This is a genomic window from Pseudomonas paracarnis, assembly GCF_904063055.1.
GTDB lineage: Bacteria > Pseudomonadota > Gammaproteobacteria > Pseudomonadales > Pseudomonadaceae > Aquipseudomonas > Aquipseudomonas paracarnis.
Window position 1 is genome coordinate 113,785 of sequence record NZ_CAJFCN010000004.1, and the last position, 110,374, is coordinate 224,158.

A 110,374-nucleotide genomic window follows, 5' to 3' on the forward strand; every position below is an offset into this window, starting at 1 on the left:
GCCGCTTCCACAACCTCGGTGAAATGCGTCAGCTCAGTCAGCCAGAGGCCCGTGGTATCGGCCCTTGAGGGGTAGCTGGCGTGGTTGGTCATGATCACCAGGATCTGGCGATTGTTCGCAGCGGCCGTGGAAGGGCCGGGTTCAGCCTGTGCAAATGTCATAAGCGCGCCACCTATCGCTACCAACGCAAAAGAAATAAGGGTTTTGAGCATGATCCAGGGTCCAGTAATCCTGCCGGTTGGTGCATGCTCACCTTAAACCTCGCTTTAAGGTCAACCCCTGCTTTGGCAAAAAAAAACCGAGTCGTCTTGGGGCGTGACGGCTCGGCTTCTTTTTTGGGCGTGTTGAACGTTTAGCCAGCTGCTACAGCCGCCTCGCGCTCCATCAACTTATCGACCAACAGCATTCCCAGCTCACTTAACTGATGAATTGCCAACGCGACGTCGCGCTGTTTACCGGTCAGTTCATCTGACAGGTCGAGCAGCAGGGCGGTTACTGAGGAAAAGGTTTCATAGCTATTGGCGACGAGCATTTCGTTGCTGGCATCGTCGGCAACGCTGAACAGCGGTGTCGAGGGTGGAGGAGGGGGCTCGGCGTTGGGGTTGAGGGCGTGATCGATCGCACGACGGGCTGCCTGATCAAGCTTCAGGTTTGGATCGTTTGGAGGGTTGGGCGTGACTTTGTACATATGCGTAATTCCTGAATGGGGCCGACACCGTTTCGCTACTAAACGAAAGGGTGGCAGCTGTACGCAGGTTAGTAGACCGGGGAATTACACAAAGCCGGCGCGCCCGAAGGCGCCCTACGCACAGCCACCATCAGGCACAGACAGGAACGTCTGATAGATGAAGCTCATGCACTAAGTGTAATTGACCCTCGGGCTACTAAACCCGATCACTGAGTTGTCAGCGACCGAGCCACCTTAGAGACGCCCATCCAAGCGCACAAGCCGGCGGATTCTGACGCAACTGTAGGCAACGGAGCAAGGTGGTGCAGCGCGCTGTAGGACATGTTTACAGGGTGCCGCCGTTACCCCGCTTAGTCGTGGGCGAACTGGTCAATCAACCCCAGACGTGGAACATGGCTGTGTGGCTGTAGCAGCGCGCCAGGAGCAATGACTGCGTTTGCGCCAATTTTGCAGCCGTCACCTACCAAGGCACCGAATTTGTTCACCCCCGTCTCGATCACATTATCTGCGTAACGGATCTTGATATTCGCTCCTTCCAGCTCGTTACGATAATTGGCAATGATTGCACCGGCTTCAATATTGACGCCTTCGCCAATCAACGAATCGCCGACGAAATTTAAGTGCGCCAGCTTGCTGGCGGCCAGCATGAAGGTGCTTTTGAGTTCGCAGCTTGGGCCCACAATGCAATGGCTGCCCAAATACACGTCGCCACGCAGGTAAGCTCCCGCTGCTACAAATGAGCCTTCGCCGATGATGATTGGGCCCTTGAGCACAGCGCCTTCTTCGACAATGGCGCTTTCGTGGATGGCGCAGTTTCCGTGGCGTCGGTAGCCCGTGCCGAGGCGTGAGAGCAAGGCTAGAACCTGGTTTTCGCAGTCTTGAGCCACCCGCCAAGCGGCAGGCTGCGTCAGGCCAAGGGAGGGCCATTGAGCAATGAATGTACTGATCTCAGGTAGTTTCATGGAGAGCGCTTCCGATGTCGGGAGGGGATAGAACCGCGCTGTTGCCGCTAGAGCAGCGGGCTCAGGCCTCATCTTACAGAGAGCTGCCCCCGATTTACTGAATCCCCACGAAAGCCGCCGACTCGCCCATCCCCAGGCAAAACATCTTGCGATACTCCGAAGGCGACGTCCCCAGTTGCGCGGCAAAATGCTGTCTCAACGACAGCGCGGTGCCAAACCCCACTTCGCCTGCAATGCATTCAACCGGCAGTTCCGTGGTTTCCAGCAGCGCCTGCGCCCTGGCCACGCGCTCAGCGTTCAGCCATTTGGACACGGTGGTGCCGGTGGCTTGCTTGAAGCGGCGGGTAAAGGTGCGCCGGCTCATCTTCGCCCGGTCGGCCAGCACATCGAGCGACAGGTCGCTGGCCAGATGGGTGCGCGCCCATGCCAGCACCTCCGACAGGTGTGTCTCGCTGGAGAGTTGCGGCACGGTGTGTTCAACGTATTGCGCCTGGCCACCTTGGCGATGTGGCGGGGTCACCAGCATCTTTGCGGTGCGGTTCGCCACATCGGCGCCGAGCCGCTGGCGTATCAAGTGCAGGCAGCAGTCGATGGCCGCGACGGTACCGGCGGAGGTGATGATGTTGTCGGCACACACATAAAGCGCCTGGGGCCTGAATCGCGCGCTGGGAAAGCGGCGCGCAAACTCGTCGCGGGCGGCCCAGTGGGTGGTGGCTTCCTTTTCGTCCAGCAGGCCAGCATCGCCCAGCACGAATGCGCCCAGGCACAAGCCGACGATCAGCTTGCCCTGTGCATTGGCCAACTGCAGTGCTTGGACGAGCGTAGGGGAGGCCACGACCGATTGATCGCCCCAGGCGGGGATGATGATCACATCGGCGGTGTGCATCAGTTCCAGGCCACTGCTTACCGAGAGGCCCAGGCCTTGGTCGCTGCTGACCATGCCAGGCACTTCTGCGCAGTAATTGACCTGGTAATAGGGCTCATCGGGTGTGGATTGAGCGGTTCCCAGCACCATCCCCGGCACGGAAAGATGGAACAGGCTTACGCCATCGAAGGCGAGAACGGCTACGCGGATGGGAGGCATCAGGCCACCTCTGGTGCTGAGTCGGATGGCCCGATTATATCGCTATCTGTCATTCAGGCCACTGTTGGCTGTCGCGGGGTTCGGCAAGAATGAACGCCTCGATCCATCAACAGGACTCAACTTATGAAACTTACAACGCTCCCCCTGGTTTTCAGCATCGCTTGCGGTGCGGCTGCCACGCCCGCATTCGCAGGCTCGGCCACCCCTGAGGCAGCCCATAAAGTGGACCTTCAGCAAGTGCGTAACGCGACGGTGAAGATCACCTATGGCGGTACCACCTTCCTGATTGACCCGATGCTGGCCAAAAAGGGCACCTATCCAGGGTTCGAACATACCTACCGTAGCGAGCTGCGCAATCCACTGGTGGATTTGACCGAGTCGCCGGCACAGGTCATTGCCGGTGTCGATGCTGTGATCGTCACCCACACGCACCTTGATCACTGGGACGATGCGGCACAAAAAGCGCTGCCCAAAGACATCCCGTTGTTTGCCCAGCATGAAGAAGACGCGCAGTTGATCCGTTCCCAGGGTTTCAAGAATGTGCGTGTGCTGACCGACGAAGCGGAATTTGGCGGCGTCAAAATCACCAAGACCGGCGGCCAGCATGGCACCGATGAGATGTATGCCGTGCCGGCGCTGGCAAAGCCGTTAGGCGAAGCCATGGGCGTGGTTTTTCAAGCACCCGGCTACAAGACACTGTACCTGGCGGGTGACACGGTATGGCGTAAAGAGGTCGACCAAGCCATCGAGAAATTCAACCCCGAGGTGATCGTGCTCAATGCCGGGAAAGCCATGATGACGGGGTATGAGGGCTCGATCATCATGGGCGAGGAAGACGTGCTGCGCGCTGCACAGGTGGCGAAAAACGCGAAAATCGTGGCCGTCCATATGGACGCCATTAATCACATGTCCCTGACCCGCGAGGCGTTGCGCAGCTACGTCAAGCAGCACGGTATCGAGGGGCGTGTGGATATTCCTGAGGATGGCACTTCATTGGCTTTCTGACGCCAGGCGCAGGTCAAAATGTGGGAGGGGCGGTGCGACGATTCGACTTGCTCCCGATAGCGGTGTATCTGCCACTCAGAGGTTGGCTGACCTGCCGCAATCGGGAGCAAGCCCACTTCCACATTGGTATGTTGATCGGCCTCCCGTTTCGGCTGACGCTGCCGCAAGGCGACTCGATGTCCGATCAGGGGCTAAGGGACACAAGCGCTAATAGTTTCGCTCGGCTGCCTGCACGGCGGCTGGACTAGGATTTTTTCTGGCGGTGCACACCAACATTAAAATTCACTGGCATCTACAAGGAGTAGCCAGTAGGCTACATTTGAATCTGTGACCAATACGATCAGCACGACGCCCGAGGAATTAAGCGGGCAAAAGAGATTCTCGATGCCCTGAGAGGTCAATGACATGAGTCAGTCAACATTCAAACCAGAGGACATGCCGATCCTCGAGCTGGATACATCCGGCACCAGCGCCTATGAGGCTTCACGTTTCCTTGATAGCCCGCAAACTATCAGTGCCTATCTTGCGCAAAGCATGGCGTGCCACGACCCGCAAGTCCTTATGAAGGCGCTGGCCGAGGTTGCCAAGGCCCAGGGAGTGAACAAGGTTGCCGAAGCGGCGGGGGTGAATCGGGAGAGCCTGTATAAAACCCTGAAAGGCGGCTCAAAGACGCGTTATGAGACGGTCCAGAAGCTGATGTTGGCATTAGGGGTGGAACTGACGGTGCAACCGATTGCCGCGACCGCAATTAATAAAACGGTCGTCATTGGCAAAACGTGATGAACCAAAAACAGGACGGTTTATTTGCTTGAAAATAGATACGTCCCTTTTTGTCGACAGAGCGCCCATTCGCCATTTACGCGAGAAGGCGTGTTGATGTGCGCCTGGTCTTGTAGGAAATCGACCTCTGGCAGCGTAGGGTTTCCTCCATGATACTGGTTATATATCCAGTATTTGCAGGTCGGCGCGCTCCTGAAACGAAAATGAGTGAAAAATGGGCCTGTGGCAAAAAAAAGCAACTCCGTTAGGTTGAGGTCCTCTCCTTCAAGAAAGGAGAGTTCTTAATCAAATCAATGGAGTCACAACATGAACAAACCACAAACCCAGACACCTCTTCGCCATGGTCGTGTCACATCCCCTTCCAGCCGTGGCGCAGTCGCCGTGGATCTTGGCCTGCTGGAAACCTGGCAGGTCAATGAAATGGAAGGCGGCAAGAACTTCCCGGCACTGACGGCCGGTCCGTTCCCGGCGCCTTATCAAACCGACAGTGACAGCGTCACGCCACCCGCCGACGGCGTCATCCTCAGCGGTGGCAAGACCGATGCCCGTGACTGCGTCAACTTCACCCACGAGGAAATGGCCAAGAAACTTGGTCGCGCCTTCACCTGGCCGTTGCTCAATGTCGAGCCGGGTCAGACCTTCAAGGTCACCTGGGCATACACCGCGCCGCACACCACCCGTGGCTATCGCTGGCTGATCACCAAGGATGGCTGGGATCCGAAACAGCGCATCACCCGCGCGCAACTGGAAACCCAGCCGTTCGCTGAAGACTTCTATGCCCAGGTGCCGTACTACAGCCATGCAGGCGAACTGAAGGCCAAGGTCAATCATGAAGTGAAACTGCCGACCCACAAAAAGGGCCAGCATGTGATTGTGTTGATGTGGATCGTCGCCAACACCGGCAACGCCTTCTATCAAGCCTTCGATGTGGACTTCAAATAAGCCCGCACCGTTAAACCCACACGTTCTGAAGGATTAGAACATGTCAAAGATTGACTTTACCTCACTGCAATCGCCGCTCAACGATGCCGCTTCGCTGATGCCGAGCATTGCCGGCAAAAAGATCCTCATGGGCTTCTGGCACAACTGGCCTGCCGGCCCGAGCGATGGCTACCAGCGTGGCCAGTTCGCCAATATCAGCCTGGCGGATGTCCCAAAGGATTACAACGTGGTGGCCGTGGCCTTCATGAAGGGCAACGGTATCCCAACCTTCAAACCGTACAACCTGTCCGATGCCGAGTTTCGTCGCCAGGTGGGCGTGCTGAACAGCCAGGGCAGGGCGGTGCTGATTTCCCTTGGCGGCGCCGATGCACACATCGAACTGCATAAAGGCAACGAACAGCCACTGGCCAGCGAGATTATCCGCCTGGTGGAAACCTATGGCTTTGATGGCCTGGATATCGATCTTGAACAGAGCGCGATTGATTTCGCCGACAACAAGACTGTCCTGCCCGCCGCCTTGAAACTGGTTAAGGACCACTACGCGGCTCAAGGCAAACACTTCATCATCAGCATGGCGCCGGAGTTTCCGTACCTCACCACCGCCGGCAAATACGTCGGTTACATCCAGGCGCTGGAAGGCTATTACGACTTCATCGCCCCGCAGTATTACAACCAGGGTGGCGACGGCATCTGGGTGCAGGAGGTCAACAGCGGCAACGGCGCCTGGATTGCCCAGAACAACGACGCGCTGAAGGAGGACTTCCTGTTTTACCTCACCGAAAGTCTGGTGAGCGGAACGCGCGGGTTTACCAAGATCCCGGCAGACAAGTTCGTCATTGGCCTGCCTGCGAACGTCGATGCGGCTGCCACCGGTTATGTGATCAACCCAACAGCCGTGACCAATACATTCAAGCGTTTGCACGACAAAGGATTGTCGATCAAGGGCCTGATGACCTGGTCGGTGAATTGGGACAACGGGATCAGCAAAGACCATGTGCCCTACAACTGGGAATTCAGCCGCCGTTATGGGCCGATGATCAATGGCACTGCTCTCTCTGGCCTGGAGCAGGATGAGGCGGATCTGGAGGTCGCCGATCGGCAGTAGCGCAAAGGGGCCTCTGGCAGACGTGCCAGAGGTCAAACCGCTAAGCTTCTGATCTGACTAAAATCCGATGCCTGTTTGGGCATCGGATTTTTTGCGTCACGCTCACATTGCGCTGAGCGTTCCTCAAACCGAGTTACCGCACCAAACAAGGCCGCTTGTTATCAAAGCCCCAACCCGGGATCAGAAACTGCATCGCCACACTGTCATCCCGGGCTCCAAGGCCCATGCCTTTGTACAGCTCATGGGCCTGGGCTACGGCGTCCATATCAATATCCACACCCAGGCCAGGCTTGGCCGGCACCTTCACATAGCCCCCTTCAATCTTCAACGGCTCCCGCGTCAGGCGCTGGCCGTCCTGCCAGATCCAGTGGGTATCGATGGCGGTGATCTCGCCGGGGGCGGCCGCCGCCACCTGGGTAAACATCGCCAGGGAAATATCGAAGTGGTTATTGGAGTGCGAGCCCCAGGTCAGGCCCCACTCGTTGCACATCTGCGCGACGCGCACCGAGCCCTGCATAGTCCAGAAGTGCGGGTCGGCGAGGGGGATGTCCACTGATTGCAACTGGATGGCATGGCCCATTTCACGCCAGTCGGTGGCGATCATGTTGGTGGCGGTTTTCAGGCCCGTGGCGCGGCGGAATTCGGCCATGACTTCGCGGCCCGAGTAGCCGTTTTCTGCGCCGCAGGGGTCTTCGGCGTAGACCAGCACATGATGCTGGTCGCGGCACAGGCGGATGGCTTCTTTTAAGGACCATGCGCCGTTGGGATCAAGGGTGATGCGCGCATCGGGAAAACGCTCGGCCAGCGCAGTGACGGCTTCGATTTCCGCGTCGCCACTCAATACGCCGCCCTTGAGCTTGAAATCGTTGAAACCGTATTTGGCCTTGGCCGCTTCGGCCAGGCGCACTACCGCGTCGGCGGTCAGGGCTGTTTCATGGCGCAGGCGGAACCAGTCGTCATCGGCGTCGGCCTCGTTGCGGTAGGCCAGGTCGGTGGCGTTGCGATCCCCCACATAGAACAGGTAGCCGAGCATCTTCACTGCGTCGCGTTGCTGGCCTTCGCCTAGCAAGGCGGCCACCGGCACTTCGAGGAACTGGCCCAGCAGGTCAAGCAGTGCGGCCTCCATGGCGGTGACGGCGTGGATGGTGATGCGCAGGTCGAAGGTTTGCAGGCCGCGGCCCGCGCTGTCTCGAGACGCAAAGGTACTGCGCATCTGGTTGAGAACGCGCTGGTACTGGCCAATCGGCTGGCCGACCACCAGGCTGCGGGCGTCTTCCAGGGTTTGGCGAATGCGCTCGCCGCCGGGCACTTCGCCCACGCCAGTGTTGCCACTGCTGTCCTTGAGGATGACGATATTGCGCGTGAAGTAGGGGCCGTGGGCGCCGCTGAGGTTCAGCAACATGCTGTCGTGGCCGGCGACGGGGATGACTTGGAAATGAGTAACGACAGGGGTATTCATGGCGCGTTCCTGGCTGAGTTCAAAGAGGTTTGCTGATGGCGGCGCCGCTGGGCACGGCCGGTACGGCAGAGGGTGAGGTCTTGGCAAAGAACACCAGGATGGCCGCGAGCACCGAGGTGCAGGCCAGGCCATACAGCCCGCCCTGTATCGAGCCGGTGGTTTGTTCGAGAAAGCCGAAGGTAGTCGGCGCCACAAAACCGCCCAGGTTGCCGATGGAGTTGATCAGCGCGATTACGGCGGCGGCGATGCGCACATCCAGGTAGCCCTGAGGGATCGGCCAGAACAGCGAAGACGCAGATTTAAAGCCGATGGCCGCAAAGCAGATCGCAACGAAAGCGAAAATCGGCCCGCCGGTGGTGGACATGAACATGCCGGCCGCCGCGATCAGCAGGGCCGCCGCGACCCAGGCTTGCTGGAACTTGAACTTGCCCGACAGCGACGCGAAGGCGTACATGGCAATGATCGAGATCAGCCAGGGGATCGAGTTGAAGAAACCCACCTGCACATCAGTGAGGTCACCCATCTTCTTGATGATGCTGGGCAGCCAGAAGGTGGCGGCGTAGATCGTCAGTTGAATGCAGAAGTACAGAGCACAAAACAGCAGGATCTGGCGGTCCTTGAGCAGCTTGCCGAGGGTGGGTTTCACCGTGGTCAGGGCTTCGCGATCACGTTGCTCCTGATCGATGGCGCCCACCAGCGCATCCTGCTCTTCGCGGCTCAGCCACTTGGCGTCGTGGGGTTTGGAGTCGAGCCAGAACCACACGAAGAAGCCCAGCGCCACCGAGGCCAGGCCCTCGATGCCGAACATCCATTGCCAGCCATGCAAACCAAAGCCTTCGATCTGCAACAACGCGCCCGACAACGGCCCGGAGATCAACGACGCCACCGCCGAGCCACTGAGGAAGATCGCGATGGCCTTGCCACGCTCCACGCCGGGCAACCAGCGCGTGAAGTAATAGATCACGCCCGGGAAGAATCCTGCTTCCGCCACACCCAGCAGGAAACGCAGGATGTAGAAGTGGGTTTCGTTCTGGATAAACGCCATCAGCGTGGCGACGATGCCCCAGGTGAACATGATGCGGGTCAGCCAGATACGCGCGCCGACTTTTTGCAGCAGCATGTTGGACGGCACTTCGAACAGCGCATAGCCAATGAAGAACAGCCCGGCGCCGAAGCCGTAGGCCGCTGCGCCGATCCCCAGGTCATGCTCCATGTGCGTGCGCACGAAGCCGATATTGACCCGGTCGATGTAGTTGAGGATGAACATGACCACGAACAGTGGGAGCACATGACCCTTCACTTTGCTCACGGCGCGGGCGAGCGCTGAATCACTTTCGGGTACGGCAGGTGCTGGGCTTGAATGCTTCACGAATGAAAACTCCCCCTGATTATTTTTATGCGGGCTTGGTGTTTTGTTGACAGACATCATACAAGTTGTTTTTTGAAGGCCGCAATCCTGTGAGGGCTGTTTTTGTTCTTATAAGCCGGTATTGAGATTGGCTATTTTGGTTATTTGCCAGGTTTTATTGGGTTTTGCCTCGCTGGTGACGGCTCGGGGTGTGCGCTTCTCTCAAAGCGAAGACAGGGTCGGGTGAGGTGGGATGAGTGCGTTGTCATACAAGTTGGGTGTTTTTCGTCACCACCCGTCGCCCCGTGCGCTCAGGGTGATAAGCTCCCCCCAGCCCAACCCCGTGGACCCGTCTCGATGCCGATTAAAAGCACACCGCCTGTGCGTAAACGTTCCGCCAACCTGGCACAGGGTGTGGTCGAGGCACTGACCCAGCGCATCCAGTTGGGACAACTCAAGCCGGGTGAAAAACTGCCGTCCGAATCCACCATCGTGCTTGAGCATGGGGTGAGCCGTACCGTGGTGCGTGAAGCCTTGTCCAAGCTGCAGGCGTCGGGGCTGGTGGAGACGCGTCACGGCATCGGCACCTTTGTGCTGGAGCAGCACACGCAGCCGGGCCTGCGCTTGCATGTGGACACGGTCGCCAGCGTGCGCAACATGCTCGAATTGCGCCTGGGCCTGGAAGTGCAAGCGGTGGCGTTGGCCGCGCTGCGCAGGAGCGAGGCACAACTGGCCCACATGCGCCAGGCACTGGACGACTACCAAGCCTCCCTGGCCAACAACGACAGCTGTGTGGAGGAGGACAAGCGCTTTCACCAACTGATCGCCGAAGCCACCGGCAATACCTTTTTCACCGACATCATGCAGCACCTGGGCACGGCGATGATTCCGCGCACCCAGGTGAATGCCGTCGAGCGCGGCGGCGCGGACTTTGCCCAACTGGGGCAGTTGGCGAGCCTGGAACACGAGGCCATCTACAACGCTATCAAGCGCCAGGACCCGGACGCCGCACGGGCGGCCATGGTGCTGCACTTGACCAACAGCCGGGATCGATTTTCCGGGCACTCTTAAGGAATCACCGTTGAACGAACACACCTTGTCCCAGCGCCTGGAGCGCGTTGCCGCGCACATACCGACGGGTGCCCGCCTGGCCGATATCGGCTCCGACCACGCCTACCTGCCGGTGGCCCTGATACACCGCGGCGCTATTGCGGCGGCCGTGGCGGGGGAAGTGGCCGCGACACCGTTTCAGGCGGCCAACCGTACCGTGGCCGACAACGGCCTGAGGCAGCACATCACCGTGCGCCTGGCCGATGGTTTGGCGGCGATTCAAGCCGGCGATGACATTACCGCCATCAGCCTGTGCGGCATGGGCGGCGAGACGATCCGCGACATTCTCGAAAGCGGCAAGGCGCACCTCAATGGCCGGGAACGCCTGATCCTGCAACCCAACGGCGGCGAGCAGCCGCTGCGCCTATGGTTGATGGACAACGGCTACCGGATCCTGCACGAGGAGCTGCTGCTGGAAAACCGCTTCTACTACGAAATCATCGTTGCCGAACGCGCCGAGGCGGTCACCTATACCGCCGAGCAACTGTACTTCGGCCCGCTGCAAATGCAGGCCCGCAGCCCGGCGTTTGTGGCGAAATGGCAACGGATGTTGCGCCAGAAGCGCAAGACATTGGCCAGCCTCGAACAGGCGCGGCAGGCGGTGCCCGAGCAGAAAGTGCAGGAGATCGTGCAGCAGTTGAAGTGGATCGATCCGTTGCTCGCCTGACCGCCACCGGTCCAGTGTGGGAGATGTGGAGCTTTAGTGAGGCTTCGAGCGGTGTATCAGGCAACATCCATGTCGTGAATGCCGCAGCCTTCGAAGCCTCGCTAAAGCTCGACATCTCCCACATTCGATCGTGCAGGCCGGTGCTGCCTGGCGACATTCGCGGCACTTCACCGCTACGCTGTAGTCTTCTCTTAAATCCCCCCAAGGTGTTGCCTCGATGATCACTGTTCACCACCTCAACAATTCCCGCTCACAACGTATCCTGTGGGCGCTTGAAGAATTGGGCCTGCCCTACGACATCAAATGCTACCAGCGCGACGCCAAGACCAACCTGGCGCCGCCTGAACTCAAGGCCATTCACCCCCTGGGCAAATCCCCGGTGATCGAAGACGGCTCGCGTGTGCTGATCGAGTCCGCCGCGATCATCGACTACCTCATCCGCTGCCACGGCAACGGTCAACTGCAACCCGACCCGGCCACCGATGCCTACGACAGCTATGTGCAATGGCTGCATTTTGCCGAAGGCTCGGCCATGCTGCCGCTGATGCTCAACCTCTACGTCGGACGCCTGGGTGAAGCGGGTGCGCCGCTGCATCCGCGGATTGAATCGGAGCTGGCCAACTACCTGGGCTACCTGAATGATGTGCTGGGCCACACGCCGTACCTGGTGGGCGACGCACTCAGCGGCGCGGATATCCAGATGAGCTTTATCGGCGAAGTCGCCCAGGCCCAGGGCAAATTGCAGGCCTACCCGAACCTCGCGGCGTGGCTGCAAAAGCTCCAGGCGCGGCCGGCTTATCGCAAGGCGGTGGAGCGGGGTGGGGAATACGCATTCGCCAAATAGCCAGAAGCCATGTTGGAGGAGGCTTGCCCTAATGCCAGTCAGTTAAGCGCAGATCTCCTGTGGGAGCGGGCTTGCTCGCGAAAGCGGTGGGTCAGTCAGCCTCGATGTTTGCTGGGCCGACGCCTTCGCGAGCAAGCCCGCTCCCACATTTGACCTTCGCTGCTTTGAACACTTCGTTCGCTTAACTGACTGGCATTGAGGCTTGCCCCCTCCCACATTTACAGCCTTAGACCCAGGTTCGTCAGGTGAACCTTCGAGTCTCCCAGCGCTCACTTAAAAGGTGGCACTGGCTTTTCTCGAAAGGAATCTGCATGCACTCCACCTCGTCAATCGCGCCCGTAGAGCGCGAACTGAGCCTGCGGGCAGTCATCACCGGGATCGTGCTGGGCATCCTGCTGACCCCTTCCAATGTGTACGCAGGCTTGAAGATCGGCTGGTCGTTCAATATGTCGATCATCGCCTTGCTGATCGGTTATGGCCTCTGGCAAGGCCTGGCCCGGCGTTCCGCTGAACACCTGCCGTGGACCCTGCACGAGAGCAATATCAACCAGACCGTGGCCTCTGCCGCGGCGTCGATTATTTCCGGCGGGCTGGTCGCGCCCATCCCGGCCTATACCCTGCTCACCGGCAACCAACTGGCAGCGCTGCCGATGATCGCGTGGGTGTTTTCGGTGAGCTTCCTGGGGATCTGGATCGCATGGTACCTGCGGCCCTCATTGCTCAATGACAAGGCGCTGAAGTTTCCCGAAGGCATGGCCACCCTGGAAACCCTGCTGCACATCTACAACCATGGCCGCGAAGCTGCCACGCGCTTGAAAGTGCTGCTCGGCGCGGCGCTGTTGTCGGGGCTGGTCAAGTGGGTGGATACCTTTATATGGGCCTTCCCGCGCTGGTCGCCGAACGCCCAGTTGGAGCGCCTGACCTTCACCGCCGACCCCTCTCTGCTGTTGCTGGGGTTCGGCGGCATCATCGGCATTCGCGTAGGCCTGACCCTGTTGCTCGGCGCCTTGCTGGCATGGGGCGGGCTGGGGCCGTGGCTGTTGGCCGATGGCTTGGTGAGCCTGCCCGCCGACAGCAGCGGCCCGCAATTTGCCGCGCTGGTGGAATGGCTGCTGTGGCCCGGCGTGAGCCTGATGGTGTGTTCCACCCTGGCGTCCCTGGCGATTCGCCTGTGGGCGTTGCATCGCTCAACCCGAGCGGCTGGCGGCACGCCCTGGGCGGTTCCCAAGCCTGGGCCTGCCGTGGGGTTTGCCTTGGCGATTGCGTTGGTGGTGAGCCTGCAAGCGCTGTTGTTCGGTATCAACCTTGGGATGGCGCTGCTGACCATTCCCCTGGCGAGCTGCCTGGCCGCCGTCGCGGCGCGGGTGGTGGGGGCTACCGGTATTCCGCCGATTGGCGCCATCGGGCAACTGTCCCAGCTGAGCTTTGGTATCGCTGCGCCCGGCCAGGTACCGATCAACCTGATGAGCGCCAACACCGCTGGCGGTTCGGCGGGGCAGTGCACGGACCTGATGAATGACTTCAAGGTGGGCAAGGCGATTGGCGCGACGCCGCACAAACAGGTTATCGCCCAGATTCTTGGGATTTTTGTCGGCAGCATCGTCGGCGTATTCGCGTACCTGGCGTTGATCCCCGACCCGCAAACCATGCTGCTCACCGAACAATGGCCAGCCCCGGCCGTCGCCACCTGGAAAGCCGTGGCCCAAACCCTGACCCACGGTTTGGATTCACTGTCCCCCAGCATCCGCTGGGCCATCGGCATTGCAAGCTTGTTCGGCGTGCTGCTGGGCATACTCGACAGCACATTACCCACCCATCGCGCCCGCTACCTGCCGAGTGCGGCAGCCTTGGGACTGGCGTTTGTCTTGCCTGCGTCGGTGTCGCTGATGATGGCCCTTGGCGCGATCATGACCTGGGCCGTGAGCTGTCGCTGGCCAAGTGTGACGCAGCGCTTTGCGATCACGGCAGCGGCAGGGTTGATCGCCGGTGAGAGCATTACCGGCGTAGGCGCGTCGTTATGGCAGATGCTGGGAAATGGATGAATGGCCCACGTGGATTTACAACTCTTCACCACTTCAAAAGGCTCACCGTTATAGGCTTGGCGCTGCGACGTCTGGATCACGCCCCGTCAACGACCGTTGAGCCTACCCCATGAAACTGCCCGCCATCGCTGCCACGTTGCTCGCCTTCGCTACGCTGCATCCGCTACCCGTACACGGCACGCCCATCACCCATGTCGCCATCTACCGTGGCCCTGCGGGTTGCGCGGACTGCTCGGAAAACGTGAAAACCGCCTTGCAGCGTCTCAACCCGAATTACCAGATCGACTTCGTGGGTGCCGACGAACCCATCGACATCACCCCACACACCTTGGCCCGCTACGACCTTTATGTACAACCCGGCGGCGGCCAGGACATCCCCGGCGCCCTCGACAGTCTCGGTGATGAGCGTGCCGAGGCTATCCGCGACTATGTTGCCAAGGGTGGCCGTTACCTGGGCCTGTGCATGGGCGCCTACCTGGCGGACGACAACAATCTCGGGCTGATCCCCCAGGCGCTGGACACCGAAGCCGGCCGCCCCGGTTTTGAAGTGACCGGTATCGACGACGCTGCTGTGCGGGTGACGTGGGACGGCCAGGCTGATCATGTGTTCTATCAGGACGGCCCGTACTTTCCCAAGGCCAGTGCCGCCGCGCCCTACAGGACCCTCGCCACTTACCGCAATGGCGATGTGGCAGCGGCGCGCTATGCCTACCAGAAAGGCGTTGTGGTGCTGAGCGGGCCGCATCCGGAAGCCGGCCAGGAGTGGTTCGAGAATGCCGGTATCCCACTGGACAAGATGCCGCGTGGGGAGCTGTTTGGCTCGCTCATACGCAGCGTTCAAGAGTAAGGCGTGACGCTCGGTAAACCCGTGCACCGCCATGACCAATGTCGATATCAGACTCGATGATGGCGTAACCAGGCTACTTGTACCGGGCCCCGCGCACTTAAGGTGAGGGTCATTGGCCGCCTGAGCACAACAAAAACAATGATTAGCCTGACTCCCAACGATTCTAACGGTCAGCTGGCGCAAGGCTTCAAGCCCCGCCACGTGACTATGTTGTCCATCGCCGGCATCATCGGCGCGGGGCTGTTTGTCGGCTCCGGACATGCCATCGCCGCAGCAGGGCCAGCGGTGTTGCTGGCTTACCTGTTCTCCGGCCTGCTGGTGGTGCTGGTCATGCGCATGCTGGGGGAAATGGCGGTGGCACGCCCGGACACCGGCTCGTTTTCCACCTACGCCGACCAGGCCATCGGCCCTTGGGCGGGGTTCACCATCGGCTGGTTGTATTGGTGGTTCTGGGTGCTGGTCATTCCCATCGAAGCCTTGGCCGCCGGGCACGTGCTCAACCAGTGGTTCCCTCAGGTTGATGCGTGGCTGTTTGCGTTGATCTCAATCGTGTTGCTGGTGATCACCAATCTGTTCAGCGTGGCCAAATACGGCGAATTCGAATTCTGGTTCGCCATGGCCAAGGTGATCGCCATCGTCGGCTTTATCGGCCTGGGCTTCAGCGTCCTCATGGGCTGGATCCCGGATCGCGAAGCCAGCGGCTTGAGCCGCTTGATGGAAGAACACGGCGGTTTCGCCCCCAACGGCCTGTCGGCGGTGGTAGGCGCGTTCATTACCATCATGTTCAGCTTCATCGGCACTGAGGCGGTGACCATCGCCGCAGCGGAATCGAGCAACCCGGCGCAGAACATCGCCAAGGCTACCCGCTCGGTGATCTGGCGCATTGGCGTGTTCTACCTGTTGTCGATCTCCGTCGTGATTTCCGTGGTGCCCTGGAACGATCCGCTACTGGCGTCCGTGGGTTCCTATCAGCGTGCACTGGAAATTATGAACATCCCCAACGCCAAGTTCATGGTCGATGTGGTGGTGTTGATCGCGGTAGCCAGTTGCATGAACTCCTCAATCTACATTTCCTCGCGCATGTTGTTTTCCCTGGGCAAACGCGGCGATGCGCCACCGGCACTTAAAATCACCTCAAAGGCGGGCGTGCCCAGGGCTGCGGTGATCGCCAGCACCATCATCGGTGCGGGCGTTACGTTGCTGAGCTACTTCATGCCGGCCGGTCTGTTCCAGTTCCTGCTCGCCAGCTCCGGCGCCATCGCGTTGTTGGTGTACCTGGTGATCGCTATCTCGCAACTGCGTATGCGTCGCTTGCTGCTTCGGCAGAACGTCGAGTTGACCTTTCGCATGTGGCTGTTTCCCTGGCTGACTTACCTGGTGATCGTGTTCATCTGCCTGGCCCTGGGGGTGATGATGGTGACGCCCGAGCACCGCACCGAAGTGTCCTCGACCATTGGCCTGGCGTTGGTGATTTCCTTTATCGGCCTGGTCACGTCGCGCCAGCACAACCGGGCACCCAAGCCGGTGGCGCTGGAACAGTCCTGATCACGCCCGTGGGGTAGCGGTGATGGAAACCGAGGCACCTGTTTGCCAGACCATCGGCTTTTTGCTGCTGGACCAATTCACGCTGATATCGCTGTCGTGTGCGGTCGAGCCGCTGCGCATGGCCAACCAATTGGCTGGCGAAGAGCTCTACCGTTGGCAAACCCTGAGCCTGGACGGCCAGCCGGTGTGGGCCAGCGATGGCGTGTCGGTGACCCCGGATGCGTGCGCGCAGGACCAGCGCGGTTTTGATGCGGTGATCGTGTGCGGCGGCGTCGGCATTCAACAGGCTATCAGCCCTGCGCTCATCGCTTGGTTGCGCAGCCAGGCGCGCCTGTACTGCAAACGTCTCGGCGCGATATGCACCGGCAGTTGGGCGCTGGCCCAGGCGGGGTTGCTTGATGGCTTCCAGTGCAGCGTGCATTGGGAGCTGATGGCGTCGATGCAGGAGGCGTTTACCCGCGTCAAGGTCAGCTCCAGCGTGTTCACCCTCGACGGCAACCGCTTTACCAGCTCTGGCGGCACTGCGCCGCTGGACATGATGCTGCACCTGATCGGCCGCGATCACGGGCACACGCTGTCGGCGGCGATTTCCCAGATGTTCGTGTACGAGCGCATTCGCAACGAGCGCGACCACCAACGCGTGCCGCTCAAGCACCTGCTCGGCACGCAACAGCCCAAGCTGCAAGAAGTGGTCGCCCTGATGGAAGCCAACCTGGAAGAACCCATCGACCTCGACGAACTGGCCGCCTACGTGCACGTGTCCCGCCGCCAGTTGGAGCGTATGTTCCAGAAGCACTTGTACTGCACGCCATCGCGCTATTACCTCAAACTGCGCCTGACCCGTGCCCGCCAGTTGCTGATGCAGACGCCCATTTCGATTGTCGAACTGGCGGTGATTTGCGGCTTTGTCTCCACGCCGCATTTTTCCAAGTGCTACCGGGATTTCTTCGGCGTGGCGCCCAGCGATGAGCGCTCGGACATGCGCCTGCATCCGCCGCCTGCGTTACGGCCAGAGGGGCAATCCCTGGCCCCGCAACAGCCCAGAAATACACTGGAGCAGGCGCGCGACGAGCCGACGTTTGCTACGGTGCAGATTCAAAGGCGATAGGGCTTGGGGCTTGCCCGAATGCCAGTAGGAGCGAGCAAGCCCGCTCCTACAAAAGGCAATAAGCCTCAGCGCTCAAATCCACTGGTCATTCAACGCGGTACGCTCACCGCCTTCATGCCCGGTATTCAAAATGCCCCTTGGCTCGATCATCATCAGCCTGGCTTCACCTTCGGCGGCGGTCCTGTGCTCAATGCCACGCGGCACCACATACAACTCACCCGGCTTCACATACACCGGGCCATCCGGCAGGTCGATACGCAACGTGCCTTCAAGCACCAGGAACGCTTCATCGGTTTCGGGGTGCGAATGCCAAATGAATTCACCCTCGATACGCACGACCTTGAACTGGTAGTCGTTCATTTCGGCGACTACTCTTGGGCTCCATTGCTGGTCGATGAGCGAGGCTTTTTGAGCAAGGTTTACAGGCTGTGCTTGAGTCATGCGGGATCTTCCTGTCGATGAGAAGGCCAGACTATCCAAGCAAGCGGTCAGCAGGCTTGTACGATCCTGCAACCTCTCCACTCGTACGCTCCCGCATTCCCCACGGGAATGCAGCACATAAAATTAATGCATTTTTCTTACTGCCACGGTTAACGTAATTTGCGTCAAGGCCACGGAGAACCGCCTTGAACTCATCCTCATCCAATCCTGCTGACAAATTCGATACCTCAAGAGCCAACGAGTACGCACGACAAAGCCGTATCGCGTTGGCGGGCTATGACGCGTGCCAGGACCTGGCAGCCTGCATGCTCGCGGCAAGCCTTGGTGATGCCCCTTCGGCCAAGGTACTTGTGGTCGGCGCCGGCGGTACGGCGCAGGAGATCATCGCCATGGCCAGCCTTGAACCGGAATGGCGCTTCATGGCGGTTGATCCCTCCCAGCCGATGCTCGACGCGGCAAGGCAGCAGTTGGAAGCCAACCACTTGCTTGATAGAACCACCCTGCATCTCGGGACGCTTGAAGACCTGGCAGCAGACGCATCATACGACGCCGCCACCTTGATCGGTGTGCTCCACCATCTGGAGGGTGACGACGCCAAGGCCCGAATGCTGCGATCGATTCGGGCGCACCTGAAACCGGGGGCACCGCTGATCGTCGCGGGCAATCACTATGCGTATGCCAGCCAGCCGTTGCTGCTGGCGGCATGGGGCCAACGGTGGCGTCAGCATGGCGCCACCCCGGACGAAGTGAAGGCCAAGCTCGGCAAAATCCTTCAAGGCGCCGACCCGCCACATTCCGAGGCCGCTGTTCAGAAGCTGTTGCACGACGCTGGCTTCGGCGACGCGACCCGTTTCTTCAGCAGCCTGTTCTGGGGGGCTTGGCTGACGTGTAAGGTGCAATAGCGAAGTCAGCAACCCGTGGCACGATTCAGATCGCCCGGAGAGTAGCCAGCCGCCGACGCCAATCGCCGCCATGCCGAAGGTGGCATTCCTCTTCGGAGTCGAAACTGACGCAGCGGGCGATGTTCGGGACGTGCACGTCAACGTCATCCAGCGCGGCGGTAGTCAGCTCGCGCATACGGGCGTCCGCCCCGGTTGCGAGGGCGTGAGCCTTGCTCGCGACGCTGTCGAATACCCAGATCACCCGCAGGCTTTGGGGGAAGGCGCGGTAGTCGACGGTGTGGGTCAGCCAGTCGAAGCCCGTTATTTCGGCTTTTGCGATCTCGCAGGCGTCGGTCAGGGCTGCAATGAGGCGGCGTTCGATACGGGCGTGGTCGCGTGAGGCTGGCGGCATAAAAAGGAGGTCCGTGAATCCTGGGAGTGGGTTGGGGCTTCAGCCGATAGGCTGATCAGAGCATAGGTATTTACACAACTTCGGCACGACGCTAAATCTGTGGCGAGGGAGCTTGCTCCCGTGACGGCCTGACAGCCGGCGCATATCCATCTGACGCTCCGAAATCCAAATGTGGGAGCTGGCTTGTCGGGTCGCCGCATCGCTGCGAAGACGGCCTGCCAGCCGACGCCAATCTACCTGACCCCCCACGATCCAACTGTGGGAGCTGGCTTGCCTGCGATGACGGCCTGCCAGCCGACGCCAATCTACCTGACACTCAGCGATCCAACTGTGGGAGCTGGCTTGCCTGCGATCGCGGCCTGCCAGCCGACGCCAATCTACCTGACACCCCGCAATCAAACTGTGGGAGCGGGCTTGCTCGCGAAGGCGGCCTTATAGGCGACACAGCTATACCGAGTACATATCCATTCCTGCGGTAACGGCCACTTAGGGTTCCGCCCTGACGGCGGCTCACTTTCGAAAAGCGCGAAAGTAAGCAAAGCGCTCTTGCCCCACCACTCGGCACCTCGCCTAGGCTCGGTGTGCCCGAACACAGTCTTGAATCCGTGGGCCGCCGCCACGCGCCATCCATGGCGCGGGGCGGCTAACCCGGCGTCCTGCCGGGTTACCCACGAATTCAAGCCTGCGTTCGGCCAGCGTGGTTTAACGGGGCGCCTGAGATCAAAAGCAGATCAAGATCAAGATCAACAGCGGCTCGCTTCGCATCGTGGTTACCGTTGAGCGCTACAGAGTTGTGTAGATACCTATGCTGATCAGAGCGGGCGCTATTGAAGCGAAGGACGCAACCGTTGCCACTCATTCCAGCAATCCTCGGCAACGATATCCGGGTAACCCCGTTCTTGTTCCATCGCCAACGCGGTGGAGAAGGTTACCGCAATGCAAGTGGCCTGGTCGCGGATATTGCACACTTCGACTTCGCTGAGAGGGGTGCCTTTTTTCGATTCGGCGGCGGTCAGCAAGGCGGCCAGGGCGGGTACGAAAACCAGGCAGAGGGGCTCGGTAGACATCAGCTTTTTCCTGAGTGGGGTGGGGCGCTTATTGTTCAGGGTTGATCAACGATCTCAACGTATGGTCCTCCCAAACGCCAGCGATTTTCAGATAGGCCCGCGCATGTCCTTCCTTCTCAAACCCCAGCGACTCCAGAATTCGTTCACTTCGCACATTGCGGGGCAAATGATTGGCCATGATCCGGTGAAGACCCAACTGCTCAAAACAGTGTCGGTTAGTGACCTGAAGCGTTTTATTCATCAAGCCGCGACCTTGGGCAGATTCCGCCAACGAAAAGCCGAGATGACAGGCCTGAAAAACGCCCCTCACAATGTTCGTGTAGTTACACCGCGCTAGAACCTCTCCGCTTTCGGCAAGCAAGAGGAAACACAGAGCGTTGTCAGCCTGCATATTGTTGACCTGCTGCTCGACCCTGGCCTTGGCGTTGCCCGTGGTGAAGTATTCCTCGTCCCTGAGCGGCTCCCAGGGTTGCAGATGCCTGCGATTGACGCGTTCGTAACGGCTGATCCGCTCGAAATCGTCACATGCCAATGGCCGAAGGCAGTAGCCCTCAACGCAATACTCCATAAGCCCCTCCAGATTTACCAATGGCCCCATCTCACTGCGTAGCCGCAAAGAATAGCGCCGCTGCGCGTAAAGCGACCCCTTTCATGGCAAACAGGTCTACCATGCCAGCCCCGGCAGTGGTTTCACTCGCTCCCGAACTCCATTTTTCAAGGTAGCGATAATGTCCATCGACCAGATCTCCCTCCCCAAAGGCGTCGGCCCCCACGCCGCCAAGCTGCTTGACGCCATTACTGGCGCCTCCACCCATGAAGAACTCAACCGTGCTGGCGGTAAAGCCGAGGGTTTTGTGCTGGGGCTGGAGGCCACAAAGGCGATCAAAAGCCAAATCGCAGAGTCGTTGTACGTAGCGTATGACGACGCGGCGAGCAATCGGGCTAGTGAGCTGAAGGGCTAGTGCCAGTCAGCCCATGGTTCCGGAATGAGCCCCAATCGCTGGAATAGGCTGGCGAACATAATAATTGTCGAAGTCACTGCTTTCGATGAACTGGAAGCCATGGCGGGTATAAAAGCGATTCGAAGCGCTTTCTTTGAGAGCCCCTACTTTGATAGGCAGCGCAGCCGCATCCGCCTCTTTGAAAATCTGAGAGAGAACAGCAGACCCTACCCCTGACCCTTGCGCGCTCGGCCTGACATACAAGTGGTCGAGCAAGAGTTCATGGTGGTGACGTTTCACCACTACGAAACCCACCCGCTCTCCAGCTGCCTCGATATAGCGTGTGTCGCGAGCTTCAAAGCCGCCAACAAACCGCTCCCGCGCACGGGCTGGATCAAATCGCCCAACACGCTCCAGACTATCGCGCATGGCCTCGATTCGAATGGCTACAAGATTATCCAAGTCGCGTTGTTGAACCGGGACCAAACTGATGGGGGAATTTTGATTGGGTGCGACGGGCATATTGGGTGCTCTAGCTACCATCCTGGGGGCTCAGTATAGAGAGCCTGATACTGATGAAGCGACCCGCATGGTATGTTCACGGCATACATGGAGTAACGAACCCCAGGAAGGAAATTGCAATGCCAGTGGACACCCACGCGATCCGCATTCTCTCGCAACGCCTGAGCATCGAGCCCTTCTGCGAGCAGGACGCTGTTGAGTCGTTCTCTTGTATCTCACCGTCTCTGACTCGCTACATGTCCTGGGAACCGCCTGCCTCACTGGAAGAGTACGCGCAAGTCTGGGGGCAGTGGCTGCCTGCGATAGCGGATGGCAGCGACATCGTGTTCACAGTCAGGGAGCGGGTAGGTGCTCGTTTTACCGGCTTGGTCGGGCTGCACCACACCGGCAGTGAAACACCGGAGTTGGGGATCTGGGTTCGTGAAGATAAACACGGGCTGGGGTTTGGTGGTGAAGCGGTGAAGGCGGTTGTTCAGTGGGCTAGCCAGTGGGTGGTGGCAAAGCACTTTATCTACCCTGTTGCGGCGCAGAATCGTGCGAGTCGACGTATTGCCGAAGCTTTGGGGGGAGTCGTTATCGAGAGGCGGGCGTCGGAAAAATATGATTCGGTTGTGTACCAGATACCGGTGGTTTAAGCCGGTTTATTAGGTTGGCTGGATGCCTGCTCTTGGTCGAGGGAGGTCTCTGGTGACAGGCTGGTATCGGCCCAAAGCGGCCTCTCAGATAATCAAGCCGTCGTTCGCTCATCCCGTCTCGGATGCTGAGCTATAGTGATTAGCTGTCGCTGATGCACAATAGGGCAATATTTCGTGATATCTACATTGCTTGCTCAGCAAATCTTTCACCGTTCATATGATGGTAACCCTTACCTGGGGTACGGCGGGTACTTGCCAGCATTTACGGAATGGCACGTTGGAATATTTGCACCGACTTGCAATGCTGAATGCGAGCAATTACTGATAGAGACTAGCAGATGGACATGCCATGACCGACAGAAGCGCCGTTGACACTATCCGAGGTTATTTTTACCAATTTGATCTGTCCATTTTTAGCGTTTTGCAACTGACTTCGCCGGACGATTCTATTGAGATTGAGTGCACCGAGGACATCGATATCCGGACCGCAAGCGAAGTCACCGCCACGCAGTGCAAGTACTACGCAAAGACCGAGTATAACCACTCCGTGATTAAAGATGCGATTAAGCACATGGCTTCGCACTTCAAGGAGAGCTTGGATGGAACAAAACCAAAGATTGCGTATTCTATTAAGGGGCACTATGAATCCGGTCAGGAGAAACTCGACGGCGGTGTAGACGTTGATTTCCTAAAAAAGCACTTTCTAACTTACACGAAGGACAAAGTCATCTGTCACCATCACTTAGACTTAGAGCTTTCCGATGCTGACCTGAATGAATTTTTAGTGCGCCTGACTATCGACATAAAGGCGAAAGAGTTTGATCAACAGTTCCGAGAGGTGGTGAGGGCGCTTCAAGTTGCGCTGGGAGGATCGTTATTCGCTGCCGAATATTTTTTCTACAATAATGCGCTAGCGGTTATCCGCGATTTATCGATTAAGGCTTCGCCGGCGGACCGGGCAATTACAAAGAAGCAATTCCTGGCTAGGATCAACACCTCGAGCATTCTGTTCAATGAGTGGTTCGTCGAGAGAAAGGGTAAAAAGGCTCACTTGGCAGCGCTCCGTAAGGAATATTTTACGGAGCTAAACGTGCCGCCATACGAACGCTTCTTCATGGTAGAAGTAGACTCGGACTCTTATGAGCGAGGCGACCTAAAGGACCTATTTCACGATCTTTCAAGGAAATGGGCCAAACTGTCAGCTCGAGAGCCGTCACCGTTCTGTCCGTACATTTATGTTCACGGGGTAACAGACAGTGAGCTTCTCGAGCTTAAGCGAGAGCTCAGCAACGAGGGTTTTAAGCTCGTAGACGGCCACGACTTCCAAGGGGCAGACTTTAGCCATCAGTCGATTACGCAGACGGCCACGCACGGTAACGGTATAAGGATAAAGGTCCTAAACACGCTTTCCAACGTCGAGAAAACTGTAGACGCGGTTACCAAGACACGGCGCATTTACCAATTCCATTTGGGAAGCTGTTACTTTCAATACGACAAACCAGCGATCCGGCACATCAAAATTCAGGTTGAACGGCTGTCGGATGTAAAATCAATTATCTAAACGCAGGGATATAGGCATGGTACATCAACAGGAAGAAGAGAAAATAAATGCCCAGGTAATCGCGGTTTTTCCCGACAAGGTACGCATTGTTGTGGATGACCTCGAAGATTTTAAAACAGCTGAAGAGTCGCTGAGGGTCGGCTCCTATGTGAAGATTGCGGATAACGAAAACGCGGTTCTCATAGCAATTATCGAAAACTTCCAGATTGCCGTCAGCGTAAATGGGAAGCGGGATTACATCATCGAAGCATTCCCCATAGGCATCTTGAGGGACGGTAAATTCGAACGTGGCGGCGATTCGCTAGCGATTCCGCCGAAGGAAGTACAGCCCGCGACCATCGTCGATATTAAAAAAATTTATGATGATTCAGTCCCCCAAGGCGAGAGGTTCCTATTTTCGACATTGGCTTCAAATGGGAATGTTCCCGTGCCCGTCAACGGAAATAAATTCTTCAACAAGCACATCGCAGTGGTCGGCTCGACCGGGTCCGGTAAATCACACACCTTAGCTACCATCATCCAAAAGGCAGTATCGGGAAAAGACGGCGATTTTTCCCTTAACAACTCGCATGTGATCATTTTCGACATCCACGCGGAGTACAAGTCGGCGTTCCCTTCCGCAAACCACATCGACATTTCAAACTTAGTCTTGCCATACTGGATGTTAAACAGCGAAGAGCTGGAGGAGTTCTTCCTAGACACCGAAGCAAACGATCACAACCAGAGGAACATTTTCAAGGAAGCGATCATTAGGGACCGACGCGCAAAATTCAGCGGCTCCGAAACCGGAAAGCAAAAAATTCACCTCGACACGCCAATTCTATTCGACATCAGAGAGGTGCTGGCGTATGCAATTGCTAAGAATCAAGAAATGGTCGATAGCGGAGAAGTTTATGCACCCAGTAATAAAGAAAAGGCCGGGCAGCCTAAATACACGCAGGGAAGCCTTTACGGAAAGCTGACAAACTTCGTCAACCGACTCGAGAATAAGGTGAACGACACTAGGCTTGAATTTTTCCTCGGCGAAAAATCAAAGAACATCACGTTCGAAGAAACACTTCAGCAGTTGCTCGGATACCCTTTGCAAAGCAGATCAAACGTGACTGTCATTGACCTTAGCGGAGTTCCGTTCGAAGTACTGAGCATCACAGTATCACTCATATCGAGGCTCGTCTTCGAGTATGGGTACATCTACAAACGCATACGCTGCGCCAAGAACCCTAGCGAAAAGGTGAACAACGACGTACCAATCCTGCTCGTCTACGAGGAGGCACACAAATATGTCCCTAACAGCGAGCTTTCTAAATACCGGTCGTCTAAAGCCTCTATTGAAAGGATTGCTAAGGAAGGACGAAAGTATGGGGTCACGCTATTGTTAGCGAGCCAACGGCCCTCAGAGATATCAGAAACGATTTTTTCTCAATGCAGCAACTTCATTGCGATGCGTCTGACCAATCCAACGGATCAAGGATACGTAAAGAAGCTACTTCCGGATTCTCTGGGCTCATTGATTGACAAGATGACATCGTTCCGACAAGGGGAAGCTTTATTGGTAGGTGAATCCATTATTCTTCCATCAATCGTTCAAATTGAGCCTTGCGCGGACGCCCCTTCCTCGAACGATATCCCTTATTGGCAACTGTGGAAGGAGGAATGGAGGGACATGGACTTCGCTGCCATCAAAGCTGAATGGTATAAGTAATGTCTGCACGCTGTATTTGTAAAGGTGCTCAGTAGGGCTACAGGTAAAAAGGGTACATAAATTACTCAGTGTGGCAATTGGCTTATATTACAGTTTTTATTGATAAGGATGATGTTAATGGCTTTTCTGCAGCCGGCCCTAGTTTTCAAAGATGAAGCCGTAAGACTTAATACGTTATATTGGACATCGCTTTTCTCATATAAGAAAACCACTGAGGTGCTTAGGCTTATATCCAGTACGGGCTCAAAAATACCAGATCCTCGCGTTTGTGAAATTTGGAACGATACGGAGTTTGGGGACGCGGCTAGAGTGACACATAAGCTTAGCGAGTTTATCGGTTTCTTTGAAAGTAATAGTGCAGAGCTCCGCTCAATATCGATACTAAAAATATGTTCGGCATTTGAAAACGCTCTTAGCGGATATTTTGCACTTTGCTCTCTATACGAGCCAAATAAAGACCTTGCTAGTTACTCCGGAAAAAAGATCCCGGATCTCCTGAAAAAACCAACAGAGTTTGATGATAGAAAAAAACAAATTAGAGACAGGTGTGGAGAAGTCCTCAAGGGAAAATATACAACTCGGATTAATCTGATATGTAAAAGGTGGGGGCTAAAAAAGATAACAGGTGCGCACATTAATAGGCTTAACGGGTATTATAGTCTAAGGCACTTAATAGCGCACGATCAGTCACTTACAGGTGCTGACAGCCCAGAAAATAGCTCCGGCGAAATTATTTCCACTCGGATCAAAATAGACGAAGCAACTTGGAAGAGACTGCTATCAGATTTTACTTTAGCGTTAAATGAAATTGATGAAGAAGTCTCCTCGAAAGTGGTAGTCGATGGAGGTCTTCATTTGGCAATATACCGTATTATTCGGAGAGACGGTGCACAGGAATTAGCGGATCTTCACACAAAGCTGGCAAGTGAGTGGCGATTAGGTAATCCGAAAGGGACGAAGACCAAAGAAGCTGCGAGGCAGATTGGCTTGACTGTTAAGCAAGTAGATGGCAACAGGTACCGTATTATTTAATTGAAAATAGCAGCGCCCACTAGAGAAAAGCGGCACGAAAAAGGGGACAGATTTATTTAGGAAAAAATAAATCTGTCCCCTTTTCGCCCTTTTCGCGGGAAGCAGGGTGCTTTGTCCGCGATAGTCACCTTGGATGATACGTTTCATAGGCAATCCTGCGTTATCACTTTGGGCAATCGTAGCAACGTTGGAAGGCTCTTGATGTACTCTGATGCAAGAAAGTAATGCTAGTAAATTTGGAGCTTAAGGACCTGCCCATGGATGTGATTTCAGCGCACCTATTTTCTACAAATCACCGTACTCAAATTGAAGCAAGCGATCACTGTGGCTGTTTTTACTGTTTAAGTGTGTTTTCGCCCTCAGAAATCACTGAGTGGGTTGATCTAGATAGCACCGCTCTGTGTCCGAAGTGCGGGATCGACTCGGTCATCGGTTCAGCATCCAGTCTGCCGATTACCCCTGCATTTCTTTCGAAAATGCACGAACACTGGTTCTAGAAGATCCCGTCATTCGAGGGCATCCCTTCGGTTTGAGATCTAAAGACTAGCTTTACCTGAGTGCCGCACGTTCCTGCTAAGTATTTTCACACTCTGGGCCGAAAGCAGTCGTCGCTCTCGTCATCGCAGATGGCTTTGTGCCGAGTCTGAATCCACCAAAGCCATCAAGTGCCAAACCGCCGAGTCGTTGTACGTGCCTTACAACGACCCGACGAGTCATCGACCTAATGAGTTGAAGAGCTGATCATCAGCCAGGGCAGGGCACTTCACGGTCCAGGAGTCTGGCGGTGAGGAGTACGCCCAGTTCGCTCAGTTGGTGGATCGCCAGGGCGATGTCGCGGTGTTTGCCGTTGAGGTCTTCGGACAGGTCGAGCAGCAGGGTGCTGACGTTGGTGAAGGTTTCGTAGCTGTTGGTGATGAGGGTTTCGTTGCTGGCGTTGGGGGCAACGTTGAAGAGCGTTGTTGAATCTGCTTTTGACATGAGTAGACATCCAGAGTGATGCCACCACCTTTCCGCTACTAAACATTGGGTGGCAGCTGTACGCAGGTTAGTAGACCGGTGGATATCTAAAGCCGGCGCGCCCGAAGACGCCCTACGCACAGCCACCATCAAGCACAGACGCACTGTCTGATTGATGAAACTCATGCACTAATAGATACCCAAGCTCAGGCTACTAAACCCGAATCACTGAACAATTCAGCGACCGAGCCACCTTAGAGACGGCCACCCCAGCGCACAAGCCGGCGGATTCTGACGCAGGCGTAGGCAATGGAGCAAGGTGTGGCAGGGGAATCGGATTTTGCCTTCAGGCGCTGCGTGATCGTTTGGGTTTTTCGCGAGCAAGCTCGCTCCTACAGGAGTGGGTTGTTATCAAGGTGCGGGTAGCTGGACAATAGAGGCCGATGAGCCAGCAATGAAGCACCAGATGTGCGAACGTTTGGTTCGCTCGGCTGGGCTCCACGAACTGCAAGATTACTGATCGGAAAAAAACCAATGCTAGGGAAAGTCAGCAGTAAATATCTCGTCTGGGGCGCGGTCGCGCTCTGCGTGTCTCTTCTGTCCGGGTGCGCTACGTCACGCTACGACGGCAAGCACGCACCGGACCCAAGTAAGGCGATCATCGTGGGTTCGGTTGGTGAGAGCTTTCCGATGATGCAGCCCCATGGGCTGGTGGTTGAGATCAAGCAACAGGGAGCCCCCGGCACCGTATTACGGCTGACGACGCTGGGCAATGAAGATGATCAGCCATCACCCTCTGTGCTGGGTCATTACTTCATGTATGAAGTGCCACCGGGTGAGTATGAGTACACGCAGTGGCATTACGTGTATTACGCGGGTAAGTCGATGCCGCGCCCGGTGCCTGCGGTTTTCTCGGTGAAGGCCGGGGAAACTCTCTATATCGGTGATCTGCGCGTCGATGCCCTGCGCTTTTGCCTGTCAAACGTGAACAATGCCGATGACACGGTGCAGGCGCTCAAGCGCAAGTACCCGATGCTCAAGGACCGGAACATCGTGAATCTGACACCGAAGAGTGGTTTTGCGCCTTGGCCGAGTTCTGATGCCACTGACTTCGGTAAAGGGTTGTGCACGATTTGAAGCCGGTACCGGTGACAGTCATCAAACCCGACGCCCATTGATCCACGTTCAAGGAATTCATGCATGAAGCGCTCTACGCTACTCTGGGTCGGCCTGTTCGCAGCCCTGGCCTCACTGACCGGTTGCATCAGTGGTCCGGACCTCAAAGGCCAACCGTTCTTCACGTCACCGGCGGAACCTCGTGCGGATGAGGCCACGGTTTACTTTTATCGCACGGCGGCGAGCATCGGTGGCGGGGTCGCCCCGACTATTCAGGTCGATGGCCGCACCGTCGGCAGCTTGCCTTCCGGTAGTTTTTTCAAGGCTGGCATTTCCGCCGGTAAGCACAGCGTCGCCTCCACTTCGCCACCGATCATCAGCGGTATGGTTAACCAGCGTTTCGATATCACCGTCGAGAATGGCAAGGTGTATTACATCGCCGATCAACTCAGCACCTCTGACTACAAGGATGGGCAGACCTTGGGTGAAGTCGACGGCCGTCGTTTCAGCGGAACAATGTTTTACTCGCGCTACGCGCTTGTGCCTGCCGAGGAAGCGCTGCGTTCTATCAAGTGGTGCCAGGAGCTGCCGGCAACCGCACGGTAACCCCCCGCCCCACTTCATCAACATCCAACTCGCCGAGTCGTTTTACGTGGATTAGGAAGACGCGGCGAGTGGGCGAGCTATTGAGTGAAGGGATAATCATCAGCCAGGGCAGGGCGCTTGGCGGGCAAGCTTGCTCCTACAGGAGTGCCATATTCAGGTGTTATGGTTGGCGCTGACGATGGAGGACTGAACATGACATTGACTGTCGACACCTTGCTCGAATTGGCCATGGCCAATCCTATCAACGCGCAAATCACCGCGCGCCTGCCGGAGCTTGGTGTGCAGCAGTGCATGCTCACGGCGGGCTGTTTGTTCCAGGCGGTGTGGAACCATCAGGCGAATCTGCCGGCGGCTCAGGGCGTGAAGGACTACGACGTTTTTTACTTTGACGAGGACCTGTCCTACGAGGCGGAAGACGCGGTAATTCGTGCGGCGCAGTTGCTATTCCAAGACCTGGGGGTGAATGTGGAGGTCAGGAATCAGGCGCGGGTGCACCTTTGGTATGGGCAGCGGTTTGGCCGGCCTTACCCGCAGTTGCATTCGGCCCGGCAAGGGGTTGACCGTTACCTGGTGGCGGGTACGTGCATTGCGCTGGATATTGCCTCGGGCGAGGTGTATGCGCCTTATGGCTTGGAGGATGTGGAGCAGGGTGTCTTGCGCATCAACCCTTTGCATCCGGAGCCGGCGCTGTTTTTGCACAAGGCCAGGAGTTATCAGGCGCGTTGGCCGTGGCTCAAGATTGTCGAGCCGGGCTGAGCCCCCGCTCACAAATCCAGTAACCCCCCGAGTACGCCGCAACCTAACACCACCAGCCATGGCGGCAGCTTCCACACCATCAACGCGACCAGTGCGAGCAACGCCAACGCCACGTCATAGCCGTTGAAAACCGCACTGGTCCACACCGGCTGGTACAGCGCCGCCAACAACAGGCCAACCACCGCCGCGTTCACCCCGGCGAGCGCCGCCTGGGTACGCGGGCTTTTGCGCAGGTTGGCCCAGAAGGGCAAGGCGCCGAAGATCAGCAGGAACGACGGGGCGAAGATCGCCAGCAGCGCGATCACCCCGCCAGGCCAACCGCTCGGGGCGTGGGTCATGGAGGCGCCGAGGAAGGCGGCGAAGGTGAATAGTGGGCCGGGCACAGCTTGAGTGGCGCCGTAACCGGCGAGGAATACATCGTTGCTGACCCATTGGCTGGGCACCACTTCGGCTTGCAGCAATGGCAACACCACGTGGCCGCCGCCGAATACCAGCGCGCCGGTGCGGTAGAAGGCGTCTACCAGCGCCAGTGTGGGGTTAAGCGCCCATGCGGCGAGGAGCGGCAAGGCCACCAGCAACAGCAAAAACAGCATCAACCATAGGGCCCCGGCGCGGCGGCTGATGGCAATGGGCAGGGCGTCGGGCTCGGCACTGCTCTCGGGCTTGAACAACAGCAGGCCAGCCACGCCTGCAGCCACCATGACCCCGACCTGAGCCCAGGCGGAGGGTTGCAGCAGCACCACGCAGGCGGCGATCAACATCAACGCCACCCGTAAAACGCCTCGGCACAGGTTGCGTGCCATGCCCCACACGGCCTGGGCCACCACCGCCACGGCGACAACCTTGAGGCCGTGCAGCGCGCCATGGGGGAGGGCGCCGCCGTAGTGGGCCAGCCCCAGGGCAAACAGAATCAGGGCGATGGCCGACGGCAAGGTGAACCCGGCCCAGGCTGCCGCCGCGCCCCGGTAACCTGCTTGGGACAGGCCCAACGCGATACCGACCTGGCTGCTGGCCGGGCCTGGGAGGAACTGGCACAGGGCGACCAGTTCGGCATAGCTGCGCTCGCTGAGCCAGCGGCGGCGGGTGACGAACTCTTGGCGAAAATAGCCCAGGTGCGCAATCGGCCCGCCGAAAGAGGTGAGGCCCAGGCGCAGGAAGATCAGGAACACTGACCAGGGGCGGCTGCGGTGATCGGTAAGCTGGGGCAAGGGGATGTCTCGGGCAACGGTGCTGGATTTCGCCGACCATAACCAATTTTCATGACGCGTAGAAGCGCGGGTATTTTGCCGCCCCCATTGAATTTATCCGCGGTTGCTTGAGTCACTTAAAAGCAGTGTACTGTCTTCCATCCACTGGACCTCAAGGACCGATCATGACCTTTTTCATCTTCCTGCTTGCCTGCGCCGCCGCCGCCAGCACTGGCGTGATCTTCAAACCGGGCGCCTGGTACGAATCCCTGGTCAAGCCCAGTTTCACCCCACCCAATTGGCTGTTCCCAGTGGCCTGGACGATCATCTACCTGCTGCTGGCCTGGGCCGGTTACCGCTTGACCCTGATCCCCGGCAGCGAAATGGTGTTGGCCCTGTGGGCGGCGCAAATTGCGTTGAACACCCTGTGGACGCCGGTGTTCTTTGGTGCCCATCGGTTGTTCGCCGGGATGGTGATTATCGTGCTCTTGTGGCTCACCGTGGCAGCGATGGTGCTGCTGGCCGTGCGCCTGGATTTGATTACCGGCCTGATCCTGTTTCCGTATCTGGTGTGGCTGTGCGTGGCCGCGGCGTTGAACTTCTCGATCCTGCGTAATAACCGCTGATGGCCTACCAGCATTGGCCTGCCAGCGAGCCCGAACTGGCCCAGATGCGCCGCTTCAATCGCAAACTGGCGTGGATGCCGCGCTTCAAGGTCCGCAACCGCGTGATGCCGCGTCTGATCCAGGCGCTGTTGCGTGCCAGCCAGACCTTCAAGAAGGCGCCCCTGGCGGAACGCAAAATGCTCGGGGCGATCCCCTTGCGCATCCTGCGGCCCGCTGGCCCGCCCAAAGGCGTGGTGCTGGATATCCACGGCGGTGGCTGGGTGATCGGCAATGCGCAAATGGATGACGGCCTTAACCTCGGCATGGTGAATGCGTGCGACGTGGCGGTAGTGTCGGTGGATTACCGACTGGCGGTGGATACGCCAATTGAAGGGCTGTTGGATGACTGCCTGACGGCTGCGCGCTGGCTTTTGGCGGACTGCCCGGAGTTTGCCGGCCTGCCGGTGTTTTTTGTCGGTGAATCGGCCGGCGGGCACCTGGCGGCGGCCACTTTGTTGGCGCTCAAGCAATGGCCCGAGTTGCTCCAGCGGGTGAGCGGCGCGGTGTTGTATTACGGCGTCTACGATTTGACCGGCACCCCCAGTGTGCGCACGGCCGGGCCGGACACCTTGTTGCTGGACGGGCCGGGCATGGTCCAGGCGCTGCGCCTGCTGACGCCGGGGATCAGCGACGAGACGCGCCGTCAGCCACCGTTGTCGCCCTTGTATGGGGACTTTGAAGGGCTGCCGCCCGCGTTGATGTTTGTGGGTGAACTGGACCCGCTCAAGGATGACACCCTGCTGATTGCCGAGCGATGGCCAACGGTGGAGGCTCATTTGCTGCCAGAAGCGGCCCACGGGTTTATTCACTTTCCGGTGGCGATGGCCGATCGCGTGTTGGCTTACGCTCGCCAGTGGATAACGAGCCGCATCCTTGGCGATGAGCGTTAGTATCGAGGCGGTGCAGGCCGCTGACATTCCCCAGGTGCTGAGCTTCGCTTTGCTGGCGCGGGATGAACTGTTTCCCACGCTCAGTGCCACCGGCGTCCCCCACGATCTGGCGCAGTTTGAAGCGATCTACCTTGAGGGGGGCGGGCGGTTTTTGATTGCTCGTGCCGAAGGCCGGATCGTTGCCTCGGTGGCTTATCGGCCCTACGACGGCCGCTTCCCGCAGTTGAACTACCAGGGGCGCAAGACGGTGGAAGTGGTGCGCCTGTATGTGCTCCCGGCAGCGCGACGCTTGGGCCTGGCGGGCCGGTTATACCGCTCGCTGGAGGCGCTGGCGCGGGCCGAAGGCGTAGAGATGATGTACTTGCATACCCATCCGTTTCTGCCCGGTGCGATTGATTTCTGGCGCAGGCAGGGGTTTGAGGTGGTGGATGTCGAGGCCGACCCGATCTGGCAAACCACCCACATGCATCGGCCTCTGTAGGTGAAGTGTGGGAGGGGGCTTGCCCCCGATAGCGGTGGGCCAATCACCGATGTATTTGCTGACACTCCCTCATCGGGGGCAAGCCCCTCCCACATTTGGACCACAGTTGGCCGTCAGACCGTCACCAGAGCAAGCTGCCCCAACGTACGGATTCAGTTGGAGCGCAGGCGCAGGATTTGCGCGCCGTCGAACGGGTCCGTCAGGTAATGCCCCTGCACTCCGAATGTCTCCTGCAAACGCTGCGGCGTCAGCACCTCAAGCGGCGTACCCAGCGCCACCAGCCGCCCGCGATCCAGCACGGCCAGGCGATCACAGGTCAATGCCTGATTCAGATCATGCAGCGCAATCAAGGTGGTCACCGGCAAGCCTTGCACACCTTTGAGGATCGCCAGTTGATGCTGGATATCCAGGTGATTGGTCGGCTCATCCAGCAATAAAATCTGCGGCCGTTGCGCCAGGGCGCGGGCGATGTGCACGCGTTGGCGTTCGCCGCCAGAGAGGCTGCGCCAGGCGCGTTGGCTCAGGTGGGTGGCGTCTACGTCGTGCAGCGCCTGGTGCACGATGGCGTCGTCTTCACGCGACCACGGGCTCAGCGCCGACAGCCAGGGCGTGCGGCCTAGCGCCACGGCGTCGAACACGCGGATGGCGTCGTCGGTGTCGGCCTGTTGCTCCACCACCGCCAGCTGTTGCGCGATGGTGCGGCGTGACAACTCACCGACCCGCTTGCCGCCCAGGCGCACTTCACCGCTGGCCGGCGGGCGCAAACCGGCGAGTAATTTGAGCAGGGTGGACTTGCCCGAACCGTTCGGCCCGACGATGCCCAGGGTTTCGCCCGCCTGCACGTCCAGGTCGATACCGTCCAGTAACTGGGCCTCACGCACCTTGAAACCCAGGCCGCTGCAACTGAGCACGCTCATCGGGCGTTCCTCCGGCCAATCAAAATCAACGCAAACACCGGCGCGCCCACCAGTGCCGTGACCACCCCAACGGGAATCACTTGGCCCTTGATCAGGGTGCGTGACAGCACGTCTGCAGCGATCAGAAACAGCGCGCCCCCCAAGGCGCTGGCCGGTAGCAAGCGCGAATGCCCGGTGCCAAGCAACAGGCGCACCGCATGGGGAATTACCAAGCCGACAAACCCGATGGAGCCGACGATGGACACCATCACCGCCGTCACCAGCGCGGCGCAGGCCACCAGCACAAATTGCACGCGGCGCACCGGGATGCCGAGGGAGGCCGCCGAGTCGCTGCCGAAGGTGAACGCATCCAGTGCCCGCCGGTGCCACAGGCACACCGCGAGCCCCACGACCGCCACCGGCACCGCCAACCACACCGACGGCCAGCGTACGCCGCTGAGGTTGCCCAGCAGCCAGAACATAATGCCGCGGGCTTGTTCGGAGCTGGCCGACTTGGTGATCAGGAACGCGGTCAGGGCATTGAACAACTGTGAACCGGCGATGCCCGCGAGGATGATCTGCCCGGTACCGCTGGACGATCCGCTGGCCCGCGCCAGCAGCGTCACCAGCGCAAAGGCCGCCATCGCCCCCACAAACGCGCCCGCCGACAACGACACCAGGCCACCGCCCACGCCGATCAAGGCCACGAGCACCGCGCCGGTTGACGCGCCGGCGCTGATGCCCAGCAGGTACGGGTCGGCCAGCGGGTTACGCAGCAGCGATTGCAGGATCACCCCGCACGTTGCCAACCCTGCGCCGCAAGCTGCGGCCACCAATGCACGGGTGAGGCGGTAGTTCCACACCACGCCTTCGTCGATGGGGTCCAGTACGTAGCCGGCGCCCCAGAGTTTATTGGCGAGCACCTGCAGCACCACCTGCGGTTCGATAGCGGTTTCACCGATGGCGACGCCAGCGAGCAGGGCGAGCAGCAGCAACGCCAGGGCGAGTAGGGTGCGCATCATTGGCCCAGGTGGTAGCCGTCAATGGCGGCCGCCAGTTGTTCAAGGCCCTCGAAGGTGCGCAGGCTCGCCTGCAAGGCCAGAGCGTCGAGGATGATGATGCGGTTGTTCTTCACCGCGTCCATGTTGCGGGTCACGGGGTCGCTGCGCAGGAAGGCGAGTTTCTTTTCATGGTCGTCGGCCGGGTAGCGACGGCGATCCATGCGTGCGATCACCAGGAAGGTGGGATTGGCCTTGGCGATGGTTTCCCAGCCGACGGCGGGCCACTCCTCATCGGACTGCACCACGTTACGCAGGCCAAGGGCTTGCAGCATGAATTGCGGCACGCCTTTGTGGCCGGCTACGTAAGGGTCGCTGGCCATTTCGGCGCTGGAGAACCACACCAGTGCACTGGCTTGCTGCAAGCCCTTGCCTTGGGCCGTGGCGACGGATTTGGCCAGGCGCGCCTTGAGTTCGTCGGTTAGTTGTTGGCCGCGATCCTGCACGTCGAAAATCTGCGCCAGTTGCTGGAGGCTCTGGTAGATCGTCTCGATGCGAAAGGGCTCCAATCGCGTGCCATCGGCGCCCACCAGGTTGTCCTTGCCTTCGCAGTCGGACGGCAACAGGTAGGTGGGGATCTTCAGTTCATGAAACTGCTCACGGGTGCCGACCACGCCTTGGGGGCCCACCACCCATTCCAGCTCGGCGGCCACCAGTTGCGGGCGCTTGGCGAGTACGGCTTCAAAGCTGGGCTCGTTGTTGGCCAGGCGCTCGATGTGATCGTCCTGGGCCTTGTACTGCGCCGCCACGTTGTTGAACCACAGCGAAGTGCCGACCACCTTGTCGCCCACACCCAGGGCGTAGAGCATCTCGGTGGCGGCCTGGCCGATGGTCACGCTGCGGGCGGGGGCGTGCTGGAAGGTCAGGGTGCTGCCGCAGTTTTGCAGGGTCAGCGGGTACTGAGTGGGCGCGGCTTGCGCCAGGGCACACACACTCAAACCTGCGATCAGGGCGGTAACGCGTGGCAGCATGAGGCGATCTCCTTGTGAACCGTAGGTGCAGCAGGGGAGGTACGGCTCGGAAATACGCCCATGGGCGCTGCTGATACGCAGGGCCAGGATGTCCTTCCCGGACACCCCGCCGGTTAGTGAATTAGCTGGGCCGGCAGGTCTCCTGACTGATGCGTCGTCGCCATGCCCCGCCTTCCCGGACGTGGTCCAGTGGCATTCAAGGGCAGGCTCGGCATCTACAGTTGCGGGGGCAGTTTCGGTTCACGCCGCGTGCGGCGTTTCGAATTCCCTGTTAGTCCCATACGGGAACCGGCGGCCGTATGGTAAGCGATCATCCCTGTAGGAGCGAGCTTGCTCGCGAAGGTCGTCAACGATAACGCTGGGCACCTGATGCCCCGCGGCGCTTTCCTGGTCTTCGCGAGCAAGCTCGCTGCTACAAAAGAAGCGTCAGAGCCGAATATCCTGGGGGCCGCGGATCAGCGCTTCGATCCGGGTGCCTGTGGCGCGCTCTTCGTTGCTGAAGCCGTCGTAGTCGGCCAGGTTGGCGAAGCGGATGCCTGTCAATTGTTCGATCGCAATCACACTGCGCTGGTAGGTTCGCAGCGGGCCGAATACCAGGTCGAGTTGGCCCAGCTCGCGGCTTTGGTCGATCATGTAGGCGCTGGCGGACGGCTTGCCCTCGTCGCTGAGGTAGGCCACCACTTTCCAGAACGCCTTGGGGATTTTCACGCCACGGTAAAGTCGGTCGTCATCGGCGAACACTGGTCCGGTAAATACCGTGGCCCGGGCTTTCCAGCGCTGGGTGTTGTCGAGGATGTAGTCTTCGAGTTCCAGCCAGGTCTTCTGGTTGAAGCCGCTCATCTGTGGCGAGCAGTTGGTGAAGTGAAAGGTGTCGAAGTTGGCGGTGTTCGCCTCGTCGCCCCAATTGGGATCCTGGCGCCGTACCAGGTGGCCGCGGTCCAGGCCATTGCCGGCATAGAGCTCTTCACCTACCTGCGCCTCCAGGGGTAGGCGACCATCGTAGGCCCAGGTGTCGTTGCTGCGGGTGATGTCTACATGCTTGGCGCCGTCGATATTCACCCCCACGTACAGCGCCAGTCGTCGAGAGCGCGACAGGGTGATGGAGAAATGCGTGTAGTCCAGACGCTTGGGTTGCACGTCGCCTGCCAGTGGCTGGTCAACCGTGGGCCATGGCACCACGAAGTCGCTGAGGAAGTCGTCGGCATAGCCCGCGCGGTTTGTGAGGTCCTTGGCTGCTGTGACACGCGGCGTCGCGGCTCTGGCTTCCAGCAGGCTGGGGCTGGCTGCGATCAATGGGCGCAGGTCGGCGAGCCTTGGGCGATGGGAAAGGTCAATGTTAGCTGTGCGGGCAGGCATGGGCATGTTCCTTATGGGCCTCGGATAAACACCACTGAAACACAAACTCATGACAATTTGGCCCAGGTGGCGAACTCAGGACTATCCTGAAAACCGTTACCCGGACGTTCATCACACGCCAAAAAGGAGCCAGCTCATGTGTGTTCGCCAACTGCGCAACCCGATTTTTTGCCTGATCCCGCCGTACATGCTCGACCAGATCGCCCGCCACGGGGACAAAGCCCAACGGGAGGTCGCATTACGCACGCGCGCCAAAGACAGCACGTTCCGCTCGTTGCGTATGGTCGCGGTACCCGCCAAGGGCCCGGCCCGCATGGCACTGGCCGTGGGCGCCGAGAAGCAACGCTCGATCTACAGTGCCGAAAACACCGACAGCCTGCCCGGCAAGCTGATTCGCGGCGAAGGGCAGCCCGCCAGTGGCGATGCCGCAGTAGACGAAGCCTATGACGGCCTGGGCGCAACCTTCGATTTTTTCGACCAGGTCTTCGACCGCAACTCCATCGACGATGCGGGCATGGCGCTGGACGCCACGGTGCACTTCGGCCAGGACTACAACAATGCGTTCTGGAATTCGACCCAGATGGTGTTCGGCGATGGCGACCAGCAGCTGTTCAACCGCTTCACCGTGGCACTCGACGTCATTGGCCATGAGTTGGCCCATGGCGTGACCGAGGATGAAGCCAAGCTGATGTATTTTAATCAATCCGGTGCGCTGAACGAGTCGCTGTCGGATGTGTTTGGTTCGCTGATCAAGCAGTACGCGCTGAAGCAAAAGGCCGAGGACGCCGACTGGTTGATCGGCAAGGGGCTGTTTACCAAAAAGATCAAGGGCACGGCGCTGCGCTCGATGAAGGCGCCAGGCACTGCGTTTGATGACAAGCTGCTGGGCAAAGACCCGCAGCCTGGGCACATGGATGATTTTGTGCACACTTACGAGGACAATGGTGGCGTGCATATCAATTCTGGCATTCCCAACCACGCGTTCTATCAGGTGGCCACCCGGATTGGCGGGTTCGCCTGGGAGCGTGCCGGGCGTATCTGGTATGACGCACTGCGCGATTCGCGGTTGCGGCCCAATTCCGGGTTTTTGCGTTTTGCACGTATCACGCACGATATTGCCGGCCAGCTTTATGGTGTGAACAAAGCTGAGCAGAAGGCAGTCAAGGAAGGCTGGAAAGCGGTGGGCATAAACGTTTGACAAAGCCGCCTGAGCGGCGAGGAAAAACCATGCGAATTTCAATCAAGGAAAGCGGCGGACCGGCGTTTTTTCCGGGGTTGGCCAAGCCGCGCACGGTAGAGTTGGACGCGCTGCCCGAGCCTGATCAGCAGGAGTTGCGGCAACTGATTGAAGCGTCGGGTTTTTTCCAGTTGCCGCAAAGCACCGATCCCGAGCCTGGCAACCCAGGCCGGGTGCATTACACCCTGACAGTTGCGGAAGGCAAGCGCGAGCACACGGTCTGTGTGCTCGCGCCGGTGAATCCCCCGGCACTGGACGGGTTGGTGCAGTGCGTGCGACGGCATAGTCGGGGCTGACTTGGGCCTATTGGCTAGATGAGCTCAGCAAGATCCGATGGGCTGAAGGCTTTCAGGCTGGAGGTCTCTCCCGTGCGAATTTTGCTGGCCCACTGTGGGTCGCTCAGTAATGCGCGGCCAACGGCGATGAGGTCAAATTCTTCGCGTTCAAGCCTGTGCACTAGATTATCCAGGCTGGCGGGTTGAGAGCTTTCGCCTCCGAAGGCGGCAAGAAAGTCCCCGGACAGGCCGACCGAGCCCACGCTGATGGTCGCCGCGTCGGTGAGTTTCTTGGCCCAGCCGGCGAAGTTCAGCCCCTGCTCGCCATCCAGTTCGGGAAATTCGGCTTCCCAGAAACGCCGTTGTGAGCAATGCAGGATATCGACACCCGCTTCCACCAACGGCACCAGCCAGTCCGACATGGCGTTCGGCGTGGTCACCAGGCGCGCGCTGTAATCCTGCTGCTTCCACTGGCTCACCCGCAATATCACGGGGAACGCCGGGCCTACTGCTGCACGTATCGCCTTGACCACCTCTGCGGCGAAACGCGAGCGCTCCTTGATGGATGCGCCATTGAACTGGTCGGGACGCTGATTGGTGCCTTCCCAGAAGAACTGATCGAGTAAGTAACCGTGTGCACCGTGTATTTCAACGGTATCAAACCCTAACCGTTTGGAGTCGGCAGCCGCCTTGGCGTAAGCCGCAATCGTATCGGCGATGGCTTCATCACTCATCGCGTCACCGCGTGGCGTACTGGGTGCGGCGAGGCCGGAAGGGCCTTCGATACCTGTCTCGGGCGCCCAATCGTTGAAGGGATTGCCCACCGATCCGACATGCCAGATTTGCGGCCCCATTTTGCCGCCTGCCGCATGCACGCCGTCGATGACCTGTTTCCAGCCCGCCAATGCCTGGTCTCCATGGAACAGCGGGACGCCGGGGTCGTTACGTGCGCCGGGGCGATCAATGGCGGTGCCTTCTGAGAGAATCAGCCCGACGTCGTGTTCGGCACGTCGGCGATAATAGGCGGCGACGTTTTCTTCTGGTACACCGGTGGGGGAAAACGAACGGGTCATGGGTGCCATGACGATGCGATTTTTCAGGGCCAGGGATTTCAGCGCAAATGGCTGAAACAAAGCATCCAGATTCGTAACACTCATTGCCAGAGACTCCATTTGAAATGAGTCTTGATAGTATATTGTGTATACCTAATATCAATTAGGCACTTTAAAGCTATCAGGTATCCCAGAGGAAACCACATGCTCGATCATGACCCGGCGCTGACTCAAGACGGTACCGTGCCCAAGGTATTCAAAGCCGATTGCTCCAGCCGATTATTGCTTGATCAGATCACCGACAAGTGGTCGGTGCTGATACTGGGCTCTTTGTGCGAAAAACCGTTGCGCTTCAATGAAATCAGGCGTCGCCTGGACGGCATCACGCAAAAAGCTCTGACCCAGAGCCTGCGCCGTCTTGAGCGCAGTGGCATTCTGGCGCGCCGGGTCATCGCGTCTTCGCAGGTGGCGGTGGAGTACAGCATTACGCCGCTGGGGGGGACGCTGGAAGAGCCGTTTAAGGCGCTTTACGCCTGGACGCTCAGCCATTCGGAAGCGGTGCTGCAGGCGCAGGCGGCGTTCGATGCGCGCACCGACGATGCCTAGCCGTTGCAGCTTTACTTGCGATCCAGCCACACCGTCTGCGCATTGCAGAACTCGCGCACGCCGAAGTGCGACAGCTCGCGGCCGAACCCGCTTTTCTTCACGCCGCCAAACGCCACCCGCGGGTCTGAGACGCTGAACGCGTTGACAAAGACCCCGCCGGTTTCCAACTGATCGGCAATAGCCCGCGCCTTTGCCGAGTCGCTGGTGAAGATGCTCGCGGTCAGGCCAAACTCGCTGTCATTGGCCAGCGCCACGGCGTGCTCGGCGTCGCGGGCGGTGATGATCGAGGCCACGGGGCCGAACAGTTCCTGTTTGAACGACGTCATTTGGTCGGTAACGTCGGCCAGTACGGTCGGTTCGTAGTAATTGCCCGCGCCCGCGACTTTATGGCCACCCAACAGCAGCGTGGCGCCTTCTTCCAGGGTCGCCTGGACCTGGCCGTGCAGTTCGTCACGCAGATCAAAACGCGCCATAGGGCCGATATAGGTGGCGGTCGAGGTGGGTTCCCCCATTACCAGAGCGCGGCTGGCTTCGAGGAATTTGGCGGTGAAGGCTTCAACCACGCCCGCTTCGATGATCAAGCGCTTGGCGGCGGCGCAGACTTGGCCGCTGTTCTGGAAGCGGCCGATGACGGCGGCTTGTACGGCGGCGTCGAGGTCAGCGTCGTTGAGCACGATAAAGGGGTCGGAGCCGCCCAGTTCCAGCACGCATTTCTTCAACGCGGCCCCGGCCTGTGAGCCGATGGCGATGCCGGCGCGCACGCTGCCGGTGAGCGTCACGGCGGCGATGCGTGGGTCGGCGATGGCGGTGGACACGCCGTCCTGGGTTACGTTGATGACTTCAAACACGCCTTCGGCAAAACCGGCTTTGCGCAACGCTTGCTGGATCAGGTAGGCGCTGCCCATTACGTTGGGCGCATGTTTGAGCACGTAGGTGTTGCCGGCAAGCAGGGTCGGCACCGCGCCGCGCAGCACTTGCCATACCGGGAAGTTCCACGGCATTACCGCGAGGATCGGGCCCAGTGGGCGGTATTCGATCCGGGCGCTGCCGTTGTCCACCAGGGTGGGCTCCGGGGCGAGCATGGCCGGGCCGTGGGCGGCGTACCATTCGCTCAGTTGCGCGCACTTTTCGATTTCGGCACGGGCCTGGGCGATGGGTTTGCCCATTTCAAGGGTGATCATTTGCGCCATGTCTTCAGCTTGCTCACGCAGGGCGGCAGCCAGGGCCAGCAGGTATTCGGCGCGCTGGCTCACAGGCGTGCGGCGCCAGGTGCGGAAGGCATCGGTCGAGCGGGCGAGGGCGGCGTTCAGCTGTTCTGCGCTTTCATAGGGGTAGCTGCGGACTGTTTCGCCGTTGGCGGGGTTGATCGACAGGGCGTGGGTCTGGTGGGAGATAGCATTGTTCATGGCACCGTCCGGCTGAATGAGTGGAATGGGGCCAGCGTACGGGGCTGTATGTTTTCTGGAAACTGAATAATATTAAGCAATATATTCTCATTACGAGAATGTTTGGCCTAAGCTCGTCCCCACGCTCTGCGTGGGAATGCATCCTTTGACGCTCCGCGTCAACGAGCTGTGAGCCAACGATCGGACGCGGAGCGTCCGAGGCAGCGTTCCCCCGCAGAGCGTGGGAACGATCATGTACATGATTGGAGAATGATTTGGATCTTGTGCAACTGGAAATCTTCAAGGCCGTTGCCGAGCAAGGCAGCATCAGCGCCGCCGCGCAGTTGATTCATCGCGTGCCATCGAACCTCACCACGCGCATCAAACAACTGGAGCAGGACCTGGGCGTGGAGTTGTTTATCCGCGAGAAAAGCCGCTTGCGCCTGTCGCCGGCCGGGTGGAATTTCCTTGGCTATACGCGGCGCATTCTCGACCTTGTGCAAGAAGCCCGTGCGACGGTGGCGGGGGAGGAGCCCCAAGGCGCCTTTGCCCTGGGCTCGCTGGAGAGCACGGCGGCCGTGCGTATACCTGCGTTACTGGCGGCGTATAACCAGCAATACACCAAGGTCGAGCTAGACCTGAGCACGGGTCCCTCGGGCACCATGATCGAAGGTGTGCTGTCGGGCCGGCTGACGGCGGCCTTTGTCGATGGGCCGGTGCTGCATTCCACGCTAGAGGGTGTGGCGGTGTTCGAGGAAGAGATGGTGGTGATTGCGCCACTGCATCACGCGCCGATCACCCGCGGCCAGGATGTGAATGGCGAGAACATCTATACGTTTCGCTCCAACTGCTCTTACCGGCATCACTTCGAACGCTGGTTCTCACAGGATGGCGCGGTGCCGGGCAGGATCTTCGAGATCGAGTCGTACCACGGCATGTTGGCCTGTGTCAGCGCCGGGGCCGGGCTGGCGCTGATGCCACGCAGCATGCTGGAGAGTATGCCGGGGTGTGCGGCGGTGAGTGTGTGGCCGCTGCCCGACACATTCCGTATCTTGAATACCTGGCTGATCTGGCGGCGGGGCACGGTGTCACAAAGCTTGAACAGCTTCGTAAAACTGCTGGAAGAACGCAATCTGCCAGCATCCTAGATCAAATGTGGGAACTGGCTTGCCTGCGATAGCGGTGTGTCAGTTAATGAATCTTTAACTGAACCGCCTCTATCGCAGGCAAGCCAGCTCCCACAGGTGTCGTACATCAGCCGCCGAACTGCAGGGTGCCCATGGCCAGTTTGGCCATGATTGCCGTCGCGCCCAGTTGTACCAGCCATAACGCCAACCCACCGAGGAATACTCCCAGCGCAACCTGCAACACCAGGCTCTTCTGGCGCTTGGCTTGCGGTGCGCGTGGGGCGTAGTCGTGCAGTTCGTCGCGGTCGGCGCGCAGGTCCAGGTCATCGTTTCTCATTAGGGTTCTCGCAGCAAAGAGGCAGTCGGCGTTCAGTCTAGTGTGTTCGCCAATAAAAAGGGGGAAGCCAGTGGCTTCCCCCTTCGTCTTACGTTTGCCGGCTTGCTTACAGCACCTCGACAATCGCCTTGGTCACGGCACCAATGTTCGATTGGTTCAGCGCCGCTACGCAGATACGGCCGGTATCCAGTGCGTAGATACCAAACTCGCTGCGCAGACGGGTGACTTGCTCAACGCTCAAACCGGAGTAGGAGAACATCCCGCGCTGGCGGCCAACGAAGCTGAAGTCGTGACCTGGCGCGGCCTTGGCCAGTTCGGCGACCATCTGCTCGCGCATACCGCGGATGCGCAGGCGCATCTCGGCCAGTTCGGCTTCCCACTGGGCACGCAGTTCCGGATTGTTGAGTACCGCGGCGACGATGGCTGCGCCGTGGGTCGGCGGGTTGGAGTAGTTGGTGCGAATCACACGCTTGACCTGGGACAGGATGCGCGCGCTTTCTTCTTTGGAGTCGCTGACGATCGACAGCGCGCCTACGCGTTCGCCATACAGCGAGAACGATTTGGAGAACGAGCTGGACACAAAGAAGGTCAAGCCTGATTCCGCGAACAAGCGCACCGCGGCGGCGTCTTCGTGGATGCCGTCGCCGAAGCCCTGGTAGGCCATGTCGAGGAACGGCACCAGGTTCTTGGCCTTGACCACGTCCAGCACGTTTTGCCAGTCGGCCGGGCTGAGGTCGACGCCGGTCGGGTTATGGCAGCAGGCGTGCAGCACCACGATGGACTGTGGCGGCAGGGCGTTGAGGTCTTCGAGCAGGCCGGCACGGTTCACGTCGTGGGTGGCGGCGTCGTAGTAGCGGTAGGTCTGCACCGGGAAACCGGCTTTTTCAAACAGCGCCTGGTGGTTTTCCCAGCTTGGGTCGCTGATGGCGACGACGGCGTTGGGCAGCAATTGCTTGAGGAAGTCGGCGCCGATTTTCAGCGCGCCTGTGCCGCCCACGGCCTGGGCGGTAATCACACGGCCGGCGCTCAACAGCGGCGACTCAGCGCCAAACAGCAGCTTTTGCACGGCCTGGTCGTACGCCACGATGCCGTCGATTGGCAAGTAGCCACGGGCGGCATGTTGCGCCACACGAATAGCTTCCGCTTCGGCAACGGCACGCAAGAGTGGAATCTTCCCCTCCTCGTTGCAGTAAACGCCCACGCCAAGGTTCACCTTGGTGGTCCGTGTGTCGGCGTTGAATGCTTCGTTGAGGCCCAGGATTGGATCGCGTGGTGCCATTTCGACAGCGGAGAACAGGCTCATTTTTGCGGCAGCTCTATGGGGGGTAGGAGGGACGTGTCGCGCTCCAGCCGAATGCACTAGAGCGGTGCACAAACGGGGAGCTAGTATAGAGGCCATCACGGCTGAGAGCGACAACGGAAACGGCTTTTCGGCCATGTTTTTCGGTTTATTTGCTGACCGTTAGTCTTATTGCAACATTGGCGAGCAAGGTCGTGTAGGACGACGGCCTTGAAACCCGTCACATTTGACACCACTTCTACAGCTATCATGGTTTTTTCCTGCAACCTGCGATGATTATTCGCGGGTTGCTGAGCTATTTCGTCCCTGGCGGTGTCGAGTCTGGGGTGACTTCACGAGGTACGTTATGTCGGATTTCCAGCTCGTTACCCGTTTTGAACCCGCCGGCGATCAACCGGAAGCCATTCGTCAGATGGTCGAAGGCATTGAAGCCGGCCTGGCGCACCAGACGCTGCTTGGGGTGACCGGGTCCGGCAAGACCTTCAGCATCGCCAACGTGATCGCCCAGACCAACCGCCCGACCCTGGTGCTGGCGCCGAACAAAACCCTGGCGGCGCAGCTCTATGGCGAGTTCAAGGCGTTCTTCCCGAACAACGCGGTGGAGTATTTCGTTTCCTACTACGACTACTACCAGCCCGAAGCCTATGTGCCGTCGTCCGATACCTTTATCGAGAAGGATGCGTCGATCAACGACCACATCGAGCAGATGCGCCTGTCGGCCACCAAGGCACTGCTGGAGCGCAAAGACGCGATCATCGTCACCACGGTGTCGTGCATCTACGGCTTGGGCAGCCCGGAAACCTATCTGAAGATGGTGCTGCACGTCGACCGTGGTGACAAACTCGACCAGCGCGAATTGCTGCGGCGCCTGGCGAGCCTGCAGTACACCCGTAACGACATGGATTTTGCCCGCGCCACCTTCCGGGTGCGCGGCGATGTGATCGACATCTACCCGGCGGAATCCGACCTGGAAGCGATTCGCATCGAGCTGTTCGATGATGAGGTCGAAAGCCTGTCAGCCTTCGACCCGTTGACCGGTGAAGTGATCCGCAAGCTGCCACGCTTCACCTTCTACCCCAAAAGCCATTACGTGACCCCACGCGAAACCTTGATGGGCGCCATCGAGGGCATCAAGGTCGAGCTGGCCGAGCGCCTGGAATACTTGCGCTCCAACAATAAGCTGGTGGAAGCCCAGCGCCTGGAGCAGCGCACTCGCTTCGACCTGGAGATGATCCTGGAACTGGGTTACTGCAACGGCATCGAAAACTACTCGCGTTACCTGTCGGGCCGTGACTCCGGGGCGCCGCCACCGACGCTCTATGACTACCTGCCGCCGGACGCCTTGCTGGTGATCGACGAATCCCACGTCAGCGTGCCGCAGGTGGGCGCCATGTATAAGGGCGACCGTTCGCGCAAGGAAACCCTGGTGGAATACGGTTTCCGCCTGCCGTCGGCGCTGGACAACCGGCCGATGCGCTTTGACGAGTGGGAAGCCATCAGCCCGCAGACCATCTTCGTCTCCGCTACGCCCGGCAACTATGAAGCCGAGCACGCGGGCCGCGTCATCGAGCAACTGGTACGTCCCACTGGCCTGGTGGACCCGGAAATCGAAATCCGCCCCGCGCTGACCCAGGTCGACGACTTGCTCTCGGAAATCAACAAGCGCGTGGCCCTGGAAGAGCGGGTGCTGGTCACCACTCTGACCAAGCGCATGTCCGAAGACTTGACTGATTACCTGGCCGACCACGGCGTGCGCGTGCGTTACCTGCACTCGGACATCGACACTGTGGAACGCGTGGAAATCATCCGCGACCTGCGCCTGGGCACCTTTGATGTGCTGGTGGGGATCAACCTGCTGCGCGAAGGCCTGGACATGCCGGAAGTGTCGCTGGTGGCGATCCTGGATGCGGACAAGGAGGGCTTCCTGCGCTCCGAACGCTCGCTGATCCAGACCATCGGCCGAGCGGCGCGTAACCTCAATGGGCGGGCGATCCTGTATGCGGACCGCATCACCGGTTCCATGGAGCGTGCGATTGGCGAGACCCAGCGTCGTCGCGACAAGCAGATCGCGTTCAACCTGGAACACGGCATCACCCCCAAGGGCGTGTTCAAGGACGTTGCCGACATCATGGAAGGCGCCACCGTGCCAGGCTCGCGCAGCAAGAAGCGCAAGGGCATGGCCAAGGCTGCCGAGGAAAGTGCCAAGTACGAGAACGAACTGCGCTCGCCGAGTGAGATCACCAAGCGGATTCGGCAGTTGGAAGAAAAAATGTACCAGCTGGCGCGGGATCTGGAGTTTGAAGCGGCGGCGCAGACGCGTGATGAGATTGGCAAGTTGCGTGAGCGTCTGTTGGCTGTTTGATTTGCGTAGATTGGGCTGGCTTCATCGCGACCAAGCCCGGCTCCCACATTGATCTGTGAACACGGTCAATGTGGGAGCTGGCTTGCCTGCGATGGCCGCGCCTCGGTTTTCCAGAAATCACCCAGGCTGTTACCATTCGCCCCTTGTTTCAATTTTCAGTTATATCGCCCATTCGAGACCTGCCATGACCACCGTCCGCACGCGCATTGCGCCATCGCCTACTGGGGATCCCCACGTCGGTACTGCTTACATCGCCCTGTTCAACTACTGCTTTGCCAAGCAGCATGGCGGTGAGTTCATCCTGCGGATCGAAGACACCGATCAACTGCGCTCCACCCGTGAGTCCGAACAGCAGATTTTCGATGCCCTGCGCTGGTTGGGCATTACCTGGGCTGAAGGTCCGGATGTCGGCGGCCCGCATGGCCCGTATCGCCAGAGCGAGCGCAGCGACATCTACAAGCAGTACACCCAGCAACTGGTCGATATGGGCCATGCCTTCCCGTGCTTCTGCACCGCCGAAGAACTGGACCAGATGCGCGCCGAGCAACAGGCCCGTGGCGAAACCCCGCGCTACGATGGCCGTGCGCTGCTGTTGTCCAAGGAAGAAGTGGCTGCGCGCCTGGCCGCCGGTGAGCCTCACGTCATTCGTATGAAAGTGCCAAGCGAAGGCGTATGCGTGGTGCCGGACATGCTGCGCGGTGACGTCGAAATCCCGTGGGACCGCATGGACATGCAGGTGCTGATGAAGACCGACGGCTTGCCGACGTACTTCCTGGCCAACGTGGTCGATGACCATCTGATGGGCATCACCCATGTGCTGCGCGGCGAAGAGTGGCTGCCATCGGCGCCGAAACTGATCCTGCTGTACGAATATTTCGGCTGGGAGCAACCGCAGCTGTGCTACATGCCGCTGCTGCGTAACCCGGACAAGAGCAAGCTGTCCAAGCGTAAGAACCCGACGTCGGTGACGTTCTACGAGCGCATGGGCTTTATGCCTGAGGCGATGCTCAACTACCTGGGTCGCATGGGCTGGTCTATGCCGGACGAGCGCGAGAAGTTCTCGCTGCAGGAAATGGTCGACAACTTCGACCTGTCCCGCGTCTCCCTCGGTGGGCCGATCTTCGATATCGAGAAGCTGTCGTGGCTCAATGGTCAGTGGCTGCGTGACTTGCCCGTGGAGGAGTTTGCCTCCCGTGTGCAGCAGTGGGCATTGAACCCCGAGTACATGATGAAAATTGCGCCGTTGGTGCAGGGCAGGGTAGAGACGTTCAGCCAGGTCGCACCCTTGGCCAGTTTCTTCTTTGCCGGTGGCGTGAATCCCGATCCCAAGCTGTTCGAGTCCAAGAAGCTTTCCGGTGACCAAATTCGCCAGCTGATGCAGTTGATCCTGTGGAAGCTTGAAAGCCTGCGTCAGTGGGAGAAGGATGCGATCACCGCGACCATCCAGGCGGTGGTGGAATCCCTGGAGCTGAAACTGCGCGATGCCATGCCGCTGATGTTTGCCGCAATCACCGGGCAGGCCAGTTCGGTGTCGGTGCTTGATGCGATGGAAATTCTCGGCCCGGACTTGACTCGTTTCCGTCTACGCCAAGCCCTTGATTTGCTTGGGGGTGTATCGAAGAAAGAAAACAAGGAATGGGAAAAGCTACTGGGCGCTATCGTTTAAGCAGGCCGCTTAGGGCACGAAACCCCGGTTTTTCGGGGTTTCGTCGGTAAGTGATTGTTATCCCGGCAAAAAATTTTGGAAATTGTTGAAAATAAATTTGACACGTTTCCAAACCGCCATTAAGATTCGCCCCGTCCTCACCGATGAGGGGCTATAGCTCAGCTGGGAGAGCGCTTGCATGGCATGCAAGAGGTCAACGGTTCGATCCCGTTTAGCTCCACCAATTTACAGGTTCAAGGTTCCGGCCACACCGTCCTTGAATTGATCAGGTCTCAGCTCTGATCAGATGTACAGAAGGTTTTGTCCCCTTCGTCTAGTGGCCTAGGACACCGCCCTTTCACGGCGGTAACAGGGGTTCGAGTCCCCTAGGGGACGCCAGTTTCAACAAGCAGCTCGAAAGGTCTGCTGCGTCGCGAGACGAAAAATCCGGGGCTATAGCTCAGCTGGGAGAGCGCTTGCATGGCATGCAAGAGGTCAACGGTTCGATCCCGTTTAGCTCCACCAATTTTACAGGTTCAAGGTTCCGGCCACACCGTCCTTGAATCGATCAGTTCTCAGCGCTGATCAGTTGTATAGAAGGTTTGTGTCCCCTTCGTCTAGTGGCCTAGGACACCGCCCTTTCACGGCGGTAACAGGGGTTCGAGTCCCCTAGGGGACGCCACGATTACCCGCTCTGCGGGATTTTTAAGGGTCATTCAATTATTGAATGGCCCTTTTGTTTGTCTGGCGTTTGGCCAATTCCCTCCTTTATTACCCATTTTTCTGTTCTGACCGGCGGTCGTGCTTGTCGCTTGCCAAATATTATTATGGTAATAATATTAAACCCCATGAGAGACGGAGGCTTCGATGAGCGATAAAAAAGCGCAAACCCGCGAACGTATTTTGCAGGCTGCCAGCGCGGCGTTGATCCAGCGTGGCCCGGCTGAGCCCAGTGTGGGCGAAGTGATGGGGGCGGCTGGGCTGACGGTAGGAGGCTTCTACGCGCATTTTGAAAGCAAAGACGCACTGATGCTGGAAGCGTTCAACCAGTTGTTGGCGCAGCGCCGCGCCTCCATCGATGACTTGGATGACCAGCTGACCGGCGAAGAGCGCCGCACGCTGGTCGCCGCGTTTTATCTGTCACGCAAGCACCGCGACTCCACGACCCAGGCCTGCCCGTTGCCCGCGACGGTGGGGGAGATGGGGCGCTTGCCGGATGCTTTTCGCGAGGTCTTGAACGAGCACGTCGAGTTGATGGCGGCGCAACTGGCCGGCAGCCCTGAAGAGATCGACAAAGCCCTGGCGGACATGGCCTTGATGGTCGGGGGGCTGACCCTGGCGCGGGCGCTGGGGCCGGGCGAGTTATCGGATCGGGTGATACGTGCGGCCAAGTCGGCGGTACGCTGAAAAAGGGGACGCGAGATGGGCGCATTGACCTGGGTTCGTGGTTTCAATGGCACGGTGGGGCGCCTTGCGCCGCATGCGGTCGCCAGCAAGATGCGTCGCACCTTCATGACCCCGCGCGATCTGCCGCCGCGTGACTGGGAGTTGCCGCTGTTGGCCCAGTCGGAGCGCATCACCCTGCGTTTCGGCCTGTCGGCGTTGCGATGGGGGCATGGCCCGGCGGTGCTGCTGATGCATGGCTGGGAAGGCCGGCCCACCCAGTTCGCTAGCTTGATCACGGCGTTGGTCGACAACGGCTATTCGGTAATTGCCCTGGACGGTCCCGCTCACGGCCGGTCGCCAGGGCGTGAAGCCCATGTACTGCTGTTTGCCCGCGCCATGCTTGAGGCGGCGGCCGAGCTGCCGCCGCTGTATGCGGTGGTCGGCCATTCCATGGGCGGCGCCAGTGCGATGTTGGCGGTGCAGTTGGGGTTGCGTACGCAGGCATTGGTCAGCATTGCCGCACCGTCGCGCTTTCTGGATGTGCTACGCGGGTTCACCCGCATGGTCGGCTTGCCGCCACGGGCGCGCTCAGCCTTTATCCAAGAGGTGGAGTTGAGCATGGGCATGGCGCTCAAGCATTTGGACGTGGCCCACTACCAACTGAACATTCCCGGCCTGATCGTCCACGCCGAAGACGACACCTTTGTTCCGGTCAGGGCGGCTCAAGCCATTCACGAAGCCTGGTTCGACAGCCGCCTGCTGCGCCTGGAGCAGGGCGGCCACCAGAAAGTGCTCGCCGACCCGCAGGTCATCGATGCTGTGCTCGCCCTATTGGCCGGCTGCCGTCTACAGGAGCGCCAGATCGCCTGATACACTGCCCCGCCGACATCAATCGACTGGAGCAAGGCATGGGCTGGGATTTGGTAACGCCGTTCATCATCGATCTGCAGGTTGCGGCTGAGGACATCGACGGCCTGGGGCACGCCAATAATGCGGTGTACGTCTCATGGCTGGAGCGTTGTGCCTGGCGCCATTCCCAGCGCCTGGGGCTGGACCTCACCGAATACCGCCGCCTCGACCGCGCCATGGCCGTGGTACGCCATGAGATCGACTACCTGGCGGCAGGCTATGAGGGCGATGAGTTACAACTGGCCACCTGGATCGTCGACTGGGACCAGCGCCTGAAGATGACCCGCCGTTTCCAACTGGTACGCCCCCGTGACGGCGCGACCCTGCTGCGCGCGCAAACAACCTTCGTATGTATTGAGTTGTCCAGCGGCAAGCCCAAGCGCATGCCCGCCGAGTTTATTGAAGGTTACGGCCCCGCCCTGACAGGGGGTTAACGGTTGCCGCGGGAAACCCAGTAAACTGCGCCACGATTTTTGTTGAGTGTTTTCCATGCAAATTGCTTTGGCGCCCATGGAGGGGTTGGTCGACAACATCCTGCGGGACGTGTTGACCCACGTGGGCGGTATCGACTGGTGCGTGACCGAGTTCATCCGGGTCAACGACCGCCTGCTCACGCCTGCCTATTTCCACAAGCTCGCGCCTGAACTGCTGCACGGTGCCCACACGGCGGCGGGTGTGCCGTTGCGGGTGCAGTTGCTCGGTTCCGACCCAGTGTGCCTGGCGGAAAATGCCGCCCTGGCCTGTGAATTGGGCTCTGAAGTGATCGACCTGAACTTCGGGTGTCCGGCCAAGACCGTGAATAAATCCCGAGGTGGCGCGGTGCTGCTCAAGGAGCCGGAGCTGCTCAACCAGATCGTCGAGCACGTGCGCCGCGCCGTACCCGCCCATATTCCCGTGACCGCCAAGATGCGCCTGGGCTTCGACAGCCCGGATGGCGCGCTGGTGTGCGCCACGGCCCTGGCCGAGGGCGGCGCTGCGCATATCGTGGTGCATGCACGCACCAAGGCCGATGGCTACAAGCCGCCGGCTCATTGGGAGTGGATCCCGCGGGTGCAGGACGTGGTCAAGGTGCCGGTGTTTGCCAATGGCGATATCTGGAGCGTCGAAGACTGGAAACGCTGCCGCGAAATCAGCGGCGCCGAAGACATCATGCTGGGCCGTGGCCTGGTGGCGCGGCCCGATCTGGCGCGGCAGATTGTGGCGGCCAAGGCCGGCGAAGAGGTGGTCGAGATGACCTGGGCGCAGATGCAGCCGATGCTTCAGGAGTTCTGGCGTCAGTCGGTGGCGCAACTGACGGAGAAGCAGGCGCCCGGCCGCTTGAAACAGTGGCTGGCGATGCTCACGCGCAACTACCCGCAAGCGGTGGAGTTGTTCACGGCCCTACGCCGGGAGACGGACTTGAACCAAGTCAGCCGCCTGCTGGGTATGCCGCATCCAACAGCCGTTTAACCGGCAGCCTTACTCCAGCAGTTGCCTGAACCCCTCGATCGGCAACGGTCGGCTGTGCAAATAGCCCTGGAATAAATGGCAGCCGAGCTTTTGCAGGAACGCCAGTTGCTCCAGGGTTTCCACCCCCTCGGCGATGACTTCCAGGTTCAGGCTGCGCGCCATGGCCACAATGGCGCGGATGATTTCTGCATCATTGGGGTCGTGGGTCGCATCGCGCACGAACGACTGATCGATCTTCAGCGCATCCACCGGCAAGCGCTTGAGGTAGGTCAAGGATGAGTAGCCGGTGCCGAAATCATCCATTGCAAAGCTCACGCCGAGTTTTTTCAGGCGACGCATCTTCACCACGGTATCGTCCAGGTTCTGGATCACGATGCCTTCGGTGATTTCCAGTTTCAGCAGGCTGAACGGCAGGCCGTGTTGCTTGAGGCTGTGCTCCACCCGTTCCACAAAGTCGTTCTGGCGAAACTGCCGGGGGCTGATATTCACGCACAGGCTGAAATTGAGCGGGTCTACCAGGCCATCGGCAATCAACTGGGCAAAGGCGCCGCAGGCTTCATCGAGAATCCAGGTGCCGACCTCCAGGATCAGTCCGCTGTCTTCCAATACCTTGATAAATTCCGCCGGTGACTGCGCGCCCAATTGTGGGTGCTGCCAGCGCACCAGGGCCTCGGCGCCGACTATCCGGTTGCCGCGCGCATCCACCTGGGGCTGGTAATGCACGCTGAATTCGCCGCGTGACAAGGCCAGGCGCAAGTCAGTCACCATGCGCAGGCGTTCGCTAGCGGTTCTTTGCATGCTGTTGTGGAACATCTGCGTGGTGTTGCGCCCGGAGTCCTTGGCGCGGTACAGGGCGATGTCGGCGCGCTTGAGCAAATCGGCGGGTGTGGTGCCGTGGTCGGGGATCAGTGCCACGCCGATGCTGGGTGTGACCTGCAGCCGATGACCGTCGAGAAACATCGGCTCCGAGAGCAATTCGCGCAGGGTATCGGCCAGCGCTTGCACTTGGCTGCTGACCGTCTGGCGGGTGCCCTCCAGGCCGCTGAGCAATACCACAAACTCATCGCCGCCCAAGCGCGCCACGGTGTCCTCCATGCGCACGCTGGCTTCCAGGCGCGCGGTGACGATTTTCAACACGGTATCGCCAACGGGGTGGCCGAGGGAGTCGTTGATGTGCTTGAAGTGGTCCAAGTCCAGAAACAGCAGGGCGCCGCGCAGGTTGTGGCGCTTGAGCAGGGCGATCTGCTGGCTCAGGCGGTCCATCAGCAGTGCGCGGTTCGGCAGGTTGGTCAGCGGGTCGTGATAGGCCAGGTGCCGGATTTGTGCCTGGGCGTTCTTCAATAGGCTCACATCCCGTGCGGTCAGCAGCAGGCAGGGGGTTTCATTCAAGGTGATCGGCTCCACCGAGACCTCCACCGCCAGTACCTCGCCACGCTTGTTGCGCCAGAGCATTTCCAGGTGGTGAATGCGCCCCTTGATCTGCAACTCGGCCAACAGTGCGGCGCGTTGGTTTTCGTCGGCCCAGATGCCGATCTGGTACAGGGTCAGGCCGATGGCCTCTTCGGTGCGGTAACCGGTCAGGCGGCAAAAGCCATCGTTGACCTCCACATAGCGGCCGGTGTCGCGCTCGGTGATGGAAATCGCATCGGGGCTGGAGTGGAACGCCTTGGCGAACTTCTCTTCACTGGCCTTGAGTGCGGCTTCCGAGCGTTGCTGTTGGGTAATATCGCGCAGCGTGGTGACGATGCACGGCTGGTCGCTGACCTTGATTAAACGGCTGGAAATCATGCAAGTCAGGCTTTGGCCGTCCTTGTGATGCACCACGATGGCCACATTGCTCAGGGCCTGCTCGCGAATCACCTGCTCGATGCGTTGCAGGCGCTTGCTGGAGTCGTCCCACAGGCCGATTTGTTCGGCGCTTTTGTCGAGTACTTCGGCGGCTGTAAAGCCAAACGTCTGGGTAAACGCCGGGTTGATCTCGATGAACGCGCCGCTGTCCAGGCAGGTGACGCAGATCGGGTCGGGGCTGGCCTGGAACAGGCTGGCGAACTTTTCCTCCGAGGCGGTCAGCCGTTGCTCGCGCTCGACCTGGTCGGTGATATCCAGCAAGGTGCCGGCCATGCGCAGGGGCTTGCCTGACTCATCGCGATACAGGCGTGCGCGGCTCTCCAGGTAACGCGGGCTGCCGTCTTCCATTTGCACGCGGTAGGTCAACTGATAGTTGCCGTCCGGGCCTTCGCGCAAACTGCGGTACGCATGGCGCATACCCTCGCGGTCTTCATCGGACATGCCCTCAAAAAACGCATCGAAGGATTCATGGAACGGCGCGGGTTCCAGTCCGTGCAACTGGGCGGCACGCGCCGAGCCGTAGAGCATGCCGCTGGGGATGTGCCAATCCCAGGTGCCCAGTTGCGCGGAATCCAGAGCCAGGTCCAGGCGCTCCTGGCTGTCCTTGAGTGCTTGCTCGGCGTTTTTACGTTCGGTGGTGTCCAGGAACGTGCTGATCAGGTACGCCTCGCCGTCCAGTTCGACCTTTTGTGCGCTGAGGGTGCCGTCATGGATCTGGCCGTTGCTGGCGCAGAACTGCACTTCCATGGTGATGGGTTCGCCTTTGCGCTGGGTGGCCTTGACCAGCAGCGCCCGCTGTTCCGGATGGCGCCACAGGCCCAGTTCCAGGGTGGTGCGGCCGATGGCATCGGCCACTGGCCAGCCGAACAGCATCTCGAAATACTGGTTGGCTTCGCTGATCAAGCCGTCGGCCTGGCGCGTCAGCAGCACCATGTTCGGGCACAGGTGGAAGAGTGTGGCGAAGCGCTTTTCCGAATGGCTGAGGGCGTGTTCACGGTCGCGTTGGTGGGTGATCTCGCGGATCACCCCGATCATGCGTCGCCGTCCGGCTTTGTCGGGGGCCAGGTTGCCGCTGATTTCCAGCCAGTGCAGGCTGCCATCGGGCCATTGGATACGGTGGTGCATGGCGCGGTCGAAAGGCTCTCCGGCGAGCACCGCATGAAAGCCGCGCACCACCCGCGCGCTGTCTTGCGGGGCCAGCAGGTCGAGGTAGTCCAGGTCCTTGGGCAGAGGCTGGCGCGGGTCAAAGCCGAATAGCGCCTGGGTGCCCCGTGACCAACTGATTCTTCCTGTGTCGATTTCCCAGCACCAGGCACCCAGCCGCGCGGCATTGAGGGCCGCCAGCAGCTGCGGGGCACTGTCCCAGCTTTGTTCCGCCGCTTGAGGGTCCAGGGCGTAGATGCGGGGCAGGGGTGGAATCGGGTCAAGGGGGTTGCGCATTATCAAAGGGCCTTGGCTCATTGAGAAAACCGCGCGGTTTGACCCAAACCCTTGGCCCGCACGGTGTCATGCCGGTAACCCTGGCAGATCGACCTGTGCATCCAACAGGCTCATGAAAGCCCGCGCAGCGTTCGACAGCGTCCTTTCGGTGTGCACGATATAGCCTAGCTGGCGACTGAGCTGTATGCCCGGCAAAGCGATACTTGCCACCTGATCGTCGAGCATGGTGCGTGGTAACACACTCCAGGCCAGACCGATGGAGACCATCATCTTGATGGTTTCCAGGTAGTTAGTACTCATCGCGATATTGGGCATCAGGCCCTGCGCCTCGAACAGGCGGCTGACAATATGGTGGGTAAAGGTATTGCCTCCGGGAAACACTGCCGGATGCCCGGCTATATCCGCCAGGCTGACGGAACCGTTGCTGATCAGGCTGTGTTCCGGCGCCACCACAAAATCCAGCGGGTCGTCCCACACCCGGGTGGCGCGTACCAGGTTGTGGGGCTCTGGCGCCAGGGTGATCACTGCGACTTCCGCACGGCCGTGGAGGATTTCTTCGTAGGCCACTTCTGAATCCAGAAACTGAATATCCAGCGCCACATTCGGGTATTGCCGGGTGAAGGTGCGCAGAATCGGTGGCAGGCGGTGCAGGCCGATATGGTGGCTGGTGGCCAGGGTGAGGCGGCCGCTGACTTCGCCGGTGAGGTTGGTCAGGGCGCGGCGGGTGTCGTCCAGCACGTTGAGGATTTGATAGGCGCGGGGCAGCAAGGCCCGCCCGGCCTCGGTCAGGCCGACTTCGCGGCCCAGGCGGTCGAACAGTCGTACCTTCAATTGTTGTTCCAGACCGGCGATGCGCTTGCTGATGGCCGGCTGGGTCAGGTGCAGGCGTTCGCCGGCGCCGGAGAAGCTGCCGGTCTCGGCGATGGCGATAAAGGCGTTGAGGTTGGCCAGGTCCATGGTGCTATTCCAGTTGGTAATCCAAAGCATAAAAAATATGAATTTGAGTTATTTAATGTAGCGCCATACCATCAGCCTCACAAGCCAAAGGGTTATTGAAAAGCCCGGCGTATAGAAGCACCGCTGATGAGGACCGACTGATGGCCGGCAAAACGCTTTACGACAAGCTTTGGGATTCCCATGAAGTGAAACGTCGCGATGATGGATCGTCGCTGATCTACATCGACCGTCACATCATCCATGAAGTGACCTCGCCCCAAGCGTTCGAAGGCCTGCGACTGGCCGGGCGCAAGCCTTGGCGCGTCGACTCCATCATCGCCACGCCGGACCACAACGTCCCGACCACTCCTGAGCGCAAAGGCGGCATCGAAGCCATTGCCGACCATGTCTCGCGCTTGCAGGTGCAGACCCTTGACGACTATTGCGACGAATACGGCATCACCGAATTCAAGATGAACGACGTGCGCCAAGGCATCGTCCACGTCATCGGCCCGGAGCAGGGCGCAACCTTGCCGGGCATGACCGTGGTCTGCGGTGACTCTCATACCTCCACCCATGGTGCGTTCGGCGCTCTGGCCCACGGCATCGGTACTTCCGAGGTGGAGCACGTGTTTGCCACCCAGTGCCTGGTGGCCAAGAAAATGAAGAACATGCTGGTACGCGTCGAAGGCCAATTGCCGTTTGGCGTGACCGCCAAGGACATCGTACTGGCTGTGATCGGCAAGATCGGCACCGCAGGCGGCAACGGCCATGCCATCGAGTTCGCCGGCAGTGCTATCCGCGACCTGTCCATTGAAGGCCGCATGACCATCTGCAACATGTCCATCGAAGCCGGTGCCCGCGTGGGTATGGTGGCGGCGGACGAAAAAACCGTCGAATACGTCAAAGGTCGCCCCTTCGCGCCGCAAGGCGCCGATTGGGACGCCGCCGTCGAAGCCTGGAAAGACCTGGTCTCCGACGCCGATGCGGTGTTCGACACCGTGGTCGAACTCGACGCTGCGCAGATCAAGCCGCAAGTCAGCTGGGGCACTTCGCCGGAAATGGTCTTGGCCGTTGACCAGAACGTGCCGGACCCGGCCAAAGAGGCCGACCTGGTCAAGCGCGGCTCCATCGAGCGCGCCTTGAAATACATGGGGTTGACCGCCAATCAGGCGATCACTGATATCCAGTTGGACCGTGTATTTATCGGCTCCTGCACCAACTCGCGGATCGAAGACCTGCGCGCCGCGGCGGTGATCGCCAAGGGCCGCAAGGTGGCCTCGACTATCAAGCAAGCCATTGTGGTGCCAGGTTCCGGGCTGGTTAAAGCCCAGGCGGAAGCCGAAGGGCTGGACAAGATCTTCCTCGAAGCCGGTTTTGAATGGCGGGAGCCGGGCTGCTCGATGTGCCTGGCGATGAACCCGGACCGCCTGGAGTCGGGCGAGCATTGCGCATCGACCTCCAACCGTAACTTCGAAGGGCGTCAGGGCGCGGGTGGGCGTACCCACCTGGTGAGCCCGGCCATGGCCGCCGCTGCTGCCGTCAACGGTCGTTTCATCGACGTTCGCGAATTGATCTGAGGAAAACCCGATGAGAGCTTTTACCCAACATACAGGCCTTGTAGCGCCGTTGGACCGTGCCAATGTGGACACCGACCAGATCATCCCCAAGCAATTTTTGAAGTCGATCAAGCGCACCGGTTTCGGCCCCAACTTGTTCGATGAGTGGCGCTACCTGGACGTGGGCTACGCCTACCAGGACAACTCCAAGCGCCCCCTGAACAAGGACTTTGTGCTCAACGCCGAGCGTTACCAAGGTGCCAGCGTGTTGCTGGCCCGGGAAAACTTCGGTTGCGGCTCCAGCCGTGAACACGCGCCGTGGGCCCTGGAAGAGTACGGCTTTCGCAGCATCATCGCGCCGAGCTACGCCGATATCTTCTTCAACAACAGCTTCAAGAACGGCCTGTTGCCGATCATCTTGAGCGACGCAGAAGTGGACGAGTTGTTCCAGCAAGTGGAGGCCAATGTCGGCTACCAATTGACGGTGGACCTGGCCGCGCAAACCGTGACCCGCCCGGACGGCAAGGTGTACCACTTTGAAGTGGATGCCTTCCGTAAGCACTGCCTGATCAACGGCCTGGACGACATCGGCCTGACCTTGCAGGACGGCGATGCGATTGCTGCGTTTGAAACCAGGCACCGGGCGAGCCAGCCCTGGTTGTTTCGCGATGCCTGATTTGCGGTAACCGTGCGGGCCCCATCGCGGGCAAGCCCGACTCCCACATTGGAGTGCATTCCAACGGTGGGAGCTGGCTTGCCTGCGATAGCGCCAGTGCAACCACCACAAACCCCAAGGAAAGCCACCATGACCACCCCCGCCCACACCCAAGTCGTGCAAAAACAATTCGGCGAGCAAGCCTCGGCCTACCTGAGCAGCGCCGTGCACGCCCAGGGCACCGAATTCGCTGTGCTACAGGCCGAGCTGGCCGGGCAGGGCGCTGCACGCTTGCTGGACCTGGGCTGCGGTGCCGGTCATGTCAGCTTCCATGTGGCGCCTCTGGTCAAAGAAGTGGTGGCCTACGACCTGTCCCAGCCTATGCTCGACGTGATGGCCGCCGCCGCCAAAGACCGCAACCTGGCCAACATCCGCACCGTGCACGGCGCCGCCGAGCGCCTGCCCTTCGCTGACGGTGAATTCGACTTCGTATTCAGCCGTTATTCGGCCCATCACTGGAGCGACCTCGGCCTGGCCCTGCGTGAAGTGCGCCGGGTGCTCAAGCCGGGCGGCGTGGCGGCATTTGTGGATGTCTTGTCACCGGGCAGCCCCCTGTTGGACACTTACCTGCAAACCGTCGAAGTGCTGCGCGACACCAGCCACGTGCGTGATTACTCCGGCGCCGAGTGGATGCGCCAGTTGAGTGAGGCTGGCCTGCACGTGCGCAACAGCAGTCGCCAGCGCTTGCGCCTGGAATACACCTCGTGGGTCGAGCGCATGCGCACGCCAGAGGTCTTGCGTGCGGCAATCCTTAAGCTGCAACAGGCGATGGGCCAGGAAGTGCGCGATTATTACGACATTCAAGCCGACGGCACCTTCAGCATCGATGTGCTGGTGGTCTTCGCCGAACGCTGATTGATTTTTCCCGACCTGCCCACGGGCGGGTCGCTTGATGAAATGAGGAACGCATGAGCAAGCAGATTCTGATTCTCCCTGGCGACGGTATTGGTCCGGAAATCATGGCCGAAGCGGTCAAGGTCCTTGAGCTTGCCAACAGCAAGTACAACCTGGGCTTCGAGCTGAGCCACGATGTGATCGGCGGCGCCGCCATCGACAAGCACGGCGTGCCCCTGGCCGACGAGACCCTCGACCGCGCCCGGGCTGCCGATGCCGTGCTGCTCGGCGCCGTGGGTGGGCCGAAATGGGACAAGATCGAGCGTGACATCCGCCCTGAGCGCGGCCTGCTGAAAATCCGTGCGCAACTGGGCCTGTTCGGCAACCTGCGCCCGGCCATCCTCTACCCGCAACTGGCCGACGCGTCGAGCCTCAAGCCGGAAGTGGTGGCGGGCCTGGATATCCTCATCGTGCGCGAGCTGACCGGCGGTATCTACTTCGGCTCGCCACGGGGCGTGCGCGAGTTGGAAAATGGCGAACGCCAGGCCTACGACACGCTGCCGTACAGCGAGAGCGAAATCCGCCGTATCGCCCGTGTCGGTTTCGACATGGCGCGGGTGCGCGGTAAAAAGGTCTGCTCGGTGGATAAAGCCAACGTGTTGGCTTCCAGCCAGCTGTGGCGTGAAATCGTCGAAGAAGTCGCCAAGGATTACCCGGACGTCGAACTGAGCCATATGTACGTCGACAACGCCGCCATGCAGTTGGTGCGCGCACCCAAGCAGTTCGACGTGATCGTCACCGACAACCTGTTCGGCGACATCCTGTCCGACCAGGCGTCGATGCTCACCGGTTCCATCGGCATGCTGCCGTCGGCGTCCCTGGACACCAACAATAAAGGTATGTACGAGCCGTGCCACGGTTCGGCGCCAGACATCGCGGGGCAGGGCATTGCCAACCCGCTGGCGACGATTTTGTCGGTGTCGATGATGCTGCGCTACAGCTTCAACCTGGGCGATGCGGCGGACGCCATCGAGAAGGCTGTCAGCCTGGTGCTGGATCAGGGCTTGCGCACGGGCGATATCTGGTCCCAGGGTTGCACCAAGGTCGGGACGCAAGAAATGGGCGACGCAGTAGTCGCCGCGCTGCGGAATCTGTAATCTCTCGGGCCCGCTTGCAGTTGTTGCTGCAAGGCGGCCCACTTTTTAACAAGGTGTAGTTGCGATGAAACGTGTAGGTCTGATCGGTTGGCGCGGTATGGTCGGTTCCGTGCTCATGCAGCGGATGCTGGAAGAGCAGGATTTCGATCTTATTGAGCCGGTGTTTTTCACCACTTCGAACGTAGGTGGCCAAGGGCCGTCCGTGGGCAAGGATATTGCCCCGCTCAAGGATGCCTACAGCATTGAAGAGTTGAAGAGCCTCGACGTGATCCTGACCTGCCAGGGTGGCGACTACACCAGCGAAGTCTTCCCCAAGCTGCGCGAAGCCGGCTGGCAGGGTTACTGGATCGACGCCGCTTCGAGCCTGCGCATGCAGGATGACGCGGTGATCATCCTCGATCCGGTCAACCGCAAGGTCATCGATCAGCAACTGGACGCCGGCACCAAGAACTACGTGGGCGGCAACTGCACCGTGAGCCTGATGCTGATGGGCCTGGGTGGCCTGTTCGAAGCGGGCCTGGTGGAGTGGATGAGCGCCATGACCTATCAGGCGGCCTCCGGCGCCGGCGCGCAGAACATGCGCGAACTGATCAAGCAGATGGGCGCGACCCACGCCGCTGTCGCCGATCAACTGGCTGACCCGGCGAGTGCGATTCTCGATATCGACCGCCGTGTGGCCGAGGCCATGCGCAGCGACGCTTACCCGACCGAGAACTTTGGCGTGCCATTGGCCGGTAGCTTGATCCCGTGGATCGACAAGGAACTGCCTAACGGCCAGAGCCGTGAAGAGTGGAAGGCCCAGGCCGAAACCAACAAGATCCTGGGTCGCTTCAAGAACCCGATCCCGGTGGATGGCATCTGCGTGCGCATTGGCGCCATGCGTTGCCACAGCCAGGCGCTGACCATCAAGCTGAACAAAGACGTGCCGATCGCCGATATCGAAGGCCTGATCAGCCAGCACAACCCCTGGGTCAAGCTGGTGCCGAACAACCGCGATATCAGCATGCAGGAGCTGAGCCCGACCAAGGTCACCGGCACCCTGAATGTACCGGTGGGCCGTCTGCGCAAGCTGAACATGGGCAGCCAGTTCCTCGGCGCGTTCACCGTCGGCGACCAACTGCTGTGGGGCGCGGCTGAGCCGTTGCGTCGCATGTTGCGGATTTTGCTGGAGCGTTGATCGCTTGAAGCAATAACAGAAACCCGCGTTCTGGTGACAGGCGCGGGTTTTTTGTTGCCTTTGTGATCATTCCCACGCTCTGCGTGGGAATGCAGCTCTGGACGCTCTGCGTCTGCTTTAGAGGCGTGACGCGGAGCGTCACAGGAGGCATTCCCACGCAGAGCGTGGGAACGATCAGGGGGGCTGTAATTGCCTCACCCTCTACCACCCGGTAAAGTGCCGCTCCCCCGTAATGCCCGAGGCAACCCCATGACCCAGACCTTTGAAATCGCCGTGATCGGCGCCACCGGTACCGTGGGTGAAACCCTGGTGCAGATTCTTGAAGAGCTGGAGTTCCCTGTGGGCACCTTGTACTTGCTGGCGGGCAGCAACTCGGCGGGGGCTTCGGTGCCGTTTCGGGGCAAGAACGTGCGGGTCAAAGAAGTCGACACGTTTGACTTCAGCAAGGTGCAGTTGGCGTTCTTCGCTGCAGGCCCGGCGGTGACCTTGAGCTTCGCTCCGCGTGCCACCGCCGCTGGTTGCGCGGTGATTGACTTGTCCGGCGCATTGCCCGCCGAGCAGGCGCCGCAAGTGGTACCGCAGGCCAACGGCCATGTGCTGAACGCGTTGAAAAAGCCTTTTCAACTCGGCAGCCCGAGCCCCTGTGCCACGTACCTCGCGGTGGTGCTGGCGCCCTTGCGCGGTGTGGTGGACATCCAGCGCGTGAGTGTCACCGCTAACCTGGCCATCTCTGCCCAGGGCCGCGAGGCCGTCAGCGAGTTGGCGCGCCAGACCGCTGAACTGTTGAACGTGCGTCCCTTGGAACCGGCGTTCTTTGATCGGCAAGTGGCGTTCAACCTGCTGGCGCAAGTCGGCACGCCGGATGCCCAAGGTCATACCGCCCTGGAGAAACGTCTCGTACACGAACTGCGTGCGGTGCTGGAAACACCTTTACTAAAGATTTCCGCCACCTGCGTTCAAGCCCCGGTGTTTTTCGGCGATAGCCTGGCTGTGTCGCTGCAATTGGCCGCGCCGGTCGACCTGGACGCGGTGAACCGTGCGCTCGACGCTGCACCGGGAATCGAGCGGGTCGAGGAGGGCGATTACCCCACGGCCGTAGGCGATGCCGTCGGCCAGGACGTGGTGTACGTAGGGCGAGTTCGCGCCGGTATCGACGACCCGGCGGAACTAAATCTTTGGCTGACGTCAGATAACGTACGCAAAGGCTCGGCCCTGAACGCCGTGGAGCTGGCGCAGTTGTTGATAAAAGGCCTTGTGTAAAAGATACTTGGCGGCAATTTGTAGATTGATTCTAACCAGGCGCTATGCTTGGTCCCAAGTGAAACACAAGCGCGTCGGTGACCTATCGGCTCGCCATGCCTAATGGCAGCGGTTACCAACCTTCTCGCAGGGCGGGAAGCGTTCAAACAAAGGATGAGGCTATGGTTCAAGTTCGCAAACTGGTGTTAGCAATAGCGGCCGCCTCGGCGCTGTCCTCCGGTATGGCGCAGGCGCTGCAACTTGGGGAGATGACGCTCAAGTCGAAGTTGAACCAGCCGCTGTCGGTGGAAATCGAATTGCGCGATGTGGGCGGCCTTACGGCGGCCGAGATCACCCCTAGCCTGGCGTCGGCCCAGGCCTTCGTGGATGCGGGTGTCGACCGCCAGGCGTTTCTCGATGACCTGACGTTCACCCCGGTGATCAACCCCGAGGGGCGCAGCGTGGTGCGCGTGACCTCCAGCAAGCCTCTGCCCGATTCCTATGTGCGCTTCCTCATGCAGGTGCAATGGCCCAATGGCCGTTTGATGCGTGACTACAGCGTACTGCTCGACCCGGCCAAGTTCGATCAGCCAGCGCCGACGGCGAGCGCGCCGGCCAGTACCGCGCCAGCCGCCAGCACGCCTGCCCAGCACACCACCACGTCCCGCGACACCTTGTGGGAAATTGCCGCAAAGAACCGCAATGGCGCCTCGGTCCAGCAAACGATGCTGGCCATCCAGGCGCTTAACCCGGATGCCTTTGTCGACGGCAATATCAACCGCCTGAAAACCGGCCAGGTCCTGCGCCTGCCAGATACCACGCAAAGTACAGCGCTGGCGCAGCCGCAAGCGATTGCCGAAGTGAGCGCGCAGAACGCCACCTGGCGCCAGGGCCGCCGTGGCCCTCAGAGCCAAGTGGCCGGCAAGCCGCAGCTGGACGCGACCAAACGCACCCAGGCCGGCAATGCGCCGTCGAGTACCCAGGCCAAGGATAACCTGAGCCTGGTGTCGGCCGAAGCTGCCAAGAAAGGCGCGAAGGGCACCGTCGGTGACAGCCGCGCCCTGAGCGACAAGCTGGCAATGACCCAGGAAGAGCTCGACACCACGCGGCGCGACAACGAAGAACTGAAAAGCCGTGCCGCCGACTTGCAAAGCCAGTTGGACAAGCTGCAGAAGCTGATCCAGCTGAAGAATGACCAATTGGCTCGTTTGCAAGCGCAAACGGGCGAGCCACAGACAGCCGCGATGCCTGCGCAGTTGCCGGGTGAACCGGCAGCTGAGCCGGCGGCCCCCGTTGCAACACCAGCGCCAGTGCCTGAACCGGCCAAGCCGGCTGCTGCGCCGGCCAGCACCGAAGGCAAGTTCAACGACCTGCTGACCAACCCGATTGTGCTCGGCATCCTTGGCGGTGCGGCCCTGCTGGTGGTGTTGCTGCTTCTGCTGCTGTGGGCACGCCATCGCAATGCTCGCCGCGAAGAAGAGAAACATCTGCGTATGGCACGGGCGTTGGCCGAAGAGCCTGAGTTCGTTTCCAATATCGATCAAGACCTGCCGCCTGACAGCTTCGAGGGCCTTGAAGTGCCGCCGCCGAGCGTCAAGCTCGCCACCGCAACGCCGCCAGCATCTGCGCCCGCGCCGGCGCCGGTGGTTGAGACGGTAGTGGCACCGACGGTCGCCTCCGTGCTGGCGCCGTTGGCGGTTGCCGTGGCTCAGGAAAACGCCAGTGACGCCCTGGCCCAGGCCCAATCCCATATCGACCGTGGCCATCTGAACCAGGCGGCGGATGTGCTTGAACAAGCCATCAAGCGCGAGCCCAAGCGCAGCGACCTGCGTTTGAAGCTGATGGAAGTCTATGGGCTGCAGAACAACAAGGACGGGTTCGTCACCCAGGAGCGCCAGTTGGTGGCCAACGGTGAGAACCATGCCCAGGTCGAGCAGCTCAAGGCGCGTTTCCCGGCCATGGCCGTGTTGGCGGCGGGTGTCAGTGCCGCAGTGGCTGCCGCGGCCCTGGATGCGCAGTACGTCAAGGACCTGCTCGATGACAAGCCGACCCCGGCCCCGCAGGCAGACACCTTCGACACCGATTTCGACCTGAGTCTGGATGACCTGGAAGCCGCCTCGCCGGCCGAGATCGCGCAAGACCAGCAAACCTTTGAATCGCTGCTCAAACAACAGACTGAGCCCAAGGCTGATGCGCAGGATCTGTCGGACTTTGACCTGGACCTGCAACTGGACCCGCCGACGTCGCAATCCGATGACGACTTCCTGTCGGGCCTTGAAGGGCAGATCAAGGATGTCCCGCCGGTTGAGCCGCCGACCCTGACGCCGGCCGCGCTGGACGAATTCGACCTGCCAGAAGACTTTGACCTGTCGCTGGCGGACGAGCCGAGCGCCCCGGCAGCCAAGCCCGATGCTTTTGCTTCGGAGCTGGACGACGTCAACGCTGAACTGGATCGTTTGTCACAGAGTCTGGAGCATCCGCCGATCGAGCCTTCCTTCACGGCTGAAGATGCCGCGCTGGGTGCTGAGGATGAGCCAGAGTTCGATTTCCTCTCTGGCACTGATGAAGTGGCCACCAAGCTCGACTTGGCCCAGGCCTACATCGACATGGGCGATGCGGACGGCGCGCGAGACATCCTGTCCGAAGTGTTGACCGAAGGCGACGAGGGTCAGCGTAGCGAAGCCAAGGAAATGCTCGGCAGAATCTAACGGCCGACGCAGAAAATGTGGGAGCGGGCTTGCTCGCGAATGCGGTGGTGCAGTTGCTGATGTGCTGGATGACACGGCGCATTTGCGAGCAAGCCCGCTCTCATATTTAAAGTCCACTCATGCACCCTGACGCCCTATAATGCCCGCCTTTGCGCAACTCATCAGGCTCTCAGTTCTTGGCAAATATAGATAACGCGGCTGCCGAAATGGCGGCCGCAGGCTTTTACCGCATCGCCCTGGGCGTGGAATACAAAGGCTCGCGCTATCGCGGCTGGCAGCGTCAGGCCTCCGGGGTGCTGACGGTGCAGGAAACCCTGGAAAACGCCCTGTCCAAAGTCGCCAACTCGCCGGTGTCGCTGATGTGTGCCGGGCGCACTGATGCCGGCGTGCACGCGTGTGGCCAAGTGGTGCACTTCGACACCCAGGCCGAGCGGTCGATGAAGGCGTGGGTGATGGGGGCCAATATCAATTTGCCCCATGATGTCAGTGTCAGCTGGGCCAAGGTCATGCCGGCGCATTTTCACGCCCGTTTCAAGGCCATCGCCCGGCGTTACCGCTACGTGATCTACAACGATCAGATCCGCCCGGCGCACCTCAATGAAGAAATCACCTGGAACCACCGCCCGCTGGATGCCGAGCGTATGGCCGAAGCCGCGCAGCATCTGGTGGGGGTGCATGACTTCAGCGCCTTCCGTGCCGGGCAGTGCCAGGCCAAGTCTCCGATCAAGGAAGTCCACCACCTGCGGGTGACGCGCCACGGCAAGATGATCGTGCTGGATATCCGTGCCGGGGCCTTTCTGCATCATATGGTGCGCAATATCGCTGGGGTGCTGATGACCATCGGCACCGGTGAGCGCCCGGTGGAGTGGGCCAAGGAAGTGCTGGAAAGCCGCATCCGCCGCACCGGCGGGGTCACGGCGCATCCGTTCGGCCTGTATCTGGTGGATGTGGAGTACCGCAACGAGTTCGAACTGCCGGAACGCTTTATCGGGCCGCACTTCCTCACCGGGTTCAGCGAACTTGGCGGCTGACGCCCGGAAAAGCTTTTGTTACCATCCGGGACTTTCTCGGACCAACCCTGAGGTTCCTACGACATGTCAGCCGTTCGCAGCAAGATTTGCGGGATTACCCGCATAGAAGACGCGCTGGCGGCAGTCGAAGCGGGGGCGGATGCCATTGGCCTGGTGTTTTATGCCAAGAGCCCACGGGCGGTAAATGTGCTGCAGGCGCGGGCGATTATCGCTGCGTTGCCGCCCTTCGTGACCACCGTGGGGTTGTTTGTCAATGCCAGCCGCTGCGAGCTCAACGAAACTCTGGATGCGGTGCCGCTGGATATGTTGCAGTTCCATGGCGACGAAACGCCAGAGGAATGCGAAAGCTATCAGCGCCCGTACATCAAGGCGTTGCGGGTCAAGGCCGGGGACGATATTGCCGCAGCCTGCGCCGCGTATGCCGGCGCTCGCGGGATTCTGCTGGACACCTACGTCGAAGGCGTACCCGGTGGTACGGGCGAGGCGTTCGACTGGTCGCTGATTCCCGAGGGGTTGAGCAAGCCGGTTATTCTCGCGGGTGGGCTCACCCCAGGAAATGTCCAGGCGGCCATCGAACAGGTTCGGCCGTATGCCGTCGACGTCAGCGGTGGGGTGGAGCAGGGCAAGGGGATCAAGGACCCGAGCAAGATTCGCGCGTTCATGCAGGCCGTGCGCAACAGCAGGGGTGGGATGTGACGGCTGGCAGTCTGCCGCCGTCCATAACTACCACTGTGTAAAACAGCCCGGCGCCGCCTGTGGGTGGCCCGGAAACGAAGTGGCAACCCTGCGCTGGCAGGTTGTCTGGAAGGCTGAGGATACGAGCGGGAAATGGCAGGTCCAACGTCTGACCCCGTCCCGCCTGTGTCATCGCCACATATGAATTTAGCTCAAGGGCATACGCGGGGCTGTGTTCAAGCCACCGGTACTGGAGAAAAGAAAGCATGAGCAACTGGTTAGTAGACAAACTGATCCCTTCGATCATGCGTTCCGAGGTGAAGAAAAGCTCGGTTCCTGAAGGTCTGTGGCACAAATGCCCATCCTGCGACGCGGTACTGTATCGCCCGGAGCTGGAAAAGACCCTGGACGTTTGCCCCAAGTGCAACCACCACATGCGTATTGGCGCCCGCGCCCGTATCGACATCTTCCTGGATGCCGACGGCCGTAATGAGCTAGGCGCCGACCTGGAGCCGGTTGACCGTCTCAAGTTCCGCGACAGCAAGAAGTACAAGGACCGTCTGGTCGGCGCGCAGAAGCAGACCGGCGAGAAAGACGCGCTGATTTCGGTCAGCGGCAAGCTGCTGGGCATGCCGGTGGTGGTTTCGGCCTTCGAATTCTCCTTCATGGGCGGTTCCATGGGTGCCATCGTCGGTGAGCGCTTTGTTCGCGCTGCCAACTATGCCCTGGAAAACCGTTGCCCGATGATCTGCTTCGCCGCCTCCGGTGGTGCGCGTATGCAGGAAGCCCTGATTTCCCTGATGCAAATGGCCAAGACCTCGGCGGTTCTGGCGCGTCTGCGTGAAGAAGGCATTCCGTTCATCTCCGTATTGACCGACCCGGTCTACGGCGGCGTGTCCGCCAGCCTGGCAATGTTGGGCGATGTGATCGTTGGCGAGCCTAAAGCCCTGATCGGCTTTGCCGGCCCACGCGTGATCGAGCAGACCGTGCGGGAGAAACTGCCGGAAGGCTTCCAGCGCAGCGAGTTCCTGCTGGAGCACGGTGCGATCGACCTGATCATCCCGCGTGGCGAGTTGCGCCCGCGCCTGGGCAGCCTGCTGGCGCAAATGATGGGCCTGCCGACGCCTGTGTACGTCGCGCCTAAAGTCGAGCCGATCGTCGTGCCGCCGGTGCCTGCAAACCTATGACCCAACGTACCCTGGGCGAGTGGCTCGCCTACCTTGAGCAGTTGCATCCGTCCGCCATCGACATGGGCCTGGAGCGCTCGCAACAGGTAGCGGCCCGCCTCGGGTTGGGTCAGCCGGCACCGCGTGTGATCACGGTGACCGGCACCAACGGCAAGGGCTCTACCTGTGCCTTTGTCGCCGCGCTGTTGCAGGCCCAGGGCCTCAAAGTCGGCGTGTACAGCTCGCCGCACCTGCTGTGCTACAACGAGCGGGTGCAGCTCAATGGCGTAGAAGCCACTGATGCCCAACTGTGCGAAGCCTTCGCGGCCCTGGAGGCCGGGCGTGGCGAGACTTCCCTGACCTATTTCGAAATGGGCACCCTGGCGGCGTTCTGGCTGTTCGAGCGTGCGCAGCTGGATGTGGTCGTGCTGGAAGTCGGCCTCGGCGGGCGCCTGGATACGGTCAACGTGGTGGATGCCGACTTGGCGCTGGTCACCAGCATCGGTGTTGATCACGCCGACTATCTAGGCAATACCCGCGAGTCTGTGGCCTATGAAAAGGCCGGGATCTTCCGCCAGAGCAGGCCCGCGCTCTGTGGCGACCTGGATCCGCCGCAACCTTTGCTGGACAAGGTGCGCGAGCTGGATTGCCCGTTCTACCTGCGAGGTCGTGAATTCAATCTCGACATCGGTGCGACCCACTGGCAATGGCGTGGGCGTGATGCCCGTGGCAAGGTGGTAGAGCTGCTCGATTTGCCGTTGCTGAACCTGCCGATGGAAAACGCCGCACTCGCGCTGCAAGCCTATTTGCTGCTGGATCTGCCGTGGGATGCCAAGCAGATCGGCGCAACCCTGCGAGCGACGAAGGTGGTGGGGCGCCTGGATCGCCGGGTGCTGGACTGGCAAGGCAAGCGCCTGAACCTGTTGCTGGATGTCGGGCATAACCCCCATGCGGCTCACTATCTGGCTCAGCGCCTGGCGCGCACACCACCGGCCGGCCGCCGCCTGGCGGTGTTCGGGTTGCTGGCCGACAAGGATCTTGATGGCGTAATAGCGCCGTTGTTTGGCAGCGTACAGTCTTGGGCCGTTGCGCCGCTGGATACGCCGCGCAGCCGTCCTGCGGTTGAGCTGGAAACTGCCTTGCAGAACCTTGGCGCGCCCGTGACGTCGTATGCAAGCATCACTGCCGCCCTTGAGGCGCAGTGTGCGCTGGCTGCGGCCGAAGACGAAATCCTGTTGTTCGGATCATTTTATTGTGTTGCCGAGGCGCTTGAATGGCTGGCCCGGCGCTCCACGGAGGAAGCTGCACATGGCATTACTGGATAGCGCATACAAGCAGCGAATGGTCGGGGCCCTGGTGCTGGTGGCGTTGGCGGTAATCTTTCTGCCGATGCTGTTTTCCCGCCAGGACGAACAGCGCCAGGTGGTGGTTGAAGCTCCCGCTGCGCCCCAGGCGCCGGTGGTGCCCCAGGTTCAAGTCGAACCGGTAGTTGTGCCTGAGCCTCAGGTGTTGCCGGAAGAACCTGTGCCCGTCGAGGAGGAGGTCGTCACCCAACAGGCACCTTCGCAGGCCCCTTCGATGCCGGTGCAGCCAAGTGTGCCGGTGGTCAAGCCGACGCCAGCCCCGGCTGTCGCCGCCAAACCGGCTGCACCGGCGCCAGCGCCCAAGCCTGTGGCGCCGCAGCCTGCTGCACCGGGTAAGCCGGATGTGGGTCAGAGCCGCATCGACCCTAATGGCTTGCCGATCAGTTGGTCGATCCAGCTCGCCAGCCTGGCCAATCGCGAAAGCGCCGATGCCTTGCAGAAAAAGCTGCGTGCCCAGGGATATAACGCCTATATCCGCAGTGCCGATGGCAAGAACCGTGTGTTCGTGGGGCCGCTGATCGAGCGTGCCGAGGCAGATCGCCTGCGCGATTTGCTGGGTCGTCAGCAGAACCTCAACGGGTTTGTGGTGCGTTTCCAGCCCGAGCGCGGCTGAACGGACAATATGCACTAAATGTGGGAGCTGGCTTGCCTGCGATGGCGGTGGTTCAATCGACAACGATGTCGAATATGCCGCCCTCATCGCAGGCAAGCCAGCTCCCACATTGATTTATGGTGGGCTTGAAATGGCGTTCACACCGCCCAATCTATTGATTTGCAAAGCAGCCGCAATCACCGCTTACCGATAGCCCGACGCTCTGCTAAAATGCGCCGCCTTATCCGTACGTAGGCTGCACTGTGCCATTTACCTGGGTTGATTGGGCGATCGTTGCAATCGTCGCCATCTCCGCTTTGATCAGTCTGAGCCGCGGCTTCGTAAAAGAAGCACTGTCGTTGCTGACCTGGATCATTGCAGGAGTCGTAGCCTGGATGTTCGGTGGTTCACTGTCGGTCTACCTGGCCGGGTACATAGAGACACCTTCGGCTCGCGTCATCGCGGGCTGCGCCATCATGTTCATCGCCACGCTGTTGGTGGGGGCAATGGTCAATTATCTTATTGGCGAGTTGATACGTGTCACCGGCATCGAAGGGACCGATCGATTTCTCGGCATGGCCTTCGGGGCTGCGCGTGGCGCGCTGCTGGTGGTCGTGGCGGTCGGGCTGTTGAGCCTGGGGCCGGTACAGCAGGATTCGTGGTGGCAGGAGTCGGTACTCGTGCCAAAATTTCTATTGGTTGCAGACTGGTCCAAGAACCTCATTCTGGGGTGGAGCAGTCAGTGGCTGGCCAGCGGAATCAGCGTACCCGCTGATCTTCCGTTCAAGGAACACCTCTTACCGGCCAAAACGCCTCAGTAAGCTGTGTTCAGTCAAGATTCATTAAGTAGGGGTTGCGTCGCATGTGTGGCATCGTCGGTATCGTCGGTAAGTCGAACGTCAATCAGGCGCTGTATGACGCGCTAACCGTCCTCCAGCACCGCGGCCAGGACGCTGCCGGTATTGTGACCAGCCACGACGGCCGGTTATTCCTGCGCAAGGACAATGGCCTGGTGCGTGACGTGTTCCATCAGCGTCACATGCAGCGCCTCGTCGGGCACATGGGCATTGGCCATGTGCGCTACCCGACTGCCGGTAGCTCGACCTCGGCCGAAGCTCAACCTTTCTACGTCAACTCGCCTTACGGCATCACTTTGGCGCACAACGGTAACCTGACCAACGTTGAACAACTGGCCAAGGAGATCTACGAATCTGACCTGCGCCACGTCAACACCAGCTCCGATTCGGAAGTGTTGCTCAACGTGTTCGCCCACGAGCTGGCCCAGCGCGGCAAGCTGCAGCCGACCGAAGAAGACGTGTTCGCCGCCGTGATCGACGTGCACAACCGTTGCGTCGGTGGTTATGCGGTGGTGGCGATGATCACCGGTTACGGCATCGTCGGTTTCCGCGACCCCCACGGCATTCGTCCGATCGTATTCGGCCAGCGTCACACCGACGAAGGCGTCGAGTACATGATCGCCTCCGAAAGCGTGTCCCTGGACGTGCTGGGCTTCACCCTGATCCGCGACCTGGCGCCGGGCGAGGCTGTCTACATCACCGAAGACGGCAAGCTGCACACCCGCCAGTGCGCCGTAGCGCCGAAACTCACCCCGTGCATCTTCGAACACGTCTACCTGGCGCGTCCGGATTCGATCATCGACGGCGTCTCGGTCTACAAGGCGCGTCTGCGCATGGGCGAGAAGCTGGCCGAGAAGATCCTGCGCGAGCGTCCCGAGCACGATATCGATGTGGTCATCCCGATTCCGGACACCAGCCGCACCGCCGCGCTGGAGCTGGCCAACCATCTGGGCGTCAAATTCCGCGAAGGCTTCGTGAAGAACCGCTACATCGGTCGTACTTTCATCATGCCCGGCCAGGCTGCGCGCAAGAAGTCGGTTCGTCAGAAGCTCAACGCCATTGAACTTGAGTTCCGCGGCAAGAACGTGATGCTGGTGGATGACTCCATCGTGCGCGGCACCACTTGCAAGCAGATTATCCAGATGGCCCGCGAAGCCGGGGCGAAGAACGTGTACTTCTGCTCTGCGGCGCCCGCGGTGCGTTACCCGAACGTGTACGGTATCGACATGCCGAGCGCCCATGAGCTGATCGCGCATAACCGTTCGACTCAGGACGTGGCCGACCTGATCGGCGCCGACTGGCTGATCTACCAGGACCTGCCGGACCTGATCGAAGCGGTTGGCGGTGGCAAGATCAAGATCGAGCAGTTCGACTGCGCCGTGTTCGACGGCAAGTACGTCACCGGCGATGTCGACGAGGCCTACCTGAACAAGATCGAGCAAGCGCGCAACGACTCGTCGAAGATCAAGACCCAGGCGGTCAGCGCGATCATCGACCTGTATAACAACTGAGTAAACACCGGCCCTGAGGGGCCGGTTTTGTATCTTAAATAAAGCATTGAGTAAGGAGTCGCAGCATGAGTCAGGAATGGGATGCCGGTCGGTTGGACAGCGACCTCGATGGCGTAGCTTTCGATACCCTGGCTGTGCGCGCCGGCCAGCACCGTACCCCGGAAGGTGAGCACGGCGACCCGATGTTCTTCACCTCCAGCTACGTGTTCCGTACTGCCGCCGACGCCGCTGCGCGGTTTGCTGGCGAAGTGCCGGGCAACGTGTATTCGCGCTACACCAACCCGACCGTGCGTGCGTTTGAAGAGCGCATCGCGGCCCTGGAAGGTGCCGAGCAGGCCGTGGCGACTGCCACCGGCATGGCGGCCATCCTGGCGGTGGTGATGAGCCTGTGCAGCGCCGGCGACCATGTGCTGGTATCGCGCAGCGTGTTCGGCTCGACCATCAGCCTGTTCGAGAAGTACTTCAAGCGTTTCGGTATTGAAGTCGATTACGTGCCCCTGGCGGACCTGTCCGGTTGGGAGGCGGCCATCAAGGCCAATACCAAGCTGTTGTTCGTCGAATCGCCGTCCAACCCGCTCGCTGAGCTGGTGGACATCGCCGCGCTGTCCGAAGTCGCGCATGCCAAGGGTGCCATGCTGGTGGTGGACAACTGCTTCTGCACCCCGGCCTTGCAGCAACCGCTGAAGCTGGGTGCGGACATTGTGGTGCACTCGGCAACCAAGTTCATCGACGGCCAGGGCCGTTGCATGGGCGGCGTGGTGGCCGGTCGCAGCGAGCAGATGAAGGAAGTGGTGGGCTTCCTGCGCACCGCCGGCCCGACCCTCAGCCCGTTCAACGCCTGGATCTTCCTCAAAGGCCTGGAAACCCTCAGCCTGCGCATGAAAGCCCATTGTGCCAACGCCCAGGCCCTGGCCGAGTGGCTGGAGCAGCAGGACGGTATCGAGAAAGTGCATTACGCCGGCCTCAAGAGCCACCCGCAACACGCCTTGGCCCAGCGCCAGCAGCGTGGTTTCGGGGCGGTGGTGAGTTTTGAAGTGAAGGGCGGCAAAGACGGCGCCTGGCGCTTCATCGACGCGACGCGCTTGATCTCCATTACCGCCAACCTGGGTGACAGCAAGACCACCATCACCCACCCGAGCACCACCTCCCACGGGCGCCTGGCGCCGCAGGAGCGTGAAGCGGCCGGCATCCGGGACAGCCTGATTCGCATCGCGGTGGGCCTGGAAGATGTTGCTGACTTGCAGGCAGACCTGTCCCGCGGGCTGGCGGCCTTGTGATCGAGTGGTCCATGGAGGCTGCGGCGGCCAGTAACGGGCGCGTGGCGCTGGTGACGGGCGCGGCGCGGGGCATTGGCCTCGGGATTGCCGCGTGGCTGATCAGTGAAGGTTGGCAGGTGGTACTGACCGACCTGGACCGCGAGCGCGGTGCCAAGGTGTCCAAGGTGCTGGGCGACAATGCCTGGTTTATCACCATGGACGTGGCCGACGAGAAGCAAGTGGCCCAGGGTGTCGCCGAGGTGCTGGGGCAGTTCGGGCGCCTGGATGCGTTGGTGTGCAACGCGGCGGTGGCCGACCCGCGCAATATCACCCTGGAAAGCCTCGATCTGACGTATTGGAATCGGGTGCTGGCGGTCAACCTCAGCGGGCCGATGCTGTTGGCCAAGCACTGCGCGCCTTACCTGCGTGCCCACGGCGGCGCTATCGTCAACCTGGCCTCGACCCGGGCGCGTCAATCCGAGCCCGACACCGAAGCCTATGCGGCCAGCAAAGGTGGGCTGTTGGCCCTGACCCACGCGTTGGCCATGAGCCTGGGTCCCGAAGTGCGGGTCAATGCGGTCAGCCCTGGCTGGATCGACGCACGTGACCCGGCTGCGCGGCGTGCAGAGCCGCTCACCGACGCCGATCATGCCCAGCATCCGGCGGGCAGGGTGGGGACGGTGGAGGACGTGGCGGCGATGGTGGCCTGGTTGTTGTCACGCCAGGCCGGGTTCGTCACCGGGCAAGAGTTCGTGGTGGACGGCGGCATGAGCAAGAAGATGATTTACAGCGAGTAGGGCGGGTAGCCGCCTTGAAGTTATTTTGTCTTTTTCAGAAAAACTTCAAGCAGGCTATTGACTTAGGTCCGCTACCTGCGTAAATTTCGCGGCCTCAACGAAGCAAAGGGTGATTAGCTCAGCTGGGAGAGCATCTGCCTTACAAGCAGAGGGTCGGCGGTTCGATCCCGTCATCACCCACCACTTCTTGAGAGTTTTGCCCCTAGGGTAAGACGCAACGTTAAAGGTTGCACCGACGCGCAGCGGTAGTTCAGTCGGTTAGAATACCGGCCTGTCACGCCGGGGGTCGCGGGTTCGAGTCCCGTCCGCTGCGCCATATTTTCCAGGTTCGATCTGTCGGGCTTGAGATTGAACAGCCAAGGCTGATCGATCAGATGTTTAAAGGTGGTTGAGGGTTCATGCTCAATCAGCCAAGCGATACGCAGCGGTAGTTCAGTCGGTTAGAATACCGGCCTGTCACGCCGGGGGTCGCGGGTTCGAGTCCCGTCCGCTGCGCCATATCTGCCTCAAGGCCCACTGAACGCCTTGAAGCACAAGGAAAGCCACTGGCTCACCTTGATCCGATAGCAAAGACCCTGGTCGAAAGACCGGGGTTTTTTGTGTCTGGGGTTTGGAAAAAACCTCATCTTCTTCGCTACCACCAGCGCTCATTATCGGCAAACGGCCGACAGATCATTTCGATTCTGTCGGCCGTTTTTGCGTTCTTGTGTCAAAAAATTTCAATGTGGTTATTTGCCGCAGGCGCAGAAACCTTTAAAGTTAACCCTTCGGTCAACTTTGCACTGTCATCATGGCCTTTTGATTCGTCGAGAAAGGCTTCTGCAAGTCTCCAGATTCGGTGTACTTAACCATAAGGGCGGATTTATAACCGCTCAGAGGATGATCCATGTCCAACCGTGAAATAACCCGGCGCTCGTTCCTTCAGGGCGGGCTGGTGGCGGGTGTGAGTGTCACGCTCACGCCGCTCAGCACCCAGACGCTGGCTGCCTTGATGGAAAACAGCGTGACCGTGCCGTCTGAAAAGTGGCTCGGCCATAACGGCAAGGCGCGCCAGCGTAACGATGCCTTGTCGAAAGTCTGCGGCAGCAAGGTGTTTGCCCGCGACATCCGTTCCAAGGACATGCCTGGCTGGCCCCAGCAGCAAGGTCACGCCATGTTGCTCAAAACCATCAAGGCCGACCACATCTACGCGGGCTACGACCTGTCGTGGCTTGGCGCCGAGTTGCAGCCGGACCGCATTGTCACCGCTGCCGACCTGGACAAAGACGGTATCGTCTTCCCGGAAGAACATGCGCCGGATCCGTTGTTGCCCGAGGGCAAAGTGCCGATGTTCATCGGTCACCCGGTGGCGATCCTGATCTGGAACGACTTCGAGCGTTTCCGTCAGGCCAAGAACAAGCTCAAGTTCAATGACAAGGCGATTCGTTACGGTGCCAAAGTGCCGTATTACGAAGGTGACCCCTACGGTAGCTTCCGCTACGTGCGCGTGGGTGGCCCGACCTCGGCCGACGAAGACGAATTCGCCAGCCTCAAGGATTCGATCCTGTTCCCGATGCTGAAAAACCGTCGCCCGGTGTGGAATTCCCAGCCAAACCTGCACGGCAACCTGACCGAGCGCGGGCTGTTCTACGCCGAGCGCATGAAAAGCCAGATCAACACGCCACCGGACAACTGGCTGGTGTTTGACGAGCGCTACAAAACCCCATCGATCGAACCGGCCGCCATGGAGCCGGACAACGGCAACGGTTGGTACGATCCGGCGACCAAGACCCTGCACTTTGTGGTGGCCACCCAGTGCCCATTGGAAGTGGCGACCGAGACCGCCAAGATGATCTCGCCGTCGCGCTTCGGCCTGGCCCACCTGAACATGCATCCGGGTTATACCGTGGGTTACGGTTCCAAAGACCACAACATTTTCGTCTACTACGCCGCCCTCGCTGCGTTGTATGGCGCCGGTGTACCGGTGCGTCTGGCCAATGATCGTTACGAGCAATTCCAGAGCGGCATCAAGCGTCACTCGTTCGATATGCGCTATCAGTTGGCGGTCGACAAGAACGACCACAGCTTCAAAATCTTCCTCGCCGACATGAGCGTCGACGGCGGTGGCCGGATCAACTACAGCCCGTCGGTGGCTGCGGTCGGCGCCACGGCGGCGCAGTCGATCTACTACATGCCGCAGAACGACCTGCAAGTCACCGCGTACCATTCCCGTGGCGTTGAAGCCGGTTCGATGCGGGGCTACGGCACCCTGCAAAGCATGGCGGCGACCGAAATGATGGTCGACGAAATCGCCGGTCGCCTGGGTGTGGATGCCATTGAATTGCGGCGCAAGAACGCACTGCGTTCGGGCATGAAGAACACCCAGGGAGCGATCCCTGCCGGTGCGTTGCGGCTGCACGAAATTCTCGACAAGGCCGCTGCGCACGACGTATGGAAAAACCGCGACGCGATCAAGCAACAGCGTGAAGCCGCAGACCCGGATAACTGGTATGGCGTCGGTTTTGCCATCTGCCAGAAAGACTTCGGCACCGGTTCCGAAGCGCCGATGGCCAGTGTTGAATTCAGCGCTGACGGCCGCATCAGCCTGCGCCACATCGGGATCGAAATCGGCACCGGCATGTCCACTTCGCAATCGCTGGTGGTCGCCGACTTCCTTGGCAGCCCGGCCCACGAAGTGAAGACCGGCGAAACACAATGGCAGGAAATGCAGTTGGTCACCGGCGGCAACCCCTACACCATGAGCCAGGCCGAGCAGGACAACCTGCTGCGCAACCCGCGTTGGGTGGGCAAGCTCGCGTCGGCGTCGTCCGCGACCAACTCGGCGTACTACTTCAGCCACGCCACCCGTGAAGCGGCGCGTGTGCTGTTCAACCACGGCTTGTGGCCGGCAGCGCTGGAGATCTGGCGCCAGGGCCCGTTCGGCGGCCAGGCCAACCCCTATGTGGTGCGCCGCGAAGACGCACATTGGGTGGACGGCAAGCTCACTGCCAACGGCATGCAGCCATTGAGCTTTGAAGAACTGGCCAAGCGCGCTCATGAGCGCGGCCTGGTCACCGCTGCCACGGTCCACGGGTTCAACCGCTGGAGCTGGGCCGAGGCTGAGTACAGCATCGACGGTGTGCGCGAGCGCCTGCCGCTCGACGGTCTGGCGGTGAAATACGGCGATGGCGCACCGAAAGCCAAGCAGGCGCTGATGAGCACTGCCGGTTTCCACCTGCTCGATCGCCAGAACGTCAGCTATCCCGCCACCCAGTTGAATAACGCTGCGGTGACGTACTACAGCCCCGTCGCCACGTTGGTCGAGTTGAAGGTCAACAAGGGTTCGGCGCAGGTCGAAGTGCTCAATCACCATTCATGGGTCGAGTGCGGGCGTGTGCTGGTTGAAGAGTTGGTCAAAGGCCAGCTCGAAGGTGGAGTGGCCATGGGTATCGGTCACGCGTTGATGGAGGAAATGCCGTTGTACGAAGGCGGGCCGGGGGAGGGCGACTGGAACTTCAACCGCTACCGTCTGCCGATGGCGCGTCACGTTGCCGTATGGAAACAGACCTCGGAGATTCTGCCGGCGCTGTCGCCAAGCGACCCGTCCAAAGGTATCGCTGAAGTGGTGATGATCCCGATTGTCGGGGCCATTGGTAATGCGGTGGCACACGCCATCGGTAAACGTGTTCGCGACCTGCCAATCACGGCTGCACGCATCAAGGAGGCCCTCAATGGCTAACCGTCCGCTTCAACTGACCCTCAATGGTCAACCCGTCGGCCCGGTGGACATCCCTGATGACCTGCCGATGATCGACTACCTGCACGAATACAAAAACCTCACGGGCTCGCGGCTGGGCTGCGGCCAAGGCATTTGCCACGCCTGTGTGGTGATCGTCGACAACCCGGACGGCACCAGCGAAGAAGTGCGCACCTGCATCACCGGCGCGCATTACTTCGAAGGCAAGCAAGTGCGCACTATCGAAGGCCACGCCAAGCGCGATGAGTCGGGCCAGGTCACTGAGCTCAACCCGATCCAGCAGCGCTTCGTGGATGAGTTCGCCTTTCAGTGCAGCTATTGCGCGCCGGGCTTCGTCAATGCGGCCACCGTGTTGGTGGAGAAACTGCAACGCCAGCCGACCGTGCACAGCAAGCTGGAACAAGTCATCGAGGACAGCCTCGGTCATCACGTCTGCCGTTGTACCGGGTACGTGCGTTATTACAACGCCACCCGCAACGTGCTGACCGATCTCGGCCTGGTCAAGGAGGGTTAAGCATGAAGCTTTTTCTGACCCGCCTGGCCTTGGCGGCCGGCCTGGCCGCGCCGGTATTGTTTGCCCACGCTGATGATCAAGCCAAGCGCGGCGAATACCTCGCCCGCGCCGCTGACTGCATGGCCTGCCACACTGCACCGGGCGGTGCGCCGTTTGCCGGCGGCCTGCCGATTGTCTCGCCGTTTGGCACCATCTATGGCACCAATATCACGCCAAGCAAAGAACACGGCATCGGCTTGTACAGCGATGACGAGTTCTTCGCTGCGTTGACCGAAGGCAAGCGTCGCGACGGTGCGTACTTGTATCCGGCGATGCCCTACACCTCGTACCATCTGATGCCGCGTGAAGACTCGGACGCCATTCATGCGTACCTCAAATCCATCGAGCCGATCGAGCGCGCAGCGCCGGTCACGAGCCTGAGCTTTCCCTTCAACGTGCGCCTGGGCTTGATGGGCTGGAACGTGTTGTACGGCAAAGCGCTGAAACTGGAACCGGCCGAAGGCAAGAGCGAAGCCTGGAAGCGCGGCCAGTACATGGTCGAAGTGCTCGGCCACTGCGGCGAATGCCACACGCCACGTGGCCTGCCCGGTGCGATGGAGCTGGACAAGCGCCTGACCGGCGGCATCCTCAATGGCTATCTGGCGCCCAGCCTGCTCGCCACGGACCTGGCCGCGCGCGGCTGGAATGAGCAGGACCTGGCCACGTTCCTCAAGCACGGCATGAGCGCCCAAGGGACGATGTTCAACGAGATGTTCCCGGTGTTCCACAACAGCACCCAGGGCCTGAGCGATACGGACCTGGCCGCGATGGCGACCTTCCTGCTCGGCGATAAACCGCCGGCAGCCAAGGCGTTGGTCGAAGTGCCGGTGGACAAGCTCGGCCCGAGCGCTCTGCGCGGCCGCCAGGAATACCTGAACGTCTGTGCCGGTTGCCATGCCGCGGGGGGTGAAGGCAAGCCGCACATCGCGGTGGCGATGCGCGGCAACACCACGCTGCGTCTGGAAGACCCGCGCAACCTGGTGCGGGTGATCGAGGACGGGATCGGTGAGCAGAAGTTCTCCGGGTTCGAGCACATGCAACCGATGCCGGGCTTCGCTGGAAAACTCAGCCCGGCGCAACTCACCGATCTGATCAATTACCTGCGCCAAGGCTGGGGCGGGCAATCGGCGGAGCTGGCGGTGAGCGATGTGCAGAAGTTGCAGGCTGAGGCGCCGTCCATCGAGCACAAGGCGCACTGACATGCAGCATCTGGACCTGCAGGTGATACGACGGGCGCTGGAGTGGTCGGTGGCCGGGCAACGCATCTGGCTCTGTACGGTACTGGCCACCTACGGCTCGGCGCCGCGTGCGCCGGGTTCGTTGCTGGCAGTGAACGCCGCAGGGCAGTGGATTGGGTCGTTGTCGGGTGGTTGCGTCGAGGAAGACTTTCTCGAACGCGTCGCTGACGGTGCGTTTCTCGATGCGGTCAACGTGGTGCGCTACGGCGCAGGGGACGATCCGCGCTCGCGGGTCAGCCTGCCCTGCGGCGGCATTCTCGAAGTATTGGTTGAGAAGTTCGAGCCTGACTGCGAGGTGCAGGCGCACCTGCGTGAAGTGGAGTCGGCGCTGCTCGGGCAGCGGCGCTTGATTCGCCAGGTCGACCTGGCCAGCGGGGCGCGCCGCCTGGTCGCTGATTGTGAGCAGGGCGCGCGCATCGAGCGTGACAGTGAGCGGGTGCGCCTCCGCGTCGGTGCGGCTCAGCGTCTATTGCTGGCCGGGTACTCCAGCGTGGCGCAGGCGTGTGCCGAGTTTGCAGTCGGCCTCGGGTTCGAAGTGATTCTCTGCGACCCACGCGATGAAGTGCTCGAAGGCGTGGTGCTCAATGGCGTGGAGATTCGTCGCCAGTTGCCGTCGGTGTTTATTGCCGATGGCGGCTGTCACCGTGATACGGCGGTGGTTGCGCTGACGCATGACCCGCGTATCGACGATCTGGCGATGATGGAAGCGGTGCGTACCGACGCGTTCTACATTGGCGTGATGGGGTCGTTGCAGACCTCGCAGAAGCGCTTTGAGCGACTGCGCCGCATCGGTGGGTTGGGGGAGCCTGAACTGGCGCGGATACACGCGCCCATCGGGCTTAACCTGGGGAGCAGGACGCCGTCGGAAATTGCGTTGGCGGTATTGGCGGATATCGTGCGGATTCGCAGCGGGATTGCTCGCGACCGGCTCTGAAGCGCAGCCCTGTAGGAGCGAGCAAGCTCGCTCCTACAGTGTTTACATCCCGAATTTATCTCGCAACCCGTAGTACCAAGCCCCCAGCGCCGCAAACGGCGTGCGCAACATTTGCCCACCCGGGAACGGGTAATGCGGCAAACCCGCAAACGCATCAAAACGCTCTGCCTGACCCCGCAAGGCCTCTGCCAGTACTTTGCCTGCCAGGTGCGTGTACGTCACGCCATGGCCGCTACAGCCCTGGGAGTAATAGATGTTGTCACCCAGGCGACCGACCTGCGGCAAACGCGACAGGGTCAGCAGGAAATTGCCAGTCCAGGCGTAGTCGATCTTCACGTTCTTCAGTTGCGGAAATGCCTTGAGCATTTTCGGCCGGATGATCGCTTCGATATTCGCCGGGTCTCGTGCGCCATACACCACGCCGCCGCCGAAGATCAGGCGCTTGTCGCTGGTGAGGCGGTAGTAGTCGAGCAGGTAGTTGCAGTCCTCGACACAGTAATCTTGTGGCAATAAAGTCTTGGCTACTTCATCGCCCAGTGGCGCCGTGGTGATCACTTGGGTGCCACACGGCATCGACTTGGCCGCCAGCTCCGGCACCAGATTGCCCAGGTAAGCGTTCCCCGCGACGATAATGAATTTGGCCCTGACCTTGCCTTCGGCGGTATGCACCACCGGATTAGCGCCGCGCTCGATGCGCACCGCTGCCGATTGCTCATAGATCGTGCCGCCCAGAGATTCCACAGCCGCGGCTTCACCGAGCGCCAGGTTGAGCGGGTGGATATGGCCGCCGCTCATGTCCAGCAAGCCGCCCACATAGTTGTCACAGGCCACCACTTCGCGGATGCGTCGCTCGTCCAGCAACTCCAGTTGCGTATGGCCGTAGCGCTCCCACAGACGCTTCTGCGATTCCAAGTGGCCCATGTGCTTGCTGTTGAGGGCGGCGAACACGCCACCGTCCTTCAAGTCGCACTGGATCTGGTACTTGGCCACGCGCTCACGGATGATTCTGCCGCCTTCAAACGCCATCTGCCCCAACAACTGCGCCTGCTGAGGCCCGACGCTGCGCTCGATCACGTCGATATCGCGGCTGTAACTATTGACGATTTGCCCACCGTTGCGACCCGAGGCACCAAAACCGACCTTGGCGGCTTCCAGCACCGTAACGCGAAAGCCGTTCTCCAGCAGAAACAGCGCACTGGAAAGCCCGGTATAGCCGGCCCCGATCACGCACACATCGGTCTCGACCTCACCTTGCAACACAGGACGGGGCGGAACTGCATTCGCAGAAGCGGCGTAATACGACTGGGGGTAGGGGGTGTTCGCCATCCTGGAACCTCTGTTTTATATTTTTTACGAGTGCACCGATCCTACCTGAGTTGAAAATTGCCTGCCAGCCACCCGAAAATCACGGGTGTACCCGGCGCAAATAAAAAATTCGCATATTCATAGGGTTAGCTGCAAAAAAGATGTTGACACCCCTCCGGAATTCCGTAGAATGCCGCCTCACAGCAGGCACGTAGCTCAGTTGGTTAGAGCACCACCTTGACATGGTGGGGGTCGTTGGTTCGAGTCCAATCGCGCCTACCAAACAAAATCCGCTCTGCTGGGCGGTCTGGAAGGGCTCACCGAAAGGTGGGCCCTTTTTTGTTGCCTGAAATTTGGGCAAAGGAAAGTCAAGACGCCGGGCGGCGTCCTTTCAGGGCTTGTATGTCCAATCAGGCGAAAAGCGTCGCCACCGCCAGCAGGCAAATTACCTGGGCGAACAGCTGGCAGCGTATTTCGCCAAGCGTGGTCGCCATATTACTCATTTGTCCGGCATACATAGCGGGAACCCTCATTGTCGGCGTGACACCGTGAATGAACTGCAAGTACACACAGCTGCACCGTGGAGTATAGGTGCAGATCAGGAATTTTCCCTGCCGACGCCATAGCGAGTTCATCCTCACGTCTTTTCCAAAAAAACTGCGCTGAATCTCTCCATGGTGCCGTACCCCCGATGCCATCCCCCCACAAAAATTATTGGTTTGCAGCAACAATTTTTCTTGTTGGACACCCCCGTCCCCAGGCAGCAAAGTTGCCGCCACTGACGCTTCACCTTCCAGGTCAACAATAAAAAACCGAGCCGATTGCACGCCATTTTCATGCTGTGAGCCCTTTGCCCACATCCTGCTGTAATGGCGCCGCAGCGCGCACTAAAGGACCTCTTCGCCATGCAAACTGTTGTGAACTTATGGCCGTTGATCGGCGTACTTGTCATCGTGGTCGGCTTTGTATTGCGCTTCAATCCGCTGTTGGTGGTCACCGCGGCCGCCATCGCCACCGGGCTTGCCGCCCAGTTCCCGCTGGAAAAAATTCTCGCCACCATGGGCGATGGCTTCCTTCAGACCCGTGCCTTGCAACTGATTCTGTTATTGCCGCTGGCGGTGATTGGCCTGCTGGAACGCCATGGCCTGCGCCTGCATGCGCAGAACTGGATTGCACGCTTCGAACGCGCCACGGTCGGGCGTTTGTTGATCATCTATCTGTTTGTGCGTGAGTCCACGGCGGCCATGGGGTTGACGAGCCTGGGTGGGCATCCGCAGATGGTGCGGCCGCTGCTGGCGCCGATGGCCGAGGGCGCCGCAGAAAAACGTTATGGCAAGCTGCCTGACAAGCTACGCCACAAGGTACTGGCCATGTGCGCTGCCACCGACAACGTCGGGTTGTTCTTTGGTGAGGACATCTTCGTGGCCTTTGGTGCGATTGCGTTGATGCACACCTTCCTGCTTGGCTCGGGGATTGATGTGGAGCCGCTGCACATTGCGGTGTGGGGCATCCCGACGGCGATCTGCGCCTTCATCATTCACGCTATCCGGTTGCATCGTTTCGACCGGCGCTTGACCCGCGAAATGAGCTCGGCCACCGCTCCAGTGGAGGCTGCTCAATGATTATTTCCATTCAATACCTGTACTGGCTGGCGGGCGTGCTGTTGCTGATCACCGCCGGCATGATCCTGCTCGACCGTTCCCACCCCAAGCGCTGGTCCAGTGCGCTGTTCTGGTTGTTGTTCGCCGTACCGTTCCTTATAGGCGAGCGCTTGCCTTCGGTGGTCATCGGAGTGGGTGTGGTGGTGATGGCATTGATTGCGGGCTTGGGCGGCGTTGGTCGTGGCCGCCATGCCCAATTGCACGACAAGGCGTCCCGCGCCAGTGCCGGGCGCCTGGGCCACAAACTGTTCATCCCGGCGTTGGCGATTCCGCTGACCACGGTGATTGGCTCAGTGTTGCTCAAACACACCGAAATCGGTGGTGTACCGCTGCTGGACCCGAAGAACACCACCTTCGTCTCCCTGGGCATCGGTTGCCTGATCGCCCTTGGCCTGGCCTGCTGGCTGACCCGGGATACGCCGGTACAAGCGTTACGCGAATCCCGTCGCCTGACCGAAGCTCTGGGCTGGGCCATGGTGCTCCCGCAAATGCTGGCGATGCTCGGGCTGTTGTTCAATGAGGCCGGGGTGGGCACGGCGGTCGCTCATGTCACCACCACCTACATCAACCTGGACTACAAGTTGGTGGCGGTGATGGTCTATGTGTTGGGCATGGCCTTGTTTACCGTGATCATGGGCAATGGTTTTGCGGCCTTTCCGGTGATGACCGGTGGCGTCGGCGTGCCGGTGCTGGTGGGGATTTACGGCGGCAACCCTGCGGTGATGGCGGCCATTGGTATGTTCTCGGGCTATTGCGGTACGTTGATGACGCCCATGGCGGCCAACTTCAATATCGTACCGGCGGCGCTACTGGAACTGCCGGACAAAAATGCGGTGATCAAGGCCCAGATACCCACGGCGCTGATGATGCTGGTGGTCAATATCGTGCTGCTTTACCTGTTGATGTGAGGTCATTGTGCAAAACGTATTGCTGACGGGCTTCGAGCCCTTTGATAAGGCGGCGGTAAACCCTTCTTGGGAGGCCGTGCGCCAGTTGGACGGTGTGCAGTTGTGCGAGGGGGTGCAGATAGTTGCGCGTTGCTTGCCCTGCGCATTTGCCACCGCGGCCGAGACCTTGCTGCAGTTGATCAACGAACTGCAGCCGGCAATGGTCATCGCCACGGGCCTGGGGCCTGGGCGCAGTGATATTTCCATCGAGCGCGTTGCGATCAACGTTAACGATGCGCGTATTCCCGACAATCTGGGCGCTCAGCCAATTGATACCGCAGTGGTGGAGGGCGGCCCGGCGGCGTACTTCTCGACGTTGCCGATCAAGGGCATGGTCAAGGCGGTGCGTGAGGCGGGTATTGCGGCCTCGGTATCGCAGACGGCGGGGACGTTTGTGTGCAACCAGGTGTTTTATCGTTTGCAGCACGCCTTGGTGGGGACTGGGGTGCGCAGTGGGTTTATTCACGTTCCCGGCTTGCCCGGATCGAGCGAGCCGTCGATGGTGCTATCGACAACCGTGGAAGGGCTGCGGGTTGCGGCGCTGGCAGCCTGGCAAACCCAGGCGGATGTCGTCCTTGCCGGTGGCCAGATCAGCTGACAGCTGTACGCTGTGTTGCAATTTCAACTACAGTTCCAGCACACCCTTGCCTCGGAAAGTCGCCATGTTAAAGCGTACGAAACTTGTATCGGCTGCGTTGTCGCTTGCACTGGCCGTCACCAGTGGCCTTGCCCTTGCAGATCCAGGTAATGGCAAAGGCCAAGGCAATAACAAGGGTGATGCCTATGGTGGGCAGGACAACGGCAAAGGTCACGGTAATAACAAAGGTAATGCCCAGGGCGGGCCGGGTAAGGCCAAAGACAAGGGCGGCCAATCCAGGAACGACTTCAGCGTTGATCGCGGTCTTGTACTGAACGTGCTGGGCGGTCACCGCGATTATTGGCGCCCAGGGCCAGCCTTGCCGCCTGGCATTCAGAAAAACCTGGCACGCGGCAAGCCACTGCCGCCCGGTATTGCCAAGAAGCTGGACGGCCGCTTGCTGGGGCAGTTGCCTCGTTATGATGGTTACGAATGGCAGCAAGCGGGAACCGACTTGATATTGGTGGCCATTGCGACCGGTATCATCTACGAAGTTCTGAACGGTGCGTTTGATTGAGGTGCCGCGCCCTCAGGCTTCACGGCCGGGGAAAAACAACTCAAAACAGGTCACGCCATCTTCACTGCTTACACGGTACCGCCCGTTATGCAGTTGCATGATGGTCGCCACGATCGAGAGTCCCAGGCCGTTGGACTGGGATGACCGCTCGCGGGATTCATCCACCCGGTAGAACCGTTCGAACAGCCGCGGCAGGTGCTCAGCCGGGATCGTCTGGCCTTGGTTGCTGACTTTCAGGTTGATGCCCGCGCCATCCGGCACTGCCTGGATACTCAGCTCCGAGCCCGGCGCGCCATACTTGATGGCGTTGGCACACAGGTTGGCCAAGGCACGGCGCAGCAGCATCGGTTCAGCCCAGATCACCCCTTCGCCCATGACGGTGATGTGCATGTCCACATCACCGGCCAGCCCCTCGAAGTAATCCGCGATGCGTTCCACTTCATCCGCCGCGTCCAGCGCCTGGCGTTGGCGCAGTGCGCTGGCGGGGTCGGTGCGGGCCAGGAACAGCATGTTGTCGAGCATTCGCGCCAGGCGTTCCAGCTCTTCGACATTGGAGGCCAGCAGTTGCTGGTAGCTCTCGATGCTGCGCTGCTGCTGCAGGGCCACCTGGGTTTCGCCGAGCAGGTTGTTGATCGGGGTGCGCAGTTCGTGGGCCATATCGGTGGACACTTGGCCCAGTTGTACAAAGCCTTTGGCCAGGCGCTCAAGCATGGTGTTGAACGAGTCGATCATGGGCAGCAATTCTTTCGGCGCGCCTTGGCTGTCGAGGCGTTCGGCCAGGTTGCTGACGCCGATCCCTTGGGCATGCCGGGCCAGGCGGCGCAACGGCAGCAAGCCGCGATGAACCAGCAGGTAACCCACCAGCGCCAGGATGATCGCGGCGATACTCGCCAGGATGTAGACGCTGAGTCGATAACTGGCGAGCACGGCGGTGCGCTCGGTCATCAGGCGGCCGCTGGTGATTTGCAGGCTGCCCAGGTCGCCGGAGTCGATAGCCACGGCCACCAGCGAGAAGGGAATACCGATCAGGCCTGGCAAATGTTGCACGTCGCTCAACATGAGTTTGTGATCCTTGGGCAGCGGCTGGATCGACGGCAACTCAATATTCCCCGGGTTTACCAGCAGCAGTGGCTGTTTGCCGGGGGCGGCAATGCTCAGCACGGATTCGCGATTGCCCAGCATGTTCTGGAACAGCTCTGGCTTAGTCTTGATCAAGTCCAAGGTATTGCTGTCGTTAAGCAGGTTGCGCAACTGATCCACTCGCGATATCAGCGCGGCGTCATCGCGGCGGATCAGTTCGCGCTCCAGCTCCCGGTACAGCGCCACGCCCAGGGTTGCCAGCAGGGCGAAGGCGAGCAGGGCGAAGATCAATGCCAGGCGCAGGGTCAGGGAGTAAGGGTGCTGGCGGCTCATGGCTGGGTATCGAAGCGGTAGCCAATGCCCCGCACGCTGTGGATCAGCTTGAGCTGGAACGGGTCGTCGATTTTCAGGCGCAGGCGGCGCACGGCGACATCCACCACATTAGTGTCGCTGTCGAAGTTCATGTCCCATACCCGCGAAGCAATCAGCGAGCGGGACAGCACTTGGTCCTGGTGCGTGGCAAACAGGTGCAGAAGGGCGAACTCTTTGTTGGTCAGGGTAATGCGCGTGCCGGCGCGGGTGACCCGACGTTTGAGTACGTCAATGTGCAGGTCGGCGATGTGCAGTTGCTCTTCATCCCGGCTCGGGCCACGACGGTTGAGGGTACGCAGGCGCGCCACCAGTTCGGCGAACGAAAAGGGCTTGATCAGGTAGTCATCGGCACCCAGTTCAAGGCCTTTGATGCGGTCGGCGATGTCATCGCGGGCGGTGAGGAACAGCACCGGCGTATCGGCCTCTTTGCGCAGGCGACGCAGCACTTCCCAGCCATCCATTTTCGGCATCATCACGTCGAGTACGATCACGTCGAAGGGCGTTTCAAGGGCCTGGTGCAAACCGTCCACGCCATCGCGGGCCAGGCTCACACAATGCCCCAGTTCCTGCAGGCCATTGAGCAGATAATTGCCGGCCTTGGGTTCGTCTTCGACTACAAGGATGTTCATGGGAAGTGCTCTGCTTCAATAAGTTGCGCCAGTGTAGCCCGATCAATTGTCATTGGCGCAACCGGTGCCCTGGACTTGGTAATCCAGCACATGTTCGCGGTCTTGGTGGTCCAGGTAGCGCAGTTGCGCCGGCACAACCCCGCATTGGCCGTAGGTGTCGGTGCTCGACAGCACCTTGGCGACATCCAGGTGCACGAAGAAGCCGGTCTTGTCATGGATCACGTTGGCGGCAGGGGCGGCGTCGGCAGCGAATACCGAGCCAGTGACGAGCAAAGCGGCGAAGCCCAGGGCAATCAGTTTCATGGTGGTGTCTCACGTTCCGGGTGGGTAGTGAGCTCACGGTAACCAGGCGACCCCAACAGCCAACCAACAGGATCATGACAAGTTCGTCATTTTTGCCTCGGAACTGACGGGCCAGATCTCGGCGTTTACAAGCGTCAAGGTGATCCGTAGATTGCAGGGGCCCAGCCCATGAGGAAGCCGTGCAGTGTCCAGCCCAACTCCAAACGTATTTACCCGGCGTTACCGCGCCTTTCTGTTCGATATGGACGGGACCCTGCTCAACTCCATTGCGGCTGCGGAGCGCGTGTGGGGCATCTGGGCTGCACGGCATGGCTTGGATGTGGAAGCGTTCCTGCACACCATTCATGGTGCCCGCGCGATTGATACGATCACCCGCCAGGCGTTGCCGGGTGTCGATCCACAGGTAGAAGCCCAATGGATCACCGAGGCTGAGCTGGACGATGTCGAAGGCATCGTGGCAGTTCCCGGCGCGGTGGCGTTTTTGGCCAGCCTGCCCGTCGATCAATGGGCGTTGGTCACCTCTGCGCCAAAAGCGTTGGCCGTGCGCCGGCTGCAAGCGGCGGGCATTCCGGTGCCGGCGGTACTGGTGACAGCCGAAGATGTAAAGACGGGCAAGCCCGATCCGGCCTGTTATGTGCTGGGTGCCCAGCGCCTGGGCGTGCCGGTGCAAGACTGCCTGGTGTTCGAGGACGCCACAGTGGGCATTCAGGCTGGGGAAGCGGCGGGGGCGGATATCATGGTGGTGACCTCGACACACATGGCGCCGATGGTGACTGCCCATGCTTGCATCGAGGAATATAGTGCGTTGAAAGCCGAGCGTGGGGCTGATGGCTTGCTGTCCTTAAGTCCGTTACCGGTCTCGGCCTTCCAGGCAGTCGAGGGAGTCTGATAGCGCCTGCAACCGGCTGTTTTTCATGCCTTGGCGCGACATCACCATTTCCCTGAGTATCTCGGTGGCGAGCTGGTTGATGGCCTCTGTACCGTGATAGTGCGCACGCACGATGCCAGTAATCGCGAAGTGATCGGTCTCTGGGCCGCTGAGCACGGCTGACAGGGTGCCGTCGGCATGCAGCGTGCACTCAACCCTGTAGCTCGGCAGGCGTTCTGCCAAGGCTTTTTCGATTTGGGATTTGTTGAGGGTGTCCATCTGCTTTTGCACCTTTGATTAGCTGCGCAACGCAAGCCCAATGATAGGTGGTGGTGCGGCGGTGTAAATACCGGCGATCCGATAACCGCTAAACGCCCTCAGCGTGCGGCTTTTTCATGGGCGCGATGAGCGGCGCGCTGACACAGCTTGCGCAAGATCACCTTCTGGATGGGCTTGAGGCAGAACACAAGCAGGTAGCCACAGAGTAGAAGCGCCAGATCCACCCAGGAATGGGTGTCGGGATCGGCCCCTTCAACTTCCATTCTCAGGCCACACCCGAGTGCCACGAAGGTCAGCCCTATCAACAGGGCAATCATCCAGGATCTGGAAACAAGGGATTGCGACGCGGCTGGCCTCATCGACGTGTTCCTGAAATGCACTCGGATGGCAGGATAAAGTGTCAGAAATTGGGCTGCCAATAGCGCGACAAGTTCCGGATACCCTGACAGTTTCATCTTGCAGCGAAGGGAAAGCTCAAGGCGCGCTGGTCACGCGGGGAAACGCGAGCAGGCCAATTGGGTTTTCGCCAGCCGTTACAGTGAACGAAAAGGCTGGCTACTGGAGGCGTTTCAAGGCGTCTGGTTTTTGTCGGGTGCAGTCAGGCCGGCCTGGATACGCTGGTAAATCTCCTCGCGATGCACGGCAACATCCTTAGGGGCGTTGATGCCGATTCGTACTTGCTGGCCGCTAACGCCCAGGATGGTGATCGTAATGTCATCACCGATGTTTATGCTTTCACCGACTTTGCGGGTGAGTATAAGCATGGACTTCTCCTTGAATTACTTTTAAGGACACATGTTTCAGACAGGGTAGGTGTCGGATGTGTGTAGCTTACTGCGAAGCGCTTCCCTGTGACTGCCTCTTTCTAGGACGCATAGAGGCGACATTAATTCCCATGGCGGTATCATACAGGTCGCGATACATGATTCGCATTGTTTAAGCCAACGTTTATGACGGCCAGAATAGACAGTGAATGGTAAAGTTGCCTCTTTGATCCTCAAAGGAGCAGGGCAGTGCGTAAAGTAGCGATGGCAATTGTGGTGTTGGCGTTGGCCGGATGCGGTGAAGGTAAGTCGGTCGATGCCCCCAAGGCCAAGCCTGCCGTGACCGAAAGCCTGCCGCAAACCGGTGCGATTGCCGCTCAGGAGTGGGATATACGGGTCGGCCCGCCGGACCACAAGCTGCAGGCGATCACCGACCTGACCGCCTGGTTGCTGGAACACGGCTTCAATTTCTATATCGTCAAAGTCGACGGCAAGGATGAGGTGCTATTGGGGCCGTTCGCGACCAAAGCCGAGGCCGAAGCCAAGCAGGCGCTGCTAAACGAAAAAATGGCACGGGCCAAGAAAAACGACACCGTGTCGGAGATCATCGAACACAAGGCTGCGCAGTAGCAGCAGGCCAGGTGGGCGGGCAGCCCCGCCCACGTTCAGCCGCAGGCCTTCAGGTTGACCGGGCCGACGAACTCATTGCCGCGCCCCATCACGCAAGCCACGGTCTGGTTGCGCTGGCGCTCCCAGATTTGCACCGGATAGGTCTTGTTCCAGGCTTCATACAATTGCCGGTCCTGCTTCGACAGGCGTAGGCCATATTGCTTGCTCATGTAGAAATACGTGCGCGCGATCATTCCGCGAATGGACGGGCGCGGCATGACTTTCTTTGCCTTGAAGTCCACCTGGGTCAGGCATGAGCCGTACTGCCCGCTTTGCACCGGCAGCCAGCCAAAGCTGAAGTTGTTACGGTCGCCATTCACTTCGCCGATGCTCGGCACCAGGTTGTGCAGGTCTGCCTCGGCGCGCTTGAACACCTCATCATGGCGCGTGCAGTTTTTTCGCCCGCCATTTTGCCAGCATTGGCGCAGATGCCCGATTTGCCAGGCCGGTACGATGTGTTCCCACTCAATGCGCGCGGCGCGGTTGGCGTTTTTGCGGGGGATGTAACCGCAGGCTTTCAGGTTGACCCGGTTACCGGTGTATTTGCAGCCGCAATAAAATTCGGTGGATTGCGGCGCGTAGAGCTTCCAGGCGATTTTCTTGGCTTCGCTGAAGGTGCGAGGGGCTTGGGCGTTGGCGGTGACGGTTAAAAACAGACAGCACACAGCAATAAAACGGGCACTCATTGAATCAATCTTCCTTCGGCACAACCCAGAAAATCTGCACGCCACCGTCATCTCGATAGGCGAGGGTGACGTTGTCGTTTTCCGAAATCTCTTCCAGTAAACGTTGCCAATCGGTCTCCGGTTCATCGGGTAAACGGAAGATCAACGCTGCCTTGGCTTTTTGGGCGTTGGTCGAATTGATGATTTTTTGCACGCGGATAGCCAGGCGCTGGTAGGCGTCAGGCGATGCAGGGGCTGCGGAAGAGGGCTTTGCCACAGAACATTCCTTAATTGGCTGTACGCACATACAGTATTTAACTGTAGGCAATTTCGCAACTGCTTAAATTTCAAGAAGTTCGTCTGACAGCGAATCAGGAAGTTTGTTGAGGTGCGGGGGGAGAGGGGTTGAATATGGCGAGGGAGCAAGCTCCCTCGCCACAAAAGCATCTACAGGTGAATCAGCAGGGATCAGTATTCCCAGAAGATCCGTTGCAGTTCCTTGCTGTCCTGGGTCTTGGTCAGTGCGACCATGGCCAGGATGCGGGCTTTCTGCGGGTTCAGGTCAAGGGCGGCGACCCAGTCGTATTTGTCGTCTGGCTGTTCGGCGTTACGCAGAACCATGCCACCGGCGTTGACGTGGGAAGAACGAATGATCTGCACGCCTTGCTTGCGCAATTCCACCAGTGCTGGAACGACCTTGGACGATACCGAGCCATTGCCGGTACCGGCGTGAATGATCGCTTTGGCGCCCGCTTGGGCCAATGCTTTGTAAGCGGTGTCGCTCACGTTGCCGTAGCCGTAGGCAATTTCAACGTCAGGCAGGCTTTTGATGGTCTTGATGTCGAACTCAGAATCCATGGTGTGACGCTTGGCCGGCAGGCGGAACCAGTAGGATTTGCCTTCAACGACCATGCCCATTGGCCCCCATGGGCTCTTGAAGGCTTCGGTTTTGATGTTGATCATCTTGCTGACGTCGCGACCCGATTGGATCTCGTCGTTCATGGTCACCAGCACGCCTTTGCCGCGGGCTTCCTTGCTGCCTGCGACCGCAACGGCGTTGTACAGGTTGAGCATGCCGTCTGCCGACATCGCGGTGCCTGGGCGCATGGAGCCGACGACCACGATAGGCTTGTCGGTTTTTTCCACAAGGTTCAGGAAGTAGGCGGTTTCTTCAAGGGTGTCGGTGCCGTGGGTGATCACGATGCCATCCACGTCCTTGCTGTCGGCCAATTCGGCGACACGGCGACCCAGTTGCAGCAGGTTTTCGTTATTGATGCTTTCCGACGCAATTTGCATTACTTGTTCGCCGCGAACATTGGCGATCTGGCTAAGCTCAGGAACGCCGGCGATCAGTTGTTCGATGCCGACTTTGGCTGCCTGGTAGGTGGCGCTGTTGGCCGCGCTGGCGCCGGCGCCAGCGATGGTGCCGCCGGTGGCGAGGATGACCACGTTGGACAGTTTGGTCTTGCTTTCAACTTCCTTTGCCTGGGCGGCAACGGGGAACAGCAGCAGAAGGGCCAGGGCGCCCGGAATAACGTTCTTCAATGCAGATTTCATTATTTTTCTCTCTGGTTTTTGATGAGTGCTGTAGCAGGTTCATCTAGAACACCCGGGCGGTTCTGAACGCCGCGAGGTGCTGAGAAAGAGCAGGATTTGTACCAGGCTGAGTATGTTGGTTTTTTTAAATTAACTTATTGATTTAAAACAACTTAAAGCAGGGTTTCGGTTTGGTGGGGGTCGGTGCTGTCCGGCTTTCCGAACGAGAAGGGCTGTGGTGTTCGGTTGTCCGAAAAGCGTTCACGATTTGTCCGGGCACCCTGCATGATCATTCGCCACCCAGGCTGTCGTTTCAGCGAAGGTCAGAGAGGGCGAGCTTGCTTAAACGTATCAGCGGCCGATAGCTGAAGGGAGGGCTTGGAGGGCGTCCGTGAAAGCCTTGCTGCTACCGTTGACAAATCTCGACAAGGTTCTCATAGTTTACTCAACGCAAACGTTTGCGAGATGTTTCACTGCGCCCTTGGCACATCGTGACAGCTCGTATCAGCCGCCCAAGTGGGAGGGCTGCCGAAGGGGTCTTCGGTGCAAGCGTTGCTCACAATAATCATAAGATCGGAGTGAACCCATGAAGCTGCCATTTGCTGGACGTCTTCTTGCTGTTGCTGTGCTTGCTGCCGCATCCGCCGCTTTGCCTCTCTCTTCTGCATTTGCCGATGACGCTGCCAAAACGCCTACCGTGGGTTTGGTCATGAAGTCCCTTGCCAATGAGTTTTTCGTCACCATGACCGACGGTGCGAAGGACTACCAGAAAGCGCACCCAACAGAATTCAAGTTGATCTCCAACGGCATCAAGAACGAAACCGATACCAGCGCGCAGATCGCCATTGTCAACGAAATGATCAACGCCAAGGTCGATGCGCTTGTCATCGCTCCCGCCGACTCCAAGGCACTCGCCAGTGTGCTGAAGAAAGCTTCCGATGCCGGTATCAAAGTCGTCAACATCGACAACCGCCTGGACCCGGAAGTACTCAAAAGCAAAAACCTCAATATCCCGTTCGTAGGCCCGGATAACCGCAAAGGCTCCAAGCTGGTGGGCGACTACCTGGCCAAGCAACTGGCCGCCGGTGACAAGGTCGGCATCATCGAGGGCGTACCCACTACCACTAATGCCCAGCAGCGCACCGCAGGCTTCAAGGATGCGATGGACGCGGCAGGCATGAAGATTGTTTCCACCCAATCCGGTAACTGGGAAATCGACCAAGGCAACAAGATCGCGGCAGCGATGCTGAGCGAAACACCGGATATCAAGGCGCTGTTGGCCGGTAACGACAACATGGCCCTGGGCGCTGTTTCCGCCGTGCGTGCGGCAGGCAAGGCCGGCAAGGTGCTGGTTGTGGGTTATGACAACATTGACGCGATCAAACCAATGCTCAAGGACGGTCGTGTGTTGGCCACCGCTGACCAGGCCGCTGCCCAGCAAGCCGTGTTTGGTATCCAGAACGCGCTGAAGCTGGTCAAGGGTGAGAAAGTCGATGCCAAAGATGGCGTGATCGAAACCCCGGTCGAGCTCGTCATCAAGCAGTAATCCTGGCAGTACCCAACAGCGCCTGCTCGTCCTGAGCGGGCGCCTGGAGATTTTCCTATGTCATCTTCCGCCCCGAACGCTGTCCTCTCGGTCAGCGGTATCGGTAAGACCTATGCCCAACCGGTTCTGTCCGACATCACCCTGACGCTCAATCGCGGGGAAGTGTTGGCGCTGACCGGTGAGAACGGCGCAGGCAAAAGCACCTTGTCGAAGATCATCGGTGGCTTGGTCACGCCCACTACCGGGCACATGCAATTCAATGGTCAGGATTACCGCCCCGCCAGCCGCACCCAGGCCGAAGCCTTGGGCGTGCGCATGGTCATGCAGGAACTCAACCTGCTGCCGACGCTGACCGTGGCTGAGAACCTATTCCTGGATAACCTGCCGAGCCGCTGTGGCTGGATCAGCCGCAAACAACTGCGCAAAGCCGCGATCGAAGCCATGGCCCAAGTCGGCCTGGACGCGATCGACCCGGACACGCTGGTGGGCAGCCTGGGCATCGGTCACCAGCAAATGGTCGAGATCGCCCGTAACCTGATCGGCGACTGCCATGTACTGATCCTCGACGAGCCCACGGCGATGCTTACTGCTCGTGAAGTCGAGATGCTGTTCGAACAAATCACGCGCCTGCAGGCTCGAGGCGTGGCGATCATTTATATTTCTCACCGGCTCGAAGAGTTGGCCCGTGTCGCCCAGCGCATTGCGGTATTGCGCGACGGCAAGCTGGTCTGCGTCGAGCCGATGGCCAATTACAACAGTGAGCAGTTGGTGACCTTGATGGTCGGTCGCGAACTGGGTGAACACATCGATTTGGGCCCGCGCACCATCGGAGGCCCGGCCTTGACGGTGAAGGGCCTGACCCGTTCGGACAAGGTCCGCGATGTGTCCTTTGAAGTGCGCGCCGGTGAAATCTATGGCATTTCCGGCCTGATCGGCGCCGGCCGCACCGAGTTGCTGCGCCTGATCTTCGGCGCCGATCCGGCCGACAGCGGCACCGTGGCCTTGGGTTCGCCGGCCAAGGTGGTGAGCATTCGCTCGCCGGTGGACGCGGTCGGTCATGGTATTGCCTTGATCACCGAAGACCGCAAGGGTGAGGGCCTGCTGCTGACCCAATCCATCAGCGCCAACATCGCCCTGGGCAACATGCCGGAAATTTCCGGCGGTGGCGTCGTCAACAGTCGCAACGAAACCGCTCTGGCCAAGCGCCAGATCGACGCCATGCGTATCCGCAGTTCCAGCCCGACGCAACTGGTGTCCGAGCTGTCGGGTGGTAACCAGCAGAAGGTGGTGATTGGCCGCTGGCTGGAGCGCGATTGCGCGGTGATGCTGTTCGATGAGCCCACCCGTGGTATCGACGTCGGTGCCAAGTTCGACATCTACGCTTTGCTCGGTGAATTGACCCGTCAGGGCAAAGCGCTGGTAGTGGTGTCCAGTGACCTGCGTGAGCTGATGCTGATCTGTGACCGCATCGGTGTGTTGTCCGCCGGGCGGCTGATCGAGACCTTCGAGCGTGACAGCTGGACCCAGGACGAATTGCTCGCCGCCGCCTTCGCCGGCTATCAGAAACGTGATGCGCTGCTCAACGAAGCCGCGCCTAGGAATACCCCATGAAAACAAGCACTTCCCCCGGTAAAACTGGCGGCAACTTCTATGGCCTGGGTACTTACCTGGGGCTGGCAGGTGCCTTGCTGGCGATGATTGCGCTGTTCTCGGTGCTCAGCGATCACTTCCTGTCCTATGACACCTTCAGCACCCTGGCCAACCAGATTCCTGACCTGATGGTGCTCGCGGTGGGCATGACCTTCATCCTGATCATTGGCGGCATCGACCTGTCCGTGGGCTCGGTGTTGGCATTGGCGGCCTCGGCGGTCAGCGTGGCGATCCTGGGCTGGGGCTGGAGCGTGTTGCCCGCCGCCCTGTTGGGCATGGGCTGCGCGGCGTTGGCCGGCACCATCACCGGTTCCATCACGGTGGCCTGGCGCATTCCGTCATTTATCGTATCCCTCGGCGTGCTGGAGATGGCCCGCGGCGTGGCCTACCAGATGACGGGCTCGCGCACCGCTTATATCGGTGACTCGTTTGCCTGGCTGTCCAACCCGATTGCTTTTGGTATTTCCCCGTCGTTCATCATCGCCTTGCTGGTGATCATCGCGGCCCAGTTGGTGCTGACCCGTACTGTGTTCGGGCGTTACCTGATCGGCATCGGTACCAACGAAGAAGCGGTGCGCCTGGCGGGTATTAACCCCAAGCCATACAAGATTCTGGTGTTCAGCCTGATGGGCCTGCTGGCCGGTGTGGCGGCGCTGTTCCAGATTTCGCGCCTGGAAGCGGCGGACCCGAATGCCGGTTCGGGCCTGGAGCTGCAAGTGATCGCCGCCGTGGTGATCGGTGGTACCAGCCTGATGGGCGGGCGTGGTTCGGTCATCAGTACGTTCTTCGGGGTGTTGATTATTTCGGTCTTGGCCGCTGGGCTGGCACAGATCGGCGCGACGGAACCGACTAAACGTATCATTACCGGCGCCGTGATCGTGATTGCCGTGGTCCTCGATACTTACCGCAGCCAGCGCGCCAGTCGGCGGGGCTGAACCATGGCAACGATCAAGGATGTGGCAGCGCTTGCAGGTATTTCCTACACCACCGTGTCCCATGTGGTGAACAAGACGCGCCCAGTCAGCGAGCCGGTACGCATCAAGGTCGAGGCGGCGATCAAGCAGTTGGACTACGTGCCCAGTGCCGTCGCACGCTCGCTCAAGGCCAAGACCACGGCCACCATCGGCCTGCTGGTGCCCAATAGCCTCAACCCGTATTTTGCCGAACTGGCTCGGGGTATCGAGGATTACTGCGAGCGTAATGGCTATTGCGTGATCCTCTGCAACTCGGATGACGACGCAGAGAAACAGCGCAGTTACTTGCGCGTGTTGCTGGAAAAGCGCGTCGATGGCTTGATCGTGACATCCGTGGGCGGCGATGACAGTGGCCTTGCCGCGGGCTTGAGTGCAGTGCGCACGCCCATGGTGATTGTCGACCGGGCGCTGGATGGGATTGATGTGGACCTGGTGCGCATCGATCACGAAGAGGGCGCTTACCTGGCGACCCGGCACTTGCTTGAACTGGGGCACCGGGACATCGCCTGTATCGGCGGCCCTGGGCATACCCGCGTGGCGCAGATGCGCCTGGCGGGTTACCAGCGTGCATTGCGCGAGGCGGGCATCGAGGTGTTGGCCAGTCGTACCCTGGAAAGCGATTTCACCAGCACGGGCGGGTATGCCGCAGCCGTAGAGTTATTATCGCAACACCCGCCCAGCGCGATTTTCGCCAGCAACGATATGATTGGTTTTGGCGTGCTGCGCGCCGCCGCCGAGCGCAATGTGCGGGTGCCGGGCGAGCTGTCGGTCATCGGTTTCGATGACATCCAGATGGGGCGCTACGTCTACCCCGCGCTGACGACGGTCGGCCAGTCGATCCTGCAATTGGGCGAGACTGCGGCCGAATTGTTACTGCAACGAATAGCAACACCCCAACTGCCGATCGATCAACGTATCGTGACGCCCAGTATTGTTTTGCGTGAGTCGACTGCGCCATTGGCTGATGTGTTCGCCCAATACCGCTGAACCGAATTGATGAGTACTGATGTATGCCAGCAAAAGTAGTGGTAATAGGCAGCTTGAACATGGACCTGGTCACTCGCGCCAGTCGCTTGCCGCGTGCCGGTGAAACCCTGATCGGCCAGACGTTCTCCACTGTGCCCGGCGGCAAGGGCGCCAACCAGGCCGTCGCCTCGGCACGCCTGGGGGCGAGTGTCGCCATGGTGGGATGCATCGGTACCGACGCCTATGGCAGCCAATTGCGCGATGCGCTGTTGGTGGAAGGGATCGATTGCCAGGCCGTCAGCACGGTGGACGGCTCCAGCGGTGTGGCATTGATCGTGGTCGATGACAGCAGCCAGAACGCCATTGTCATTGTGGCCGGCAGCAACGGTGAGCTGACGCCTGCGTCGCTGCGAACGTGCGACGCTGTGCTGCAGGCGGCAGACGTGATCATCTGCCAGCTTGAGGTGCCGATGGAGACTGTTGGGTATGCGCTCCAGCGGGGGCGCGAGCTGGGCAAGACGGTCATTCTCAACCCGGCCCCGGCAAGCGGGCCGTTGCCCGCTGATTGGTATGCCTCGATCGATTATCTGATCCCCAATGAAAGCGAGGCCAGCGCTCTGAGTGGCGTGACGGTCGACTCCCTCGACAGCGCCAAGGTCGCCGCGACCGCGCTGATCCAGGCGGGCGCCGGTAAGGTCATCATCACCCTGGGCGCCCAGGGCGCGCTGTTTGCCGACGGCCAGAGCTTTGAGCACCTGGTGGCGCCGAAGGTCAAGGCGGTGGATACCACCGCTGCTGGCGATACCTTTGTCGGTGGCTTTGCCGCCGCGCTGGCCGCGGGCCAGAGCGAAGCCCGGGCGATCCGTTTTGGCCAGGTGGCGGCGGCATTGTCAGTGACCCGCGCCGGCGCTCAGCCTTCCATTCCTACGCTGCACGACGTACAAGGTTTTGTGCCCGCATGAAAAAGACACCTTTGCTGAATATCGCACTGTCGCGCGTGATCGCGTCCCTGGGTCACGGCGACATCCTGGTCATCGGCGATGCCGGCCTGCCGGTGCCTCCCGGCGTCGAACTGATCGACCTGGCACTGACTCAGGGCATCCCTGACTTCATCAGCACCTTGCGCATCGTGCTTAGCGAAATGCAGGTGGAAAGCCATGTGCTGGCAGAAGAGATCCTGCTGAAGCAACCGCCCGCGCTGACCGCGCTAAATGCGCTCACAGAGCAGGCTGCACTGGGTGAGCGCCGCCTGCTCAGCCATGACCAATTCAAGCAATTGAGCCGCAATGCCCGCGCCGTGGTGCGCACTGGCGAATGCCAGCCGTACTGCAATATCGCGCTGGTGTCCGGCGTAACGTTCTAGCGTCCCCCCAATGACAAGGAGTGCTTTATGCAACGTGGTCTACCTACCCTGAAAAACCTGTTCCGGAGTGTTCTGCTTTTGTCCGCGCTCACTGCTGCAAGCGCCCAAGCGGCGGAAAAAATCGACCTGATCATCGATACCGACCCGGGTGCCGATGACGTGGTGGCCTTGCTGTTCGCCATGGCCTCGCCGCAGGAGTTGAGCATTCGTGCGCTGACCACCGTCGCCGGCAATGTGCGCCTGGACAAGACCTCCCGCAACGCACGCCTGGCGCGCGAGTGGGCAGGGCGCGAGGATATCCCGGTGTACGCCGGTGCGCCAGCGCCGCTGCTGCGCAAACCGATCTACGCCGAGAATATTCATGGCAAGGAAGGCATCTCGGGCGTCACGGTGCATGAACCGAAAAAAGGTCTGGCCGAAGGCAATGCGGTCGACTATCTGATCAACACCCTGAGCAGCGCCAAGCCGCACAGCATCACCATCGCCATGCTCGGCCCGCAGACCAACCTGGCACTGGCACTGACTCAAGCGCCCGAAATCACCCAGGGCATCAAGGAAGTGGTCGTGATGGGCGGCGCCCACTTCAATGGCGGCAATATCACCCCAGTGGCTGAGTTCAACCTGTTCGCCGATCCGGTGGCGGCGGAGATCGTGCTCAAAAGCGGTGTGAAGTTGACCTACCTGCCGTTGGACGTGACCCATAAAGTCCTCACCAGCGACGCCCGCCTGAAGAAGATTGCGGACCTGAACAACAACGCGAGCAAGGTCGTCAGCAGTATTCTGAATGAGTACGTCAAAGGCGATATGGAGCACTACGGCATTCCGGGTGGCCCGGTCCATGACGCTACCGTGGTGGCGTACCTGCTCAAGCCTTCGCTGTTCAGCGGTCGTGAGGCCAATATGGTAGTCGACAGCCGCGAAGGCCCGACCTTCGGCCAGACCATCGTCGATTGGTACGATGGGCTCAAGCAGCCAAAGAATGTGTTCTGGGTTGAGAATGGCGACGCCCAGGGCTTCTTCGATCTGTTGACCGAGCGCCTGGCGCGTCTGAAGTAAGTGAGCGGGGCGGCGCTCGTCGCCCGGTTCTAATCGCGCTCTTGGGCGCCCCTGTAGTCGGCCGGGTATTTCTCGAATATCTGGCCGATGAACGCTTGCGCCGCCTGGGTGCCCAGTTCCTTGACCAACAGATCGATACCAATGATCGCCAGTTCTTCCGGGCTTCCGGGGCTGTAGGAGCTTTGCCCTTGGGGCCACTTGGCTTTGATGTCGGCTTGAAGCGTTACGGTGGTCATGGAAATCTCACGGTCTGAAAATGCGGGGTAGTGCACTGGAACGCCGTTCCAGATGGGCGCAGTTAAGCATTTTGTACGGCATTTGGCACTGCTACTTAGGCATGAAGCAGCGGCTGTGCGACACTGTCGGCCTGTTAAATGGCCCGGAAACACCGCGTGCAAATCGATTTGAGCAACCCCGACAACCTGACGCTGGAGGCCGTGCGCCAACTGCTTGGCAGCGCCAGTGACGACGAACATACCCAGCTGCGGGTGAGCAAGGCAGGCGTTGCCTACATTTCTTCCGGCGTAGTCGGTGGGGCTGATATCGGTGGCCTGCTGTTTCGCCTGGAGACCTGGGCCAAGGGTTCCGGTTATGTCGGCCTCGTGGCGGCCAGTGATGAAGTGTGGGTCATGCAGATTTTTAACGCGCTGAAGCAGAATTGGCCTACAGCGACGTCAGACTATATCGACATCTACTAAGTGCGTTCATATCTAGTCACGATTGACAGGGCGCTTGCCAGCAGTGAGTCAGGCAGACTTGCCCACAAGCGGTTAACGTCTTGAAACCAATCGCTTTGACTGATGTCGCACGATCTCTCTCCACTTTTTATCATAGGAGGCTTCATGCCTTGGAAGCTCGCATCATTCGGTACTTTGTTGGCTGCGCTCGCGTTGGCAGGTTGCAGCACCCCGGGTGCCTCTGAGCCAGGCAAAGCTGCCACTGCGACCGATGCCGGTCATAGCCGCTGTGAGTCGAAGGCTGCAGAGTTCGCCATCGGCCAGAAGGCCTCGCCCCAGTTGCTGGAGCAAGCTCGCACACGTGCCGGCGCGCAGAATGCACGCATTCTCAAGCCCAATGACATGATCACGCTGGAATATCGCTCCGACCGCTTGAACCTGAACACCGACAACAATCTGGTGATCAACCGGGTTAACTGCGGCTGATACGGCTTTTGCATTACCCATAAAAAACCCCGTCACATGGACGGGGTTTTTTTAGCTCAGCGGAGAATTACTCGCCGCGAACCTGTGCAGCTTGCATACCCTTTTGGCCTTTCTCAGCCACGAAGGAAACGGTTTGGCCTTCTTTCAGGCTTTTGAAACCGTCGCTTTCGATAGCTTTGAAGTGTACGAACAAGTCGTCACCGCCACCTGTAGGAGTGATGAAGCCGAAGCCTTTTTCATCGTTGAACCATTTAACGGTGCCGGTTTGGCGATTAGACATGGTGTATCTCCAAGAAACATATATTTTCAGTAGTGCTGTGCTGCTCAGGCCAACTGGGCACACTGGGCTATCATAGTCGAAATGTTCGGCTTGGGAGCCCCCCCAAGGCACTGTTTGCTAATCAATCGCTTTGCGTTTGATTCATCATTCGGCTGAAAGCCCCGATTTACGGGGCTTTGCGACGAAATATCAGCTGTTAAAAAAAGCCGTAAAACCTGCATAATTTGTGTGAAATGGCAGTTTTCAGGCTGTTTTTCCAGCGAAATGGCCGTCGAATCGTCAGCCAATCTTACTTTTTCTTCACCACTTTGCAGGACGAAATAGCCGCGACCGCTTTGTTTTTAAGCTCCGGGCTGGCGTTCTGGTTGGTCATCAATTCCTTGATCTCGGCAGTGCTCAATTCGGCATTGATCTTGTCAGCGCCGCATTCGCAGTGGGCCTTGGCGGTCTTGACGTCCACGTTCTGGCTGGCGGCGGCACTGCAGTCGTTGACGAAGGCGTCACGGGCGCCGGCTGGCCAGTTGGAAGGCGCTGCAGCCTGCGCGCCGAGGGAAAGGAGGCTCAGGGTAGCGGCGACAGCGAGGGTAGAGGTAAAACGCATCATGGGATGCTCCTTTGGGTCGAGGACGAACGGCGATTCTCAGTGGCTTTGAGGCCCGGCGTACAGCTCAAGTTCACTTTCGCAGCTATAAAGCCATGAATTGCTCTTTACCCAACGCTTGGCCGACGCGATGACCGTTCATCTGTGCTAGCATCCTTGCCTGGCTATTTCCGGGCGCGCCATTTGCCGCCTTGCCAGGTCCTTTTTGTTCACTCCAGTCACTCTGGTTCGATTATCGGTTGGCCGAAAGGCTCCTGCCGCTGTAAGGCAGGCGTTCTTCATTGAACGGCCTGGTGTTGGATCTTGTACTGGCTCATCCCAACCCACGTGACCTTTGGTAGGGGTCACCACTAGGAGAGGAGGCGCCATGCCAACTATTACTCTTCCCGACGGCAGTCAACGTTCATTCGATCATCCGGTTTCCGTAGCCGAGGTCGCCGCATCCATTGGTGCTGGCCTGGCCAAAGCCACCGTGGCCGGCAAGGTCGACGGCAAGCTGGTTGACGCCAGCGACCTGATCACCAGCGACGCCAGCCTGCAAATCATCACGCCCAAGGACCAAGAGGGGCTGGAGATCATTCGCCACTCTTGCGCGCACTTGATTGGCCATGCGGTCAAGCAACTGTATCCAACCGCCAAGATGGTGATCGGCCCGGTCATTGAAGAAGGCTTCTATTACGACATCGCCTATGAGCGTCCTTTTACTCCGGACGACCTGGCGGCCATCGAGCAGCGCATGCACGCGCTGATCGAAAAAGATTACGACGTCATCAAGAAAGTCACCCCCCGTGCCGAAGTGATCGACGTGTTTACCGCGCGTGGCGAAGACTACAAGCTGCGCCTGGTGGAAGACATGCCGGACGAGCAGGCCATGGGCCTGTACTACCACGAAGAATACGTCGACATGTGCCGTGGCCCGCACGTGCCGAACACGCGCTTTCTCAAGTCGTTCAAGCTGACCAAGCTGTCCGGTGCCTACTGGCGCGGCGATGCAAAGAACGAGCAACTGCAACGGATCTACGGCACTGCCTGGGCTGACAAGAAACAGCTGGCCGCCTACATCCAGCGCATCGAAGAAGCCGAAAAGCGCGACCACCGCAAGATCGGCAAGCGCCTGAACCTGTTCCACCTTCAGGAAGAAGCGCCGGGCATGGTGTTCTGGCACCCGAATGGCTGGACCCTGTACCAGGTGCTTGAGCAGTACATGCGCAAGGTGCAGCGCGAAAACGGTTACCTGGAGATCAAGACTCCACAGGTGGTCGATCGCAGCCTGTGGGAGAAATCCGGGCACTGGGCCAACTACGCCGACAACATGTTCACCACCCAGTCGGAAAACCGCGACTACGCCATCAAGCCGATGAACTGCCCGTGCCACGTGCAGGTCTTCAATCAGGGCCTGAAGAGCTACCGCGAGTTGCCGATGCGCCTGGCCGAATTCGGTGCCTGCCACCGTAACGAGCCATCGGGTGCGCTGCACGGCATCATGCGCGTGCGTGGCTTCACCCAGGACGACGCCCACATCTTCTGCACCGAAGAGCAGATGCAGGCCGAGTCCGCAGCGTTCATCAAGCTGACCATGGACGTTTATCGCGATTTCGGCTTTACCGAAGTCGAGATGAAGCTGTCCACTCGTCCGGAAAAGCGCGTCGGTTCCGACGAGCTGTGGGATCGCGCTGAAGCGGCACTGGCCGCTGCGCTCGACAGTGCGGGCCTTGCGTATGATCTGCAGCCGGGTGAGGGCGCCTTCTACGGTCCGAAGATCGAGTTCTCGCTCAAAGATTGCCTTGGCCGTGTCTGGCAGTGTGGTACCCTGCAGCTCGATTTTAACCTGCCGATCCGTCTGGGAGCCGAATACGTCTCCGAAGACAACAGCCGTAAACACCCGGTTATGCTGCACCGGGCGATCCTCGGTTCGTTCGAGCGGTTCGTCGGTATCCTGATCGAGCACTACGAGGGCGCGTTCCCTGCGTGGCTGGCTCCGACTCAGGCAGTGATCATGAATATCACTGATAAACAGGCAGATTTTGCCGCTGAAGTTGAAAAAACTCTCAACGAAAGCGGGTTTCGTGCCAAGTCCGACTTGAGAAATGAAAAGATCGGCTTTAAAATCCGCGAGCATACCTTGCTCAAGGTTCCCTATCTCTTGGTTATCGGAGATCGGGAAGTCGAGATGCAGACTGTCGCTGTGCGTACTCGTGAAGGTGCTGACCTGGGCTCGATGCCCGTCGCCCAGTTCGCTGAGTTCCTCGCGCAAGCGGTTTCCCGGCGTGGTCGCCCAGATTCGGAGTAATTATTATTAAGCGTGAAATGAGACAAGATAAACGAGCTGCACCGAAAGCCCCGATCAACGAGAATATCTCGGCACGCGAGGTTCGGTTAATTGGCGCTGATGGCGAGCAGATTGGCATCGTCTCGATTGATGAAGCGCTTCGTATTGCAGAAGAGTCCAAGCTGGACCTGGTGGAAATCTCCGCCGATGCAATCCCACCTGTTTGTCGGGTGATGGACTACGGCAAATCGATCTTCGAAAAGAAGAAGCAGGTTGCCGCAGCGAAGAAGAACCAGAAGCAGATTCAAGTAAAAGAAATCAAGTTTCGTCCAGGGACGGAGGAAGGGGATTACCAGGTAAAACTGCGCAACCTGGTACGTTTCCTGAGTGATGGGGACAGGGCCAAGGTATCCTTGCGATTCCGCGGCCGTGAGATGGCCCACCAGGAGCTGGGGATGGAACTCCTCAAGCGGGTTGAAGCTGACCTGCTCGAGTACGGTTCGGTCGAACAGCATCCTAAGATGGAAGGACGCCAGCTTATTATGGTCATCGCCCCGAAAAAGAAGAAGTAATCAACAGGGCACGGCAGGCCTTCTGATTATGTTTATCAACTGAATGCGGAGTACCGAACATGCCAAAGATGAAAACTAAAAGTGGTGCTGCTAAGCGGTTTCTGAAAACTGCTAACGGCATCAAGCACAAGCACGCTTTCAAGAGCCACATCCTGACCAAAATGTCGACCAAGCGTAAGCGTCAACTGCGCGGTAGCAGCTTGCTGCATCCGTCTGACGTGGCAAAAGTCGAGCGCATGCTGCGCCTTCGTTAATTTTGGTTCAAGAATAGAGGAAGTAACTCATGGCTCGTGTAAAGCGTGGCGTCATGGCCCGTAAGCGTCACAAAAAAATTCTGAAACTTGCTAAAGGCTACTACGGCGCGCGTTCACGCGTATTCCGTGTTGCCAAGCAAGCGGTAATCAAGGCAGGCCAATACGCCTACCGCGACCGTCGTCAGAAAAAACGTCAGTTCCGCGCTCTGTGGATCGCTCGTATCAATGCTGGTGCACGTGTTAACGGTCTGTCCTACAGCCGTTTCATCGCTGGCCTGAAAAAAGCGTCCATCGAAATCGACCGTAAGGTTCTGGCTGAACTGGCCGTGAACGAAAAAGCGGTGTTTGCTGCGATTGTCGAGAAAGCTAAAGCCTCCTTGGCTTAAGTACCCCCGACAGTCACCCTGGGCTACTCCTGTGGCCCAAGGTGGTAAACGTCATAAATAGGGGAAGAGCCTTCAAGCTCTTCCCCTATTTTGTATCTGGAGTCTGTACATGGAAAACCTGGACGCGCTCGTCGCCCAAGCCCTTGAGGCTGTGCAAAGCGCTGAAGATGTAAATGCCCTGGAGCAAATCCGGGTTCACTACCTTGGCAAGAAAGGTGAATTGACTCAGGTGATGAAGACCCTGGGAAATCTGCCTGCTGAAGAGCGTCCGCAAGTCGGTGCGCTGATCAACGTCGCCAAGGAGCGTGTCACAGAGGTTCTCAATGCGCGCAAGGCGTCGCTCGAGGAGGCCGATCTTGCGGCCAAGCTCGCCGCCGAGTCCATTGACGTGACCTTGCCTGGTCGTGGCCAGGCGTCGGGCGGTCTGCATCCGATCACCCGGACTCTGGAACGTATCGAACAGTTCTTCACCCACATCGGCTACGGCATTGCCGAAGGCCCTGAGGTCGAAGACGACTACCACAACTTCGAGGCGCTCAACATCCCAGGCCATCACCCGGCCCGGTCGATGCACGACACCTTCTATTTCAACGCCAACATGCTGCTGCGCACCCATACCTCGCCGGTACAGGTCCGCACCATGGAAGCGAACAAGCCGCCGATCCGCATTGTCTGCCCAGGCCGTGTGTACCGTAGCGACTCGGATATCACCCATTCGCCGATGTTCCACCAGGTCGAAGGCCTGCTGGTTGATCGCGATATCAATTTCGCCGACCTCAAAGGCACCATCGAAGAATTCCTGCGGGTGTTCTTCGAAAAAGAGTTGGCGGTACGTTTCCGTCCTTCGTTCTTCCCGTTCACCGAGCCATCGGCTGAAGTCGACATGGAATGCGTGATGTGCAGCGGTAAAGGCTGCCGTGTGTGCAAGCAGACCGGCTGGCTGGAAGTGATGGGCTGCGGCATGGTTCACCCCAACGTGCTGCGCATGTCCGGGATCGACCCGGAAGAGTTCTCGGGCTTTGCCTTCGGCATGGGCGTTGAGCGTCTGGCCATGCTGCGTTACGGCGTGAACGACTTGCGTCTGTTCTTCGACAACGACTTGCGGTTCCTCGCGCAATTTCGCTAGTCGTAACGAATCTTTAGGAGAGCAGGATGAAATTCAGTGAACAATGGCTGCGTGGCTGGGTAAGCCCGCAGGTAGATCGCGACGAGCTGGTTGCTCGTCTGTCGATGGCCGGTCTTGAGGTCGATAGCGTTACGCCGGCCGCCGGTGTTTTCAGTGGCGTGGTGGTGGGCGAGGTGTTGAGCACCGAGCAGCACCCGGATGCCGACAAATTGCGTGTGTGCCAGGTCAGCAACGGTTCGGAAACCTTTCAGGTCGTGTGCGGAGCGCCTAATGTGCGCCCGGGCCTGAAGATCCCGTTCGCCATGATTGGTGCCCAGTTGCCGGGCGACTTCAAGATCAAGAAGGCCAAGCTGCGTGGCGTTGAATCCAACGGCATGCTGTGCTCCCAGGCCGAGCTGCAAGTGGGTGAGGGCAATGATGGCCTGATGGAGCTGCCGGCCGACGCGCCAGTGGGTCAGGACATTCGTGCTTACCTGGAACTGGAAGACGCCAGCATCGAGGTCGACCTGACCCCCAACCGCGGCGACTGTCTGTCCCTGGCTGGCCTGGCCCGTGAAGTGGGCGCGCTGTACAACGCACCTGTCACTCGTCCAGTGGTCGCTGCCGTACCGGCGGTACACGACGAAGTGCGCTCGATTGAGGTACTGGCACCAAACGCCTGCCCGCGTTACCTGGGGCGTGTGATCCGTAACGTGGACCTGTCCAAGCCAACCCCGCTGTGGATGGTCGAGCGCCTGCGTCGTGCCGATGTACGCAGCATCGACGCCGCCGTCGACATCACCAACTACGTGATGCTGGAACTCGGCCAGCCGTTGCATGCGTTTGATCTTGCCGAAATCAATGGCGGCATCCGCGTGCGTATGGCCGAAGAAGGCGAGAAGCTGGTGCTGCTCGATGGCCAGGAAGTCAGCCTGCGTGCCGACACTCTGGTCATCGCCGACCACGCTCGCGCCCTGGCGATTGCCGGCGTGATGGGTGGCGAGCACAGCGGTGTATCCGCGACCACCCGTGACGTATTCCTTGAAAGCGCGTTCTTCGACCAGATCGCGATCGCTGGCAAGGCTCGTTCCTACGGCCTGCACACCGATGCGTCGCACCGCTACGAGCGTGGTGTGGACTGGAAGCTCGCCCGTGAAGCCATGGAGCGCGCCACCGGCCTGCTGCTGGAAATCACCGGTGGCGAAGCCGGCCCGATCACCGAAACCGTCAGCGAACAGTACCTGCCGTCGATTGCGCCGATCACCCTGCGTGCCAAAAGCGTTGAGCAAATGCTCGGCCTGGTCATCGAACCGGCTGAAATCGAGCAACTGCTGTCCGCGCTCGGCCTGGGTATTTCCGCGGGCGGGGAAGGGCAGTGGCAAGTTGCAGTACCTAGCCATCGCTTCGACATCAGCCTGGAAGTCGACCTGATCGAAGAGCTGGCGCGCCTGTACGGTTACAACCGTCTGCCGGTTCGCTATCCGCAAGCACGCCTGGCACCGCAACCCAAGGCCGAAGCGCGTGCGCACCTGCCTGAACTGCGTCGCCTGCTGGTTGCCCGTGGTTACCAGGAAGCCGTGACGTATAGCTTCATTGATCCAAAACAGTTCGAACTGTTCAACCCTGGCGTTGAGCCGTTGCTGTTGGCTAACCCGATCTCCAACGATATGGCTGCCATGCGTTCGTCGCTGTGGCCGGGCCTGGTGAAGGCGCTTTCCCACAACCTGAACCGCCAGCAAGACCGCGTGCGTCTGTTCGAAAGCGGCTTGCGTTTCGTCGGCCAGCTTGATGGCTTGAAGCAAGAGCCGATGCTGGCGGGCGTCGTTTGCGGCAGCCGTCTGCCAGAAGGCTGGGCGCAAGGCCGTGAGGTCGTGGACTTCTTCGACGTCAAGGCA

Annotated in this window: 110 protein-coding genes, 8 tRNA genes, 1 pseudogene and 1 riboswitch (2 of these 120 running past the window's edge); of the genes and pseudogenes, 82 read left to right on the forward strand and 37 right to left on the reverse strand. The window is 59.8% G+C overall.

The window, feature by feature from the left end:
- From JMV15_RS10275 to JMV15_RS10290, 4 genes are all read right to left on the reverse strand, one after another.
- Positions 1-161: the beginning of a type 1 glutamine amidotransferase domain-containing protein gene (locus tag JMV15_RS10275; protein ID WP_038450951.1), read on the reverse strand. Its footprint begins 580 nt before the window's first position; only the first 161 of its 741 coding nucleotides appear in the window; its start codon is at positions 159-161; its stop codon lies beyond the left edge, outside the window.
- Positions 162-352: 191 nt separating this feature from the next.
- On the reverse strand, positions 353-688 hold the full coding sequence (locus JMV15_RS10280; protein ID WP_019817546.1) for a DUF6124 family protein: 336 nt from the start codon (positions 686-688) through the stop codon (positions 353-355).
- A gap of 350 nt (positions 689-1,038) precedes the next feature.
- Complete coding sequence (locus JMV15_RS10285; protein ID WP_038450949.1) at positions 1,039-1,650, reverse strand: LbetaH domain-containing protein; 612 nt, start codon at positions 1,648-1,650, stop codon at positions 1,039-1,041.
- A gap of 94 nt (positions 1,651-1,744) precedes the next feature.
- Positions 1,745-2,734, reverse strand: a complete 990-nt coding sequence (locus tag JMV15_RS10290) for a GlxA family transcriptional regulator (RefSeq protein ID WP_032872732.1) — start codon at positions 2,732-2,734, stop codon at positions 1,745-1,747.
- A 123-nt stretch (positions 2,735-2,857) separates the two neighbouring features.
- Here JMV15_RS10290 and JMV15_RS10295 point away from each other — a divergent pair, with 123 nt between their 5' ends.
- The 4 genes and pseudogenes from JMV15_RS10295 to JMV15_RS10310 form a co-directional block, all read left to right on the forward strand.
- Entirely contained in the window at positions 2,858-3,739 is an 882-nt protein-coding gene (locus JMV15_RS10295) for an MBL fold metallo-hydrolase (RefSeq protein WP_038450947.1), read from the forward strand.
- Between the two features lie 405 nt (positions 3,740-4,144).
- Positions 4,145-4,519 (forward strand): addiction module antidote protein, encoded by a 375-nt coding sequence (locus tag JMV15_RS10300; RefSeq protein WP_019817550.1) that lies wholly within the window; start codon positions 4,145-4,147, stop codon positions 4,517-4,519.
- A 306-nt stretch (positions 4,520-4,825) separates the two neighbouring features.
- A complete protein-coding gene (locus tag JMV15_RS10305; RefSeq protein ID WP_038450945.1) occupies positions 4,826-5,461 on the forward strand; it encodes a lytic polysaccharide monooxygenase auxiliary activity family 9 protein in 636 nt (211 codons plus the stop codon).
- Between the two features lie 40 nt (positions 5,462-5,501).
- Positions 5,502-6,503, forward strand: a pseudogene (locus JMV15_RS10310) (chitinase); the annotation flags it as partial.
- A 196-nt stretch (positions 6,504-6,699) separates the two neighbouring features.
- Here JMV15_RS10310 and gudD read toward each other — a convergent pair.
- Both gudD and JMV15_RS10320 read right to left on the reverse strand, forming a co-directional pair.
- On the reverse strand, positions 6,700-8,025 hold the full coding sequence (gene gudD / locus JMV15_RS10315) for a glucarate dehydratase (protein ID WP_038450941.1): 1,326 nt from the start codon (positions 8,023-8,025) through the stop codon (positions 6,700-6,702).
- Positions 8,026-8,044: 19 nt separating this feature from the next.
- The gene (locus JMV15_RS10320; RefSeq protein WP_038452224.1) at positions 8,045-9,394 is read right to left on the reverse strand and encodes an MFS transporter; all 1,350 of its coding nucleotides are present in this window, start codon (positions 9,392-9,394) and stop codon (positions 8,045-8,047) included.
- 336 nt (positions 9,395-9,730) lie between these two features.
- Here JMV15_RS10320 and JMV15_RS10325 point away from each other — a divergent pair, with 336 nt between their 5' ends.
- The 7 genes from JMV15_RS10325 (at position 9,731) to gbdR (ending at position 17,536) form a co-directional block, all read left to right on the forward strand.
- The gene (locus tag JMV15_RS10325; protein ID WP_014719204.1) at positions 9,731-10,444 is read left to right on the forward strand and encodes a FadR/GntR family transcriptional regulator; all 714 of its coding nucleotides are present in this window, start codon (positions 9,731-9,733) and stop codon (positions 10,442-10,444) included.
- Positions 10,445-10,454: 10 nt separating this feature from the next.
- On the forward strand, positions 10,455-11,150 hold the full coding sequence (locus JMV15_RS10330; protein ID WP_201491429.1) for a tRNA (adenine(22)-N(1))-methyltransferase: 696 nt from the start codon (positions 10,455-10,457) through the stop codon (positions 11,148-11,150).
- A 217-nt stretch (positions 11,151-11,367) separates the two neighbouring features.
- On the forward strand, positions 11,368-11,994 hold the full coding sequence (locus JMV15_RS10335; RefSeq protein ID WP_038450937.1) for a glutathione S-transferase family protein: 627 nt from the start codon (positions 11,368-11,370) through the stop codon (positions 11,992-11,994).
- A gap of 311 nt (positions 11,995-12,305) precedes the next feature.
- Positions 12,306-14,036 (forward strand): OPT family oligopeptide transporter, encoded by a 1,731-nt coding sequence (locus JMV15_RS10340; RefSeq protein WP_038450935.1) that lies wholly within the window; start codon positions 12,306-12,308, stop codon positions 14,034-14,036.
- A gap of 109 nt (positions 14,037-14,145) precedes the next feature.
- Positions 14,146-14,883: a BPL-N domain-containing protein gene (locus JMV15_RS10345; protein ID WP_019817556.1), complete on the forward strand. Its 738-nt coding sequence runs from the start codon at positions 14,146-14,148 to the stop codon at positions 14,881-14,883.
- 138 nt (positions 14,884-15,021) lie between these two features.
- On the forward strand, positions 15,022-16,428 hold the full coding sequence (locus JMV15_RS10350; protein WP_014719199.1) for an amino acid permease: 1,407 nt from the start codon (positions 15,022-15,024) through the stop codon (positions 16,426-16,428).
- 22 nt (positions 16,429-16,450) lie between these two features.
- Complete coding sequence (gbdR, locus tag JMV15_RS10355) at positions 16,451-17,536, forward strand: choline metabolism transcriptional regulator GbdR (RefSeq protein ID WP_038450933.1); 1,086 nt, start codon at positions 16,451-16,453, stop codon at positions 17,534-17,536.
- Between the two features lie 72 nt (positions 17,537-17,608).
- Here gbdR and JMV15_RS10360 read toward each other — a convergent pair whose 3' ends face one another.
- Positions 17,609-17,977, reverse strand: coding sequence for a cupin domain-containing protein (locus tag JMV15_RS10360; protein WP_005789834.1), 369 nt, complete (start codon positions 17,975-17,977; stop codon positions 17,609-17,611).
- 185 nt (positions 17,978-18,162) lie between these two features.
- On the opposite strand from JMV15_RS10360, the gene JMV15_RS10365 reads away from it, so the two are divergent.
- Positions 18,163-18,879 (forward strand): class I SAM-dependent methyltransferase, encoded by a 717-nt coding sequence (locus JMV15_RS10365; protein ID WP_032904106.1) that lies wholly within the window; start codon positions 18,163-18,165, stop codon positions 18,877-18,879.
- Between the two features lie 25 nt (positions 18,880-18,904).
- Here JMV15_RS10365 and JMV15_RS10370 read toward each other — a convergent pair whose 3' ends face one another.
- From JMV15_RS10370 to JMV15_RS10380, 3 genes are all read right to left on the reverse strand, one after another.
- Positions 18,905-19,270, reverse strand: coding sequence for a hypothetical protein (locus tag JMV15_RS10370; protein WP_038450931.1), 366 nt, complete (start codon positions 19,268-19,270; stop codon positions 18,905-18,907).
- Positions 19,271-20,094: 824 nt separating this feature from the next.
- The gene (locus JMV15_RS10375; protein WP_014719193.1) at positions 20,095-20,337 is read right to left on the reverse strand and encodes a hypothetical protein; all 243 of its coding nucleotides are present in this window, start codon (positions 20,335-20,337) and stop codon (positions 20,095-20,097) included.
- 28 nt (positions 20,338-20,365) lie between these two features.
- Positions 20,366-20,905, reverse strand: a complete 540-nt coding sequence (locus JMV15_RS10380) for a GNAT family N-acetyltransferase (RefSeq protein WP_038450930.1) — start codon at positions 20,903-20,905, stop codon at positions 20,366-20,368.
- Positions 20,906-21,065: 160 nt separating this feature from the next.
- Here JMV15_RS10380 and JMV15_RS10385 point away from each other — a divergent pair, with 160 nt between their 5' ends.
- Positions 21,066-21,299, forward strand: a complete 234-nt coding sequence (locus tag JMV15_RS10385) for a hypothetical protein (protein WP_020302473.1) — start codon at positions 21,066-21,068, stop codon at positions 21,297-21,299.
- Positions 21,300-21,305: 6 nt separating this feature from the next.
- On the opposite strand, the gene JMV15_RS10390 is transcribed toward JMV15_RS10385, so the two are convergent.
- A complete protein-coding gene (locus JMV15_RS10390; RefSeq protein WP_038450928.1) occupies positions 21,306-21,800 on the reverse strand; it encodes a GNAT family N-acetyltransferase in 495 nt (164 codons plus the stop codon).
- 119 nt (positions 21,801-21,919) lie between these two features.
- Between JMV15_RS10390 and JMV15_RS10395 the strand changes: the two genes are divergently transcribed.
- The 4 genes from JMV15_RS10395 (at position 21,920) to JMV15_RS10410 (ending at position 26,730) form a co-directional block, all read left to right on the forward strand.
- Positions 21,920-22,435 (forward strand): GNAT family N-acetyltransferase, encoded by a 516-nt coding sequence (locus JMV15_RS10395; RefSeq protein ID WP_038450926.1) that lies wholly within the window; start codon positions 21,920-21,922, stop codon positions 22,433-22,435.
- Positions 22,436-22,784: 349 nt separating this feature from the next.
- A complete protein-coding gene (locus JMV15_RS10400) occupies positions 22,785-23,996 on the forward strand; it encodes a DUF4297 family anti-phage-associated protein (RefSeq protein WP_038450924.1) in 1,212 nt (403 codons plus the stop codon).
- A 16-nt stretch (positions 23,997-24,012) separates the two neighbouring features.
- Entirely contained in the window at positions 24,013-25,698 is a 1,686-nt protein-coding gene (locus JMV15_RS10405) for an ATP-binding protein (protein ID WP_038450922.1), read from the forward strand.
- A gap of 117 nt (positions 25,699-25,815) precedes the next feature.
- Positions 25,816-26,730, forward strand: coding sequence for a hypothetical protein (locus tag JMV15_RS10410; protein WP_038450920.1), 915 nt, complete (start codon positions 25,816-25,818; stop codon positions 26,728-26,730).
- Positions 26,731-27,474: 744 nt separating this feature from the next.
- Here the strand turns inward: JMV15_RS10410 and JMV15_RS10415 are convergent.
- The gene (locus JMV15_RS10415; protein WP_038450918.1) at positions 27,475-27,708 is read right to left on the reverse strand and encodes a DUF6124 family protein; all 234 of its coding nucleotides are present in this window, start codon (positions 27,706-27,708) and stop codon (positions 27,475-27,477) included.
- A 513-nt stretch (positions 27,709-28,221) separates the two neighbouring features.
- Here JMV15_RS10415 and JMV15_RS10420 point away from each other — a divergent pair.
- From JMV15_RS10420 to JMV15_RS10430, 3 genes are all read left to right on the forward strand, one after another.
- Positions 28,222-28,824: a hypothetical protein gene (locus tag JMV15_RS10420; protein WP_038450916.1), complete on the forward strand. Its 603-nt coding sequence runs from the start codon at positions 28,222-28,224 to the stop codon at positions 28,822-28,824.
- 63 nt (positions 28,825-28,887) lie between these two features.
- Positions 28,888-29,409: a DUF2846 domain-containing protein gene (locus JMV15_RS10425; RefSeq protein WP_038450914.1), complete on the forward strand. Its 522-nt coding sequence runs from the start codon at positions 28,888-28,890 to the stop codon at positions 29,407-29,409.
- Between the two features lie 192 nt (positions 29,410-29,601).
- A complete protein-coding gene (locus JMV15_RS10430) occupies positions 29,602-30,165 on the forward strand; it encodes a nucleotidyltransferase family protein (protein WP_038450912.1) in 564 nt (187 codons plus the stop codon).
- Between the two features lie 8 nt (positions 30,166-30,173).
- Here JMV15_RS10430 and chrA read toward each other — a convergent pair whose 3' ends face one another.
- Positions 30,174-31,373, reverse strand: coding sequence for a chromate efflux transporter (gene chrA / locus JMV15_RS10435; protein ID WP_038450904.1), 1,200 nt, complete (start codon positions 31,371-31,373; stop codon positions 30,174-30,176).
- A gap of 164 nt (positions 31,374-31,537) precedes the next feature.
- Here chrA and tspO point away from each other — a divergent pair, with 164 nt between their 5' ends.
- From tspO to JMV15_RS10450, 3 genes are read left to right on the forward strand one after another with little or no spacing between them, the layout of a single operon-like run.
- Positions 31,538-31,978, forward strand: a complete 441-nt coding sequence (tspO, locus tag JMV15_RS10440; RefSeq protein ID WP_014719179.1) for a tryptophan-rich sensory protein TspO — start codon at positions 31,538-31,540, stop codon at positions 31,976-31,978.
- Positions 31,978-32,907, forward strand: a complete 930-nt coding sequence (locus JMV15_RS10445) for an alpha/beta hydrolase (RefSeq protein ID WP_038450902.1) — start codon at positions 31,978-31,980, stop codon at positions 32,905-32,907. The genes tspO and JMV15_RS10445 overlap by 1 nt, the downstream gene beginning before the upstream one ends.
- Positions 32,897-33,388 (forward strand): GNAT family N-acetyltransferase, encoded by a 492-nt coding sequence (locus JMV15_RS10450; RefSeq protein ID WP_038450900.1) that lies wholly within the window; start codon positions 32,897-32,899, stop codon positions 33,386-33,388. The genes JMV15_RS10445 and JMV15_RS10450 overlap by 11 nt, the downstream gene beginning before the upstream one ends.
- A gap of 152 nt (positions 33,389-33,540) precedes the next feature.
- On the opposite strand, the gene JMV15_RS10455 is transcribed toward JMV15_RS10450, so the two are convergent.
- The 4 genes from JMV15_RS10455 to JMV15_RS10470 form a co-directional block, all read right to left on the reverse strand.
- Positions 33,541-34,305: an ABC transporter ATP-binding protein gene (locus tag JMV15_RS10455; RefSeq protein WP_038450899.1), complete on the reverse strand. Its 765-nt coding sequence runs from the start codon at positions 34,303-34,305 to the stop codon at positions 33,541-33,543.
- The gene (locus JMV15_RS10460; RefSeq protein ID WP_014719175.1) at positions 34,302-35,306 is read right to left on the reverse strand and encodes a FecCD family ABC transporter permease; all 1,005 of its coding nucleotides are present in this window, start codon (positions 35,304-35,306) and stop codon (positions 34,302-34,304) included. The genes JMV15_RS10455 and JMV15_RS10460 overlap by 4 nt, the downstream gene beginning before the upstream one ends.
- Positions 35,303-36,313 carry an ABC transporter substrate-binding protein gene (locus tag JMV15_RS10465; protein WP_038450897.1) on the reverse strand — a complete coding sequence of 337 codons (1,011 nt, stop codon included), beginning with the start codon at positions 36,311-36,313 and terminating at the stop codon, positions 35,303-35,305. The genes JMV15_RS10460 and JMV15_RS10465 overlap by 4 nt, the downstream gene beginning before the upstream one ends.
- 115 nt (positions 36,314-36,428) lie before the next feature.
- Positions 36,429-36,621, reverse strand: a riboswitch (cobalamin riboswitch).
- Between the two features lie 118 nt (positions 36,622-36,739).
- Positions 36,740-37,669, reverse strand: coding sequence for a DNA/RNA non-specific endonuclease (locus JMV15_RS10470; RefSeq protein WP_038450895.1), 930 nt, complete (start codon positions 37,667-37,669; stop codon positions 36,740-36,742).
- 136 nt (positions 37,670-37,805) lie between these two features.
- On the opposite strand from JMV15_RS10470, the gene JMV15_RS10475 reads away from it, so the two are divergent.
- Positions 37,806-38,867, forward strand: coding sequence for a M4 family metallopeptidase (locus JMV15_RS10475; RefSeq protein WP_014719172.1), 1,062 nt, complete (start codon positions 37,806-37,808; stop codon positions 38,865-38,867).
- A gap of 29 nt (positions 38,868-38,896) precedes the next feature.
- Positions 38,897-39,202 (forward strand): protealysin inhibitor emfourin, encoded by a 306-nt coding sequence (locus tag JMV15_RS10480; RefSeq protein WP_003192587.1) that lies wholly within the window; start codon positions 38,897-38,899, stop codon positions 39,200-39,202.
- A 14-nt stretch (positions 39,203-39,216) separates the two neighbouring features.
- Here JMV15_RS10480 and JMV15_RS10485 read toward each other — a convergent pair whose 3' ends face one another.
- A complete protein-coding gene (locus JMV15_RS10485) occupies positions 39,217-40,338 on the reverse strand; it encodes an NADH:flavin oxidoreductase (protein WP_038450893.1) in 1,122 nt (373 codons plus the stop codon).
- A 99-nt stretch (positions 40,339-40,437) separates the two neighbouring features.
- On the opposite strand from JMV15_RS10485, the gene JMV15_RS10490 reads away from it, so the two are divergent.
- A complete protein-coding gene (locus JMV15_RS10490; protein WP_038450891.1) occupies positions 40,438-40,839 on the forward strand; it encodes a winged helix-turn-helix transcriptional regulator in 402 nt (133 codons plus the stop codon).
- Positions 40,840-40,850: 11 nt separating this feature from the next.
- Here JMV15_RS10490 and JMV15_RS10495 read toward each other — a convergent pair whose 3' ends face one another.
- Positions 40,851-42,245: an aldehyde dehydrogenase family protein gene (locus JMV15_RS10495; RefSeq protein WP_038450889.1), complete on the reverse strand. Its 1,395-nt coding sequence runs from the start codon at positions 42,243-42,245 to the stop codon at positions 40,851-40,853.
- Positions 42,246-42,499: 254 nt separating this feature from the next.
- Here JMV15_RS10495 and ptrR point away from each other — a divergent pair, with 254 nt between their 5' ends.
- A complete protein-coding gene (gene ptrR, locus JMV15_RS10500; protein WP_019820847.1) occupies positions 42,500-43,372 on the forward strand; it encodes a putrescine utilization regulator PtrR in 873 nt (290 codons plus the stop codon).
- A gap of 106 nt (positions 43,373-43,478) precedes the next feature.
- Here ptrR and JMV15_RS10505 read toward each other — a convergent pair whose 3' ends face one another.
- Both JMV15_RS10505 and JMV15_RS10510 read right to left on the reverse strand, forming a co-directional pair.
- Positions 43,479-43,688, reverse strand: coding sequence for a hypothetical protein (locus JMV15_RS10505; RefSeq protein WP_005789784.1), 210 nt, complete (start codon positions 43,686-43,688; stop codon positions 43,479-43,481).
- A 106-nt stretch (positions 43,689-43,794) separates the two neighbouring features.
- Positions 43,795-44,991 carry an amino acid aminotransferase gene (locus JMV15_RS10510; RefSeq protein WP_020302103.1) on the reverse strand — a complete coding sequence of 399 codons (1,197 nt, stop codon included), beginning with the start codon at positions 44,989-44,991 and terminating at the stop codon, positions 43,795-43,797.
- Positions 44,992-45,334: 343 nt separating this feature from the next.
- Here JMV15_RS10510 and uvrB point away from each other — a divergent pair, with 343 nt between their 5' ends.
- The 10 genes from uvrB to JMV15_RS10560 all read left to right on the forward strand — a co-directional run bounded on the left by uvrB (position 45,335) and on the right by JMV15_RS10560 (position 52,739).
- On the forward strand, positions 45,335-47,350 hold the full coding sequence (uvrB, locus tag JMV15_RS10515; protein WP_003192575.1) for an excinuclease ABC subunit UvrB: 2,016 nt from the start codon (positions 45,335-45,337) through the stop codon (positions 47,348-47,350).
- A 184-nt stretch (positions 47,351-47,534) separates the two neighbouring features.
- Positions 47,535-49,016 carry a glutamate--tRNA ligase gene (gene gltX, locus JMV15_RS10520; protein WP_038450886.1) on the forward strand — a complete coding sequence of 494 codons (1,482 nt, stop codon included), beginning with the start codon at positions 47,535-47,537 and terminating at the stop codon, positions 49,014-49,016.
- Between the two features lie 147 nt (positions 49,017-49,163).
- A tRNA-Ala gene (locus JMV15_RS10525) sits at positions 49,164-49,239 on the forward strand.
- A 79-nt stretch (positions 49,240-49,318) separates the two neighbouring features.
- A tRNA-Glu gene (locus JMV15_RS10530) sits at positions 49,319-49,394 on the forward strand.
- Positions 49,395-49,444: 50 nt separating this feature from the next.
- Positions 49,445-49,520 (forward strand) — tRNA-Ala (locus JMV15_RS10535).
- Between the two features lie 81 nt (positions 49,521-49,601).
- Positions 49,602-49,677: transfer RNA gene (locus JMV15_RS10540), tRNA-Glu, on the forward strand.
- Positions 49,678-49,862: 185 nt separating this feature from the next.
- Positions 49,863-50,402, forward strand: coding sequence for a TetR/AcrR family transcriptional regulator (locus JMV15_RS10545; protein WP_014719166.1), 540 nt, complete (start codon positions 49,863-49,865; stop codon positions 50,400-50,402).
- Between the two features lie 15 nt (positions 50,403-50,417).
- Entirely contained in the window at positions 50,418-51,251 is an 834-nt protein-coding gene (locus JMV15_RS10550) for an alpha/beta hydrolase (protein ID WP_019820855.1), read from the forward strand.
- A gap of 38 nt (positions 51,252-51,289) precedes the next feature.
- Positions 51,290-51,724: an acyl-CoA thioesterase gene (locus tag JMV15_RS10555; protein WP_019820857.1), complete on the forward strand. Its 435-nt coding sequence runs from the start codon at positions 51,290-51,292 to the stop codon at positions 51,722-51,724.
- Positions 51,725-51,779: 55 nt separating this feature from the next.
- On the forward strand, positions 51,780-52,739 hold the full coding sequence (locus JMV15_RS10560) for a tRNA dihydrouridine synthase (protein ID WP_014719164.1): 960 nt from the start codon (positions 51,780-51,782) through the stop codon (positions 52,737-52,739).
- 9 nt (positions 52,740-52,748) lie between these two features.
- Here the strand turns inward: JMV15_RS10560 and JMV15_RS10565 are convergent, their stop codons facing one another.
- Together JMV15_RS10565 and JMV15_RS10570 are read right to left on the reverse strand one after the other, a co-directional pair.
- The gene (locus JMV15_RS10565; protein ID WP_201491430.1) at positions 52,749-56,027 is read right to left on the reverse strand and encodes an EAL domain-containing protein; all 3,279 of its coding nucleotides are present in this window, start codon (positions 56,025-56,027) and stop codon (positions 52,749-52,751) included.
- A 66-nt stretch (positions 56,028-56,093) separates the two neighbouring features.
- Positions 56,094-56,984, reverse strand: coding sequence for a LysR family transcriptional regulator (locus JMV15_RS10570; protein WP_038450884.1), 891 nt, complete (start codon positions 56,982-56,984; stop codon positions 56,094-56,096).
- Positions 56,985-57,124: 140 nt separating this feature from the next.
- Between JMV15_RS10570 and leuC the strand changes: the two genes are divergently transcribed.
- From leuC to JMV15_RS10685, 23 genes are all read left to right on the forward strand, one after another.
- On the forward strand, positions 57,125-58,543 hold the full coding sequence (gene leuC, locus JMV15_RS10575; protein WP_038450882.1) for a 3-isopropylmalate dehydratase large subunit: 1,419 nt from the start codon (positions 57,125-57,127) through the stop codon (positions 58,541-58,543).
- 10 nt (positions 58,544-58,553) lie between these two features.
- Positions 58,554-59,198, forward strand: a complete 645-nt coding sequence (gene leuD, locus JMV15_RS10580) for a 3-isopropylmalate dehydratase small subunit (protein WP_014719160.1) — start codon at positions 58,554-58,556, stop codon at positions 59,196-59,198.
- Between the two features lie 129 nt (positions 59,199-59,327).
- A complete protein-coding gene (locus JMV15_RS10585; protein ID WP_038450880.1) occupies positions 59,328-60,092 on the forward strand; it encodes a class I SAM-dependent methyltransferase in 765 nt (254 codons plus the stop codon).
- Positions 60,093-60,145: 53 nt separating this feature from the next.
- Positions 60,146-61,228, forward strand: a complete 1,083-nt coding sequence (gene leuB / locus JMV15_RS10590) for a 3-isopropylmalate dehydrogenase (RefSeq protein WP_014719158.1) — start codon at positions 60,146-60,148, stop codon at positions 61,226-61,228.
- A 64-nt stretch (positions 61,229-61,292) separates the two neighbouring features.
- Positions 61,293-62,405 carry an aspartate-semialdehyde dehydrogenase gene (gene asd, locus JMV15_RS10595; protein ID WP_003192554.1) on the forward strand — a complete coding sequence of 371 codons (1,113 nt, stop codon included), beginning with the start codon at positions 61,293-61,295 and terminating at the stop codon, positions 62,403-62,405.
- Between the two features lie 249 nt (positions 62,406-62,654).
- Positions 62,655-63,665, forward strand: a complete 1,011-nt coding sequence (locus JMV15_RS10600; RefSeq protein ID WP_038450878.1) for an aspartate-semialdehyde dehydrogenase — start codon at positions 62,655-62,657, stop codon at positions 63,663-63,665.
- Positions 63,666-63,826: 161 nt separating this feature from the next.
- Positions 63,827-66,352, forward strand: coding sequence for a FimV/HubP family polar landmark protein (locus JMV15_RS10605; RefSeq protein ID WP_038450876.1), 2,526 nt, complete (start codon positions 63,827-63,829; stop codon positions 66,350-66,352).
- Between the two features lie 206 nt (positions 66,353-66,558).
- Positions 66,559-67,383 (forward strand): tRNA pseudouridine(38-40) synthase TruA, encoded by an 825-nt coding sequence (gene truA, locus JMV15_RS10610; RefSeq protein WP_038450874.1) that lies wholly within the window; start codon positions 66,559-66,561, stop codon positions 67,381-67,383.
- Positions 67,384-67,446: 63 nt separating this feature from the next.
- A complete protein-coding gene (locus JMV15_RS10615) occupies positions 67,447-68,079 on the forward strand; it encodes a phosphoribosylanthranilate isomerase (RefSeq protein ID WP_038450873.1) in 633 nt (210 codons plus the stop codon).
- Positions 68,080-68,324: 245 nt separating this feature from the next.
- Positions 68,325-69,245 (forward strand): acetyl-CoA carboxylase, carboxyltransferase subunit beta, encoded by a 921-nt coding sequence (gene accD / locus JMV15_RS10620; RefSeq protein ID WP_014719154.1) that lies wholly within the window; start codon positions 68,325-68,327, stop codon positions 69,243-69,245.
- Positions 69,242-70,549: a bifunctional tetrahydrofolate synthase/dihydrofolate synthase gene (gene folC, locus JMV15_RS10625; RefSeq protein ID WP_038450872.1), complete on the forward strand. Its 1,308-nt coding sequence runs from the start codon at positions 69,242-69,244 to the stop codon at positions 70,547-70,549. The genes accD and folC overlap by 4 nt, the downstream gene beginning before the upstream one ends.
- Positions 70,533-71,201, forward strand: a complete 669-nt coding sequence (locus JMV15_RS10630) for an SPOR domain-containing protein (protein ID WP_014719152.1) — start codon at positions 70,533-70,535, stop codon at positions 71,199-71,201. The genes folC and JMV15_RS10630 overlap by 17 nt, the downstream gene beginning before the upstream one ends.
- A 242-nt stretch (positions 71,202-71,443) precedes the next feature.
- Entirely contained in the window at positions 71,444-72,001 is a 558-nt protein-coding gene (locus JMV15_RS10635; RefSeq protein WP_014719151.1) for a CvpA family protein, read from the forward strand.
- 41 nt (positions 72,002-72,042) lie between these two features.
- Complete coding sequence (gene purF, locus JMV15_RS10640) at positions 72,043-73,548, forward strand: amidophosphoribosyltransferase (protein WP_003192537.1); 1,506 nt, start codon at positions 72,043-72,045, stop codon at positions 73,546-73,548.
- A 65-nt stretch (positions 73,549-73,613) separates the two neighbouring features.
- Positions 73,614-74,825 carry an O-succinylhomoserine sulfhydrylase gene (locus JMV15_RS10645; protein ID WP_069868677.1) on the forward strand — a complete coding sequence of 404 codons (1,212 nt, stop codon included), beginning with the start codon at positions 73,614-73,616 and terminating at the stop codon, positions 74,823-74,825.
- An 11-nt stretch (positions 74,826-74,836) separates the two neighbouring features.
- The gene (locus tag JMV15_RS10650) at positions 74,837-75,601 is read left to right on the forward strand and encodes an SDR family oxidoreductase (RefSeq protein WP_014719149.1); all 765 of its coding nucleotides are present in this window, start codon (positions 74,837-74,839) and stop codon (positions 75,599-75,601) included.
- Positions 75,602-75,708: 107 nt separating this feature from the next.
- Positions 75,709-75,784 (forward strand) — tRNA-Val (locus JMV15_RS10655).
- 56 nt (positions 75,785-75,840) lie between these two features.
- Positions 75,841-75,917 (forward strand) — tRNA-Asp (locus tag JMV15_RS10660).
- Positions 75,918-76,022: 105 nt separating this feature from the next.
- Positions 76,023-76,099, forward strand: a tRNA-Asp gene (locus JMV15_RS10665).
- 388 nt (positions 76,100-76,487) lie between these two features.
- Entirely contained in the window at positions 76,488-79,319 is a 2,832-nt protein-coding gene (locus tag JMV15_RS10670) for a xanthine dehydrogenase family protein molybdopterin-binding subunit (RefSeq protein ID WP_069868675.1), read from the forward strand.
- Positions 79,312-79,851 (forward strand): (2Fe-2S)-binding protein, encoded by a 540-nt coding sequence (locus JMV15_RS10675; RefSeq protein ID WP_034128255.1) that lies wholly within the window; start codon positions 79,312-79,314, stop codon positions 79,849-79,851. The genes JMV15_RS10670 and JMV15_RS10675 overlap by 8 nt, the downstream gene beginning before the upstream one ends.
- 2 nt (positions 79,852-79,853) lie before the next feature.
- The gene (locus JMV15_RS10680; protein WP_069868673.1) at positions 79,854-81,089 is read left to right on the forward strand and encodes a c-type cytochrome; all 1,236 of its coding nucleotides are present in this window, start codon (positions 79,854-79,856) and stop codon (positions 81,087-81,089) included.
- Position 81,090: 1 nt separating this feature from the next.
- On the forward strand, positions 81,091-82,062 hold the full coding sequence (locus JMV15_RS10685) for an XdhC family protein (protein WP_014719145.1): 972 nt from the start codon (positions 81,091-81,093) through the stop codon (positions 82,060-82,062).
- A 42-nt stretch (positions 82,063-82,104) separates the two neighbouring features.
- Here the strand turns inward: JMV15_RS10685 and JMV15_RS10690 are convergent, their stop codons facing one another.
- Complete coding sequence (locus tag JMV15_RS10690; protein WP_020300943.1) at positions 82,105-83,388, reverse strand: NAD(P)/FAD-dependent oxidoreductase; 1,284 nt, start codon at positions 83,386-83,388, stop codon at positions 82,105-82,107.
- Between the two features lie 184 nt (positions 83,389-83,572).
- On the opposite strand from JMV15_RS10690, the gene JMV15_RS10695 reads away from it, so the two are divergent.
- Positions 83,573-83,649: transfer RNA gene (locus JMV15_RS10695), tRNA-Val, on the forward strand.
- A gap of 128 nt (positions 83,650-83,777) precedes the next feature.
- Here JMV15_RS10695 and JMV15_RS10700 read toward each other — a convergent pair.
- Positions 83,778-84,194 carry a hypothetical protein gene (locus JMV15_RS10700; RefSeq protein ID WP_235991940.1) on the reverse strand — a complete coding sequence of 139 codons (417 nt, stop codon included), beginning with the start codon at positions 84,192-84,194 and terminating at the stop codon, positions 83,778-83,780.
- A gap of 78 nt (positions 84,195-84,272) precedes the next feature.
- On the opposite strand from JMV15_RS10700, the gene JMV15_RS10705 reads away from it, so the two are divergent.
- The 4 genes from JMV15_RS10705 (at position 84,273) to JMV15_RS10720 (ending at position 87,129) form a co-directional block, all read left to right on the forward strand.
- Complete coding sequence (locus JMV15_RS10705; protein ID WP_014719143.1) at positions 84,273-84,989, forward strand: DUF969 domain-containing protein; 717 nt, start codon at positions 84,273-84,275, stop codon at positions 84,987-84,989.
- Entirely contained in the window at positions 84,986-85,936 is a 951-nt protein-coding gene (locus tag JMV15_RS10710; RefSeq protein WP_014719142.1) for a DUF979 domain-containing protein, read from the forward strand. The genes JMV15_RS10705 and JMV15_RS10710 overlap by 4 nt, the downstream gene beginning before the upstream one ends.
- A 7-nt stretch (positions 85,937-85,943) precedes the next feature.
- Positions 85,944-86,573, forward strand: coding sequence for a pyroglutamyl-peptidase I (gene pcp / locus JMV15_RS10715; RefSeq protein ID WP_014719141.1), 630 nt, complete (start codon positions 85,944-85,946; stop codon positions 86,571-86,573).
- Positions 86,574-86,637: 64 nt separating this feature from the next.
- Positions 86,638-87,129, forward strand: a complete 492-nt coding sequence (locus JMV15_RS10720; RefSeq protein ID WP_019820889.1) for an anti-virulence regulator CigR family protein — start codon at positions 86,638-86,640, stop codon at positions 87,127-87,129.
- Positions 87,130-87,141: 12 nt separating this feature from the next.
- Here the strand turns inward: JMV15_RS10720 and JMV15_RS10725 are convergent, their stop codons facing one another.
- From JMV15_RS10725 to JMV15_RS10735, 3 genes are read right to left on the reverse strand one after another with little or no spacing between them, the layout of a single operon-like run.
- Positions 87,142-88,542, reverse strand: coding sequence for a heavy metal sensor histidine kinase (locus tag JMV15_RS10725; protein ID WP_069868671.1), 1,401 nt, complete (start codon positions 88,540-88,542; stop codon positions 87,142-87,144).
- On the reverse strand, positions 88,539-89,210 hold the full coding sequence (locus JMV15_RS10730) for a heavy metal response regulator transcription factor (protein WP_003192516.1): 672 nt from the start codon (positions 89,208-89,210) through the stop codon (positions 88,539-88,541). The genes JMV15_RS10725 and JMV15_RS10730 overlap by 4 nt, the downstream gene beginning before the upstream one ends.
- Before the next feature lie 42 nt (positions 89,211-89,252).
- Positions 89,253-89,513 carry a DUF2790 domain-containing protein gene (locus JMV15_RS10735; RefSeq protein ID WP_014719138.1) on the reverse strand — a complete coding sequence of 87 codons (261 nt, stop codon included), beginning with the start codon at positions 89,511-89,513 and terminating at the stop codon, positions 89,253-89,255.
- 184 nt (positions 89,514-89,697) lie between these two features.
- On the opposite strand from JMV15_RS10735, the gene JMV15_RS10740 reads away from it, so the two are divergent.
- Positions 89,698-90,402 carry an HAD family hydrolase gene (locus JMV15_RS10740; protein WP_014719137.1) on the forward strand — a complete coding sequence of 235 codons (705 nt, stop codon included), beginning with the start codon at positions 89,698-89,700 and terminating at the stop codon, positions 90,400-90,402.
- Here the strand turns inward: JMV15_RS10740 and JMV15_RS10745 are convergent.
- The 3 genes from JMV15_RS10745 to csrA all read right to left on the reverse strand — a co-directional run bounded on the left by JMV15_RS10745 (position 90,364) and on the right by csrA (position 91,424).
- A complete protein-coding gene (locus tag JMV15_RS10745; protein WP_014719136.1) occupies positions 90,364-90,660 on the reverse strand; it encodes a hypothetical protein in 297 nt (98 codons plus the stop codon). The genes JMV15_RS10740 and JMV15_RS10745 overlap by 39 nt on opposite strands.
- Before the next feature lie 98 nt (positions 90,661-90,758).
- Positions 90,759-91,019, reverse strand: coding sequence for a hypothetical protein (locus tag JMV15_RS10750; RefSeq protein WP_014719135.1), 261 nt, complete (start codon positions 91,017-91,019; stop codon positions 90,759-90,761).
- Between the two features lie 210 nt (positions 91,020-91,229).
- Positions 91,230-91,424: a carbon storage regulator CsrA gene (gene csrA, locus JMV15_RS10755; protein WP_003192511.1), complete on the reverse strand. Its 195-nt coding sequence runs from the start codon at positions 91,422-91,424 to the stop codon at positions 91,230-91,232.
- Between the two features lie 264 nt (positions 91,425-91,688).
- Here csrA and JMV15_RS10760 point away from each other — a divergent pair, with 264 nt between their 5' ends.
- Positions 91,689-92,054 (forward strand): SPOR domain-containing protein, encoded by a 366-nt coding sequence (locus JMV15_RS10760; RefSeq protein WP_019820896.1) that lies wholly within the window; start codon positions 91,689-91,691, stop codon positions 92,052-92,054.
- A 35-nt stretch (positions 92,055-92,089) separates the two neighbouring features.
- Here JMV15_RS10760 and JMV15_RS10765 read toward each other — a convergent pair whose 3' ends face one another.
- From JMV15_RS10765 to JMV15_RS10775, 3 genes are all read right to left on the reverse strand, one after another.
- The gene (locus JMV15_RS10765; protein ID WP_019820898.1) at positions 92,090-92,779 is read right to left on the reverse strand and encodes an endonuclease; all 690 of its coding nucleotides are present in this window, start codon (positions 92,777-92,779) and stop codon (positions 92,090-92,092) included.
- A 4-nt stretch (positions 92,780-92,783) separates the two neighbouring features.
- A complete protein-coding gene (locus JMV15_RS10770) occupies positions 92,784-93,035 on the reverse strand; it encodes a DUF1654 domain-containing protein (protein WP_014719132.1) in 252 nt (83 codons plus the stop codon).
- A 191-nt stretch (positions 93,036-93,226) separates the two neighbouring features.
- Complete coding sequence (locus JMV15_RS10775; RefSeq protein ID WP_019820900.1) at positions 93,227-94,315, reverse strand: asparaginase; 1,089 nt, start codon at positions 94,313-94,315, stop codon at positions 93,227-93,229.
- A gap of 565 nt (positions 94,316-94,880) precedes the next feature.
- Between JMV15_RS10775 and JMV15_RS10780 the strand changes: the two genes are divergently transcribed.
- The 7 genes from JMV15_RS10780 to JMV15_RS10810 are packed head-to-tail and all read left to right on the forward strand — an operon-like array spanning position 94,881 to position 101,849.
- Entirely contained in the window at positions 94,881-95,840 is a 960-nt protein-coding gene (locus JMV15_RS10780; RefSeq protein WP_014719130.1) for a sugar ABC transporter substrate-binding protein, read from the forward strand.
- A 57-nt stretch (positions 95,841-95,897) separates the two neighbouring features.
- A complete protein-coding gene (locus JMV15_RS10785) occupies positions 95,898-97,451 on the forward strand; it encodes a sugar ABC transporter ATP-binding protein (protein ID WP_019820902.1) in 1,554 nt (517 codons plus the stop codon).
- Positions 97,448-98,425 carry an ABC transporter permease gene (locus JMV15_RS10790; RefSeq protein WP_032903933.1) on the forward strand — a complete coding sequence of 326 codons (978 nt, stop codon included), beginning with the start codon at positions 97,448-97,450 and terminating at the stop codon, positions 98,423-98,425. Before JMV15_RS10785 ends, JMV15_RS10790 begins: the two co-directional genes overlap by 4 nt.
- 3 nt (positions 98,426-98,428) lie before the next feature.
- Positions 98,429-99,451: a LacI family DNA-binding transcriptional regulator gene (locus JMV15_RS10795; protein WP_014719128.1), complete on the forward strand. Its 1,023-nt coding sequence runs from the start codon at positions 98,429-98,431 to the stop codon at positions 99,449-99,451.
- A gap of 23 nt (positions 99,452-99,474) precedes the next feature.
- Positions 99,475-100,392 (forward strand): ribokinase, encoded by a 918-nt coding sequence (gene rbsK / locus JMV15_RS10800; RefSeq protein WP_019820904.1) that lies wholly within the window; start codon positions 99,475-99,477, stop codon positions 100,390-100,392.
- Entirely contained in the window at positions 100,389-100,793 is a 405-nt protein-coding gene (gene rbsD, locus JMV15_RS10805) for a D-ribose pyranase (RefSeq protein ID WP_019820905.1), read from the forward strand. The genes rbsK and rbsD overlap by 4 nt, the downstream gene beginning before the upstream one ends.
- 27 nt (positions 100,794-100,820) lie before the next feature.
- A complete protein-coding gene (locus JMV15_RS10810; RefSeq protein ID WP_019820906.1) occupies positions 100,821-101,849 on the forward strand; it encodes a nucleoside hydrolase in 1,029 nt (342 codons plus the stop codon).
- 29 nt (positions 101,850-101,878) lie between these two features.
- On the opposite strand, the gene JMV15_RS10815 is transcribed toward JMV15_RS10810, so the two are convergent.
- Complete coding sequence (locus JMV15_RS10815) at positions 101,879-102,085, reverse strand: hypothetical protein (RefSeq protein ID WP_014719124.1); 207 nt, start codon at positions 102,083-102,085, stop codon at positions 101,879-101,881.
- Between the two features lie 156 nt (positions 102,086-102,241).
- Between JMV15_RS10815 and JMV15_RS10820 the strand changes: the two genes are divergently transcribed.
- Both JMV15_RS10820 and JMV15_RS10825 read left to right on the forward strand, forming a co-directional pair.
- A complete protein-coding gene (locus JMV15_RS10820) occupies positions 102,242-102,547 on the forward strand; it encodes a hypothetical protein (protein WP_014719123.1) in 306 nt (101 codons plus the stop codon).
- A gap of 144 nt (positions 102,548-102,691) precedes the next feature.
- Complete coding sequence (locus JMV15_RS10825) at positions 102,692-103,012, forward strand: I78 family peptidase inhibitor (RefSeq protein WP_003192494.1); 321 nt, start codon at positions 102,692-102,694, stop codon at positions 103,010-103,012.
- A gap of 67 nt (positions 103,013-103,079) precedes the next feature.
- On the opposite strand, the gene JMV15_RS10830 is transcribed toward JMV15_RS10825, so the two are convergent.
- Positions 103,080-103,292, reverse strand: a complete 213-nt coding sequence (locus JMV15_RS10830) for a cold-shock protein (RefSeq protein WP_003192493.1) — start codon at positions 103,290-103,292, stop codon at positions 103,080-103,082.
- A 289-nt stretch (positions 103,293-103,581) separates the two neighbouring features.
- Entirely contained in the window at positions 103,582-103,896 is a 315-nt protein-coding gene (locus JMV15_RS10835) for a hypothetical protein (RefSeq protein ID WP_019820908.1), read from the reverse strand.
- A gap of 364 nt (positions 103,897-104,260) precedes the next feature.
- On the opposite strand from JMV15_RS10835, the gene thrS reads away from it, so the two are divergent.
- The 6 genes from thrS to pheT form a co-directional block, all read left to right on the forward strand.
- The gene (thrS, locus tag JMV15_RS10840) at positions 104,261-106,183 is read left to right on the forward strand and encodes a threonine--tRNA ligase (protein WP_003192490.1); all 1,923 of its coding nucleotides are present in this window, start codon (positions 104,261-104,263) and stop codon (positions 106,181-106,183) included.
- Positions 106,183-106,734, forward strand: a complete 552-nt coding sequence (gene infC, locus JMV15_RS10845) for a translation initiation factor IF-3 (RefSeq protein WP_015884933.1) — start codon at positions 106,183-106,185, stop codon at positions 106,732-106,734. The genes thrS and infC overlap by 1 nt, the downstream gene beginning before the upstream one ends.
- 59 nt (positions 106,735-106,793) lie before the next feature.
- Positions 106,794-106,988 carry a 50S ribosomal protein L35 gene (gene rpmI / locus JMV15_RS10850; protein ID WP_002553160.1) on the forward strand — a complete coding sequence of 65 codons (195 nt, stop codon included), beginning with the start codon at positions 106,794-106,796 and terminating at the stop codon, positions 106,986-106,988.
- 29 nt (positions 106,989-107,017) lie between these two features.
- Entirely contained in the window at positions 107,018-107,374 is a 357-nt protein-coding gene (rplT, locus tag JMV15_RS10855) for a 50S ribosomal protein L20 (RefSeq protein ID WP_003192488.1), read from the forward strand.
- Between the two features lie 109 nt (positions 107,375-107,483).
- A complete protein-coding gene (gene pheS / locus JMV15_RS10860; protein ID WP_003192486.1) occupies positions 107,484-108,500 on the forward strand; it encodes a phenylalanine--tRNA ligase subunit alpha in 1,017 nt (338 codons plus the stop codon).
- Between the two features lie 26 nt (positions 108,501-108,526).
- Positions 108,527-110,374: the 5' portion of a phenylalanine--tRNA ligase subunit beta gene (pheT, locus tag JMV15_RS10865; RefSeq protein WP_003192485.1), read on the forward strand. Its footprint extends 531 nt past the window's final position; only the first 1,848 of its 2,379 coding nucleotides appear in the window; its start codon is at positions 108,527-108,529; the stop codon falls past the right edge of the window.

What these genes read in the sequence shown, in the direction of transcription:
- JMV15_RS10280 (WP_019817546.1), bottom strand. Translation starts at nt 688, where the DNA reads ATGTACAAAGTCACGCCCAACCCTCCAAACGATCCAAACCTGAAGCTT.
- JMV15_RS10285 (WP_038450949.1), bottom strand. Translation starts at nt 1,650, where the DNA reads ATGAAACTACCTGAGATCAGTACATTCATTGCTCAATGGCCCTCCCTT.
- JMV15_RS10290 (WP_032872732.1), bottom strand. Translation starts at nt 2,734, where the DNA reads ATGCCTCCCATCCGCGTAGCCGTTCTCGCCTTCGATGGCGTAAGCCTG.
- JMV15_RS10295 (WP_038450947.1), top strand. Translation starts at nt 2,858, where the DNA reads ATGAAACTTACAACGCTCCCCCTGGTTTTCAGCATCGCTTGCGGTGCG.
- JMV15_RS10300 (WP_019817550.1), top strand. Translation starts at nt 4,145, where the DNA reads ATGAGTCAGTCAACATTCAAACCAGAGGACATGCCGATCCTCGAGCTG.
- JMV15_RS10305 (WP_038450945.1), top strand. Translation starts at nt 4,826, where the DNA reads ATGAACAAACCACAAACCCAGACACCTCTTCGCCATGGTCGTGTCACA.
- gudD (WP_038450941.1), bottom strand. Translation starts at nt 8,025, where the DNA reads ATGAATACCCCTGTCGTTACTCATTTCCAAGTCATCCCCGTCGCCGGC.
- JMV15_RS10325 (WP_014719204.1), top strand. Translation starts at nt 9,731, where the DNA reads ATGCCGATTAAAAGCACACCGCCTGTGCGTAAACGTTCCGCCAACCTG.
- JMV15_RS10335 (WP_038450937.1), top strand. Translation starts at nt 11,368, where the DNA reads ATGATCACTGTTCACCACCTCAACAATTCCCGCTCACAACGTATCCTG.
- JMV15_RS10340 (WP_038450935.1), top strand. Translation starts at nt 12,306, where the DNA reads ATGCACTCCACCTCGTCAATCGCGCCCGTAGAGCGCGAACTGAGCCTG.
- JMV15_RS10345 (WP_019817556.1), top strand. Translation starts at nt 14,146, where the DNA reads ATGAAACTGCCCGCCATCGCTGCCACGTTGCTCGCCTTCGCTACGCTG.
- JMV15_RS10350 (WP_014719199.1), top strand. Translation starts at nt 15,022, where the DNA reads ATGATTAGCCTGACTCCCAACGATTCTAACGGTCAGCTGGCGCAAGGC.
- gbdR (WP_038450933.1), top strand. Translation starts at nt 16,451, where the DNA reads ATGGAAACCGAGGCACCTGTTTGCCAGACCATCGGCTTTTTGCTGCTG.
- JMV15_RS10360 (WP_005789834.1), bottom strand. Translation starts at nt 17,977, where the DNA reads ATGACTCAAGCACAGCCTGTAAACCTTGCTCAAAAAGCCTCGCTCATC.
- JMV15_RS10370 (WP_038450931.1), bottom strand. Translation starts at nt 19,270, where the DNA reads ATGCCGCCAGCCTCACGCGACCACGCCCGTATCGAACGCCGCCTCATT.
- JMV15_RS10375 (WP_014719193.1), bottom strand. Translation starts at nt 20,337, where the DNA reads ATGTCTACCGAGCCCCTCTGCCTGGTTTTCGTACCCGCCCTGGCCGCC.
- JMV15_RS10380 (WP_038450930.1), bottom strand. Translation starts at nt 20,905, where the DNA reads ATGGAGTATTGCGTTGAGGGCTACTGCCTTCGGCCATTGGCATGTGAC.
- JMV15_RS10385 (WP_020302473.1), top strand. Translation starts at nt 21,066, where the DNA reads ATGTCCATCGACCAGATCTCCCTCCCCAAAGGCGTCGGCCCCCACGCC.
- JMV15_RS10390 (WP_038450928.1), bottom strand. Translation starts at nt 21,800, where the DNA reads ATGCCCGTCGCACCCAATCAAAATTCCCCCATCAGTTTGGTCCCGGTT.
- JMV15_RS10395 (WP_038450926.1), top strand. Translation starts at nt 21,920, where the DNA reads ATGCCAGTGGACACCCACGCGATCCGCATTCTCTCGCAACGCCTGAGC.
- JMV15_RS10400 (WP_038450924.1), top strand. Translation starts at nt 22,785, where the DNA reads ATGACCGACAGAAGCGCCGTTGACACTATCCGAGGTTATTTTTACCAA.
- JMV15_RS10405 (WP_038450922.1), top strand. Translation starts at nt 24,013, where the DNA reads ATGGTACATCAACAGGAAGAAGAGAAAATAAATGCCCAGGTAATCGCG.
- JMV15_RS10410 (WP_038450920.1), top strand. Translation starts at nt 25,816, where the DNA reads ATGGCTTTTCTGCAGCCGGCCCTAGTTTTCAAAGATGAAGCCGTAAGA.
- JMV15_RS10415 (WP_038450918.1), bottom strand. Translation starts at nt 27,708, where the DNA reads ATGTCAAAAGCAGATTCAACAACGCTCTTCAACGTTGCCCCCAACGCC.
- JMV15_RS10420 (WP_038450916.1), top strand. Translation starts at nt 28,222, where the DNA reads ATGCTAGGGAAAGTCAGCAGTAAATATCTCGTCTGGGGCGCGGTCGCG.
- JMV15_RS10425 (WP_038450914.1), top strand. Translation starts at nt 28,888, where the DNA reads ATGAAGCGCTCTACGCTACTCTGGGTCGGCCTGTTCGCAGCCCTGGCC.
- JMV15_RS10430 (WP_038450912.1), top strand. Translation starts at nt 29,602, where the DNA reads ATGACATTGACTGTCGACACCTTGCTCGAATTGGCCATGGCCAATCCT.
- tspO (WP_014719179.1), top strand. Translation starts at nt 31,538, where the DNA reads ATGACCTTTTTCATCTTCCTGCTTGCCTGCGCCGCCGCCGCCAGCACT.
- JMV15_RS10445 (WP_038450902.1), top strand. Translation starts at nt 31,978, where the DNA reads ATGGCCTACCAGCATTGGCCTGCCAGCGAGCCCGAACTGGCCCAGATG.
- JMV15_RS10450 (WP_038450900.1), top strand. Translation starts at nt 32,897, where the DNA reads ATGAGCGTTAGTATCGAGGCGGTGCAGGCCGCTGACATTCCCCAGGTG.
- JMV15_RS10455 (WP_038450899.1), bottom strand. Translation starts at nt 34,305, where the DNA reads ATGAGCGTGCTCAGTTGCAGCGGCCTGGGTTTCAAGGTGCGTGAGGCC.
- JMV15_RS10460 (WP_014719175.1), bottom strand. Translation starts at nt 35,306, where the DNA reads ATGATGCGCACCCTACTCGCCCTGGCGTTGCTGCTGCTCGCCCTGCTC.
- JMV15_RS10465 (WP_038450897.1), bottom strand. Translation starts at nt 36,313, where the DNA reads ATGCTGCCACGCGTTACCGCCCTGATCGCAGGTTTGAGTGTGTGTGCC.
- JMV15_RS10470 (WP_038450895.1), bottom strand. Translation starts at nt 37,669, where the DNA reads ATGCCTGCCCGCACAGCTAACATTGACCTTTCCCATCGCCCAAGGCTC.
- JMV15_RS10475 (WP_014719172.1), top strand. Translation starts at nt 37,806, where the DNA reads ATGTGTGTTCGCCAACTGCGCAACCCGATTTTTTGCCTGATCCCGCCG.
- JMV15_RS10480 (WP_003192587.1), top strand. Translation starts at nt 38,897, where the DNA reads ATGCGAATTTCAATCAAGGAAAGCGGCGGACCGGCGTTTTTTCCGGGG.
- JMV15_RS10485 (WP_038450893.1), bottom strand. Translation starts at nt 40,338, where the DNA reads ATGAGTGTTACGAATCTGGATGCTTTGTTTCAGCCATTTGCGCTGAAA.
- JMV15_RS10490 (WP_038450891.1), top strand. Translation starts at nt 40,438, where the DNA reads ATGCTCGATCATGACCCGGCGCTGACTCAAGACGGTACCGTGCCCAAG.
- JMV15_RS10495 (WP_038450889.1), bottom strand. Translation starts at nt 42,245, where the DNA reads ATGAACAATGCTATCTCCCACCAGACCCACGCCCTGTCGATCAACCCC.
- JMV15_RS10505 (WP_005789784.1), bottom strand. Translation starts at nt 43,688, where the DNA reads ATGAGAAACGATGACCTGGACCTGCGCGCCGACCGCGACGAACTGCAC.
- JMV15_RS10510 (WP_020302103.1), bottom strand. Translation starts at nt 44,991, where the DNA reads ATGAGCCTGTTCTCCGCTGTCGAAATGGCACCACGCGATCCAATCCTG.
- uvrB (WP_003192575.1), top strand. Translation starts at nt 45,335, where the DNA reads ATGTCGGATTTCCAGCTCGTTACCCGTTTTGAACCCGCCGGCGATCAA.
- gltX (WP_038450886.1), top strand. Translation starts at nt 47,535, where the DNA reads ATGACCACCGTCCGCACGCGCATTGCGCCATCGCCTACTGGGGATCCC.
- JMV15_RS10545 (WP_014719166.1), top strand. Translation starts at nt 49,863, where the DNA reads ATGAGCGATAAAAAAGCGCAAACCCGCGAACGTATTTTGCAGGCTGCC.
- JMV15_RS10550 (WP_019820855.1), top strand. Translation starts at nt 50,418, where the DNA reads ATGGGCGCATTGACCTGGGTTCGTGGTTTCAATGGCACGGTGGGGCGC.
- JMV15_RS10555 (WP_019820857.1), top strand. Translation starts at nt 51,290, where the DNA reads ATGGGCTGGGATTTGGTAACGCCGTTCATCATCGATCTGCAGGTTGCG.
- JMV15_RS10560 (WP_014719164.1), top strand. Translation starts at nt 51,780, where the DNA reads ATGCAAATTGCTTTGGCGCCCATGGAGGGGTTGGTCGACAACATCCTG.
- JMV15_RS10565 (WP_201491430.1), bottom strand. Translation starts at nt 56,027, where the DNA reads ATGCGCAACCCCCTTGACCCGATTCCACCCCTGCCCCGCATCTACGCC.
- JMV15_RS10570 (WP_038450884.1), bottom strand. Translation starts at nt 56,984, where the DNA reads ATGGACCTGGCCAACCTCAACGCCTTTATCGCCATCGCCGAGACCGGC.
- leuC (WP_038450882.1), top strand. Translation starts at nt 57,125, where the DNA reads ATGGCCGGCAAAACGCTTTACGACAAGCTTTGGGATTCCCATGAAGTG.
- leuD (WP_014719160.1), top strand. Translation starts at nt 58,554, where the DNA reads ATGAGAGCTTTTACCCAACATACAGGCCTTGTAGCGCCGTTGGACCGT.
- JMV15_RS10585 (WP_038450880.1), top strand. Translation starts at nt 59,328, where the DNA reads ATGACCACCCCCGCCCACACCCAAGTCGTGCAAAAACAATTCGGCGAG.
- leuB (WP_014719158.1), top strand. Translation starts at nt 60,146, where the DNA reads ATGAGCAAGCAGATTCTGATTCTCCCTGGCGACGGTATTGGTCCGGAA.
- asd (WP_003192554.1), top strand. Translation starts at nt 61,293, where the DNA reads ATGAAACGTGTAGGTCTGATCGGTTGGCGCGGTATGGTCGGTTCCGTG.
- JMV15_RS10600 (WP_038450878.1), top strand. Translation starts at nt 62,655, where the DNA reads ATGACCCAGACCTTTGAAATCGCCGTGATCGGCGCCACCGGTACCGTG.
- JMV15_RS10605 (WP_038450876.1), top strand. Translation starts at nt 63,827, where the DNA reads ATGGTTCAAGTTCGCAAACTGGTGTTAGCAATAGCGGCCGCCTCGGCG.
- truA (WP_038450874.1), top strand. Translation starts at nt 66,559, where the DNA reads ATGGCGGCCGCAGGCTTTTACCGCATCGCCCTGGGCGTGGAATACAAA.
- JMV15_RS10615 (WP_038450873.1), top strand. Translation starts at nt 67,447, where the DNA reads ATGTCAGCCGTTCGCAGCAAGATTTGCGGGATTACCCGCATAGAAGAC.
- accD (WP_014719154.1), top strand. Translation starts at nt 68,325, where the DNA reads ATGAGCAACTGGTTAGTAGACAAACTGATCCCTTCGATCATGCGTTCC.
- folC (WP_038450872.1), top strand. Translation starts at nt 69,242, where the DNA reads ATGACCCAACGTACCCTGGGCGAGTGGCTCGCCTACCTTGAGCAGTTG.
- JMV15_RS10630 (WP_014719152.1), top strand. Translation starts at nt 70,533, where the DNA reads ATGGCATTACTGGATAGCGCATACAAGCAGCGAATGGTCGGGGCCCTG.
- purF (WP_003192537.1), top strand. Translation starts at nt 72,043, where the DNA reads ATGTGTGGCATCGTCGGTATCGTCGGTAAGTCGAACGTCAATCAGGCG.
- JMV15_RS10645 (WP_069868677.1), top strand. Translation starts at nt 73,614, where the DNA reads ATGAGTCAGGAATGGGATGCCGGTCGGTTGGACAGCGACCTCGATGGC.
- JMV15_RS10650 (WP_014719149.1), top strand. Translation starts at nt 74,837, where the DNA reads ATGGAGGCTGCGGCGGCCAGTAACGGGCGCGTGGCGCTGGTGACGGGC.
- JMV15_RS10670 (WP_069868675.1), top strand. Translation starts at nt 76,488, where the DNA reads ATGTCCAACCGTGAAATAACCCGGCGCTCGTTCCTTCAGGGCGGGCTG.
- JMV15_RS10675 (WP_034128255.1), top strand. Translation starts at nt 79,312, where the DNA reads ATGGCTAACCGTCCGCTTCAACTGACCCTCAATGGTCAACCCGTCGGC.
- JMV15_RS10680 (WP_069868673.1), top strand. Translation starts at nt 79,854, where the DNA reads ATGAAGCTTTTTCTGACCCGCCTGGCCTTGGCGGCCGGCCTGGCCGCG.
- JMV15_RS10685 (WP_014719145.1), top strand. Translation starts at nt 81,091, where the DNA reads ATGCAGCATCTGGACCTGCAGGTGATACGACGGGCGCTGGAGTGGTCG.
- JMV15_RS10690 (WP_020300943.1), bottom strand. Translation starts at nt 83,388, where the DNA reads ATGGCGAACACCCCCTACCCCCAGTCGTATTACGCCGCTTCTGCGAAT.
- JMV15_RS10705 (WP_014719143.1), top strand. Translation starts at nt 84,273, where the DNA reads ATGCAAACTGTTGTGAACTTATGGCCGTTGATCGGCGTACTTGTCATC.
- JMV15_RS10710 (WP_014719142.1), top strand. Translation starts at nt 84,986, where the DNA reads ATGATTATTTCCATTCAATACCTGTACTGGCTGGCGGGCGTGCTGTTG.
- JMV15_RS10720 (WP_019820889.1), top strand. Translation starts at nt 86,638, where the DNA reads ATGTTAAAGCGTACGAAACTTGTATCGGCTGCGTTGTCGCTTGCACTG.
- JMV15_RS10725 (WP_069868671.1), bottom strand. Translation starts at nt 88,542, where the DNA reads ATGAGCCGCCAGCACCCTTACTCCCTGACCCTGCGCCTGGCATTGATC.
- JMV15_RS10730 (WP_003192516.1), bottom strand. Translation starts at nt 89,210, where the DNA reads ATGAACATCCTTGTAGTCGAAGACGAACCCAAGGCCGGCAATTATCTG.
- JMV15_RS10735 (WP_014719138.1), bottom strand. Translation starts at nt 89,513, where the DNA reads ATGAAACTGATTGCCCTGGGCTTCGCCGCTTTGCTCGTCACTGGCTCG.
- JMV15_RS10745 (WP_014719136.1), bottom strand. Translation starts at nt 90,660, where the DNA reads ATGGACACCCTCAACAAATCCCAAATCGAAAAAGCCTTGGCAGAACGC.
- JMV15_RS10750 (WP_014719135.1), bottom strand. Translation starts at nt 91,019, where the DNA reads ATGAGGCCAGCCGCGTCGCAATCCCTTGTTTCCAGATCCTGGATGATT.
- csrA (WP_003192511.1), bottom strand. Translation starts at nt 91,424, where the DNA reads ATGCTTATACTCACCCGCAAAGTCGGTGAAAGCATAAACATCGGTGAT.
- JMV15_RS10760 (WP_019820896.1), top strand. Translation starts at nt 91,689, where the DNA reads ATGGCAATTGTGGTGTTGGCGTTGGCCGGATGCGGTGAAGGTAAGTCG.
- JMV15_RS10765 (WP_019820898.1), bottom strand. Translation starts at nt 92,779, where the DNA reads ATGAGTGCCCGTTTTATTGCTGTGTGCTGTCTGTTTTTAACCGTCACC.
- JMV15_RS10775 (WP_019820900.1), bottom strand. Translation starts at nt 94,315, where the DNA reads ATGAAATCTGCATTGAAGAACGTTATTCCGGGCGCCCTGGCCCTTCTG.
- JMV15_RS10780 (WP_014719130.1), top strand. Translation starts at nt 94,881, where the DNA reads ATGAAGCTGCCATTTGCTGGACGTCTTCTTGCTGTTGCTGTGCTTGCT.
- JMV15_RS10785 (WP_019820902.1), top strand. Translation starts at nt 95,898, where the DNA reads ATGTCATCTTCCGCCCCGAACGCTGTCCTCTCGGTCAGCGGTATCGGT.
- JMV15_RS10790 (WP_032903933.1), top strand. Translation starts at nt 97,448, where the DNA reads ATGAAAACAAGCACTTCCCCCGGTAAAACTGGCGGCAACTTCTATGGC.
- JMV15_RS10795 (WP_014719128.1), top strand. Translation starts at nt 98,429, where the DNA reads ATGGCAACGATCAAGGATGTGGCAGCGCTTGCAGGTATTTCCTACACC.
- rbsK (WP_019820904.1), top strand. Translation starts at nt 99,475, where the DNA reads ATGCCAGCAAAAGTAGTGGTAATAGGCAGCTTGAACATGGACCTGGTC.
- rbsD (WP_019820905.1), top strand. Translation starts at nt 100,389, where the DNA reads ATGAAAAAGACACCTTTGCTGAATATCGCACTGTCGCGCGTGATCGCG.
- JMV15_RS10810 (WP_019820906.1), top strand. Translation starts at nt 100,821, where the DNA reads ATGCAACGTGGTCTACCTACCCTGAAAAACCTGTTCCGGAGTGTTCTG.
- JMV15_RS10815 (WP_014719124.1), bottom strand. Translation starts at nt 102,085, where the DNA reads ATGACCACCGTAACGCTTCAAGCCGACATCAAAGCCAAGTGGCCCCAA.
- JMV15_RS10825 (WP_003192494.1), top strand. Translation starts at nt 102,692, where the DNA reads ATGCCTTGGAAGCTCGCATCATTCGGTACTTTGTTGGCTGCGCTCGCG.
- JMV15_RS10830 (WP_003192493.1), bottom strand. Translation starts at nt 103,292, where the DNA reads ATGTCTAATCGCCAAACCGGCACCGTTAAATGGTTCAACGATGAAAAA.
- JMV15_RS10835 (WP_019820908.1), bottom strand. Translation starts at nt 103,896, where the DNA reads ATGATGCGTTTTACCTCTACCCTCGCTGTCGCCGCTACCCTGAGCCTC.
- thrS (WP_003192490.1), top strand. Translation starts at nt 104,261, where the DNA reads ATGCCAACTATTACTCTTCCCGACGGCAGTCAACGTTCATTCGATCAT.
- rpmI (WP_002553160.1), top strand. Translation starts at nt 106,794, where the DNA reads ATGCCAAAGATGAAAACTAAAAGTGGTGCTGCTAAGCGGTTTCTGAAA.
- rplT (WP_003192488.1), top strand. Translation starts at nt 107,018, where the DNA reads ATGGCTCGTGTAAAGCGTGGCGTCATGGCCCGTAAGCGTCACAAAAAA.
- pheS (WP_003192486.1), top strand. Translation starts at nt 107,484, where the DNA reads ATGGAAAACCTGGACGCGCTCGTCGCCCAAGCCCTTGAGGCTGTGCAA.